We start from the raw sequence: 113,420 nt of genomic DNA, 5'->3' as shown, positions 1-113,420 counted from the left end.
CGAGAAACCCAGCATGTCGACAAAATATTCGAGGTCCTTGGCGTTGGTGCCTTGCGGCGTCCAGGCAAAACCGTAATCGCCGCCGATGAGCACGCGAATGCCGCGGCGATGCATCTTTTTAATCGTGTCGATCGCGCGCTCAAGCTCGCGCTCATAGAGCATCGAGATTTCCGAGCCCGGCTTGATGCCATAGTCGCCGGCATTCCTGGCCGTGCCGATAAGCCAGGCGATGCCGGGTGCGACGAAATGCTTGTCCTTGTTTGCCTCCAACATGTCGAGCGTCTGCTCGTCGCAAAAGGAGGCGTGATAGATGATCTGGATGCCGTGGCGGATACATTGCTGCACGGATTTTGACGAGCGCGCATGCGCAGAGAGCCATTTATTGCGGGCGCGCGCTTCCTGCACCGCCATCGCCACCTCTTCCTCCGACATCGGCGTTTCCTCGGCGCCCATGCCGGTGATTTCCTCGCCGGAAAGGTTGAGTTTGATGGTGTCGACGCCATATTTGATCAGCATGCGGACGGTAGCGCGCACTTCTTCGGGGCCTGAGATCACCATGCCGAGATTGAGGCCCGGATGCGGCATATGCGGCAGGGTGAAGTCGCCAAGACCGCCGACCGTGGTGATTTCGGGGCCGGATGCCGTGTAGCGCGGACCGGGGATGCGGCCGGCATTGATGAAGTCGCGCACCGCGACGTCCAGGCGCGGTTTGGCGGCAGCAGCACCGCGCCCGGCGGTGAAGCCGGCATCGAGCACCACCTTGGCCATTTCGGCGGTAACGAGCGTGTGCTCCTCGACCGGCATTTTCTGAATGGGGTCGATGCCCGGCGCGTTATTCCAGGAGAGATGGAGATGCGCGTCGATGAGACCCGGCATCAAGGTGGCACCCATGCCGTCGATGGTGGTGGTACCGCCGCCGATCGTGCCACCGCTGCTGCTGCCGAAGCGGGAGCTGCCTTTCGTCACCTGCTTGATGCGGTTGCCCTGCACCAGCACTTCGCCGGTATAGGGATAGTCACCCGACCCGTCGAGGATGCGCACATTCGTGAAAAGAACGGAATCGGAGTCCCGCCCATTCGATCCCCAGCGATTGCTGGAGCTGCCATTGTCCGCCATCAAGCCCTCCCAGACTTTCGTTGTCGCCCCTCTCGGCTCCAGGCGCTGTGGCGCCGGATGCTCTTCTCTAAGGGATCAACCGCAAGCACTTAAGTTAAGCACATCTCCCGTCAGACGCGCCTCAGGAAATTAGCAATCTTTTCACTGCATTCAGCGGGTTTCTCGACTGTGGCCCAGTGGCCACAACGGTCGAGCAGATGCATGCTAGCACCTGCAACACGATCGCCGATGAACTGCGCCATGCTGGGTGGCGCCACCACGTCGGAATCGCCGGTCACCAGCAGGGTCGGCGCCTTGATGCGCTTGTGGTCGACTGCCTGAAATTTAGACAGCGCTTCACAATGTTTGGCGTAGCCCAACGGGTCCTGGCGCATAATGGTCTCGCGTACGAAGGCGATGGCGGCTGGCCGGGTTGCTTTCGTTTCCGCCGAGACGGTGGCGTTAATGATCTGCTCGGCAATCGGCTCCATCCCCTGCTCACGCGCCAGGCGCGCCCGCGCCATCAGGCCGGTGCGGGCCGCCTCCGGCGGTTCCACCAGGGCGCCGAACAGGGACAGCGACTGCACGCAGGCGCCATGTTCGACGGCGATCTGCTGGCAGATCAGCGTGCCCATGGAGTGGCCGACGAAATGCGCCCTTTCGACGCCCAGGGTCTTCGCCGCCGAAAGCACGGCATTGGTGAATTTCTCGATGCTGAGATCGTCATGCGGCACGCGCGACCGGCCGGCGCCGGGGAGATCGATCCGGATGACGCGAAAGCCGGCCAGCGCATTCATCAGGGGCTGGAAGGTGTTGCTGGTGCCGCCAAGCCCGTGGATCATCACCACGGGGAAACCCTCGCCGGCAACCTCCGCCGTGATCTGGCCGAGATCGACGCTGCTCATGCGGCAATATCCTCGAAGCGGTTCTCGAGCGCGCCGATCCCGTCGATTTCAACCCGGACAACGTCGCCGGATTTCAGGTAACGCGGCGGGTTGAAGCCGATACCGACGCCGGCCGGGGTGCCGGTGGCGATGATATCGCCCGGCTTCAGGCTCAAACCGGCAGAAATAGTGGCGATCAAGGTCGGCACGTCGAAGATCAGCAGGCCGGTATTGGAATTCTGCCGCAGATCGCCGTTGACGAAGCAGCGGATGGCCGTATTGCCGATGTCGATCTCGTCCCTGGTCACGGCCCAGGGACCCATCGGGCAGAAAGTATCCTGCGATTTGCCCACCAGCCACTGGCTGTAGCGTCCCTGGAGATCGCGCGCCGTCACATCGTTGACGATGGTGTAGCCCCAGACATGGTCGAGCGCCTTTTCCTTGGAGATCCCGCGCCCGCCCTTGCCGATGATGACGGCCAGTTCCGCCTCGTAGTCGATGGCGGTCGAAACCTTGGTATCGATCAGCACTTTGGCCTGGTTCGGGATGACCGTCTCCGGCACCTTGGAGAAGATAATCGGTTCCTTCGGCACGGCGCCGGCCGCGGCGCTGGAATCGAAGCCGCTCTTGGCGAATTCATGGGCATGTTCGTGATAATTCTTGCCGACGCAGAAGATGTTGCGGCGCGGGCGCGGCATGGGCGCCTCCAATGCGACCCGGTCGAGGGCGATCGGCGACAGGGTTGCCGGGACCGAGCCGCGTTCGATGAGCGCCAGGATGCCTTCGCGCGCGGCATCGACCGGCAGATCGAACGGCCGGACTTCGCCGGCGGCCAGATCGACCAGACCGACGCGGCGTTCACCGCCCACGGAGAATGTGGCAATGCGCATGACTTCCTCCCGGGAACTTATTTGAGCCATTCGGCGTCTGATTGGTTCAAGTTAAGAGCTTTTATGCGCCATTGGCAAGACCAATTCGCGTTTTTCATGGACGAATGGCCTGAATCATGCTAATTGGCTCAACATTGGATCAGATGAGCGATACGATGCCGAAACCGATTGCCGCCGAAATTGCCCGCAGCCTGCAGCAGCGCATCGACGCCGGCGAATGGGCCGACGGACGCCAGGTGCCGCCGGAACGTGACCTCGCCGCCGATTTCGGCGTGGCCCGGAACACGATCCGCCGCGCCATGGACATGCTGCGTGATCAGGGAACGATTTCGCGCCATGTCGGGCGCGGCACCTTCGTCGCCAGCGGCGCCAAACATTCCCTGAGCGAGATCGTCGCCGGCATGGAGGGGGCGAGCCCCGCCGACATGATGGAACTGCGCCTGCTGCTGGAACCCTTGTCGTCGGCCAATGCCGCGATCAACGCCAGCGCGGCACAACTCGCCGGCATCGAGGAAGCGCACCGCGAGGCCAATGCCGCCACCGACATCATGACGTTCGAGCAGTGGGATTCAGCCCTGCACCACCGCATCTTTGCCTGCTCGCGCAACGAATTGCTGCGCGGCATCTATGACCTCCTCCATGTCCTGCGTAATCAATCGCCCTGGTTCGACATGAAGAAGCGCTCCTTTTCCGAGGAGCGGCGGCAGAATTACTGCCGGCAGCACGATGCCATCGTGACGGCGATCCTCAACCGCGATCCGGAAGCGGCGCGCGCGGCGACGCTGGCACATCTGAAGACGGTCGAAGCCAATCTGCTGGGACGCTAGCCGCGTTCCGGTTCAGCCGGCCGCAAGCTCCACCACGTAAGCGGCGTCGGCCCGCATTTCAATGATGGTCGGCCCCCGCCCCTTCGCCGCATCCAGCAAGGCCTGGCGCAGTTCGTCGACATTGCCCGGGCGCGTGGCGGCGCAACCGAAGCCCTTGGCAATGGCCAGGAAATCGGGCGTGTAGATATCAACGCCGATGGGCGTGATCTGCCGGTCGACCATATAGGTCTTGATCTCGCCATAGCCGTCATTGTTCCACAGCAGGATCACCAGCGGGACCTTTGCCTCCACTGCCGAGGCCAGTTCCGCGATGGTGAACTGCAGGCCGCCATCCCCGATCAGCACCACGACCGGCCGATCCGGTGCCGCCAGCTTGGCGCCGATGCCGGCCGGCAGCCCATAGCCCAGCGTGCCGTAGCCAGTGCTCGAATTGAAGTAAGAGCGCGGACGCGGCGCTTCGAAACATTGGTTGAGCGCATAAACCGGCTCGGTCGAATCGCCAGCCACGATCGCGTCCGGCAAGGCCTCAAGGACGATCCCGGCAAGGCGTTGATGGAGGCTGATGGCAGGCCACCAATGCCGCGGTGTCGCTTCCCGCACGGCAGCGGCACGTTTGGCGCCCGGCGTGTCGGCGCCGACGCTTTCGCCCAGCGCACCCAAGGCGGCGTTGAGCGCTTCGGCGGTCAGGTTGGCATCCGCCAGGATCGGCAGATCGGCCACGACCGTACGCACCAATTGTTCGGGGTCGATATCGACACGAATGAGCTTGCCGCTGAATTCGAGCGCCTTCGGTTCCGGATACATTTCCGTCTCGCCGAATTCGGTGCCGATCGCCAGCACCACGTCGGCTTCGGCGATGGCGCGGTGCACGGTGGGAAAAGCCATATTCTCGCCAATCCGCAAGGGATGCGCCGGCGGCAGAATGCCCTTGGCGTTGACGGTGTTGATGACGGGCGCATCGAGACGGGCGGCGAGCTTGCGGATAGCGCGGCTCGCATCCGCCGCCCCACCGCCCAGGATGAGCAAGGGTGCCTTGGCCGATTTCAGCCAGGCCGCCGCCTGTTCGATATCGCGAGGTTGCGGCGCCGGCCGCTTGGGCAAGGATCGCTGCTGCACGCCAAGCGGCGCTTCCATGGCGATGACGTCGATGGGGATTTCGATATGAACGGGGCGCGGCCGGGCGCTGGCGAAGAGGGCGAAGGCGCGCGCCAGAACCTGCGGCAATTGATCGGGCCGCAGCAGCGTGTGGCTGAAGGCGGCGACACCGGCCACCACATTGCGTTGCGACGGGAGTTCATGCAGGCGCCCATCACCCATGCCGAGTTGTTCGGTGCGGTTGACGGCGGAGATCACCAGCATGGGGATGGAATCGGCATAGGCCTGGCCCATGGCGGTAAGGATGTTGGTCATGCCGGGGCCGGTAACGATGAAACAGACGCCTGGCTTGCCGCTGACGCGTGCATAGCCGTCGGCCATGAACCCGGCACCCTGTTCGTGACGCGGGGTGACATGGCGGATGCGGGTCTGCGGCAGTCCGCGATAGAGTTCGACGGTATGCACGCCGGGAATGCCGAAGACCAGTTCGACGCCATAGACTTCCAGCAATTGCACCAGCCATTCGCCACAAGTCGCCATGATCCTCTTTCTCCAACAAAATCAGGGAATTATGGCGACGATAGAGCCTTGCCGGGCGGATTGTTACAATACACAATGATCCACGTTTACTTCGAGGCGCCCCGATATGAGGGGACTGACATAAGGGTTCCGCCATGTTGGCCAATCTCAGCGAAGGCGATCTCCGCTTGCTGCGCGTCTTTGCCAAGGTGGTCGAGGCCGGCGGCTTTTCGGCCGCACAGATCGAGCTGAATGTCAGCCAATCGACCATCAGCACGCATATGACGGCGCTGGAGCAGCGCCTGGGCGTGCGCTTGTGCGAACGTGGGCGCGCCGGCTTCAGCCTGACCGAGAAGGGCAAGCTGATCTATCAGGCGAGCCAGCGCCTCTTTTCCGCCGTCGACGAGTTCCGCTCGGCGGCTGGTGCCGCAAGGTCCAGCCTCGTCGGCACTCTCTCCATCGGCATCATCGACAATCTCATCACCAATCCCGCCTGTCGGCTGCAGCAGGCGATCAGCAAGTTCAACCAGAAGGCACCAGAGGTGCAGATCTCGGTCCAGGTGACGTCGCCCACGGAAATCGAACAGGCCGTGCTGGAGGGCCGGCATGATCTTGGCTTCGGTGCCTGCGGTCGGCATTCGCCCTATCTCACTTACGAAGATCTGTTCGAGGAGCGGCAGGTGCTTTATTGCGGGCGCGGCCACCCCCTGTTCGAGCGCAGCAACGACGTGACGCTCGACGACCTCAAGGAGCAGCAATTCGCCCGGCGCGCCTATACCGCGCCCAACCAGTTTCCGAGCGGCGTCAGCCTGACCTCGACCGCCATTGCCGATCTGATGGAAAGTGTGGCCGTCTTCATCCTGTCCGGCCGCTTCATCGGCTTCCTGCCGGTGCATTTCGCCCAGCAATGGGTGGCACAGGATCTGATGCGCCCGCTGCTGGAGCAGCGTTTGGGCTACCAGAATCCGATCTATCTCACCATGCGCAAGACGGAACAGAAGAAGCCGCTGCTCAGTGCCTTCCTGGACACGGTCTATGCCGTGCACCGGGCGGTACCTGAAACGACCAGGACAAAGAAACCCAAGCTGATCAATGCTTGAGGAGTTGGCTCAGGAACAGCTTGGTGCGTTCGTTCTGCGGGTTGGCGAAGAACTCGGTCGGCGGCGCGGTTTCGATGACCTGTCCCTTGTCCATGAAGACGACCCGGTCGGCAACCGTTCGGGCGAAGCCCATTTCATGGGTGACGCAGATCATCGTCATATGCTCCTCGGCGAGTTCGATCATGACATCGAGCACTTCCTTGATCATCTCCGGATCGAGGGCCGAGGTGGGTTCGTCGAACAGCATGACCTGGGGTTCCATGCAAAGAGCGCGGGCAATGGCCACGCGCTGTTGCTGGCCGCCCGATAGCTGACTCGGATATTTCTGCGCCTGCTCGGCAATGCGCACGCGGGTGAGATAGCGCATGGCCAGATCCTCGGCCTCGGCCCGCGGCATCTTGCGCACGCGGCGGGGGGCCAAAGTGAGATTTTGCAGGATGGTCAGATGCGGGAAGAGATTGAACTGCTGGAACACCATGCCGACTTCGCGGCGGATGAGCTCGATATTCTTGATATCCTGGGTAAGCTCGACGCCTTCGACGAAAATCTGGCCGGATTGATGCTCTTCCAGCCGGTTGATGCAGCGGATCGCGGTCGACTTTCCTGATCCCGAAGGGCCGCAGATCACCACGCGCTCGCCTTTCGCAACGGTCAGCGACACATCCTTCAGTGCCTGGAAAGAATCATACCATTTGCTGACGTTGCGCAATTCGATCATCGGGGCGGTCTGGTTGCTCTGCGGATGCATCGGCAATTTCCTTAACGCTGGCCCGCGGGCGTGAAACGCCGTTCCAGGCGCCGCGACCAGAAGGTGAGCGGATAGCACATGGCGAAATAGATCAGCGCTACCAGCGAATAGGTGACGAAGGGTTGGAAAGTGGCATTGTTGATGACCTGCCCCGCCTTGGTAAGCTCATGGAAGCCCACGATCGAGGTGATTGCGGTGCTCTTCACCAGCTGAACCAGGAAACCCACCGTGGGCGGAATGGCAATCTTGAGAGCTTGCGGCAGGATCACATCACGCATCTGCTGGATAAAGGTCATGCCGAGGCTGGCGCTGGCATCCCATTGGCCGCGCGGTATGGCATCGACACAGCCGCGCCAGATCTCGGCCAGGAAGGCCGAGGCATAGAGTGTGAGGCCGATCGTGGCGGCCATCAGGGGCGAGACGTCGAGACCCAGTTTCGGCAGGCCGAAGAAAATCAGAAAGAGCTGCAGCAGGAACGGCGTCCCCTGCAGGAATTCAACATAGACCTGCATGAGGCGCCGGCCGAAACGCGGGCGCGCATAACGCAGCAACAGCAGAAGCAGCGCCCCAATGCCGCCGCCAAGAAAGGCAATGGCGGAAAGGGCAATCGTCCAGCGGGCCGCCAACAGGAGGAAGGACAGGATATCGGTGAGCGACAATTCGATCATCGCGCCCGCCCGGCCTGCAGACGCTGGCCCAGCTTCGCCAACAGGCGCCGGAGGCAAACCGCCAGGAAGAGGTAAATGACGGCCACCACGAAATAGGCCTCAAACGTGCGGTAGTTGCGCGACTGGATGAGATCGGCCACATGGGTGAGATCCATCACGGCGATCTGCGACACCACGGCGGATTCCAGCATGGTGAGCACAACCTGGCTGACCAAGGCGGGATACACATTGGCAATGGCCTGCGGCAAGATCACGCTCCCGAACACCCAGATGGGGTGCAACCCCAATGCCAGGCCAGCCTCGCGTTGTCCCGGTGGGACGGCCTCGATGCCGGCCCGCATGATTTCGATGCAATAGGCCGTGAGGTTGACCGTGACGGCGATGATGGCGGCCGTCATTGCCGTCAGCTTCAGCCCCAGGCTGGGAAGGCCGAAGAAGATGAAGAACATCTGCACGATGAAGGGCGTATTGCGGATGAGTTCCACATAGGCCGTCACCAGCAGACGGGCCCATTTTGGCCCCCAGCGCATTGCAGCCGCCCCGCCGATGCTGATGACAAGGCCCAAAGCGGCCGCAATCGCGATCAATCCCAGCGTGACGCCCGCACCTTGCAGGAACAAGCCGAAATAGCCCGCGATTGCGCCGATATCGAAACTGTAGCCCATGGCCGCAGCGACAGATCTGGGTCGTTAGAAGTCCTTCGGCAGCGGCGCTTTCAGCCACTTCACCGCGAGCTCGTTGAGGCTGCCATCCTTGCGCATCGAGGCCAACAGCTCGTTGAGCTTCTTCTGCAGGCCCGCTTCGCCCTTCTTCACCGCCATGTTGGAAGGCGAGGTCAGGAGCTGGAATTTTTCGACCGGATGGATCGCCGGGTCCTTGGCCAGGATGGTGGCGCCGACATCATTGCCGACCACCATCAGCTGCGCCTGGCCGGAGAGGAAGGCCGAGATGACGCCGTTATAGTCGCTGTAGCGCTGGATATCGGCGCCGGCGGGCGCCACTTTGGTCACCTCGGTGTCTTCCAGCGTGCCGCGGTTGACGGCGATCGTCTTGCCGGCGAGATCGGCGGCGTTCTTCACGGCGATCTCTTCCGGTCCCATGACGGCAATGTAATAGGGCGCGTAAGGGTCGGTGAAATCGACCACCTGGGCGCGCTCGTCGCTGTAGCCGATGCTGAGCAGCAAGTCGACCTTGCCTTCGCTCAGATAGGGAATGCGGTTCTGGCCCGTGATGCCGACGAGGTCGACCTCGACGCCGAGGTTCTTGGCGATGATCTGGGCCATTTCCACGTCATAACCCTGGATCGCCATGTCGGAACCCAGCGACGCGAAGGGCGGAAAGTCTTCGAATATGCCGACCTTGATCCGGCCGGCCTTGGCGATGTCCTCGAGCGCATCGGCCGCAGCGGGACGGATGCCCAAGGTGATCAGCCCGAGCGCCAGGACGGCACCGCAGGCCAGCAATGAACGCCGCGAAAGAGTCTTCTTCATTGTCGCCCCCTCTGTTGGATGAATTGGTCGGGAGCAGTCTCGCAGCTGCAAAGGGGGTTACAATAGCGATCGGCCGAAACTCAGTTCAGCGACAGCCGATGTAACAGCTTTTGACCGGGTGGATGAATGCACCGGCATTAATGCTTAAGAATGGCGCTCCGATAGGCGCGCGGGCTCGCCCCGGCCCAGCGCGTGAAGGCGCGGGTGAAGGCGGAAAGTTCGGAATAGCCGAGCAGCAGGGCAATCTCGCTCAGAGGCAGCTGGCTTTGCTGCAGATAGTGCCGCGCGAGGTCGAAACGAGTGACTTCGACAGCCTCGCGGAACCCCATGCCGACATCGGCCAAGGCGCGCTGGATCGCATGCGGGCTGAGGCGCAGCGTGTGGGCCACCTGTTCAAGCGTCGGCGCCCCTTCGGCCAAGCGCAGCCGCACGGCACCGCGCACCCGGTCGATGAGCGAGTCCGGTCGATCGCGGGACCCCAGCGATTCCAGGCAGGTCTGCATCATGGTGAGGAGCTTGAGATCGCGCCCTGGCATCGGCCGACCGAGCAGATCGGCATCGAAGATGATGGCATTGGTGGCGCAGCCGAAGAAGACCGGCGCGCCGAAGGCCATTTCATGCTGCCGCCAATCGGGGGGCCTTGGATGTTCGAACTGGATCTCCAGCGGCGACCAATGCTTGCCGCAGCATTCGCGAATGATGTTGGTGAATTGCCCCAGCGAGAGCTCGGCATCCTGGCGCCGGGCGACGATCGAGGGCGAAATAATCTGATATTCCAAGCGCATGCGCTTGCCTTCCCCGCGCCGCAGCGACATCACCGACGAACTCTGCTGGAAGCGGAACAGGCCGACCAAGTTTTCGAGTGCGCTGCCCAGGGTGGGCGAGGACAAGGAGGCATAGCCCCACATGCCGAGATCGCGGGGCGAGAATTGCTGGCCGAACCAGAGGCCGAAATTGTCGCGGCCGGTCTGACGGGCGGCTTCCTCGAAGAGGGCGCAATAGGCGGCAAGGCGCAGCTGCAAGGTGGGGGCGGCGGTCATTTCCGGCGCCAGGCCGCAATTGCCGAAGATGGAATCCACATCGCCGCCCTGGGCATCGATGAATTCCACCAATCCGGCGGCGGCGGCGGAGAGCACGACCGGTGCCTTGTCGGCACTGCCCGCGTCTGAAATCACCCGTCCGCCCAATTGGATCATGAAAACGTCCCTGATGGCTCGCCGTCATCGATAAGGGTCAGGAATGATGGCATGGTGCCGGCCATGCTGCAAGGCAACAAGGGTGTCTTAACGGGGGCGCTGTCAAACATGGCAGGTTTTCGGTCAAGCCGCCGGCGGGCCGTGATATTAGCCTGTCGGTAAAATCGCAGAAATCTGCCCGAGAAGTTGGAAGTTGGCTGGGAGAATGAGGCTATGAGCGAGCGACCGCAACAGAACGCCAATCGCTGGCGGCGCTTTGCCGATTGGGACGAGCGGCCCCTGCGCCTGGATCGTTTCGCAGTGGAAGATCCCGAGAACGGCTTTGCCGCGTTCAAGGGAACCAAGGACCCGAAGCCGGGCGTTGTCATTGCCGCAGGCAAGGTGGTGTCGATGGACGGCATCCCGGCCACCGATTTCGACATGATCGATCATTTCATCGCCCATCATCACCTGGATCTCGACCTGGCGCCGGAGGCGATGGCGATCCCCTCAGCCGAAATCGCCCGCATGCTGGTCGACATAACCGTGCCGCGCACCGAACTGGCGCGCCTTGCCCATGGCCTCACCCCCGCCAAGCTTGCCGAGGTTGTGGCGCAGCTCTCGGCCATAGAGCTTGCCTTCGCTTTCTCCAAGATGCGGACCCGCAAGACGCCCGGCAATCAGGGCCATGTCACCAACGCCAAGGACGATCCGCTGCAATTGGCAGCGGATGCGGCGACGGCGGTCGCCTTTGGTTTCGACGAGGTCGAGACGACCATGCGCGTCGCGAGGAACGCCTGGTCGAATGCGCTGGCCTGCGCCGTGGGCGCCGCGGTCGGGCGCTGGGGTACGCTTTTCCAGTGCTCCAGTGAAGAATCCGAGGAATTGCAGATCGGCATGGCGGGCTTCACCTCCTATGCCGAGACCGTCTCGGTCTATGGGACGGAGCGCGCTTTCACCGATGGCGACGACACGCCTTGGTCGAAGGCGTTCCTCGCCGCCGCCTATGCCAGCCGCGGCATCAAGATGCGCTGCACCTCGGGGGCCGCTTCCGAACTGCTGATGGGATTCCATGAATCGAAATCCCTCCTCTATCTGGAGGCCCGGTGCCTGTGCCTGCAACGCGCCATGGGCGTACAGGGAACGCAGAATGGCGGCATCGACGGGGCGCCTTTGGCCTCGACCATGCCGGGCGGTGTCCGCGAGTTGATGGCGGAGAATCTCATCGCCGTCTGGCTCGATCTTGAATGCGCCACCGGCAATGACGCGCGGCATTCGGAATCGGAGATCCGGGTTGGGGCCAAGATCCTGCCCTTCCTCATCGCCGGGTCCGATTTCATCTGTTCCGGCATGGGGTCGATCCTCGCCTATGATAATTCCTTCAACCCCTCCTCCTTCAATGGCGAGGAGATGGAGGATTTTCTGGTGTTGCAGCGCGATTTCGAGGCCGATGGCGGCCTGACCTCGGTCGGCGAATCGCGCGCCTTGGAACTGCGCCGGCGGGCGACCGATGCCTTGGGCGCGGTGTTCGAAGAACTCGGTCTCGGCACGCCGAGTGCTGCCATGAAGCGCAGTGTCGTCATGGCCTCCGGTTCCAATGAAACCGAGAGCTATCTGCCGCGCGACGTCACCCTCATCAGCGAAGAAATCAAGGCGCGCGGGGTCAATGTCCTCGACGTGATCAAGGCCCTGGCGCTGCGCGGTTTCAGGGAGGAGGCGCAGAACCTCCTCAATGTCGTGCGCCTGCGGGTGTCGGGCGATTATCTGCAGACGGCAGCGGTGGTGCGCCGCGGCCATGTGATCAGCGCCGTCAACGACCCCAACGATTATGGCGGGCCCGGCACCGGCTATCGACTGAGCGACCAGCGCCGCCAGGAACTGGCAGCGATCCGTGACGTGCTGACGCGGGAGGAGGTCTTGCGGACCGAAGCCACCTTCGCCGGTGCCGAAAGCCGGCGCATCCGCTACCGGGCGCTGGGCGACGCGGCGGCGAGCGGGCCGAAAAACGAGATCGTCATCGGTGTCAGCCCCGCCTTCGGGCTGAAGCTCTTCCGCACGCTGGCGGGCCATCCGCTTTCCGCCGTGCTGCGGGCGATGAGCGAAGGTATTGCCGAAAAGGGCGGCGTTGCCCGCATCGTGCGCATGCGGCACACCGCCGATACCTCTTTCCTGGGGCTGAGCGCCGCGCGTCTGGCCGGTTCCGGGATCGGCATCGGCATCCAGGCCAAGGGGACCGCCGTCATCCACCAGGCGGACCGCCTGCCTCACCACAATCTGGAACTGTTCTCGAACGCGCCAATCACGGCGCTTGCACATTACCGCAAGCTCGGGGCGAATGCGGCCGATTACGCCAAGGGCGAATTGCCGGAACCAGTTGTCGTGCCGACCGAGGGTGAGGCCATGGGGGCCCGCTTCCATGCCCAGGTGGCCCTCATCTATGCGATCGAGACCTCACTCACAGAGGATGGCGCCAAGCCTGAGGATATCGAGATCGCCTTCCTGGAGGTGCAGTAATGGCCCGGATCGACAACGTCGCGGATTATCCCCTGGCGGAGAACCGGCCTGACCTGGTTAAAACCGCACGCGGCAAGGGTTTGGAAGAACTCACACTTGATGCGGTGATGGCCGGCGAGGTGACGCTGGAGGACCTGCGTATCACGCCGCAGGCACTCAAGGACCAGGCGCGGGTGGCAACCCTGGCCGGCCGGCCGACCTTGGGGCGCAATTTCGAGCGTGCCGCCGAACTGGTGCCGGTGCCGCAGGATTTCCTGCTGCAGGTCTATGAACTGCTGCGTCCGGGCCGCGCCAAGACCAAGGCCGATCTGCTGGCGGCAGCCAAGACCTTGCGCGAAGACTACAAGGCCGAAAAGATGGCATGCTTCGTCGAAGAGGCAGCCGAAGTCTATGAGCGCCGTGGTCTGTTCACATTCAGGTTCTGAGAAATCCGCATGAGTTGGAAGACGCGACACCGATCCTTTTATTACCAGGGCGCCCCTGAACCGGACGATCTCCACTTCAAGCCGGCGGAGACGGCGCTGCTGGTTATCGACGTGCAGAACACCTATCTGGAACGGCCGGAGCGAGCCACGCTCGATGCCGCCGGCCAGGCGCATTACGATGCCTGGACACCGTTTCATGATCGCATGAACGGCATGGTCATCCCGCGCACGGCGGAACTGCTGCGCCTGGCGCGCAAGAACGGCATCGAATGCCTGTTCGCGCGCATTGCCTGCCAGACCAAGGACGGCCGCGACCGGTCGTTGAGCCAGAAGATGCCGGGCTGGAACAATCTGCTGCTGCCCAAGGACGAGCATGCGTCGCAGCTGGTGCCGCAACTGGCGCCTCAAGGCGACGAGATTGTCGTCACCAAGACAACCGACAGCGCACTCACCGGCACCAATCTACGCCTGATCCTGCACAATCTGGGCATCAGGAACGTCATCTGCGCCGGCATCTTCACCGACCAATGCGTCTCCTCGACCGTGCGGAGCCTCGCCGATGAAAGCTTCCAGGTCGTGGTGGTCGAGGATTGCTGCGCCGCCGGCTCCGATTTACTGCATGATCAGGAGTTGGCGATCATCAACATGATCTACTGCCATGTCATGACTACTGATGAACTCAAGACCATGATGAAACTCTCATGAAGCGCATCCTGATCATTGTTCCGGAACTGGTGGCCCCGCCGGGCATTCTCGGCCAGGCGCTGATCGCGCAAGGCGTCCATTATGACGCGGTCTTCCCGGTGGCTCGCTTTGCCACCTATTCCCCGATGGATTACCCAGGTTTGCCCCAAGGTCCTGCCAACTATGCCGGTCTGATCGTGCTCGGCGGGCCGATGAGCGCCAAGGATGAGCATCTCTATCCCTTCCTCACCGAGACCATGGCCCTTATCCGGGCTTTCACGGCGGCCGAGCGGCCCGTGCTCGGCGTTTGCCTGGGCGCCCAGATCATCGCCCATGCCTTCGGCGGCGAGATCTATCGCATGGGAAAACTGGAATCCGGTTTCTATCAATTGACGTTGACGCCGGAGGGGCGCAGCGATCCGCTGTTCCGGGACTTTGCCGAGCCGGTCACCGTCTTTGAAAATCACTACGAAGCGACGCGCAATACGCCCGGCGCCGTGCCACTGATGACCGGCGGCGCCTGCGCCATCCAGGCTTTCCGCGTCGGCGCCAAGACTTATGGCGTGCAATTCCATGTCGAGGTGACGATCGACATCGTGCGCGATTGGATCCGCATGTTCGGCGCCGATTTCTGCCGGGATGAGCCAAGATTGCTGACCGATCTCGACCGACAGTTCGAGGTTCATTTCGGCGATTATGTTCGCGCCTGCAATACGCTCACGCGGAATTGGTTGGCGTTAAGCTGAGACTACCGCTGACAATCAGGGCGTTGGGCAATCAAGGCTGTCAAGATTAACAGCCTAAATGTCAAGACCGGGTGGTAGGGGCAACCTATCGTCCCTAGCGTGACCGACTTTAAGACGACTTGCGGCAAGCAAGCGACAGAATGAGCACACCACATTCGATGGGCCCGGCCTGGTTTTGCGGACCGGTGTTCCAGCTTGGTCAACAGGGAAGCGGCGCCGGCGTTGAACGACCGGCCAACGGAGAGGGACAGATGAGCAGCTTCAAGCAATCACGTCGCAACTTCATGCAGAATTCGGCCCTGATGGCCGCGGCCTTCGCCACCAGCGGTGTGGCGGGCCTGCGCTCGGCTTACGCCGATCGCTCCAAGGAACTCAATATCCTGTGTTGGGAAGGCTATAACTCAGCCCAGGTGTTGGATCCGTTCCGCGAATCCAGCGGCGCCACGGTGAAGGCGGAATCGCTCACCAACGACCCCACCATGATCAACCGCCTGCGTGCCGGCGAAACCAATGTGTGGGACCTGATCAACGTCAACAATCCCTGGGCGCGCAAGATCATGTTCCCGGAGAAGCTGATCCAGCCGCTCGACCGTGCCAAGATGGAGCCCTATTTCGCGAAGATGGCCCCGGCCTTCAAGCCACCTTATGCCTGGGCGATGGATGACAGCGGCGAACAGCTCATCGGCATGGCGCAGCGCTATGGCCCCTACAGCTTCGTCGTCAACACCGACAAGGTAAGCCGCGCCACCGCCGAGGATCAGGGCTGGGATCTGTGGAACGATGCGGGCAATGCCGGCAAATACGGCGTGCTCGAATCCGACGATTGGAATGTGTTCAACCTGTGCTGCATCGCCGGCTTCGATCCCTTCCGCGAACACACCCCGGAAGAAGTGGCCAAATTCACGGAAACCGCCAAGCGTGTCTTCAAGGGTGCCAAGGTGGTGGGCGATATCGCCACCATGAACCAGGCTCTCGTCTCGGGCGAGATCGACTTCCACATGACCGGCGGCACCTATTCCGCCTCGCCGGCTCGCGCCGATGGTGCCGGCAATATCCGCGCCATCACGCCGAAAAAGGGGCCGCTCGCCGGCGGCAAGGGCGGCATTTCCTGGATCGAGATCACCTCGGTGGTCAACAATCCCGACATCTCGCCGCTTGCCGTGCAGTTCCTCGAATATGTTCAGGACCCGAAAGTCGCCCATACGGTGGCCTTCGCCGAAGGGACGTTCAACCCGGTGGCCCAGATGGGCAATCCGGATTGCTTCAGCCTTTTCACCAAGGAAGAGCTGGATGCCATCCAGTATGACAGTCTGGAAGAGGAAATGGCGCGTTCGGTCGAATATGACATCGTGCCTGATTACGACAAGCTGCTCGACATCATGACCGCCGCCAAGCGCGAGGCTTCGGGCGGCTGATCGATCGGTTGCTTCCGCCAAGACGTTGGATCGCCCGGTGCGCACCATGCCGGGCGATCCCGTCTTGATCCTCCTCCATTTCATCACGATCCGGATTCCCAAGGACCATGAACGGCCGACCGCCCATTCTGCAATTGCGCAATCTGACCAAGACCTTCGGCAATTTCACGGCTGTCAAAGGAATCAGTCTCGACATCTCCGAGGGCGAATTTTTCACCATCGTCGGCCCGTCGGGCAGCGGCAAGACGACCCTGCTGCGTATGCTGACCGGCATGGAGAGCGCCACGGGCGGCGATATTCTGCTGCGGGGCGCCCGCATCAACGATCTGCCCGCCAACAAGCGGCCGACCTGCATGGTGTTCCAGTCGCTGGCTCTCTTCCCGCATCGTACCGTCGGGCAGAACATCGAATTTTCCCAGAAGATCAAGGGTGTGGCACCCGATAAGCGCAGGGCGCGGGCCTTGCAGCTGATGGCGCAGCTGCGCCTGCCGGAAAACTACTACGACAAGAGTGTGACCAAATGCTCCGGCGGCGAAAGGCAGCGCGTGGCGCTTGCTCGCGCGCTGGCCTATGACCCGGACATCCTGTTCTTCGACGAACCCTTATCGGCCATCGACTACAAGCTGCGGAAAACGCTGGAAAAAGAACTGAAGGACATCCACCGCGAAACCGGCAAGACCTTCATCTACATCACCCACAGCTTGGAAGAGGCGATGGTGATGAGCGACCGCATCGGCGTCATGCGCGCCGGGCAATTGGTCCAGGTCGGCTCGCCACAGCAGATCTACAGCGCGCCGGAAACCAAATTCGTCTCTGAATTCATCGGCGATGTGAACGTCATGGCCGTGACGGCAAACGGCGCCAGCGGCGTCCGTGCCGCGGAATTCGAGGTGGATTTCGTCAGCCAGGCGGTTCCGGCGGGATTCACCAATGGTCATCTGGTGGTGCGTCCGGAATCGCTGCGCTTCCTCAGTCATCGCGCCGAGGCGCAGAACTGCCTGGAAGGCCGCCTTTATAACGAATATGTGCTGGGTTCGCGCATTCAATACCAGGTGCGCGTGGGCGAGCATGTCTTCATCGTCGAGAAGCTGCGCCAGCAGCAGTTCGGCGGCAAGCTCGACGACCAGGTGCTCATCGGCTGGGATGCCAAGGACGGCATCCTGGTGACGGATTGAGCGGGGCCCCGCCATGACCCTCCTCAAGATATTCGGACCGGGCACGCGGCATGCGCTGCCGCTGATCCTGTTCCTGCTCATCGGCTTTGCGGCTCCCTTGGCGGCCGTCATCGGCTTCAGTTTCACGCCGGCGCGCACCTTTTCGATCTGGCAGAGCTGGAGCCTCGAGAATTACATCGAGATCTTCAATTCGACGAGCTACCTCTCCTTCCTCTGGTCGCTGGGTCTTGCCGCCGTCACGGTGCTGATCCTGGCCCTCATCTGCTATCCGATCGCCTATGGCTTGGCGCGGGTCTTCGGCAAATATTCGACACTAGTGACGCTGCTCTTCACCATTCCGCTATTCGTCTCGGAAAATGTCCGCCTCTATGGCTGGGTCCTGTTCTTCATCAAGAACGGCGTGCTGCTGGGCACTCTCAAGGCCTGGTTCGGCATCGAGCCGGAAAGCTGGCTTTTCACCAGCGGCATCATCGTCTTCGGCATGGTTTATGTGTATCTGCCGTTCATGCTGTTCCCGATGACGCTCGGCGTCTCGATGGTGCCGGACCAGACGCGGGACGCCGCCTTCGATCTCGGCGCCACGCGCTGGCAGGTGTTCAAGGAAGTGGAACTGCCGCTTTCCATGCCGGGCATCATGATCGGCTTCCTCCTCTCCTTCGTGCTGGCGGTGGGTGCCATTGCCGAAGCCAAGGTGCTGGGGGGGCAGCAGATCATCCCGATCAGCCATGATATCGAGATCGCCTTCACCTATGCGCAGAACTGGCCGCTGGGTGCCGCCCTTGCCGTCCTGCTCATGCTGGTGGTGGGCAGTATGGTGCTGTTCGTGCTGCGCCGCTTCGACCTCGATGCCATTCTGGGGCGGAGATAGACGATGGATGGTCTTACCCCCCGCTGGCGGACGTCGCTGATCTGGGCCTGGACGGCGGCAATCGTCGTCTTCATGTATCTGCCGGGGCTCTGCCTGTTGCTCGCCTCGCTCACCTCCAGCCGCTATTTCATCTTCCCCATCAACAAATGGGGGGTCGCGTGGTGGCAGAAGACATTCGACTCGCTGGAAATCCATCAGCTCTTCAAGACCTCGATCTCGATTGCGCTGTGCGTCACGGTGATCGCGGTCGTCATCGCCCTGTTCGGGGCGCTGGCCTTTGCACGCTATGACTGGAAGGGCCGGTCGATCTATCAGAAGATCGTGCTGCTGCCGATCTTCTTCCCGCAATCAGTCTTAGGGTTGGCGCTGCTGCTCTGGTTCAACGCCCTGGGCCTCACCATGTCGTGGCAGACGGCGGTCTTTGCGCATCTCGTCTGGATCATCCCGGTTTGCACGCTGGTCATCTCGATCCAGGTCTATTCCTTCGACCCGGCACTCGAAGAAGCGGCTTTCGATCTCGGCGCCACGCGCTGGCAGGTATTCCGCGAAGTGACCTTGCCGGTGCTCTTCCCCGGCATCTTCTCCGGGGCGCTTTTTGCTTTCCTGCTTTCCTGGGGCAATTTTCCGCTGTCGCTCTATACGACCGGCGCCGATACGACGATCCCAGAATATCTCTATGCCAAGATGGTTGCCGGCTATACGCCGGGCGTGCCGGTACTCGGTACCGTTTCGACCTTCGGTGCGGCGACCCTGCTGCTTGCCGGCTATGCCATCATCCTGATCCTGCGCCGGCGCCGGGCCACCGCGCCAGCGGAGAATTGAAGAAAAAACGGAGGAAACGCGCCATGTTGGGGCAATCGATCCAGGGGAAATCCGTCATCGTCACCGGCGCCAGCAAGGGCATCGGCAAGGGCATCGCCCGCGTCTTCGCGCGCCACGGCGCCAAGGTGCTGGTGGTGGGACGCGACCTCAAATCGGCGGAAGCGACGGCGAAGGATTTCACCGATGCCGGCTGGACGGCGAGCGGATTTTCGGCCGACGTCACCAAGCTTGCCGACATGGAGAAGATGGCCAAAGCGGCGGCGGATCGCTATGGCGGCGTCGACGTGCTCTGCGCCAATGCCGGTGTCTTCCCGCAGGTGAAGATCGAGGATATGTCCCCGGAAACCTGGGACGAGGTGCAGGCGACCAATCTCAAGGGTACGTTTCTTTCAGTAAAGGCCTGCATCCCCTATCTCAAGAAATCCGGCGAGGGACGCATCGTCATCACCTCCTCCATCACCGGGCCGGTCACTGGCTTTCCCGGCTGGACCCATTACGGCGCCACCAAGGCCGGTCAATTGGGCTTCATGCGCACGGCCTGCATGGAAGTCGCCAAATACGGAATCACGGTCAACGCCGTGCTGCCGGGCAATGTGATGACTGAAGGCCTGATCGAGCTTGGCGAGGATTACATGAAGGGCATGGCCGCCGCGGTGCCGATGGGCAAGCTCGGCAATGTCGAGGATATCGGCCATGCCGCCCTCTTCCTCGCCTCGCGCGAGGCCGGCTATATCACCGGACAGACGATCATCGTCGATGGCGGTCAGATCCTCCCCGAGAGCCAGGACGCCCTGTCGCAGATGTAGCTCTTCCGTTCGTCATCCCCGGGCGAAGACCCGGGGATCCACCGATTGCGAGGAAGAGTGGGTGCTCGAAGCAAGCCCGGGCATGACGGGTCTATGAACGGCGCGTCAATGCCCCTGCTTCCGATAGGCGCGGGGGCTCACACCCGTCCAGCGGGTGAAGGCACGGGTAAAAGCCGAGAGTTCCGAATAGCCGAGCAGCAGGGCGATCTCGGTCAGCGGTAGCTGGCGCTGGTCGAGATACATCTGGGCAAGGCTCTGCCGTGTCGTTTCAACCGCATCCTTGTAGGTGAGGCCCTGTTCAGCGAGTTCCCGCTGCACAACGGCGGCCGGCACGCGCAGAGAATGGGCAATCTGCTCAAGGCTCGGATAGCCACCGGGCAGGCTCACGCGGATAGCCGTCTTGACCCGGTCGACCATGCCGTCGGTCCCCTGCCGGTGCGAACCCAGAGATTCGAGGCAGGTCTGCATCATGGTCAGAAGCTGTAAATCGCGGCCCGGCATCGACCGCTCGAGGAGTTCGGGGCGGAACAGCAGGGCATTGGTCGGCTGGCTGAAATAGACCGGGGCATCGAAGGCCGCCTCGTGCTCTTTCCAGAATTCCGGCCGCGGATGCTCGAAATGCACCTCGACCGGCGCCCATTTCGACCCGCAGCAATCGCGGATGACATTGGCGAACATGCCGAGCGAGAGTTCCGCATCCTGGCGGCGCTCGACGATCTCCGAAGAAAAGATCTGGTATTCGAGCCGCATCAGCCCGTCGGTGCCCTTCACCAGCTGCATCCCTGAGGATTCCTGGTGGTAGTGGAAGAGCCGCACCAGATTTTCGAGCGCTGCCCCCAGATTTGGGGATGAGATCGCCGCATACCCCCACATGCCGAGGTCGCGCGGCTGGAACTGCTGGCCGAAATGCAGGCCGAAATTGCCCGGGCTGAACTTGTCGCCCTGGATCTGCTTGGCTGCCTGTTCGAAGAGGCGGCAATAGGAAGCGAGCTTCAGCTTCAGGGTCGGCGATCCGGCCATGTCCGGCGCAATGCCGGAATTGCCGAAGATCGAATCCACATCACCCCGCTGGCGCTCGATGAAATCCACCAAGCCGGTGGCCGCCGCGGCAAGCACGATCGGTGCTCCGCTTTCGCGCGTCTCGGTCTTGTGATCCAGCAAAGCGGCAGCCATCGGAAATCTCCGGCTAAACGTCACACACCAGACTGTGGATGGTGTCGATGATTGCATGGCGCATGGCGCGGCTTCAAGGGTGCAAAGCTGATCAGCTGTCAAGATCGCCCCGTCTGGGGTCAAGCCGGGCTTGGCGCCGGCACCCTAGCCTGCACTCGGATGGAAATGCGCCTGCTGCTGCCATGCGGCATGCCCGGACTTTAGTTAACGATCCTGGGTGAAGAGCCTGACCACCATCTGGGAGCACGGAAATATATGAGCGGTATGCTCACGACAGAACAATTGTTGCGCGCGATCGACGAGCTGGCCGCCACCGCCTTGCCCCGCTGGGGATTGGGTGGGGCCGAAATGAAGCTCATCAATCATTCCGAAAACTGGACCTATCGCGTGACGCCGCAGGGTGCCACGCGGCCCGTCATCCTGCGCGTGCATCGGGAAGGCTATCACAGCGTCGACGGCATCCGCAGCGAGCTTGCCTGGATGCGCGCCCTGCAATCGCAAGCCGGCGTGAAGACGCCGCAGGCCATTCCCGGCGTCGACGGGACCGATATCCAGACCGTGGCGCATCCGGCCCTCGCCACACCGCGCAATTGCGTGCTGTTCGAATTCATCGACGGGATCGAGCCCCCGCAGGACAATCTCATTCCGCCCTTCCGTCAATTGGGCGAGGTAACAGCGCGCTGCCACAATCACAGCGAGACCTGGACGCGCCCCCCTTATTTCGAGCGCCTTTCCTGGGATTTTGAGCATTCGTTGGGAAAGACCGCCAATTGGGGCGCCTGGCAGGACGGGCCGGATTGCACGCCGGACCGCGTCCGGCTGCTGCAGCGTGCGGTGGATCTGATGGAGAAGCGGCTCGCGGCCTTTGGCGAGGCCCGTAACCGTTACGGGCTTATCCACGCTGATTTCCGCCTTGCCAATTTGCTGGTTCACAATGGCGATGTGCGCGTCATCGATTTCGACGATTGCGGCCTCGGCTGGTTTCTCTATGACGCCGCGACGGCGGTGAGTTTCTTCGAGGACCGCGCTGATGTGCCGGAGCTGATGGAAGCCTGGAAGGAAGGCTATCGCCGCCAGCGCGCGCTTTCGAAGGCGGATGATGACGAATTGTGGACCTTCATCCTGATGCGCCGCATGACGCTCTTTGCCTGGATGGGTAGTCATGCCGAAACGGATCTCGCCCGCACCGAAGGTCCCGGCTACAGCACCGGCACCTGCGAACTCGCCGAACGATATCTAAGCCAATACAGCTGAACCCCGACGGGTCAGGAGTTACCGATGGTCGAATACCCAGAGAGTCCCGAGAAGCGCGAGTTCATCGCCAAGTCGAAGCAATTCTGGAATCCAGGCAAGACCCAGGCCTGGCAGGATATGGGCGTCGACCTGGTGATCGACCGGCGCGAGGGCTATCTGCTGTGGGACATGGATGGGCGACGCCTCATCGACCTGCATTTGAATGGCGGCACCTACAATATCGGCCATCGGCATCCGGAATTGATTGAAGTGCTCAATCGCGGCATGCAGCGCTTCGATATGGGCAATCACCACTTTCCCAATATGGGGCGCACGGCCCTGGCCGAGCGGCTGGCGCGCATCTGCGGCGGCGACATGCACTATACCATGTATGCCTCGGGCGGCGCCGAAGCCATCGACATCGCCCTGAAGACCGCGCGCCATGCGACGCAGCGGCGCAAGATCGTTTCAATCATCAATGCCTATCACGGCCATACCGGCCTCGCCGTCGCCGCCGGTGCCGACCGCTTCAAAAAAATATTCTTGTCCGACCAACCGGAAGATTTCGTCCATGTGCCGTTCAATGATCTGAATGCTATGGAAGACGCCTTGAAGGGCAAGGATGTCGCCTGCCTGATCATGGAGACGATTCCGGCGACCTACGGCTTTCCGATGCCGCTGCCAGGCTATCTCACGGAAGTGAAGAAGCTGTGCGAGCGTTACGGCGCGCTCTATGTCGCCGATGAGGTCCAGACGGGCCTGATGCGCTGCGGCGAGATGTGGGGCTATCAGCGCTATGGCATCCAGCCGGACATCATGGTGACCGGCAAGGGCATTTCCGGCGGCATGTACCCCATCGCCTGTGTCGTGGTGCGCGAACCCTATGCCGGCTGGCTGAAGCAGGATGGCTTTGCCCATATGTCGACCATGGGTGGTGCTGAACTCGGCTGCCTGGTCGCCATGAAGACGCTCGAGATCCTCGAGCGCCCGATGGTGAAGCCGATGGTCAACTATATATCCGAGACCTTCCGCAACGGCCTTCACGAGATCATGCGGCTCTATCCCAGCTTCTTCGTGGGCTTGCGCCAATGTGGTGTGGTGATGGGGCTGGAATTCGATTTCCCCGAGGGTGCCAAGCCGGTAATGAAGCATCTCTATGAAAACGGCGTCTGGGCGATCTTCTCGACGCTCGACCCGCGCGTGCTGCAATTCAAGCCCGGCGTATTGATGACCGCCGATCTCTGCGCCGAGGTGCTGGAGCGGGTCGAGCGCAGCATCGGCCTCGCCTATGCCGAATGCATGGGCAAGGGCCGCAGCACCCACCGGGCCGCGTGAGGAGCGCTGCGATATGACCGCCATCATTGAAGAAATCCTCGCCGGCGACAAACGCGCCACCGGTACCGCCGACCTGATGCTGCAGATGGCGGAATGGGCTGCAGCGGCCTTTGCGCGCTTCGACCGGGCCAAGGTCGAGAAGATCGCGCGCGCCGCCGCCGATATCGCCTATGCCCATGCCGGGGAACTCGCCGAAGCAGCAGTCAAGGAAACCGGTTTCGGCGTTGCCGCCCATAAGAAGATCAAGAACGAACTGACCTCGCGCGGGCTCTTCGATCTCTATTCGAAAGAGGATTTCTGCTCGGCCAAGATCAAGGCCGAGTTGAAGATGGTGGAACTGCCCAAACCGGCCGGTGTCATCTTCGCCCTGACTCCCTCCACCAACCCCGTCTGCAGTGTCTATTACAAGGTGCTGATGGCGCTCTTCACCCGCAACGCCATCATCCTGTCGCCGCACCCGATGGCGAAGGGCTGTTCGGTGAAGGCTGCCAAACTGATGGCCGAAGCCGCTGAGCAGGCCGGCGCACCCACCGGCATCATTCAGGTCATTGAGCAGCCGAGCCTGCCGCTGATCGACTATGTGATGAAGAGCCCCCGCGTTGGCGTCATTCTGGCGACCGGTGGCACACCCATGGTGCGCTCGGCCTACAGTTCCGGCAATCCGGCGATCGGTGTCGGTCCCGGCAATGCCCCGGTCCTGGTTGACGACAGTGCCGATTTGGGCGAGGCCGCCAAGCGCATTGTGATGTCGAAGGCCTTCGACAACTCGATCCTTTGCACGAATGAAAGCGTCGTCGTTGCGGTCGAAAGTATTGCCGACCGGCTGCTGCAATCCCTGAAATCGGCGGGCGCCTATATCGCGAAACCCGAGGAAGTCGTGGCCTTGCGCGAATTGTTGTTCGGCCTGGGCTCGTTCAACACGGCTGTGCTGGGCAAGTCCGCAGTCGAGATCGGCGCGCAGGCCGGCATTCGCCTCCCCTCGAATACACAGATCATCATCGTGGAGATCGACCGGGGCGGGATCGACGAACCGCTTTCCAAGGAAAAACTCTGTCCCGTGCTGGGCTTCCTGCGGGTACCGCATGCCGATGCCGGCATTACCCAGGCCCGCGCCCTCATCCGCCTGTCCGGCGCCGGCCATTCCGCCGCCATCCACAGCCGCCATGCTCCAACCATCCTGAAATATGGCGCGGCGGTGAAGGCGCTGCGTGTCGCCGTCAACGTGCCTTGCAGCCTGGGTGCCGCCGGCTACGGCACGCATCTGGCGCCGGCCTTCACCATCGGCACCGGCTTCTTCGGCTCCTCCTCGATCGGCGAAAATGTGGGGCCGCAGCACCTCATCAACTGGACGCGGATCGCCTATAACGACGACCCCAAGGAAGTATTCGGCGATTTCAGTGGGCTCAACGCCAATGCCGGCGGCCCCGCCCTGGCGCTGGGTCTGGAAGCGCCGATTTCGCTGGGCCGCCTGCAGGAAGGGGCCGATGCGGCGCAGGATCCCCTGCCTTTGCCCCTTTCCAATAGCGGATCAACCGACGAGGTCGCCATCCTGCGCGAAGAAATCCGGCGCATGGTGCTTGAGGAACTGCGCGGGGCGCTCCGGTCATGAGAAGGCAACACTGACATCATGGCCGATCTGCGTTCCTTCATCTTCATCGACCAGCTGCAGCCGCAGACGCTTTGCTATATGGCAAGCGGCATGCGCGGGCGGCTGCCGCGCACGCATATGGCCGCCCAGATCATCGAGGTGGCCCCCGGGCTCGATATCGAGGCGTTGACCGACACCGCCCTCAAACATGCGGAAGTAAGCGGCGGCATGCTGGTAGTGGAACGCCAGTTCGGCTATCTCGAATTCCATTCACGTTCGACGGCCGCCGTAAAGTCGGCCGCCGAGGCCGTGCTGGAAGAGCTCGATGCGCGAACCGAACAGGCGATGAAGCCGCAGATCCTCGCTTCCAAGATCGTGACCCGAATCGACAACGGCCACGCTTTTCTTATCAACCGCAACAAATCCGGTTCGATGATCCTGCCCGGCGAATCGCTCTTCGTCCTCGAGATGCAGCCCGCTTCCTACGCCATCCTGGCGACCAACGAAGCTGAAAAAACGGCGGATATCAAAGTGATCGACTATCGCATGTTCGGCGCCACCGGCCGGGTCTACCTCTCCGGCGAAGAATCCAATGTGCGCATGGGCGCCGAAGCGGCGCTGGCCGCCTTGCAAGGATGAGCCAGATGGACAAGAGCCTCATCCGCAACCTGATCCGCGATGTCATCGCCGAGGAAGTTAAGGCGATGAAATCGGGCAAGTCGCCCGCCGCCGCGACGTCCTCCGTGCGCATCGCCAGCGATGCCGATCTCGCGACCTTTGCCAAAGACGTGCTGCGCCTTGCAGAAGATCCGCAGGTGCGCGCCGCCATTCAGGCCGGGCGGCATCCGTTCCATCTGGCGAGCTCGTCCGCGCCAACGGTGGCATCGCCGTCCGGGCAAAGCCACCGCGTCGACAAGGGCGTCGTCACGGAAGGCACCATCGCCAAGCTCGGCAAGACTGTCTCGCGCCTGCTGCTGGGACCGGGCGTCAGCATCACCCCCTTGGCCCGAGACAAGGCCAAGGCGCGCAACATCAGTGTCGAAAGGATCGGGCAATGATTCGCGGTCGGGTCGTGGGCCGGTATTGGGCCACCAAGAAAATCGAGCACATCCCCTCGGGGGCGTTCCTGGAAGTGGAAAGCCCGGGCGGCGGCCGCATGATCGCCTTTGACGTGCTGGGCTGCGGCGAGGGCGAGGATGTCCTTATCGTCACCGGTTCCACCGCCGCCTCCTGGCTGGGCGGCGGCAAGATTCCCATCGACGCGCTCATCATCGGCTCACTCGATGAGACGTCGAAATCCAAATCGAAATAACCAACTCTGTTGAAAGCAAGGAGAGAACCATGTCGAACGCTATCGGAATGATCGAGACCAAGGGTTTCGTCGCGGCCCTGGCCGCGGCCGATGCCATGGTGAAGGCCGCCAACGTGACCGTGGTCGGCCGCGAAGAGGTGGGTGACGGCCTCGTCGCCGTTATCATCAATGGCGATGTCGGCGCCGTGAAGGCCGCGACCGAGGCCGGTGCGGAAGCTGCGAGCAGCGTCGGCACACTGGTCTCCGTCCATGTCATCCCGCGCCCGCATCCTGACCTCGGCAAGCATTTCTCGACTGCCAGCGGGAAGTAAGGGGTTGAACTCCTACATTTGCGTCATGCCCGCACTTGGTGCGGGCATCCACGAATTTGCCTGCCAATGATAACTCGTGGATCCCCGGGCCAAGCCCGGGGATGACGAACACAATGACGGGGTATCCCGCGGTGATTCCATGACCGAACTTCGTGTCTATCTGCTGGTGAAGGATCTCGCCCGCCAGTTCGCGGCCTATATGTCGACGCCGACACGGGCGCGCGGCTATCCGCCGATGCAGGGCGAGCACAGCCTGATCATCGAGGTGGCCCCGGCCTTGGCCATTCACCGGATCTGCGATCTGGCACTGAAGACCGCGCCGGACATGGAGCCGGGCCTGCTCTATACCGAGCGGCAATACGGCATCCTGGAACTGCATGCCGCGGATCTGGATCACCTCAATTTCGCCGGCGAGGCGATCCTCAAAGGCATCGGCCACAGGCCGGAAGACCAGTTGAAGCCCCGGACGCTCTACGCCGATATCATTGACGATGTATCGGACCAGCATGCGATCATCCTCAATCGCACGCGCGAGGCATCGATGCTGCTGCCGGGCAAATCCCTGCTGCTCTATGAATTGGAGCCTGCCCTCTTCGCGTCGGTCGCCGCCAATGAAGCGGAGAAGGCCGCACCTGGCATCACTATCGTCGATGTGCAGATGATCGGCGCCAGCGGGAGATTGTTCCTCTCAGGCACACGCAAGGAATGCGAACGTGCCCGCGACCGCATCGACGAAGTGCTGGGTGCCGTGATCGGGCGATCCGGGAAGGCATAGGGCAGCTGCAGACGCGCGGCGCATTTCACTCTGCGCCACGGCATGCGCTTGATATAGTCCGGAACATAGAGAATCGACCTTGAATTGAAGGTTCTTCCGCATGATCCGGCTTGCCGCCAATCTCAGCATGATGTTCAACGAATGGTCCTTCATGGACCGTTTCCAGGCCGCTGGCGATGCCGGTTTCGAGGCCGTCGAATATCTCTTTCCTTACGAGCACGCGGCCGAGGCGATCGGTGCAACGTTGCGGAAGAATGGGCTTGCTCAGGCCCTGTTCAACCTGCCGCCGGGCGATTGGAGTGCTGGTGATCGCGGCATGGCTGCGATTCCGGCGCGCCGCGATGAATTCCGCGAAAGCGTCGCCCTCGCCTTGCGCTATGCGGCGGCGACCGGCGTCAAGCGGTTGCACGTGATGAGCGGCATTGCCGACCGCAAGGATCCAAATGCGCGGGCGGCCTATGCCGATGCCTTGTGCTTTGCCTGCGATCAGGCAGGACCGCAAGGCATCGATATTCTGATCGAGCCGATCAACCAGCGCGACATGCCGGGCTATTTCCTCAATGATTTCAATAGCGCCGCCGAGCTTATTGGTGATCTCAGGCGGCCAAATCTGCGCCTGCAATTCGACATCTATCATCGCCAGATCATGCATGGCGATGTGCTGGTTGGCATGAAGAGCCTATTCCCGCTCATTGGCCATGTGCAGATCGCCGCTGTGCCGGCGCGCCATGAGCCCGGCAGCGGTGAACTCGACGATTTCCGCGTGCTGCGTGAGCTGGACGGACTGGGCTATGCCGGCTTTGTCGGCTGCGAATACCGGCCGGCGGCCGGTACGCTCGCTGGACTCGGCTGGCGCGCCAGAGTCTAGCGGCTGGCTCTAGCCGCGACCGACGAAGGGCATCTGCGTCGCCATCACCGTCATGGTCAGGACATTGGCATCCAGCGGCAGGCTCGCCATATAAGCAACAGCATCGCCGACATGCTTGGCATCCATCGTGGCCTCGATCGCCGTTGAGCCATTGGCCTGCAGCACGCCGGTTGCCATCTTCCGCGTCATCTCCGTCGCCGCATTGCCGATATCGATCTGGCCGCAGGCGATATCAAAAGGCCTGCCGTCGAGCGCCGTCGATTTGGTAAGCCCGGTGATCGCATGCTTGGTCGCCGTATAAGGCGCCGAATGGGGGCGCGGGGTGGTGGCTGAGATCGAGCCATTGTTGATAATGCGGCCACCGCGCGGCGATTGGGCTTTCATGATCTTGAAGGCCTGTTGCGTGCAGAAGAAAGCCCCGTTGAGATTGGCCGCCACCACCGCAAGCCATTGCTCGGCCGACAATTCCTCGAGCGGGATCGCCGGGGCGCCGATGCCGGCATTGTTGACCAGCAGATCCAGCCGGCCCCAGCTCGCCTTGACCTGATCGAACATGCCAGCAACCGCAACCGGATCGCCGATATCGGCCGGAAGGGTCATGGTATGGGTGCCGGTCGGATCCAGTTCTTTCGCCGCCGCTTCGATCACGTCCCGCCGGCGGCCGACCATGGCGACCTTGAAGCCTTGCCCAAGCAAGGCCTTGACGATGGCCTTGCCGACGCCCGTGCCGGCCCCGGTGACAATTGCCGTCTTGATGGTCATGACGATCCTCTTAGGTCTGGATTTCAGTCGAGTTTGCCGCCCAGTTCATCCTCGATATGCACGCGGATGATCTCATCAAACGAGCTTTCGGCACGGAAGCCAAGAGCCAGCGCGCGAACCGGGTTGAAATCACTGGGCCAGCCGGCGACGATTTTCTGAATGGTGGGATCGGCTTCACGGCGGATGAGTTTCACAGCCTTTTCGCCGGCAACGCGGCGCAGCGCCTCGATCTGCTCGCCGACCGTGGCCGAGAGACCCGGCAGGCTGAGGTTGCGCCGAGGGCCAACGCGCTCGAGATCGAGTGTGGCCGCATGCAGCAGAAAGCCCACCGCGGCGCGGGGGCTGGCGTGCCAGTGACGGACGGATTCGGCCACCGGCAGAATTGCCTCCTGCCCCGACAGCGGCTCACGCAGGATGTTCGAGAAGAAGCCGGAGGCGGCTTTGTTGGGCTTGCCCGGTCGGATGCAGATCGTGGGCAGGCGGATGCCGATGCCGTCGAAGAAACCGCGCCGCGAATAGTCCGACAACAGCAATTCCCCGATCGCCTTCTGCGTGCCGTAGGAGGTTAGCGGCGCGCTGAGGAACGTATCGTCGATTTTTTCGGCAAAGGGTGCACCGAAGACGGCAATCGAGGAGGTGAAGACAAGACGGGGGCGATAGGGTTGGCGGACACCTTCCAGGCGAATCGCCTCAAAAAGATAGCGCGTGCCGTCGAGGTTGATGCGATAGCCCTTCTCGAAATCAGCCTCCGCCTCACCTGAGACGATGGCGGCGAGGTGGAAGATGACGTCCGGGCGCGCTGCGATCAGTTTCTCCGCCTCACCCGGCTGCGATAGATCCGCCGTCAGCACCTTTGCCGTGCCGGCGAAGCCTGTCGGGGTGCTGGGCGGAATGACGTCCACCAGGGTCAGCTTCTCGACCGCCTTGCCATCGAGACCGCCGTTGGTGACGAGCTGGTCGGTCAGCTTGCGGCCGACCATGCCGGCGGCGCCGATGATGAGAATATGCATTGAGCTCAAACCTCGTATCTATCGTGGCGCGCGTAAGCGGTGAAAGGCGACGGGGAGAAGACCGCGCCGGCTGGCCCTTCGACAACAAGAATCGGTCGGACAATCTCGGTCGGATATCGACTCCCACATAACGCTCCGTCGCCGATAGAGCAACTTCCGCAGTATCACCACCGCCACGTAAAAAGCTGAGCGCAATACCGGTCCGGCCAATGGCGCCTATGCGATCAGAGCCGCTTCGAGCCGCTGCCAGTCATCCGAGAAATCCACCACAGCGGGGGCGTGGACATTTTCGGTCCAGGCGTACAGGCAGAGCAGTGGCATATCCCGCACCAAAGTTGCGTGAACGCGCTGCGGCGGATTCCAGACGATGTCGCCCGGTACCTTCTCCTGCCATGGGGCGGTGGTGCCGAAGCGCCAAGAACTGGGCCCCGTCAAAGGCACATAGAGTTCAGATGCCAGGTGATGATGATCGCGGTAGAGCGTGCCCGGCGCAATGAGCAGGAAGCCAAGGTCGAAGTCCTGTCCCCAATCCGGATCAGCCGCCGCGATCAGGCTGGTATAGGCATGGCGGCGGGGGAAAAGGGGCCCGATCGTGTCCGCCGCGTAGGCGTCGTAGCTGGTCCAATGAAGATCGATACCACCGAGGATGCGGACTATCCCGGCGGCCGGTCCGGCCTCTGCCGCCGCGAGCGCCTGGCTGTAATGACCGCATCTGGGCGGCGCCGGGGGCATGTTTCCGGGCAGTTTCCTCAGGCCCGCCATCTCAGCCATTCGGTGGCGTGTACGGGCGACACCGCCTTCCGCATCCGGGAGGGTGGCGAGGAAGCCGTCGATTTCATGCCAAAGGGGATCGAGTGGTTGCATGTACGGCATTATAGCGCAGACTGCTGGCGAACCAATCCCGCTCAGGCCGGGGCGATGTCCGCCAGGGCCGGGTAGAAGGGCTGCAAGCGGCGATAGAGGTCGCGCCACAGCAGATATTTCCGATTGAGCACGGATTGACTGGCCGGCATCGGCATGAAAGTGCGGCCGGGGGCCACGTAACGTTCGATCGCCGACCATTCCTTGATGAGGCCGACGCCATAGCCCGCGACGAAGGCAGCACCCAGCGACGACCCCGGATGGCGATCGATGCGCGTCACCGGCATGCCTAGGCTGTCTGCAGCGATCTGCAGCCACAGGTCGCTCGCCGCACCACCGTCGGCAGCAAAAACCCGGTGCGTCTTGAGGCCGAGCTCGTGGAAGGTCTCGACATGATGGCGAAAACCGAAGACGACGCCTTCGAGGGCGGCGCGCCAGACATGGCGGATGTCATGGTTGAGCCCCAGCCCCACCAGGGTGCCGCGTGCATGCGGATCGTTGAGCGGCGTCTTTTCACCCAGGAAATAGGGCAGGAACAGGATGCTGCTCTCGGCGCCGATTTCGGCCGATTTGCGGTCGAGCCATTGATGGGTCGAAAGGCCAGCGGCCTTCGCCTCATCGCGGGCACCGCCACCCCAATTGGCCACGACCCAGTTGAGGAAGCTGCCGCTCGACGCCATGCAGCCATTCGGGAAATAGAGGCCGGGAACAATGTGATAGTCAAGGAAGAGGCGTCGGTCGGCCACCGGCTTGTCGGAAGAAAGGAGAATGTCGCCTGCCCCGCCGAATTTCAGTACCAGGTCGCCATTGCGTGAAGCGCCACAGACAAAGGCCGAGGCGACATGATCGGCACAGCCCGCCACCACCGGCGTTCCTGCCTTCAAACCGGTGTGAGAAGCGGCAGCCGTCGTGAGGTTCCCCACCACGTCGTGGCTCTTGCGGATTGGCGCCAGCAGAGCGGGATCAACGCCGCTCAGGCCGATCAGTTCCGGGTGATATCGCCCGGTTGCTACTTCCACAAAACCCGATTCCAGCGCCCAATTGTGCTCGACCTGGATCGTACCGGTCAGTTGGCTGGTGATGTAGTCGGAGGCCCCCACGACCTGACGGGCACGGGCAAAATTCTCCGGCTCGTTTTCGCGCAGCCACATCAGTTTGGGCCCGACCAATTGCTGGCTGTAGCCCGTGCCGGAGAGGGCGAGGAACCGCGCCTCATCCATGCCCTGGCGGAATTGATCCAGCTGGCTGGTGGCACGGGCATCGTTCTGCTGGATGCTGCGGCGCAGGGGCCGGCCGGCCTCATCCAGCAGGATCACTGTCGGCAGCATGCCGGTGACGCCGATTCCGGCGATATCGGCAGCGGCAATGCCGGTCTTGGCGAGGAGAGCGCGGCAGATCTCGCCGACATTCGCCCACCATTGTGCCGGATCTTCCTCGGACCAGTTGGCATGATCGGCATGAAGCGTCACCGGCCGGCTTTCAACGGCCAGGGAGTTGCCCTCGGTATCGATGATGATACCGATGGTCGATGTCGTGCCGATGTCGAGGCCGAGGAGATAGGTCATGCCGGTATCTCAGCGGATCTTGCGCACCTTGTCCATGAAGCGGCTGACGCGTGCCTTGTCGACCGCCTTCCAGGTATCGCCATCAACCTTGAAATGCGTGCCGATCACGGCGCCGTCGGCGATGCCCAGGATATCCGCGACATTGTCGATATTGACGCCTGTATTGGCAAAAACGGGGGTATCCGGCAGGACGTCCTTGACCTTCTTCAGATTGCCGGTTTCGACCGCCTCGCCGGTCATCGGGCCGGAAACCAGCACGATATCGGCGAGCGACGAGAAGACGGCGCTCTTGGCACGGGCGGCGATGGAACGGTCGCCGATGGGCGAGGCAAATTCCGCATTGATGTTGTACATCAGCTTCAGATCGGCACGGTTGCAATCGGCGCGCAGCCGCACGGCGCTGGCTGCATCCGGCGCCCACAAGCCCATGTCGGAATCATAGACGCCGGTGAAGATCTCGCGCACGAAGCGCGCACCGCTGGCGATGCCCAGGGCGACGCTGGCGACCGGATCCCAGAGGTAATTGACACCGAAGGGGATCTTGATCGTCCGCTTCAGTTCGCCCACGGCAAAGGACATGGCGGCCAGGGATTGCGGCGAGGCCTTGAGGAGATAGGGCCGGTCGCCTTCATTGCCGAACATGACGGCATCGACGCCGCCCTCCTGCAGGGCCGCGATATCCGCTGCCGCCAGATCGATCAGCTTCTGCATGCCGCCATCCTTGTCATAGAGCGGCGAGCCCGGCAGGGGGCCGAAATGAATCATGGCGATGATAGGCTTGTGGCTGCCGAAAGTTGTCTTGATCATGCTGGACTCTCTGCTTTCAAAAAATGTCAGGCGATTTGATGTCAGACGATCTGCGGGCGGGGCAGGACATTGCCGGTCTGCGCGTCGAAGAGATGCATCTGGGTGAGGTCGTAATGGAGGGTGAGTGCCGCGCCCGGACGTGCCAGGAAGTCGCGCGGCATGCGGGCCATGACTTCCGGACCGCCGGCCCCGCCAAGCTCCGCGACCAGGATGACTTCCGGACCCAGCAATTCGACAGCGACGGCCTGGACAGCGACGGGTGTCGACCGCTCGCCCATGGGAGCAAGGTGAAAATCTTCTGGACGCAGTCCGACGGTCACCGCCTTTCCGGCATGGCCGGCATAACCGAGACGGAAAGCCTGCGGGATCGGTAGACGGGCCGCCCCGACGACAGCGTCGAGCCCACCCTGGCCTGCACTGTCCAGGCCGCCCGCCACCAGGTTCATGGGCGGGCTGGCAAGGAAACCGGCAACGAAGGTGTTGGCCGGGTTGCGATAGACCTCCAGGGGAGCGCCGACCTGGATGATATGACCATCCTTCATGATGCAGATGCGCTGGCCCATCGTCATGGCTTCGATCTGGTCATGGGTGACATGGATGATGGTCGTTCCCACCTTGTGATGCAGCTTGATGAGTTCGGTACGCATGGCGGCACGCAATTTTGCGTCGAGATTGGAGAGCGGCTCGTCGAGCAGGAACGCCTGTGGTTCGCGCACCAGGGCGCGCCCCAGAGCCACACGCTGGCGCTGGCCGCCGGAGAGCTGCGCCGGCTTGCGTTCGAGCAGCGGCTCGATGCCCATCATGGCGGAAATCGCCTTGATGCGACGCTCGATCTCGCCCCTCTCGACCCCGCGCAGCTTCAGGCCGAAGCCGAGATTGCCGGCCACCGTCATGTGGGGATAGAGCGCATAGTTCTGGAAAACGATGGCGATATCGCGGTCGGCCGGGTCGACATCGTTCATCCGCTTACCGCCGATGAACAGGTCTCCCTTCGAAATGGATTCGAGCCCGCCGATCATGCGCAAGGTGGTGGATTTTCCACAGCCGGACGGGCCCAGGAAGATCATGAACTCGCCGTCCTTGATCTCCAGGCTGATATCGTCAACGGCAACGACCGAGCCGCCATAGACCTTGCTGATGTTCTTTAGCTCAATGCCGGCCATGGACAGCTTATCCTTAATTCAGCGAACGCATGTAGCGATAGAGATAGGCGGTGAGGCCCAGAATGGCCGTCAGCAGGATGATCGACATGGCGGATGCTTCGCCGATGTTGAGACTGACGAAGGCCGTCCGATAGATGAAATAGCTGACGAAGTCGGTCGCCGTTCCGGGACCGCCGCGCGTCATGATGTAGATGAGATCGTAGGTCTTCACCGCGAAGATGAGCCGGATGAGCAGTGTCACCACGATCACCGTCCGCATCATCGGCAGGGTGATATGAATGAAGCACTGGAAGGCATTGGCGCCGTCGATCCGCGCCGCCTCATAGGGCTCCTTGGGGAGCGAGGAGAGGCCGGCCAGCAGCAGCACGATCATAAATGAGACCTGGTGCCAGATATCGACCAGAATGACCGTCCAGATCGCGACCTTGGTGTCACCCAGCCAATTGACCGGGCTGATGCCGATCGTGCCCAGCAGATAGTTCACGATGCCGAGATTCGGATGCAGGAACATGCGCCAGATGAGACCGACGATGACCGGATTCATCAGCAGCGGGCAAAGCAGGATGGCATAATAGACCGGCTTGAAACGCTCGACCTTGTTGAGCATCAGGGCGACGGCAAAGCCGATGATGAATTCGAGCGCCACCACGCCGACGACGAAACGCATGGTCAGCCAGACGGAGTGACGGAATTCGGCATCGGCCAGGGCCAGCTTGAAATTCGTCAGTCCGGTGAAGGTGTCGAAGTTCGGCGCAATCAGCGTGTATTCGTGGAGAGACGTAAAGAGAGCCGAAAGAACGGGGAAGAGGATGATGAGAAACAGCACGATCAGGCTGGGGCTCGCCATGGCGTAGCCGAACCGGCGGTCGCGCCGGTCGGCTGCGGTGGCTGCTTGTCCCATCCTGCCCATCATGCCTGCTTCCCCGTTTCGTCTCGTTACTGCAACTTGCCGTCTTTCTTGGCGAGTTCGGTGAACTCGACCTCGATCGCGGCCAAGGCGTCCTGCGGGCTCTTCTCGCCGGCCACGGCAAGGCTCAGTTCACGGCCAAGCACTTCCACCAATTGCGGGGTGTAGGTGAAGACAGCGAAATTATGGCTGGTGAGGAGGAGCTTCTTCAGCGCCGGGTAATAGGGGTACTTGGCCAGCACGTCCGGATCATCAAACACATCCGTGCGCGTCGGCGAACCGCCGGCAAGTGCTCGCTTCTTGGCGATCTCCTTCGACTCCACCCATTTCAGGAAGGTCCAGGCCGCGTCCGGGTTCGGGCTCGATTTCGGAATGGCCCAACCCCAGGCACCGTTCAAGCTGCCGCCTTTGTCAGGCGAGACGCCCGGCACCGGCATGATCTCGACCTTGCCGACAACCGCCGATTTCTTGGGGTCGTCATAGGATGTGCGGAAGAAGTTGTAGGTGATGTAGCTATAGGCCTTGCCCTGGGCCATCACATTGAAGGCCTCGTCGAAGCCGAAGCTTGCCGAGCCGACGGGGCCATATTTGTTGATCGCGGTCGTATATTGCTCCAGCGCCTTCACACCGGCCTCGGTGTTCAGCGTCGGCTTCCAATTGGCATCGTGATATTCGCCACCATTGGCAAAGAGATAGTTCGACCATTCCATGGCGATCGGATCAGGGCGCAGGCCCTGGTTGACGACACCGTAGAAGCCGTCCTTGGTGAAGAACTCGACCTGCTTCAGATATTCATCCCAGGTCTGGGGCACGCGCAGATCCATATTGTACTTGGCCTTGAAATCGGCCTGGTTCTTTGCATCCGCCAGAAGGTCGGTGCGATAGGTAAGACCCATCGCGTAATTGTAGAAGGGCAGCATATAGGTGGTGCCGTCGACCTTGCCGACGAGATCCATCAACGCCGGCACGTAAACGGACGTGTCGACATTGTCGGCCTTGATGCGCTCGTCGAGCGGCTGCATCCAGCCGGCCTTGGCGAACTCGCCGACCCAGTAGAAATCGACCACGATGGCCGAATAGCTGCCCTTGGGCGCCACCAGCTGGGGGACCAGCTTGGTGTGCATTTCGGCATAATTGACCACTTCAAGATTGACGTCGATGCCGGTTTCCTTGGTGAATTCGGGCACCAGCGCCTTGACGTATTCAGTGTCCGGGACACCTTCCATCAGGATGTTCACCGTCTCGGCCGCGGCCGATCCGACAAAGCTCAGGGCCATTACCGAGCCCAGAAGCAGTTTCTTGAGCATGATCCAACCTCCCTTTTATAGGCCCCACGACAAGGCGCGCGGGCTCGTCATTTCAGGGCACCCAATGACAAGCCTTTGATCAGATATTTGCGCAGGAACGGCAGCAGCGCGAAGATCGGCAGCAGCGAGACCACGGTCGCCGCGGCGAGCGGCGCGATCTCGACGCCGGCATGAGTTTCCATGCTGGCAAGCCCGATCGGCAGGGTCTGGCTGTCAGCGCCGCTCAAGACAAGCGCAAAGAGAAACTCGTTCCAACTGAGGATGAAGCCGAGGAGACCGGCAGCGAGGATACCCGGCGCCGCCACCGGCACAGCAATCTTGATGAAGGCCTGCCAGCGCGTGGCACCGTCGATGCGCGCCGCTTCTTCAAGACTCGCCGAATCCCCTTCAAAGAACGAGACCAGCATCCAGGCAAGAAACGGCAAGCTGATGGTGAGATGCGACAGGATGAGACCGAGATGGGTCTGCATCAGGCCGGTACTGAAAAACAGGGTGAAGAGCGGCAGGACCAGGATGATCGGCGGCAGCATCTGGCTGGCCAGAACGCCGAGACGCAGGAAGGCGCCGCCCGTATTGAAACGCGCGAAGGCATAGGCCATGGCCGTGGCCAGCGGCAAAGCAATGGCCGTCGACGCCAGCGCCACGATCAGGCTGTTCAGAAACCAGCGCTCAAACGGATATTTCGAGAAGATTTCGACATAGTTTTCGAGCCCCAGATGACCGATTTCGGGCGGAATCTTATAGGCGGTGAGCTTGTCGGTGAGGCTGACGCGCAAAACCCAGATCAGCGGCAGCAGAATGCACAACGAGAAGACCGAAAGCACGATATGCGGAACGATATGGCGCCAGCCCGGTCGCATGATGTGCCTCAATCCATCCTGACGCCGCCGGTGACATTGAGTGCCTCGCCGGTGACGAAGCCGGCAAGATCGCTGGCCAGGAAAAGCACGGTCTTGGCGACATCTTCCGGCTGCTCCAGGCGGCCCATCGGTGTCTGGTTGATATAGTCGTCGATCACGGCCTGGGGCGACATCTGTCGCAGCTTCGCCTCCCACTCCACTTCGCGCGACTGCATGCCGGTCTTGACGAAACCGGGGCAAACGCAATTGACGCGGATACCATGCGGCGCCATCTCGCGCGCGAGCGCCTGGGTGAAACCGACCACCGCAAACTTGCTGGCGGAATAATGCGCCAGCCAGGGTGCGCCCCATTTGCCGGCAAGGGATGCCGTATTGACGATGACCCCTTGGCGCTTCTCGGCCAGGAAATGCCGCACCGCCGCCTGATTGGTGAGGAAGATGCCCTTGGCGTTGACGTCGAAATTGAAATCCCAGTCTTCGTCCGTGAGGTCGGTGACGAGTTTCATCGACGACACGCCGGCATTGGCCGCAAGGATGTCGTAACCACCAAAACGCTCGATGATGGTTACAAAAGCGGCGGTGACACTGGCGCGGTCGCGGACGTCGATCTTGAGACCGATATGCTGATCCCCCAGACCCTTCGCGGCGGCAATTGCGCCGGCTTCATCGAGATCGGCGATCGCCACACGCATGCCGGCATCATGAAACTGGCGCGCGATCGCCAGCCCGATGCCCGTCGCCCCACCGGTGACGATGGCACGCTTGCCCGCTAACTCCTTCAGCATCCCTGTCATGCCTTTCGTTTTCGATCATTTTAGATCGATTTCGATCATTAATATCGAGGTGGGCTCACGTTGGCAAGCCCTGAGGCTGGATTTTTATTGGATCGTCGCTAGTATGATCGAAAATGATCATGTCGGTGTCCGATTCGAATGACCGCTAAAACCGCTGCCCCAGCGCGCGCCCAGGTGACGATTCGCGACGGCTTGCTGCGCGATTTCGTCGAACGCCGTGGATTTGCGGCCGTCAGCGAGATCGCTGCCGAACTCGGCGTGTCCGAGATCACCGTGCGGCGCGACCTGACCCGGCTGGAAAATCAGGGCCTGCTGGTGCGGACCCATGGCGGGGCGCTGGCGGGCAAGCTCAGTTCGGCCGAGAGCTTCGACAGCGACGAACCGACCTTCGAGGCGCGGCGCCGGCGCAATGCCGACGCCAAGACGCGGATCGGTGCCGCCGCCGCAGCGCTGGTCCGCCCGGGCGCCACGATCGGCATCGATGTCGGCACGACGACCTTGGAGCTGGCGCGCCAGTTAGCGACGCGTGCCGATATCAAGATCTTCACCAACAATGTCCGCGCCGCGACCTTGTTGGCGGAGGGACCGGCCGCCGTTTATCTGCCTGGCGGCCAGTTGCGCGCCAAAGAGCTGTCGGTCCACGGCTCGATTGCCATCGCCCAGCTGCGACATTACTGGTTCGATCAGGCGTTCATCGGCTTTTCGGGCCTCACCGACCAGGGCCTGTTCGATTATTCGCTGGAGGATACCGAGATCAAGCGCGTCTATATCGAGCGCGCTGCCCAGATCGTCGCCCTATGCGATTCCTCCAAGTTCGGCCGCCTTTCCATGGCGCGTGTCGGTGCGCTGGAAGAGGTCGATATCCTGATCACCGACGCACCGCCGCCCGCGGCCCTGCGCGATGCGCTGGAACGCGCCAATGTCTCAATCATCGTGGCCGAGACGGCTGGCACTCAGTGAAAAGACCTACCGCCGGGTGCGAGCGTAAAGCGCGAGCGCCAGGAGGACGTTGAAGAGCGCCACGCCGACGACAATCCCCAGTGCAGCGTGAGCGCCCCAATATTCGATCATCAGGGCGCCGACGGAAGGTGCTGCGGCCTGGGCCATCAGACTGGGGCGGGCCAGTTTCCCCATGATCGGCGCATAATCGTCAGGCCCGAACAGGACCAGCGGCAAGGTAGCGCGTGCAATGGATTCCAGGCCGATGCCGGCGCCATAGAAGATCAGGGTCAGGAAAACGAAGGGCAAGCCGCCCCATAACAGCCCAAGACCGACCGCCACCGCCGAGACGGAGACCAGCTTGGTCCAGATCGGGTGATGGTATTTCCCGATCAGCATTTCGACGAAGCGCGCGCCGACCTGCGACGGACCGACCAAAGTGCCAAAGGCAACCGCGGCAGCGAGCGTGATATCCCGCGCCTGCAGGATGGTGAGCAGGTGAACCGAGATCACCGTCGATACCGTAGAGCCGATCATGATGGTTGCGGCCAGCAGAATGAAGGTCGAGCGGGTCGATTGCTGTACGGGAACAGCCTCGATGGTCGCTTCGGCGGCATTTGTTGTGCGGTTCTGCCTGGCCGATCCGTGCGGCAGAGCGAAGAGATAGAGCGGCAGGCAAAGACCGAGATGGATCAGCGCATATGTCGCGCAAGCTCCTCGCCAGCCGAGCTCCGAGACCAGAAAGGCCGAAAAGGGCCAGCAGGCGGTGCTGGCGAAGCCGCCGAAGAGGGTCAGGCTCGTGATCATCGGGCGCGCGCCCTCGCCGTAGATATGCCCCAGCGTGGAAAAGGCCGGATCATAGAGCCCGGCCCCCATGCCGAGGCCAATGACCAGCCAGGCCATGAGAAAAATGGGCAAGCTGGATGCAAGGGAAAGGCTGAACAAGCCAACAGCCAGCAGGATTGCACTGACGGCAAGGATCGGACGCCCGCCATATTGCCGTATCTTCCGGCCGATGAAAGGCGACGCGAGACCAGCCGTCAGCAATCCCAGCGAAAGCCCGCCGACGACCCAGGACAAGGACCATCCGGTATCGATGGAGATGGGTTTTGCAAGCACCGCTGGAAGATAATAGGATGAACCCCAAGCGAGGATCTGGGTCACGCCAAGAACCGGTACAACCAGATGCGGCGAGGTCTTTATGCTCGCCGCGCCTGTGATGCCCTTATTCAAGCGGCCTCGCCGCAACCGCATCCGGACTTGCCGGCTGATTTGGCGACGACATCGGCAACACAGCAGGCATTGCTTTCAACCGGGGCCGGCCCGCCGCAGCAACCGACCGCGTCGGCGGCACTGTCGGTCGAACAGATCCCCGTCTCGGGAAGTACAAGATGGACATCGTCCGCAGCCTTCATATCGCCGGCAAGAGCCGCCGCCACGGAGCGCGCCTGTTCATAGCCGGTAAGCAACAGGAAGGTCGGGGCCCGGCCATAGCTTTTGACGCCGATCGTGTAGAAGCCGGGCTCGGGATGCGATGTTTCCCTATGCCCATGCGGCGGCACCGATCCACAGGAATGCAGATTGGGATCGATCAGTGGTCCCAAAGCCTTCACACCCTCCAGCCACGGGTCGAGTTCCAGGCGGAGTTCGCGCGTGATCTCCAGATTGGGCCTCTGTCCAGTTGCCACAATGATCTGGTCGACCGGCGCCAATGCCCGTTCCCCACCGCTTGTGTTTCCGATCAGTTGCAGACTGTCCGCATGTTCGCGAAGGGACGTCGCTGAAAAGCCGGTAACAAGTTCGATTTGGCCCTGCGCGACCAACTGTTTCAGCTTGGTGCCAAGGGCACCACGCGCTTCCAATTCATCGGCCGAGCCGCCGCCATAGATGCGGTTCATGTTCGTGCCGCGCACCACCCAGACCGCCTTCGTGCCCGGTTCGGTTTCCGCCAGCCGGATGAGGTCGAGCAGCACATTGATCGCCGAGTAGCCGCCGCCGACCACGGCCACGCGGCGGCCAGCATAGTCCGCCCTGCCCGCGCCCAGCACATCCGGCATGCCATAGGCGATGCGATCAACGAAGGCTTCTTCTCCCTGGATCTTCAGTCCCGAGGCACCGAGCGGGTTCGGATTCTGCCAGGTGCCGGACGCATCGATGACCGCTCTGGCGAGATCAACTCGCCGTTCGCCCTTCGCCGTTTCGACTCTCAACTCGAAGGGTTTGGTCTCGCGCCCCTTGCTGGTCACCTTATCGAGCCCCGCACGCGAAATTGCGACGATCCTGGCGCCTGTCTCAATATGGCTGCTGAGTTCAGGCAGATCGGCCAAGGGCTGCAGATAGTCGCGTACGAGCTCTTCCCCCGTGGGGAGCGCGTCGGGTCGCTTCAATTTCCAGCCACGGCGCTCCAGCAGCCGGCGAGATGCCGTGTCGACATTCTGCTCCCAGGTCGTAAAGACGCGGACATGGCCCCAACTGAGGATATTGGCACCGACACTCGCGCCGGCCTCGTACAACTTGAAGGCAAGGCCGCGTTCGGCAAGATGCGCCGCGGCAGCAAGACCGATCGGGCCTGCGCCAATGATGGCGACCGGTAGTTTCTCAAGGGAGGTCATCTTGCATCTCCTCTATTTCCAACTTATTCGAAATATCTGGGCAAAAAAAGAGGCCGATCAGGCAGCCTTGCCTTTCGGCTTGCACTTGGCGTCCATGCAGCACTCGTCGACCAGATAGCCAACCAGGCTTTGCATCGTTGGATAGTGGGCATGACATACCAAGGTCGTGCCCTGTCGCTCCTGGTAGATGAGCCCGGCCGACATCAGGTGGCGGATATGATGCGACAGGGTCGAAGCCGCAATCTCCAGTTTCTCCTGGAGATGGCCGCAAGAGAGACCCTCGGCGCCGGCCCGAACCAGGGCGCGATAAAGTTCGAGCCGGATCGGGTTGCCGAGGGACGACAATTGCTGAGCTGCTATTTCGATTTTCATGGAAATAACATGAAGATCCGACGCGCGACCGTCAAGCACAATTTCGAGAATTATCGAAATATTTGCCGGTCACCTCCAATGGTCATGGAATCTTCACATGCGTCGCCTTGACAGGTCACTCACATTTCTATGATTATCGAAATATGGAAACGAAAACTGCTATTTCTGCCCTATCCGCTCTCGCCCAGGAAACGCGCCTGGATGTATTTCGCCTGCTCATGCAATGCCTGCCGGATGGCATGCCGGCTGGCGACCTGGCAGAGAAATTCGGCGTGCCGGCCAGCACCATGTCCACGCATCTCGCCATTCTGACGCGGGCAGGCCTGACGCGGTCTGATCGCGACGGTCGTACCATCTACTACGCAGCCGAATTGGATGGCATCAAGGGCCTGCTCGAATTCCTGGTCAAGGATTGCTGCAACGGCAAGTCCAGGGACTGCAACAAGCTTCTGGCGGCGGCGCTATCGCCCTGCTGTTCCTGAACCATCCGACCTCTGAGGTGCGATATGTCCGAACGCGTCTATAACGTACTCTTTCTTTGTACGGGCAACTCGGCCCGCAGCATTCTGGCTGAGAGTATACTCAGCCGCGAGGGCCAAGGCCGCTTCAGGGCCTTCAGCGCCGGCAGCCAGCCGAAGGGCGAGGTGCATCCATTCGCCATAAGCCTGCTCAAGAAGATGAACCATCCGGTCGAGGAATTGCGTTCCAAGAATTGGGATGAATTCGCCGCCGACGGCGCGCCTGTCATGGATTTCGTCTTTACGGTTTGCGACAACGCGGCCAACGAGGTATGCCCGGTCTGGCCCGGTCAGCCGATGAGCGCCCATTGGGGATTACCGGATCCGGCAGCAGTGGAAGGCAGCGAGGCCGAGCGGCATCTTGCTTTTGCCGACACCTATCGCATGCTGGCCAATCGGATCAGCATCTTTGCCAGCCTACCGATGAAATCGCTGGACAGGCTCAGCCTGCAGCAGCGCCTCAGCGAAATCGGCCGGAACTTCACCCAAACAGCCTGACCCTTCGGGGCAACCGGAAAGTCTGCTTGTGAACCTCTTTGAACGCTATCTGACGCTCTGGGTCGGTCTTTGCATCATCGCTGGAATTGCCCTGGGTCACTTCCTGCCAGCCGCCTTCCAGGCTATTGGGTCGGCCGAAATCGCCAAGGTCAACCTGCCAGTGGCACTCCTGATCTGGCTGATGATCATTCCGATGCTGATGAAGATCGACTTTGCGGCCCTCGGTCGCGTGCGCGAGCATTGGCGCGGCATCGGCGTGACCCTCTTCATCAACTGGGCGGTCAAGCCATTCTCCATGGCGGCCCTCGGCTGGCTCTTCATCGGTTGGCTGTTCCAGCCTTATTTGCCTGCCGATCAGATCGACAGCTACATCGCCGGATTGATTCTGCTGGCGGCGGCGCCCTGCACTGCCATGGTCTTTGTCTGGAGCAACCTGTCCAACGGCGAGCCGCATTTCACGCTGAGCCAGGTGGCGCTCAATGACACCATCATGGTCTTCGCCTTTGCGCCGATCGTCGGGCTGCTCCTTGGCCTGTCGGCGATCACGGTGCCCTGGGATACCCTGCTGCTCTCGGTCGCCCTTTATATCGTCATCCCGGTAGCGATCGCCCAGTTGCTCCGCCGCAGCCTGCTCGGCACCGGCGGCGATTTGGCTTTGCAGCGCATGTTGGCCGTACTTCAGCCGATCTCCCTGCTGGCCCTCTTGACGACGCTGGTTCTGCTGTTCGGCTTCCAGGGTGAGCAGATCATCGCACAGCCGGCGATCATCGCCTTGCTGGCCGTTCCCATCCTCATCCAGGTCTACTTCAACGCCGGCCTCGCCTATCTCCTCAACCGCTGGAGCGGCGAGGCGCATTGCGTGGCGGCACCATCGGCGCTGATCGGTGCCAGCAACTTCTTCGAGCTCGCCGTGGCAGCCGCCATCAGCCTGTTTGGCTTCCATTCGGGCGCCGCACTGGCGACCGTCGTCGGCGTATTGATTGAAGTGCCGGTGATGCTATCCGTCGTAAAGATCGCCAATGCCAGCAAGAATTGGTACGAAGGCGGCCCGGCCGTCAGACGCAATGCGCCCGGGATCTCGCCGCGCAGATAGCTGACGGATATGCCCAACCGCTCAGATGCGATCGCCGAAGCTGTATGAGAGAGAGACGATGCGGCGGGCGCGCTCCAGCACCGGCCGGTCGATCATCATACCGTTCATCTGCACGGCACCACCCTCGCCCGCCAATTCAATGACTTGGCGCGCCCACGTCAGGGCCTGTTGATCGGGCAGGAAAGCCTTCAAGGCTGGCGCGATCTGACGTGGATGAATCATCAGCTTGCCACCAAATCCAAGAGAGATGGCCCGTTCGGCATCGGCCTGCACGACATCTGGATCATCCAGCACGGTGGTCACGCCGTCGATGGGCGCCGCGAGGCCGGCAAGCCGCGACCTGAAAACGATTTCGCTGCGCGCCATCAGCAATGCGTCCCACCCTGGATTGCAGCCAAGATCCACAGCATAGTCGAGGGCACCGAAAGCGACGATCGCTACGCCGGACGCGCCCATGATTTCCGGCAGGCTCGCCAGACCGGCCGCTGTTTCGATCAATGGAATGACCGGCACGATGCGGCCGAGACCTTCATGGACGGCTTTCACATCCACCGCCCCATTCGTCTTCGGCAACATGATTGCCGAAAATGGCACGCTGCCGAGAGCTGCCAGATCCTCGTCGAAGCAGGGGGAATCGCAGGCATTGATGCGGATGATCACCGGCAGGCCGCGAATGTCGTGCTTGCTTAGATTGGCCCGAGCCAAGGCCTTGTGATCCGGCGATACCGCGTCTTCCAGATCAAGGATCACCGCATCGGCGCCACTTTGCGCGGCCTTGGCAAAACGTTCCGGCCGGTCGCCCGGCACGAACAAGGGAACGATCGGGGGGTGGAAGTTGGCTACCATTTGACCTCTCCCTGCATATTGATCGGGCCGCCGGGCACCCTCGTCAGGCAATCCGCTTTCTCTCCATCAAATGCAGCCCGCACCTCGAAGGCCTTGCCAGCAACCAACGGCGCCAGGCCCCGATAGCTGAAATGACGCGGTGGAACCCGGCGCTGAGATGCTGCCAGATTGAGCATCAAGGTCGCCTGAATGGGCCCATGGACGACCAGCCCCGCATAGCCCTCAACGGCTGTTGCATAGGGCTGGTCGTAATGGATGCGGTGGCCATTAAAAGTGATGGCGGAATAGCGGAACAGCATGGTCGTGGTCGGGTCGATCAGCCAGGATTCATGGCTTCCGCCCAGGGCCGGCTCTGCCATTGCCAAAGGAAGCGATGCTTCAGGTGACTTGGCGGCTGAGGACGGGGCCTCGCGGTAGACGATATTGTGCTGCTCCGAGATAGCAAGGCCGCGGTCCGAGAAATATTCGTGCTGTACGCCGACAAAGCACAGCGCGCCGCTGCGGCCTTGCTTGAAATCGATGCTGGCGACGGTGGAGCGGCGACGGACATGATCGCCGCTGCGCAACGGCGCCAGAAAATCGACATGACCGCCGGCCCACATCCGACGCGGCAACGGCACGGGCGGCAGGAACCCGCCTTTGGCTGGATGCCCGTCAGGGCCCAAATCATTTGAGGGCACCAGAAACGGCGACAGGCACCAGTGAAAACCAAGCGGCACTTCCTGATCCGGCAGTTTGGCGAGATAAGGATCGAACGTCACCCGATACTCGTTCAGGAGGCGCGGGGTGATGATGTCCGTTTCCTCGACGGATCTGCCGATCCAGGGCGTGAAATCAATGCTGTCCAATGACATGTCGTAGCGTCCCCATACTTCTCAGAACGACCGCGGCAATTGCAGCACATGTTCCGAGAGATAAGAGAGGATGAGATTCGTTGAAATCGGTGCCACCTGATAGAGCCGGGTTTCGCGGAACTTGCGCTCGACATCATACTCCTCGGCAAAGCCAAAGCCGCCGAAAGTCTGGATGCAGGCGTTGGCTGCCTCAAACGAGGCATCTGCCGCCAGCATCTTGGCCATATTGGCTTCGGCGCCGCAATTGGCACCGGCTTCATAGAGGCGGATGCCCTCATGGACCATCAATTCTGCCGCCCGCATATTGGCGTAGGCACGCGCCAGTGGGAATTGAATGCCCTGGTTCTGACCGATCGGCCGGCCAAACAGGGTGCGCTCCCGCGCATAGGCAGTCGCCTTGTCGAGGAACCACTTGGCATCGCCGATGCATTCGGCTGCAATCAGCAGGCGTTCCGCATTCATGCCGGAAAGGATGTAGCGAAACCCTTTCCCCTCCTCGCCCACCAGATTGGAGGTCGGCACGCGGACATTGTCGAAGAAGACTTCGGTGGTCGAATGATTCATCATCGTTCGGATCGGGCGGATCGTCAGGCCCTGATGCCGCGCCGTGCGCATATCGAGAATGAAAACCGAAAGTCCGTCTGTGCGTTTTTCCACCTTGTCCTTTGGCGTCGTCCGCGCCAGCAGCAGCATCAGATCGGAATACTCGGCACGGCTGGTCCAGATCTTCTGGCCATTGATGACATAGTGGTCGCCGTCGCGAACGGCGGTCGTGCGCAGGGAGGTGGTGTCCGATCCGCTGGTCGGTTCCGTCACGCCGAAGGCTTGCAACCGCAATTCACCCGCGGCGATAGGGGGCAGATAGGCCGCCTTCTGTGCGTCCGACCCGTGCCGCAGGACAGTCCCCATGATGTACATCTGGGCATGGCATGTGGCGCCATTGCAGCCGGCGTGCTGAATTTCCTCCAGGATCGCGGCCGCCGCGGAAAGCGGCAGGCCGGCGCCGCCGAACTCCTCCGGAATGAGCGCTGCGAGGAAGCCCGATTCCGTCAAGGCACCGATGAATTCCTTCGGATAAGCCGCTTCGCGATCCAGGCGCCGCCAGTATTCGCCCGGAAACTGTTCGCACAGCTTGCGGACGGAAGCGCGAATGTCACTGTGATTTGCTTCGTTCTGTACCAAGAGAGAGACCCTTTGAATGTGCGGCCGGTGGCGAGACAGCGGCGAGCTAGACGATCAGTTCTTCCAGCCGCAGCTGCCGGACAGGGCGGTCGTCAACCAGGCCAAAAACTGCTTCGATGAAGGTCTCGGCCCGCACAAGGGAAATGCCAGCCGTCTCCATCAGGCCCAGCGCCTTCTCCTTGAGATCGGCTGGCGTGACTGGATTGCCCGGATCTCCCTTGCATTCGCGGCGCGCCGTCCGGAGACGCTGGCCATCGGCCGTTTCGACGCTGACAATTGTGCCCCAGGAATCCGGATAGGCGGCATCGACTTGCGCATCGGCATGCAACGTCACCCGGCTGCGCAGATCCTTGACCGAGTCACGCCCTGCTGGTTCGAAAGATGACGGATCGACCTTGCCGGTCGCCAAGGCAACCGCCACGCAATGCTGCAGGGAAAAGCGGGCGCCGTAAGGCTCGGTCGGCTCCGGGCGATCGCAGACATCAATGGCCGCCTGATAGGTGCCAACCTCGATCCGGGCCAATTCCCGCCCGCCGAGTTCGTGGTGGAGAGCAATGGCAGCATCGATCGTGGGGTGCGTATGCCGGCAGCAGGGCCAGGGCTTGATCGAAGTCTGCACCAATTGCCAATCTGCCGCCGGGTCGCGCAGCACCGCATCCGGATCCGGATCGGGACACAGCCCCTTGAAGAACCCCTTCTCGCCTTCAAGAATGCGGGCCGGTCCGGTAAATCCTTCTTTCGCCAGGCGCGCCGCCATCAATCCGGCCTGGGCACCGCGTGCCGTATGGAGATGCTTGCTCATGGCACCGGCGGCGAGGAATTCCCACAGACCGGCAGATTGGGTGCCGGCATTGCCGAGCGCCCAGACGGCCTGTTCACGGTTGAGTTCGGCCAGTTGTGCCACGGCCATCGCCGACCCGAAAGGGCCACAGGTCGCGGTATTGTGCCAGACTCGGTAATGCTCTTTCCCGACCGCCATGCCGATTCGGCAACAGGCCTCATAGCCGGCAAGAACTGCGCGCAGGAATGCTTGCCCGTTCATGTCCCAGAGATGCGCATAGGCCCAGGCTGCCGGGATGACGACGCTGCCCGGATGCGTCACCGACGCCCGGTGGAGGTCGTCCATCTCCAGGATATGCGACACGCCGCCCAGATAGAATGACATCTTGTCGACGTCATCGAGCTTGAGCGGGGAAACCTTGGCAAGCATTTTTGCCGGCACCGCTTTGCGGGCACCGATGGCGCAGGCCAGTGTATCGAGGACGAACAAGGCCGCCTGATCGAGATCGCCAGCCTTGATCGGCTTGCTCCTGATCAGGTCGACAAGACCTTCCGTCAGTGTCATTGCGTCGCTCATGATGCGTTCACCGCAGCAGCCGGAGTGAACTCGCGCCGCAAGGGCAAATCATGCTCGCCAAGTTCCGGTACACGGCCCAATTCAGGCCTGCCGCCATCGACGATCACCGGTGGCGCCAGCACCTCGATCTCGCCGGCCGGCGTTGCAATCGGCAGGAAAGTGGCACTTTCATGCTTCAGAAGATCGCTCATGGTCGACACCATGCCGAAGGCGATCTTCGCTTCCGCCAGTTTCTCCGTCACATGCTCAGCCGATTGCGACGACAGGATTTCCTGGATACGGCTATCAAGGTCCGTCCGATTGCGCACGCGCTTGACGTTGCTGTCAAATCGGTCGTCCCGGTAGAGCGCTTCGTCCCCCAGCACCTCAAGGCAAAACGTCTTCCATTCCCGCTCGCTCTGGATCGACAGCAGGATATTGCCGTTCTGAAGATGAAAGCTGCCATAAGGTGCGATCGACGGATGCGCCAGGCCAAGGCGTGACGGTTCGCGCCCGCCATAGCGCCTGGTGAGATAGGGCACATTCATATAGTCTGCAATCGTATCGAACAGCGACACCTGCAGATGCGATCCCTGGCCGGTATGGCCGCGCTTGATCAGCGCCTCCAATATCGCGGCATAGGCAGCTTGCCCGGTCGTAATATCACAGATCGAAATGCCCACGCGGCTGGGGCCAGAAAGATCGGTGCCCGTAACATAAGCGAGACCAACTTCAGCCTGCACCAGCAGATCATAGGCTTTCCTGAAATAGCTCGGCGTCCCTGGCGCATAGCCGCTGACGTCGCAGACGATGAGACGCGGAAAGCGCGTGCGCAGATCCTGGCTGCCAAGGCCAAGCCGGTCGGTAGCGCCGGGCGCCAAATTCTGGATGAAGACATCTGCCTTGGCGATCATCGCCTCGACCAAGGCGAGGTCCTCTGGCCTGGTAAGGTCGACGCGACATGATTCCTTGCCGCGGTTCATCCACACGAAATACGATGACTGACCCAGCGCGTAATCATCATAGCCGCGCGCGAAATCGCCTTCTGGACGTTCCAGCTTGATCACCCGCGCACCGGCATCCGCCAGGCGCGAGGTCGCAATCGGGGCTGCAACCGCCTGTTCCAGCGCAACGACAAGTACGTCTTTCAGAGCGTGAGTCATACTAGATCCGGGTACCATTTTCGCTCCTGAAACTCGCTGATCCGCCCATGAAGTCAAATAGGATTTCGCGATAAAACATATATGGAAACGTTAACTCGATAACCCCGGCGCCATAGCGCTCTGCTCTAGCGGGCATAGCAATTTGTTCATTGTCGCCACGCGCCGATGCGGTCCATTCTGTCGCCCGTCTCTTAAGACCAACAAGCATCGAGACAGGTCCGGCAGCGTAGAAGCGCTGCAGCAATTGCTTCGATCATCGAGGAAACATCCATGAAACAACACTTCATCAACGGCACCAGCCTTGCCAGCGCCGATGGCGAGAGCATGCCCGTCCTGGCGCCTGCGACCGGGGAGGTCATCGAAACCATCAGCTGCGGCAAGGAAGCCGATATCGACCGCGCCGTTGCTGCCGCGCGCGGCGCATTCGACGGCGCCTGGGGCCGCCTGACGGCGACCGAACGCGGCCGCCTTCTCACGCGCCTGGGCGAGCGCATTCTTGATCATCTCGACGAACTCGCCCGCACTGAGGCGGCGGATACCGGCAAGCCGATGACGACGGCGCGCGTCGATATCGAGACGACGGCGCGCTATTTCGAATTCTACGGCACCGCCGCCGACAAGGTGCATGGCGAGGTCATTCCGTTCATGGCCGGCTATACCGTGACAGTGGTTCACGAGCCCTTTGGCGTTACCGGCCATATCCTGCCTTGGAACTATCCGGCGCAGATGTTCGGTCGCTCGCTGGCGCCGTCGCTCGCCATGGGCAACGCGGTCGTGCTGAAACCGGCTGAAGACGGATGCCTTTCGGCGCTGCGAATTGCGGAACTGGCGACCGAAATCGGATTCCCGGATGGCGCCATTAACATCGTGACCGGGCGCGGCAGCGAAGCTGGCGCGGCGCTTGCCGGCCATCCCGGCATCGGCTTTCTTTCCTTCACCGGTTCGCCCGAAATCGGCCGGCTGGTGCAGCAGGCGGCCGCCAACAATTACGTGCCCTGCACCTTGGAGCTGGGCGGCAAGTCGCCCCAGATCGTCTTCGATGACGCCGATTTCGACGCCGCGATCCCGGTTGTCTGCAAGGCCATTGTGCAGAACACCGGCCAGACCTGTTCGGCCGGCAGCCGGGTGCTGGTGCAAGAGAGCATCTACGACCGATTCATAAGCGCACTCGCCGAGAGGTTCACGCAATTGCGCGCCGGCACGCCGGAAATGGATCTCGATTGCGGACCCGTCATCAATGCCAAACAACAGCAGCGCGTCCAGCGCTTCATCGATCTCGCCCGCCAGGACGGCATCGCCGTGATTGCCGAGGGCAGCATCGCCGCTGACGCACCCAAGGGTGGTTTCTACATCAAACCGACCTTGTTCGGCCCGGTGCCGAGGGCCAATCGGCTGGCCTGCGATGAGGTATTCGGTCCGGTCCTCGCCGCCCTGCCGTTCAAGGATGAGGCTGATGCCGTGGCTCTTGCCAATGGCACCGACTACGGCCTCCTCGCCGGCGTCTGGACCCGCGATGGGGGTCGCCAGCAGCGCATGGCCAGGAAAGTCCGCGCCGGCCAAGTCTATATCAACGGTTATGGCGCCGGTGGTGGCGTCGAACTTCCTTTCGGCGGCATCGGCAAGAGCGGACATGGCCGCGAGAAGGGTTTCCTGGCACTGCATGAATTCGCCGCCACCAAGACGATCGTCAATCGCCACGGCTGAGCCACGGCACGGGAGCGGCCGGATGTGCCGCTCCCCTTTCATCAGTGCACCGCGGCATACATGATGTTTTCTTCGGTCGCTTCCTCAACGGCGAATTCCTCCACGATGCGACCTTGGCGCGACACGAGGATGCGGTCCGCGAGGTTGAGGATTTCCGGTAGGTAAGACGAAATTACGACGACAGCGATGCCCGATTCCGCCAGATCCTTGATGATCTGGTGGAGTTCGGCAATGGCGCCCACGTCGACGCCGCGGGTCGGTTCATCAAAGATGACGACGCGCGGCTTTTGCACCAGCGAGCGTGCAATCACCACTTTCTGCTGATTGCCGCCGGAGAGCTCGATGACCCGGGCAGAACTGTCGATCGCCCGCACTTTCAAGGTTGCCGTCCAATCCTTGGCAAGATTGAGCATTTCCGAGCGGCTGACGATCATGCTTTTGTTGAGGTCGGCGGACAGCAGGCTAGTATAGATGTTCTCAGCAATCGACATGGTTTCGAAGAAACCCTCGATCTTGCGATCTTCGGTCACATAGACGATACCGCTCTTGACCGCCGGGCGCGGGACACGGAAGCGCACGGCCTTTCCATCCAGTCGCACCTCACCGCCGTGGAACAGGTCGCGTTTGACGACGCCGGCGATGATCTTGGCTGTTTCCGTGCGGCCTGAACCGATGAGACCGAAAATGCCGGTGATCTGCCCGCTATAGATGGAGAAGGAGGTGTTGCGCACCATGCGCCCCATCGACAGGTTCTGGATACTCAGTACCTTGCGACCATAGGGCCGCGCCTGCCGCTTGCCGGCACCGCCACCATAGAGTTCGTCGGACAATGTGCGCCCGACCATGGCGCGAATGATCATGTCACGGTCGAATTTCTTGGCATCATCGGTGATGATATGCTGCCCGTCGCGCAGAATGGTGATGCGATCTGAGATCGCCAACGCCTCTTCCAGCGCGTGGGAGATGAAAATGATCGAGACGCCGCTCTTCTTCAGCCGATCGACCAGCGCGAAAAAATGATGTTTCTCTTCCGGCGTCAGCGTGGCCGTCGGCTCATCGAAGATGATGACCTTGGCCTTGTGATGAACGGCACGGGCGATTTCGACCATCTGCTTCTGCGCCGCACCCAGCGCCGAGACGTTCATGGTCGGGTCGACGGCGAAATTCAAGGATTGCAGGAACTGCTGGGCCGCGATGTAGATGCCGCGCAACCGGTTGAGAAACTTTTCATTCCCCAGATAGATATTCTGCGCAACAGTAAGTGAGGGAATAAGGCTGGTTTCCTGGAAGACCATGGCAATGCCATGGCGAAGTGCTTCCGCCGGGTTGGCGAAGGAAACAGCGCGACCGCCGAACATCATCTCGCCCTTGGTGATCTCAGTAACACCGGCGATCATCTTGGTAAGAGTCGATTTTCCCGCACCGTTTTCACCGAGGAGCGCATGCACCTCGCCTGGCATCAGCGAAAAGCTCACCTCCCGCAGGGCCGGAACACCATGGTATTCCTTGGAAACAGCCTTCATCTCAAGCAAGGGCTGCATATTCATGGCTGCACCGCCGCAACATCACATTTCAGCACTTCGTCGCCGCCTTTGCTCGACAACCACAGGGCGCCGCCCATTTCCACCGCGCTGGTGATACCGTGGCGTCGGCCGGCGGCACGGCTGTGCAGGCTACGAAGCGCTTCAAACTGGTGGTCGAGTTCGACGACCAGGCCATAGGAGCGTGTCGGTGCCCAGGGTTTGAGAATACCCATCTGCTTGAGCGCGCCACCCTGCATCGGTTCCTGGAAAGAGATGCCGCTGCGCAAGGCCGGGGCGATCCACAGTTCCGCCGGCACCTCAGCCATCATGGCATTGCGGTATTTTCGTTCCCGCAACACGAATTCGATCAATTGGCTGCGCGGCGCAAAGACAGTGAGCCAGGCTCCGCCCCGACTGGAGGGACAGATACGGGACGGATAGCCCGGAAGGTCATCAAGCACCGCCTCGGAGCGGCCATTGTTGAGATCAATCCGCAGCAATCGTTTCCCCCAGCTTTCGCTGACCACAGCATGGCGTGCGCCGGGTTCGACGAAGATGCCGTTTGGATAGGCCAGATTGCCGGCGATCTTTTTGGCGACGCCAGTCGCGATATCGAAGCGCCAGAGCGACCCAGAGCGCCCGCCTATGAGCAAGTCGCGCTGCCATGCGGCGATCGGATTCTCGTCAGAGCCGATACAGACCAGCAAGGTATCAGGATCAAGGAATGCCATCGCCGTAACACAGGCCAGCGGCTGTTCTCCGGCTTTGCCAAGCACGCGCTCCGCCGCACCCCCTATACACCTGATTTTGCCGCTGCCGGTGGCGACGGCCAGCAGTTCTTGACCGCTCGTCGCCATGGCCGTGACCAGCCCATCGAAGCGTTGCAGGACCTCGGACTGGCGGGTCACCGGGTCGATCCGGAGCAATTCGGCCCCGCTGGAACAGATAAGTGCGCCATCGTGGACCAGCAGATTGTCGGGCTCGGTCAACATGACGACGGACTGTGCTTCGTCGAGCAGATTGTTCGGCTTCAGCGCGCCGTCCATGGGCGGCACAGTCACCGAGGCATCGCCGCGTCCGAGGAAGCGGTCTAAACAGGCGTTGAGAGCTTGGCCGATCATGCCTGCCCCCAATAAGTCTGCGGGCCGGTCCAATTGGGATCGGCATCAGGCAGGCGGTAGCGGCCGATCCGATTGTTGGCGATACCACCGAGATAAAGCCAGCCGCGATGCTCGCGCATCGAGGTGATCATCGGATGATTGGCACCGCCGATATCCCAAAGCGATTCCAACACCTCGCCCTTGTCATTGAAGCGGACGACGCAGCCGGTATTGAGGTTGGGATAAAGCCATTCATCTGGCGCAATCCGACGCGCCATGCGCCGACGAAAATCCGGCATGCGCAGGGCGACGTCCAAGGCCGGAGAGCGCATGCCGAGCAGGGCCAACCAATAGGTACCGTCGGAGCCACGGTTGATGTTGTCCGGATAGCCCGGCAGATTGTCGAGCACCACTTCGACCTTGCCCGCCTTCGGCCCATCGAACCAGTAGCGGCTGACCCGGCAGGCCCAGCTTTCTGCAAACAGGATCGATTGCTTGTCATAGGACAGACAAATACCGTTGGGGAAGATCAGTCCGCGCAGGACTGTCTTCGTCTGGCCGTGGCGCGGGTCGTAGCAAATGATGCGGCCATTGCCACGGCTTTCCAGCGCATCGACCGGCCAGCTATGCATTTCATAGCGGATGGTCGCTTCGCTGAAAAAGATGCGGCCGTCAGGCGCGATGTCGAGATCGTCGGCGAGGCGCAGTCGCGAGTCGTCGATGATGGAAAGGAGCGAGCGGTTCGTCTCGTCGGTGACCTTACTGACCGTCCGGTCACGCGCCACCTTGTAAAGACCCATTCCACCCACACAAACAAGCAGGTTCTGATCGCGATCGATCGACATGCCGAGCGGCTGGCCGCCGATATGCGCATAGATCTCATGCTTCTCGTAGGTCGGCGCAAAGAAGCGGACGATGTCGCCATGCCGGGTGCCGCAATAGAGATTGTCATCGGCATCGAGGATCACGTCCTCGGGTGCCTCGACCTGCCCCAGGCCAATGATTTCAACCTGGCGCAGCCGATCATTGACCGCAAAGGGCGATCCGGATCCAGGCACGGTGGAGGCCGGCTTGGGCAATTCGATATAGGCCGGCGAGACATAGACCTTGGACAGAATCTTGTCCCGATTCTTCAACCACCTGACATCGACGAAAACGGCGAAGATCAGTGTCAGCCCCAGGACCATCGGGCCTGACCCGCTGTTGAGGCCGAGCCGGATGACACCATTGGTCATCAACAGCACCGTGACGGCGCCGATCATCGCCTTGGCGATCGATCCGCGACCGCCGCCCAGGCTGTTGCCACCCAGAACCACGGCCGTGAGCGCCGCAATTTCAAGGCCCATGCCGGTATCCGTGCCGGCACCGCCCAGACGTGCCGCGTAGAGGAGCCCGCCGAGGCCGCACAGCATGCCGGAAATCACGTAGGTGGCGCAGACGGTGCGACGCACCGAGATGCCGATATTATGCGCTGAGCGCCGAGACCCGCCGATGGCCATGGCGCGCCAGCCGGGCCGGCTGCGCGTGAGCAGGATATGGCCGATGAGAGCAAGGACGACCAGGACGACGAAGCTGAATGGGAAGCCCAGAATGCTGCCCATGCCCATATAGTCCCAGGTATCGGACTGAACGAAGGCCACGGACATGTCCTGAGCATAGCGCAGCAGCAACATGTCGACGATGGCGCGAACGATGATGAGCGTTACCAATGTCGTGAGGAAGGCACGCAGACGCAGATAGCCGACCAGAATGCCGTTGACCAAGCCGACCGTGCCACAGATGAGGATGACAACGGGAATGACGAAGCCGATCGGCCAGCCGGCCAGATTGAGCAGGGCCAGGGCCACGAAATTTCCCAGCGCGAAATTGGAACCGACGCTGAGGTCGATGCCACCGCCAATCAGAACCGTCATCATCGCGAGGCAGACCAGGGCGAATTCGCCGAGCTGGCGTGCATTGATGGCGAGATTGCCGGCCGTGAAGAAATTGGGAATGAGGCTGCCGAAGACGGCGATCACCAGCAAAAGAACCATAAATGGAATCGCGTTATCGATCCATTTCTTCGACAGAATTTCACCGATGATATGGTCCGGGACCAGGCGATAGCGCCATTTCACCAGACTGCTGGAAGCGGCCAAAGCGGACTTTCCCTTGTTCTTCTGACGGTAGCAATGCGAGATAGAAAAGTGGGGCGGCCGTCAGGGACGGCCGCCCGCAGGACAGTTAGCGCAGGAGCTTGGCATACTGTTCGGGATCCCAGCAGGTGCCGGGCTTCACGTCATCCTTGGTCATCAGACGCGTCGGCGAATAGATCTGGGCCTTGAAAGCGCCCGGTTCCTGCTTGGCCTGCAGCAGGGTGCTGATCGCCGTGAAGATGTCGCGGCCCATGCCTTCAGCGTTGTAGTTGATCGCCGCGGAATAGGTGCCATCCGCCAGGCCGTCGCACATGCTCTGCGCACCGCCGCCCGAAGTCAGGAAATAGACCTGGCCCTGCTTGCCGGCCTGCTTGATCGCGGCACCCGTGCCGATGCCCTGCCCGTCCCAGACGTCGATGACGCCGCAGAGATCCGGATGCTGCTGCAGTACGGTTTCGGTGATGGCGCGTGCCTTGCTGGCGTCCCAATCGGCCGCCTGGCTGGAAACCACTTCGATTTCCGGATGATCCTTGAGCACATTCATGATGCCCTGCACCTGGTAATAGCTGACACCGCCGGTGAGGACGCCCTGCACGATGGAAATCTTGCCTGATTTGCCGCTATCCTTGCCGCAGGCCTTGATCATCAGGTTCGCTTCCTGCTCACCCATGGCGATGAAATCGGGACCGACAAAGGCATCGGTCTGCACCGCACCCTGCATGTTCACCTGGATGACATAGATGCCTTCGGCATTGGCCTGCTTGAGGAGGCGCGCCAGCGACTGCAGATCGGGATTCTGGGTGACAATAACGTCAGGATGATCGGCAATCAGCGAGGTGAAGGCCTGCGCCATTGCATCCGTGTTCCAATTGGGATCCTGCACGGAGAAGTTCATGCCATGCCGGTCTGCGCCGAGCTTGGTGACGCCGCCCCAGGCCTGCGCAAGATCGAAACCGGCAGAAATCGGCAGGTAGGCGATCGTCTTGCCCTTCAGCGCATCCAGCGCCGGCTGGCGAAAGGGATCATTCATGTCATCCGCCATGGCGGCGGCGGAGCCGAGAAATGACGCGAACAAGGCCGTGGTGACAAAGCGCGCGAACTTGGAACTACCCATTGCAACCTCCCAGTTGTTGATCGCCGGCTTATGCCGCGATCGAGATTTGGGGCTAGATATCCCCTTGTTGTCCCGTCTGCTCGTCACGCGGATTGACGACACTGTCAGTTATGATGGCGAGCAGCAGGATGAGACTCTTGATGACGTTTTGAACGGTGTATTGAATGTCCATGATCGTCATGCCGTTGAGCAGCGTGCCGATGAGCAGCGTGCCGACGATGACGTTGCGCACGCCGCCCTTGCCACCGCTGAGGCCGACGCCGCCCAGCACCACGACCAGGATGACGTCATAGATCATGTTGGAATTGACGATGCGCGTGTTCATCGCCTCGACCGAGGTCGCGGTGATAATGCCGGCGAGATAGGCAATGCCGCCGGCCAGCACATATTGGAAGACGAGCATGGGTCGGACGGCGATGCCGCCGATCCGGGCCGCCGCGAAATTGTCGCCCATCGCATAGATGAACCGACCGCGCTTGGTATAGCGCAAGAAGCCGAACGCAATGAGCGCAGTCGCCGCAGCGACGATGATCGGCATGGGGATGCTGAACAGCCCGCCTTGCCCGACAGCGGCGATCCAACCGATATCGCGCGGCATGTAGACGACGTCGGTGCCGGTAATGAGATGGGCGCGGCCGAAGCCATAGATGAAAGTCGCCATCGCCAGGGTGGCGAAGAGGGCTGGAATTTCGGCATACGCCACCAGAATCCCGCTCGCCAACCCCATGCCGACAGCAAAGGCAAGACCGATAGCCATGGCTGGACCGAGGGCCATGCCGGTATTGATCAATTGGAACGTCCAGGCGACCGAGATCGCCATGTTTGCCACCAAAGAAAGGTCGATGCCGCGTCCCAGCACGACGATGACCATGGCTAGTCCGAGCACGCCCAGCACAGCGACACTGCGCAGCAGAGAGACGATGTTCTCGGGCGTCAGAAACCGGTCGAGGCTGAGGGAAAAGATCACGAAAAGGATGATCGCCAGACTGAAGACGATCCGTTCCTGGTTGAATTTCCGGAGGCTGGCGCGGAGGTTCATGCCGATCGCTTTCACTTGGCCGTCACGGGCTCAGAACGGCGCCGAAGCGAGCACGAGGCGCCCTTTGACATCTCCCCGACGGACGCGATCGATGGCATCATTGGCAAGCGCCCGATCGACCCGCTCGACCGGCAGCGGTTCCAATCCGCCGGTCTTGGCCAGTTCGACCAGTTCACGCAACTCCTGCAGGCTGCCGACGTAACTTCCTCGGATCGACTGCGCCTTCAACGGCAGCATCGGCAGGGACAAGGTGATATCGCCGCCATAGAGACCGACCAGGACCAGCGTTCCGCCCTTGTTGAGGACGTCGACGCCGACCCGCGCGGTATCCGTGCTGTTGACAAAATCAATGACGCCCATGACCGGGCCACCCGCCGCCTTGATGACATCGGCCGTGATATCCGTGTCCTTGCCGCCGACGGCAGCGCTGGCTCCGGCCTGCAAGGCGATCTGCTGCTTGGCTTTGTCCTGATCAACCACGATGATGGCCTTATGCTTCAAGGCCTTCAGGATCTTGATGGCAGCAATGCCGAGCCCGCCGCCGCCGATGAGGACGATCGGCTCGTCCGCCTCCAGTGGCATGACCTTGGCAATGGCGGAATAGGCGGTCACGCCGGAACAGGCATAGGTCGCGGCCACGGCCGGATCCACACCGCCGAGTTCAACCAGGAATTCGCTGCTCGGCACCATCACATGGGTCCCGTAACCGCCGGCACGGAAGACGCCGATGGTGCGGGGCGTCAGGCAGATATGGCCATTGCCGCTGCTGCAGCGCTTGCAGGCACCGCAACCGATCCACGGATAGACGATACGCTGGTCGCCGACCGCGACACCCTTGGCATCCGGCCCCAACTTGGCGACACGGCCCACGGTCTCATGCCCCAGAACCAGCGGCAGTTTCACGCCGCGATCTTCCAGCGACAGGCGCTTGCCGCCACCTAGATTGTAATAGCCGTCCTGAAAGTAGAGATCCGAATGGCAGACGCCGCAATGCGTGACCTCGACCAGGATTTCACTGCCTTGCGGTTCAGGCGTGGGCGCGCTGACCTCTTTGAGCGGCGCACCAATCTCGACGACAGCCCAACCCTGCATTTTTCTCGAACTCCCCTGACATCGTCGTCCTTTTGGACTGACTTTTTGTTGCCGGCACGATAGCACCGGGTCGAAATAGGAAAATGAACAGATTTGTTCTAAGTCACATAAGCCAAAATTATGGCTCTATATGCGGGCGGGCCAGGCACAGATATGGCGGGATACTGATGGTTGCGCCGGCGCAACTATCCGCACATCTAAGTCACAGATAGAGTGACGGGCGATTGCTCTCGTCAGCGAGATTGGCGGCCCAGGCGCCGTCCTGCACCAATTGGCGCAATGTTTCCCAGGCCAATTGTCCGATGGCGCGGACAGCGGCCGGCAAGGGCCGCTCCGTCGAATAGGCAAGGAAGACCTTGCGCGTCAGCGGCGGCGCCGTCAGCGGCCAGCTGTTGAACGTGCCCGCCTTCACTTCGCGGGCGATGGCCGTGCGCGGCAGGATGCCGTAGCCGCGCCCCCGTTGTACCAATTGCTTGATCTGCCCGTAGGAATCGATCTCGATCGCCGGCCAGATCGGCGCATTGATGGAAAGAGCCGCCTCTTCGATGAGATCGCGCAGGCCGTGCGCCGGACCGGGAAGGATGAGATCGAGGTTTGCCGCTTCTGCCAATGTCACCGGATTGCCGGTGGCGACCTGACAGGCCTCAAGCTCGGCCGCGCCAAAAAGACACAGTTCCTCGGTCAAGGCATGATGAATGGCCAGACCGCCTGGATTCGACGTGCTGTAGATCATGGCGAGATCGACCTCACCGCGCCGCAGCCAGTCCAGGATATATCCGCTCATCGCCTCGGCGATGCGGATTCGCACGGTCGGATAGCGCGCCTGGGCCGCTTCGATCAGCGGTACGCTGAGCAATTCGCTGACTGTGCCCGGTATGCCGAAACAGACTTCACCGACGGGAGCGCTTTTTTCGCCGCGCACCGTATCGCGCAATTCACCGAATTCGGTGAGGATCGCCTTGGCGCGCTGCAGCAGCCGCTCCCCGGCTTCGGTCGGCAGCACACCGCGCGTGCCCCGATGCAGCAAGGTCACGCCAAGTTCTTCTTCCATATGCCGCAAATGCTGGCTGAGCGCCGGTTGCGCGACACGCAGTTGATTGGCCGCCTTGGAAAAGGAACCATGCTCCACGATCGCAACGAAATAGCGCAATTGGCGCAAATCCATTCAGGTCTCCTCGCCACAGCGCCGCCGGTCAAATCCTGGTAGCACCTGCATACATGCTTCTTTGCCCAATTCAAACCCCGGCATCATGCTGCGCCTCAAGGCTGCGGGCAAAATCAAGCAGGTATGGCCGATCCGTTGCGAGAACGACACGCCCGACCGCACGCGCCCAATAGAGTTCGCCGCCGAACGCCAATCGCTCCCGTTGCAGGATACGCGTATAGATATGGAGATCGCATTCCTCCGCCATGCCGATCGCGCCATGGACCGCATGGGCAATTTCGGCAACACGGGCAGCAGCGCTGCCGATGACGGTCTTGGCGATACCAACGCGGGTTCGGTCTATATCCCTCACGCTTTTCTGCGCATTGCAGGCAATTCCAGCGGCCGCCACCGCGAGCGCCACCTGCTCGACCATTTGGCTGATCATCTGCTGAATGGCCTGAAAGGTGGCAATCGGCCGACCGAATTGCTGCCGATCCTTGGCATATTGCAGGGTCATGTCGCGGATCCGCTCCATCGCTCCGGCCATCGTCAGCGCGCTTGCCATGGCCCCGAGGGCAAGACAGTCGATACCAGGAGAGAGTCGCCCGCCCGACGCCTGTCGGTCGGCTGATATCAGAAACATTCCGACATCATCTCCTGCGAGGAACCAGTCCGGCCGATATCCACATGCCTGCAACGGGCGCTCGATGGCGATTGAACCGGCCGGTGCCTTGCCCGCCAGCGCCCCGCGCAGCAGGACCGTATCGCCAATGGGCGCGGGCACGCCATGATAACCGGCAGCGAACAAGAGCGGCAGGAGCGCGGCGAAGGCCGTCTCGCCATCGCCATTCTCGCCGGCCAGCAGATCAAGAAAGCCAGATGCTTCGATCTCTGCCCAGACTGGATCTGGAACGCCAGCCTCCAGAGCGCGTACCAGTGTGGGCGTATAGGCCGAGAACAAGCGATGGGCAGTGGCTGTCACAAGGTCATGCATCAGCGCAACCCCGCGTCGCGCGCGATCATGCCGCGCAAAATCTCACGCGTGCCACCGCGGAGGGAAAAGGACGGCGACATACTCTGCGTATAGGCAAGGGTCTGCAGAAGCGTATCCGGCACGGGATCTTCCGGTGCCGAACCGATCGCATCGCCGATTGCCTCGGTCAGCCATTGCTCAAAGCTGGTGCCGAGGTCCTTGACGATCGCCGCTTCGCCGGGAGGGACTTCGCCCCGGTCGAGTTTTGCCGTGACGGCCAAGGACAGGGCCCGCAATGCTGCCAGCCGGCAGGCGATCTGGCCCACGACCTGCTCGGTGTGAGCATCCGCCTGGCCGCTCGACCTCAGATGGGCCAGCCAGTGATCCACCAGAATCATGGAGGAAAGGAAACGCTCCGGGCCGCTTCGCTCGAAAGCCAGTTCGGCATTGACCTGCACCCACCCGGCACCCTCCCTTCCGACCAACGCATTCTCCGGCAGAAGAACGTCGTCGAACAGCACTTCGCTGAAATGATCATCCCCGGCCAGGTCGCGAATGGGCCGGATGGTGATGCCGGGAAGATTGAGGTCGATCAGGAACTGCGACAGACCCTTGTGTCGATCCTCGCGCGTACCGGAGGTACGGACGAGGGCCAGCATGACATGCGATCGGTGCGCATTGGTGGTCCATATCTTCCGGCCGCTGAGCCGCCAACCGTTATCCACCCGCTCGGCCCTTGCCCGCACGCTAGCGAGGTCCGACCCGGTATCCGGCTCGCTCATGCCAATACAGGAGAAAAGCTCACCCCGGCAGATCGCGGGAATGAACCGCTGCCGCTGTTCTTCGGTGCCGAAGCGCAAGAGGCAAGGTGCCGTCTGACGATCGGCGATCCAATGGGCAATCACAGGGGCGCCGGCGACCAGCAACTCTTCGACGACAACAAAACGGGCGAAGGCGGAGCGACCGCCGCCGCCATAGGATTTTGGCAGCGTGATCCCGATATAGCCGCGGGCGCCCAGCGCCCGGGTAAAGTCGGCATCGAAGCCCATCCAGGAGCGGGCACGCCGTGGCAGCGGAATTTCCGAAAGATAATCGACCAGAAACGCGCGCAGTTCGGCGCGCAGCGCCTCGTCCTCCGGCGGAATCTGCGGGGATGGGACCATGCTATTCGCGCCCCTTCAGCAGGCGCGCGACTTCGTAGACCATGGCCAAGGCGCGATGCTGATTGAAGATTTCGACCTTGGATTTGACCACCGCCCGTCCGGCTTTGGAGGTCGGCCGGATGCCTGTGATTTCGATGACCCCATCGATTGTATCGCCGACGCAGATCGGACCGATCGCCCTCACGCTCATCTCGAGCATCGCGAGACCGGTCCCCTGCAAGAGAGTCTGGAATTGCATCCCTTCGATCAGAGCGCAGGTCAGTGCGCCCGGCACCGGCCGGCCGGCGATGGCCCCGCCTTCGTAATGCGCGTCGATGAAAATTGCCTCAAGCATTCCGGTCGCCGAAATGAAATTGACCAGATCCGCTTCGGTGACGGTCCGCTTGAGCGTTTGGAACCGGTCGCCGACGGCGAGATCCTGCCAGTAATGACCTGGCATCAGCAGCTTGGTGCTCATCACCCGTTCCTCGCGCAATGTTCCGTCGCGATCACGCCCTTGGCGCAAAGGGCGTCGATCTCGTCCTTGCTGAGCCCAAGCTGACGCGCGAGGATATCGGCTGTGTCTTGGGCGAAACGCGGCGGCGCCTTGTCATAGACAGGTTGCGATCGTGAGAACTGCGCCGGATAGCCGAAGGCACGTATCTTTGTGCCGTCATCCCGTGTCATCTCCTTGATGAGGCCGCGCGCCTTTACCTGCGGATCGCGCGCCACCTCTTCAAGCGTGTTTATCGGACCGCCTGGGACACCATGCGCCTCCATGGCGGCCAGCAGATCCGCACTCGAGCGGGAAGCGGTTGCCTGCCGCAGACGGGTCTCAAGCTGGTCACGATGCAGCAAGCGCTTCGCATTGGTGGAAAAGCACGGATCGGCGGCGATGTCGGGGAGATCGAGCAATCGACAAAGGGCGCGGAATTGCGCGTCATTTCCGACAGCGATGACAATCGTGCCATCGACGGTCGGAAAGTCCCGATAGGGTACGACATTTGGATGCGCATTGCCGCGTCTTATCGGCACCTGCCCACCCAGCAGAAAATTGGCCCCTTGATTGGCCATGACCGCAAGCTGCGAATCGAGGAGAGCGCAGTCGATCAATTGACCCAAGCCTGTGCTGTGGCGGTGATGCAGTGCCGCCAATATCGCATTTGCCGCATATATGCCGGTGAAGAGGTCCGAGACCGGAATGCCGACCTTCAACGGGCCGTCACCAGCTTCCCCGTCTGCGCGCCCGGTAACGCTCATCAGGCCGCTCATCGCCTGGATCAGGAAGTCATAGCCACCGCGCCCCGCATAGGGACCGGTCTGGCCGAAGCCGGTAATGGAACAATAGATCAGGCGCGGGTTGACCGCCTGCATGGCCGCATAGTGCAGGCCATACTTCGCGAGGGTGCCGCATTTGAAATTCTCGACCAGAATATCAGCTCGCTTGGCCAAGCCTGCAATCAGGGCGGCACCTTCCGGGGTCGAAAAGTCGACGGCAATAGTCGATTTGTTGCGGTTGGCGCAGAGATAATAGGCAGCGTCGCTGTCGTCGCGCCCATCCTGCAGGAAGGGCGGCCCCCAGAGGCGCGTATCGTCGCCGCCGTCCGGCCGCTCCACCTTGATGACGGTAGCGCCAAGATCGCCCAGCATCTGCGTGGCCCAAGGACCGGCCAAGACCCGGCTGAGGTCGAGGACCGTAATGCCCGCCAGCGGTGCTTCCGTCGCTCCCAATTCGCCCCCCAAACGGCCAAGCACAGTGTGGCGCTTGTCATGCTTCATCTAGTGAAGTTATAGTTCATTATTTGAGAGGCGAGGTAACACCAGCCACCTCGGGCTGTCAATCTCGGACAGTCGCCGGTGAAGTCTGGCGCCCGCGGAAGGAAATGCGGAAAATGACATCGTTCAAGCCGGTGACGGCGGTTCTCAGGGCTTTCGACATACTCGGGATCGTCAATCGGCTGGAGCAGCCGACTTTCGCCCGCATTCACAAGGCCTCCGGCCTCAGCTCGGCGACAGTCGTCCGCATGCTGGAAACACTTGAACACGCCGGCATGATCGCGAAGGGCGACAGCCGCGCGTTCTATCTGCCGACCAGCCGGACTCTTGAACTCAGCCGCGGCTACGACCAGCGCAAATCCCTTGCCCTGGCAGCAACTCCCATTCTCGCGGCGCTGCAGCGGCAAGTGGTGTGGCCATCGGATCTCGCCATTTTCGACAATGACGGCATGGTGGTGGTGGAGACCAGCCGCGGCAATGGCCGCTTGTCCTTCAATCGGCATAGCGGTTTCCGCGCGCCGTTGCTCGGGACCTCACTCGGCACCGCCTATCTCGCTTTCACCGACCCCACCAAGCGCGCCGAGGTTCTTGCCCGGCTAAGCGAACAGCCGGAACCCTGGAACGAGCTGGCCCGCGACCCGAAATCGGCCGATTCCTACTTTCTGAAGATAGCCAGGCGCGGATATGGCAGCATGCATCCCGACTATTGCCGCAGCGCCTATGACGGCATGGTGTCGGCGATTGCCGTGCCCGTGCTCGTTGGCAATGATCCGGTCGCCGCGCTCAACATCTCCTTCTTCCTTGAAGCAGTCTCGGAAAAGGAAGCGGTGAAGCGCTATCTGGCACCCTTGCGGGCAGCCGCCGATGCTATTGCGGCCGCGACTGGGTGCTGAGCAGCCCGATTCATCATGACGCCTCCGCCTATGCCAGCAAGGTATCCGCCAATTGTGCGGAGGCGCGGCGCAAGATCGGCAAACACTCGATCGCTCGGGCGAGGCTGAAGCGAACGCTGGGCGCGTAGCAAGCAAGCGCTGCCAGGATTTCGGCGGAGGCGATCGGCAGAAGTCTCGGCCCGGTGAGCCGATATCCTTCCCAACGAAAACGGATGGTGCGCGTCGAAGCGATCCATTGCCGGTTCTTGGCACCAGCTCGGCTAAGGGTCATTCAGCGACTATACCGCCTGCCGATGTGATTCTAGACCTCCCGCTTTGAGAACCGGCGCTTGCGAAACGCCGCAAACTGCGTGTCCGCCAGCACACCGGCCAGGATCACGGAGCCTGTAACCGCAAAGTTCAACGAACTCGGTATGCCCAGCAGATTGACGAGGTTCTGCAGTATCTGAAGCAGGATGACGCCGAGGACCACGCCCACGATCGACCCTTCGCCGCCTCTGAGTGAAAATCCACCAAGAACGGCGGCGGCGATTGCATAGAGTTCGTAGAAATTTCCGTGCGAAGACGGCGAGATCGAGCGGGTGTACATGGCAAAGAAAATTGCCGAGACAGCGGTGAGCAACCCGCAAATGACGTAGGCCGCGACAATGACGCTCTTGGTATTGATTCCGGAATAGCGCGCTGCTTCCTCATTCTTACCCACGGCGTAAAGATGCCTGCCGAAGACCGAACGATGCAGCACCACCCACATGATCACGGCAACGATGAGCATGGCGATAAAGGAATGCGGCACGCCGAGCAACCGGCCCGTCGTCAGCCATTCGAGCGCCGGGAAGCTCTCACCGAAGGCAAAGCCGGCCGTGGCGTCCGCCGTATAGAAACGCGCGACCCCGCGATAGATCAGCAGGCCGCACAACGTCACGATGAATGGCTGCAAGTGCAGGCGGGTGATCAATATGCCGTGCACCAGCCCCATCAGCATGCCCAGGGCAATCATGAGCAACAAGGCGACCGGCCAGGAAACGCCAAAATTCACGATCAGATCGACAAAGAGAACGCCCAGCAAAGCGATGATCGATCCCACGGAGAGTTCAATTCCGCCGGTGATGATCACGAAGGCCTGGCCGATGGCGAAAATTCCGAACAGTCCCACCAGATTGGCGGTATTGCCGAGGTTGATCGGCGACAGAAAGAGCGGATTGATGGTGGCAACAACCGCACCGACGACCAGAATGAGAACGAACAGGCCAATATCCTTCTTGATCATGCGGCGTCACCTTCCGGACTTTCCATTTCGTTTGTCACCAGGGCAGCACCCACGGCCAACCGAAGGACATTTGCCTCGCTGAATGACGGTCGGTCGAGATAACCGCTGATGCGCCCTTCATGCATCACGGCGATGCGGTCGCTGACGCCGATCACTTCCTCCATATCGCTGGAGATCATCAGGATTGCGACACCGGCATCAGCGAGATCGCGTAGCATCCGATAGAGATCCGTCTTGGCACCGACATCGATGCCACGGGTCGGTTCGTCGCAGATCAGGAGGCGGGGATGCAGGCCAAGCCATTTTGCCAGCACGACCTTCTGCTGGTTGCCGCCGGAAAGTTCGGCCGCGGAAATACGCGTGCTGGGTGCCCGAATATGCAGTTTTTGCTTCTGCTGCTCCGCTTCCAGGCGCAAAGGCTCTCCGCGGACGAGCCCCATCCTGGTATAGGCCTGCAAAGTGGGCAGAGCGATGTTTTCGGCGATCGAAAGGTCGAGCAGCAGACCTGACTTCTTGCGGTCCTCGGGAACCAGAAAGATCCCACGCTCGATCGCCATGCGCGGCGCCGATATGACAACTTCCTGGCCATCCAGCAGGATGCTGCCACCTCGGATACGATCGATTCCGAAGATCGCACGCGCAAGTTCGGTACGGCCAGCCCCGATCAGCCCCGCCAGCCCCATAATTTCACCGCGTCGGATCGAAAGAGAGACCGGTTGGTCCGGATAGGTCTCCGTTCGCAGGTCTCGCAACTCGAGAACTGCATCCCCGGGCGCTTCCGCCGGTGGCAGGTAGAGCGATTTCAGGTCGCGACCGATCATCAGTCGGATCATTTCGCCATGGCTAACTCTTTCTTTCGGCAGGTGGCCCACTATGCGGCCGTCGCGCAGGACCATGACTCGGTCGGCGCAGGCGGTAAGCTCGTTCAGGCGGTGAGTGATGAAGATGATGGCAACGCCCTTGCCCTTGAGGTCGTCCATGATCGCCAGCAGGCGTTCCGTTTCGGCGAGCGTGAGGCTCGAGGTCGGCTCATCCATGATGATCAGTCGCGCATCGAGGGACAGCGCTTTCGCGATCTCCAGCAATTGTCTTTGCCCGATCGATAGATCGGATACCAGGGAGGTGGATTTGAAATCGACCTTCAGTTGATCGAGATATGGTTTGGCCCTTTCATGGAGGGCCCGCCGGTCGACCAGCTTCATCGGCCCCGCCATGCAGGGCTCGCGGCCGATGAAGACGTTGGATGCAACATCCAGATTCTCAAAGAGATTGAGTTCCTGATGGACGAAAGCAATGCCGGCCGCAGTCGCCTCCCTTACCGTCAGCGCCGGCCGCTCTTGACCATCGACATGGATCACGCCGCTGCTCGGCGCGACGACGCCGCCCAGGATCTTCATCAACGTCGATTTGCCGGCGCCGTTCTCACCCACCAGGCCAATCACCTCGCCCGGCGCCACGGCGAATGAAACATCCTCGAGTGCTCGGATGCCTGGGTAGGATTTGGAAATCTGCGTCAGTTGCAGAAACGCATCGGCCATCTCGCCTTCGCCTCCCCGGCAATTGCGTGATTTCAGTGTGACGGAGCTGAACGGTGGGGGCAAGAAGATGCTGGCGCGGAAGGGAGCCCCGCGCCAGCATGGCACTCGCCAATGTGATCGACCGACCTATTTGCCGAGAGTGGCTTTCAGGTTGGCCTCGAACTCGTCGACATTTCCTTTGTCGATCACCTTGGTCGGGACAATGATCAGCTTATCCGCCGGAATCTGGGACTTGTCGCCTTCAAGATAGGCGGCCATCAGTTTCATGCCCTGATAGCCCCATTCGAATGGCTGCTGCACAACCGTGCCGGCGAAGCTGCCGTCCCGGACCGCGCCAAGGGTGATGGGATCCTCGTCGAAGGCAATCACGGTGATCTGACCAAGCTTTCCGGCAGCCTGCAGCGCCTCGTAGATCTTGGGTGGGTTATACGAATAGAACCCGACCATGCAGGTAATCTCCGGATTCGCAGCCAGCACGTCGTCAACATTGCTGCGGGCGCGCGCGAAATCGACATCGTCCCCGCGAACATCGACGAGTTCGATACCCTTGCCCTCGACCGCTTGTTTGAAGCCGGCGATGCGCTCCTTGGCATTGTCGGCACCGAGGAAGCCAACGAAGCCCATGCATTTTCCGCCTCCAGGCAGTGCCTTCACCGCAACTTCTCCGGCCTGCACACCGGCCGCTGTATTGGAGGAACCGAGATAAGCGATGCGATTGCTGTCCGGCGCGTCGCTATCGGTGGTGAAAAGCGGTACCTGCGCCGCAATCCTGTTGAAGGCGTCAATCGATGTCTTGGGATCCACCGACGAGATCATGATCGCATCTGTACCGGCCGCGACCAGATCATCCATCAGCGCATTCTGTAGCGCCGCAGTGCCTTGTGCGGGGTATTTGAACTGCAATTCGTAGTTCGGCAGCTCGGCCTGAGCCTTTTTGACACCCGCTTCAGCGAGCTTCCAGAAATCCGAAGCGGCATTCACCACGAAGGCGAGTTGCTTCTTTTCCTCGGCCATGGCGTGAACGGATGTCAGCATGATCACGCTGGAGACAACGATGGAGACAAAGGTTTTCACAACGATCCTCCCATTGCTAATTTTAGTTGACCATATTCGCATTGAACCAAGGCGAGCGTTCTTACCTGCGCTACTGCTCGCGAGTGTTCCATTGGCCTCAACGTGTCGTCAACATTAATTTATCATATTTAATAAATGTTAATTTACAATATATTGCATGTGCTAATATGCGCATAAACATGAATGACATAACTTGTGCCCTTATCGTAGAGTGATGCCAGATGTTGATAGGCTGGGTTGTATGAACGTAAAAAAGGAGTCGCGCCGGGTCCTGCCCGCGCGGCAGCGCACCAAGCGCCGCAGCGTGACTATGACCGACATCGCCGCGTTGGCCGGCGTTTCGCAGACAACCGTTTCCCTGGTCCTTAACGACGCGCTCGGCGCGCGGCTAACGAATCAGACGCGTCAGCTTGTACTGGAGGCGGCAAGAGAACTTGGCTATCGCCGCCTCAATCGGCGCGAAGCAGTTCGTCCTGCCGCGAACAGCGCAAAGGTCATCGGCGTCATGGTCGATGAATTGTCGACTGACCCCTGGTGTGCCATCGCCCTTGATGGCATTCGCCAAAAAGCCACCGAATACGGTGTCGCGGTCAGCATCGCGGTAACCCAGGGTGACCGCGATTTGGAGTTGATCGCACATGCGCAATTACGCGATTTGGCGCTGTTCGGCCTCATCTATGCCACGATTCAGACACGGCGGATTCGTCCTGCATCCATCTTCACGTATCAGCCTACCATTCTTCTCAATTGCCATGTCGCTGACAGGTCCCTTCCTTCGGTGACGCCGCGCGAGATCCTCGGCGGGCGAACAGCGACCGACCGTCTGCTTAGGGGCGGCCACACACGCATTGGCTTGATCACGGGCGAAACCTGGATGGACGCGATGGGCGATCGCCTCAAAGGCTATCGTCAGGCGCTTGCAGCCCACGAAATTCCCTTCGACGCCGAACTCGTGCGGCCCGGAAATTGGGAACCATCGGCGGGATATGAGCAGACCTACGCCTTGATGCAGTTGGAAAAGCCGCCCACGGCAATCTTCTGCGCCAATGATCTTATGGCCCTCGGCTGCTTCGACGCTCTCAAGGAAATGGGGAAGCGAATTCCGGAAGATGTCGCGGTCATAGGGTATGACGACCGCGAGATCGCCCAGTTCCTGCGCCCTGCGCTGACGACCATTCTGCTGCCCCATTTCGACATGGGTGTGCTCGCCACGGAATACCTCATCGACCATGCCCAGCGGCCGCGCATGAGGCCCGCGCAGATCAAAGTCGATTGCCCCCTTGTCGACCGTGCATCCGTCAATGCCTCGCCGGTTTCGGGCGGTAATCGGCATTAGCCGTCAATCAGGGGGGAACACGCCATGCTGATTCTGGTAACTGGAGCGACCGGCAAGGTCGGGGCAACGCTCATCAACGATATATTGCAGGATCCGCAATGGCGCGATGTGCGGATACGGGCCCTATGTCACAATCGCGTCCCGCCGCAACATGAGCGCATCGAAATAGCGCGCGGCGATATCGCCGATGCTGCCACGGTTGAACGGGCGATGTCCGGTGTCACACATGTCGTTCATCTCGCCACCTGCAAGGAAGTGCCGGAGACGGTCATGGACGTCGCGGTCAAGGGCCTGTTCTGGCTGCTCGACGCATTCCGCCGGTCGCCAAGCGCCCAGCAGTTCATCCTTATCGGCGGCGACGCCGGAATCGGCCATTTCTTCTATGAGCATGACGGTCCCGTCACCGAAGCGCAGCCGCACATGGCCTATCCGGGCTGCTATGCCCTTTCCAAAGTGTTGGAAGAAGTCATGCTGACCCAATTCGGCATCCAGTACGGCATCAATGCCTGCTGCCTGCGTGCACCCTGGATCATGGAGAAGGACGACTTCCGCTATACGCTTTCCTTCGGCGATGACGTTTTCGGCGGTCCCGATTGGAAATCCATGGTGCCGCCCGATATCGCCACCAAATGCCGTGCGAACGGAACAGTACCGCTGCTGCGTGACGCCCATGGCCGGCCCCTGAAACGAAATTTCGTTCATGTCACGGATCTGACACGCGCCATCCTCATGGCGCTCGACAACCCGGCAACCAAGAATCGCCTCTACAACATCTCCATGGACGAGCCGGTCGATTACGGGGTCGTCGCCGCCCATCTCAAGGCCACGCGCGGCCTGCCCTCGATCGACATCCCGAGCGGATATCACTCCAACTGGCTCGACAACACGCGGGCGAAATATGAACTTGGCTGGCGGCCGACCTATGACACCGTCAGAATGATCGATGCCGCCTTCACCTATCAACGCGCCGCCGACGATCCGCGCAAGGTTTGGTACCCCGGATAGGTCGGAAATGGTGATGTCATGCGGCGCGATGATGTCCGGTCGGGAAAGGATACTATTGTCGCCCATATTTGAGGAGATGCCGCACTGTCTCCAGCGCGCCGCGCTCCCATAGCAACTGAAATTGCTTGAGGAGTTCGGCACGAAAGGCCTCGTTGCATGGCAGATCTGCACCAAAAACCTCGTTCATGGTTAAAGCACGGTCGAGCGCAACGGCTGGAGAGGTCGAGGACAAGGCCACTCTGAGGCGTTTGGCCAGCGGGTCGCGAACGTCAATCTCTTTGCCGTGCTCGTCAGTTCCAGAAGCATAGCGAAGCCAGGCAGCAACTCCCAACGTCGCGCGAGTTGCAGGCAAGCCACGAGCAAGGCGAGCCCGGATGGTTCCCAGAAGGCGCTGCGGCAGCTTTTGACTTCCGTCCATCGCAATCTGCCAGGTACGATGTTTCAGGGCGGTATTGGCAAAGCGTTTCAGCAGCAGATCGCGGTAGAGGACGAGATCGCCAAGGCCGGGCGGTAAGGTATCCATAACCTCTTCCGTCATGAAATCGTATATGAGGCGATGGAACGAGGTGTTTGCAATTGCCTCGGCAATATGACCATAGCCGGCGAGGTACCCCAGATAGGCGAGAGTCGAATGGCTGCCATTGAGCATACGCAGCTTCATCATCTCGTATGGCTTCACATCTGCCGCCAGTTTCGCGCCGGCCCGTTCCCAAGGAGGGCGTCCACCTGGAAAACGATCCTCTATCACCCATTGCGTAAATGGCTCAGTCACGACTGGCCACGCGTCCAAATGGCCCGCCACGCGTTGCGCCAGTGCGCGATCCTCCTCTGTCGTGGCCGGCACGATCCTGTCGACCATAGTCGAGGGAAACGCAATCTCGCGCGCGATATAGTTGGCCAGATCGTCATCCTTCATGGTGGCGAATTCCGTAACGACCCGCGCTGTGGTTTCTCCATTCGCCGGAAGATTGTCGCAGCATAGCACCGCAAGTGGAGGCGCCGCCGCTGCTCGCCGCATTTCCAGCGCTCTGACGATCAGCCCGGGAACGCTGACCGGTACATGCGGGTTGGCAAGGTCGTGCTGGATGTCGGGATGCCTCGGGTCGAGGCGACCGGTCGCCGGGTCGTGGCAATAGCCTTTTTCCGTCACCGTAAGAGTAATGATTCGCGTACGCGGATGGGCCATCGCGGCCAGCAATTCTTCCCGTTGAACTGTTGCATCAAGCACGTCGAGCAGTGCGCCGATGACGCGCGTATTCGTGGCGGTATCGTCCCGAACGATGAGTGTATACAAGCAATCCTGCGGAACCAGAGCGGCACGCGTGTCGGGTCTTCGCAGCGATGCACCAATTATACCCCAAGAGGGATCAAGTCTCAGAATATCGTCAACGTATACAGCCAGATGCGCCCTCTGAAAGGCGCCCACACCCAAATGCACGATACCGGGCGTGACTTGGTGGCGATCGTAAGGAAGGGGAGGGTCGACGCTGGCCGCCGACAATCGCCGCGTATGTGTTTTAGTCGCCAATTTCTATGAGCGCCTTTATCAGTCCAAATTTCTGCGTCGCCCAGACGGGAATGCGACTTGCCGCTTCAGTCAAACTGGTGCGGTGCGTAACCAGTCGATCAATTTCGATCTGACCGCATCGTATTGCCTCTATCACTTGCAGGAAGTCCTGATTCGTTGCGTTCCGGCTCCCGAGAAGCGTCATCTCCTTCCGGTGGAAATCCGGATCGGCAAAGGTGATGGAATCGTTGACCACACTGATCAGCACATATCGGCCGCCATGGGCGACAAAGTTGAACCCGCTCTCCATCGAGAGACGATTGCCGGTGGCATCAAAGACAACATCGAAGCCATTGCCGTCGGTAAGGTCCGCCATCTCGGATATCGGGTCAGTCACGGATTTGATGGCCGTTGCACCTGAGATCGACTGAGCTGCTGCAGCCCGTTCCACATCCTTGTCATATACGGACACTTTGCCGCCGGCGAGACGCGCAAACAGGACGGCGCCGAGCCCGATCGGACCTGCACCAACCACCAATACGTTGTCGGCATTGGTCACAACACCTCGCTTCACCGCATGTGCGCCAATTGCCAGAAATTCCGTCGAAGCGCAGGCATCCAGAGACAGGCCTCGGGATGGAAGGAGATTTCCTAGGGGTATCGACAGCATACCGGTCATGCCCCCATCCCTGTGCACTCCCAAAACCGATATTTTGACACAGCAGTTCGGCCGACCCGCGTCGCAGGCGATGCAGGTTCCGCAGGCAATGTATGGATTGACGACGCAGACGTCGCCAACACGCAGATCGCTGCCGGGCGGTGTCTCGAGTACTTCCACCGCCAACTCATGTCCCATGACCCGAGGATATTGCAGGAACGGGTGCTTGCCTTGAAAGATGTGATAGTCCGTTCCACAGATGCCGATGCGCCGCGGCCTCACCAGGGCTTCACCTGGCGCGCAATGCGGCAGTGTCTGCTGTACCAATTGCAGTCTGCCGGGCCCGGTACAGACAAGAGCTTCAATTTTCGGCATCGCGTTCATCCATCGTGAATAGGTTCTCCGCAGATGATCGAGAGCGAAGACCGGCAGTTCGCCGGCCCTCGCCTCGACATTATCAAAACTGGGCCATGTTGTCCTTGGTAACCAAGGCAGCACCGGAGTCGATCAATGAGTCGACCTTCTCGCCATGAATGGCCTTTACTAATGCATCAACGCCAAGCTGCGCCATCTTGGCCGGGAACTGGGCGACAGTTGCGTCCTCGATGCCTGCTTCAAGAGCTTCCATCTCGCCACAGCAGAAATCAAACCCAGCCAGCACGATCTTGTCATTGGGAATACCCGCTTTCTTGATCGCCTGAGCTGCTCCGGCGGCAGGCGGGCCGCAGGCCGCAAAGATGGACTTGATATCGGGATTCTTGGTCAGCAAGTCCTCGGCTACATTGATGCCGAGTTCCTCGGTGCAGTTGGTTGCACCCCGACCGACAATCTTGATATCGACGCCCTTCAGTCCATCAAGCATGCCGTTGACGCGATCATCCAGAGATGGAACGCCGGGGACGCCTTCGAGGATGCCCAGTGTGTCGCCGTCTTTGAGAACAGTCTTCAGGTATTCTCCGGCGATCTTGCCTGCATTGTAATTGTCGGTCGTCGCAAGAGCCGTACGTCCCTTCCAATCCGGGATGTTATTATCCATCAGCACGACCTTGACCCCCGCAGCGATTGCCTTGTCGAGAGCCGGTGCGACCGTAGGATCGACCGGCGTCAAGGCAATGCCTTGGACGCCCTTGGTCACCATGGATTCGATGAGGGCGATCTGCCCCTCGATATCCGTGGCGGATGTCCCCTGACCATAGATGATTTCCACACCAGGGTGCGCTTCAGCATATGCCTTCGCGGCATTTTCCATGGTGGCAAAGAACGGCACTGGAAATTTAGTGATGAACCCTATTTTGACTGGATCTTCGGCCATAGCAAGGCCATGCCCTGCTATGGTCAGTGCCAGCGCGCCAAGCAGCAATTTTAGTCTCATGACACTTCTCCTCCCATCCGGACGGATTCGGGGTGAACCCATCCATCGCATCGCCGTCTCTGCGGACGGCGAATTCCGTCAGCCCTCGGCTCCGACAATCAGAGAGACCAGTTGCTGCTGGTTATCCCGGCCAGGCTTCAACTCGCCGACCTTGTGACCTTGGCGCAACACCACAGCCCGGTCCGCGAGTTCGACGACGTGCTCCATGTTGTGAGTGATCAGAATGACCGCGTTACCCTCGGCGCGAAGCTGCGATACGAGATCCAGCACCTTGCGCGATTCTCGAAGCCCCAATGCGGCCGTTGGCTCATCCAGGATCACCAGCTTGCGCGCAAAGACTGAAGCACGTGCGACGGCAATTGCTTGCCTTTGCCCCCCGGACATCAGCGCAACAGGCGAGTCGAGCTTCGGCAATTTCACTTTGAGACGATCGAGAACGACTGCCGCCTCGCGGTCCATCTTGCCTCGACTGAGAAAGCGTAGGCCCGCCGGTAGCCAGGACGGAAACGCGATTTCGCGGCCACAATAGAAATTCTGCGCTGGCGTCAGATTGTCGAAGAGGGCGAGGTCCTGATAGACGGTCTCGATCCCCGCCCGGCGTGCCGCTGCCGGAGAATGAAGAGACACTTCTTCGCCCTGCAGGAAAATTTGGCCGGCGTCAAGAGCGTGGACACCGCTGATGCACTTCACGAGCGTGGACTTGCCGGCGCCATTGTCTCCGAGCAGAGCGAGCACTTCGCCGCGATACGCCTCTAGGCTGATGCCCTTCAAGGCATGTACAGCGCCGAAACGCTTCTCCGCATCGCGAATCTCAAGGACAGGAGTTGATCGGGTTGCCGTCATAGTGCTCTCGCTGCCTGGAGGTTCCGCGCGCGCGCTTCCAGATGATTGCGCAGCACATCCGCTTCGACCGCGATAACGATGATCAGGCCGATGGCGATCATTTGAAAAAATACGTCGACGCCCAATAGATTCAGCGCATTGCGAATGACACCAATCATGAGGGCGCCTACCAGGGCATGGCCGATATGCCCGCGTCCCCCCAGGAAGCTGGCGCCGCCAATGATGACCGCGGCGATTGTGTCGAGTTCGAGCAGATTGCCATAGAGCGGGGATGCCGCTTCTGTTCGGCCAGCAAGCACGATCGCGCCAATGCCTGCGCACAACCCGGAGATCACATAGGTTGAGATCAACACGCCCTTGACCGGTAGTCCCATCTTGAGCGCGGCTTCAGGTTGACCGCCGACGGAATAGGTCCACCGCCCCCATACCATCGCCTTGGCCATCACGAGAATCAGCAGCGCCACTCCAAAAACGATGAAGAAGGAGTTGGGGATTCCGAAAGAGGCGGCACCGCCAAGGGTGGCAATTGCATCTGGCATCCCACGCATCGTCGTGTGCCCGATGGCCAGTTCCAGTGCCAAACCCCGGCAGATGCTGAGCATGGCCAACGTGATGATGAAGGGATGCGGCAATCGGCCGAACACGTAGACGAAACCGTTGATGGCCCCGACCGTGGCGCCCGCAAACAGCATCGTCAGCATGACCAGGAAGGCGGAGTCCACTTGGCGATAGACCAGGCCACCAACCACGGTGGCGAGCGCCAGATTGGCACCCACGGAAAGATCAATGCCACGGGTAAGGATCACCAGGTGCTGGCCCATCGCAACGATCGCGATAACAGCCGTCTGCGACAAGATGTTGGCGATGTTGCCGGACTTCAGAAAGTCGGGCGTAAGCACCGCAATCACGCTAACTAAGGCCGCCAAGATAAGGACCGGGCCGATCCCCAGTAAGGAGAGGCACAACGAAACCCAGGACTGGCGTTTACGCGCCTGAACGTCGGACATAGTGCCAGTCTCAACCTGCTGCCCTCCAACGACGCTGACCACCACTCCATCTCCCAGGATTGTTTTTTATTGATAAAAACTATCCCAAATCAGATGGTCAATTTGTTTTTTATGTATTAAAATACAGACCTCTGAAGAGGTCTGGAAAAATGAAGAGTGATGCGGTCTTCAAGCGTGCCTTCAACGATGCCTTGGACTTGATCGGCAACTTGCCTGAGGGCTCTCCCCTCCCCTCCGAGAACCAGCTGAGCGCCCAGCTCCTGGTAAGCCGGACGACGGTGCGCAAGATTCTCGGCGCCATCAGGGCACAGGGTTTTCCTACGGTGGGCACACGCAGGCCGTCGATCGAATCGATCCCGCGCTTTGCTGAAGCGGAGACCATTCCGATATCGGAACAGGTCGAAAAGCACTTCATGGAATGGATGCTGCGTGACAACACCCGCCCGGGAACCAGTATCAACGAGCTCCAGCTGGCACGCCGCTTCGGATTGGCGACAACCGGCATCCGCGAATTCCTGAACCGCTTTCAGCGCTTTGGGCTGATCGAAAGGCGACCAAATGCGGGCTGGGTATTCAAAGGATTTACGGCGAGCTTTGCTCTCGAGCTATTCGAGATTCGCGAGATCTTCGAACTGCGCTCGGCCCTGGCCTTCGCGACTCTGCCGGCTACGTCTGCTCTCTGGCAGAAACTAGAAGCCCTTCGCGACCAGCACCTCCAGTTGTTAGAGGAAATCGACACGCGTTATCATGATTTTTCCGATCTCGACAGCCGGTTCCACCGGCTAATCAATTCCGCAGCGCCAAACCGTTTCATTGACGATTTTTTCGATATCATTACGCTGATATTCCACTATCACTACCAATGGAACAAACGAGACGAGCGACAGCGCAACGAGGTCGCGATCAAGGAGCACCTTACTTATATCGAGGCGCTGCTCAGTCGGAATCCCTCGATTGTGGAACTCGCTTGCCGAGCCCACCTTGCCTCGGCCAAGGAAACATTAATGCGCTCCTCCTCGAGGAAGACGTCCGAATTCACGCAGGCGGATGACGTAGAAGAACCGTCTTCGGGGGATGCGGCGGCACCGGTGTAGTTCGCGTAGCGGAAGTAGCCATCAACCGGATCGCCGGCAGCTCGTTGTATCGCTCGGCGTGACCGACATTGCGATGTGTGGCTCTCAATCGCGCTCCCGGTACAGCGGCTGCCCTGCCCGGATCCGCAATCAGATCTTCGAAGGCAACAATTGTTTAACCAGCGCCTGCACCAGCCGCGGCAGATCAAAGGGGAAACGGGCAGTGATCAGGTTGCCGTCAACCACACATGGCTCGTCTGACACCGTAGCGCCGGCATTCTCGAGATCGATCTGGATATTCCATACGGCCGTTGCACGTTTCCCCTTCAGAATCCTGGCGCTCACCATGACCCATTGGCCGTGGCAGATCGCTGTCGTGGGCTTGCCCGCTTCATACATGGCGCGAACTAGCGCCACCGCGTGCTTATCCATCCGCAGCGCATCCGGGTTCCAGCAACCACCAGGCAGCAGGATGGCGTCGTAGTCTTCGACCTTTGCCTCATCCGTGTAGCGATCAATCTTCAACCAGCCTGCATTTTCCATGAGACGAATTGCCAGAACATGCGTGGCGCATTGCGGCGGAAAGCGCAGCCCGAGAGAGGGATGGAAATCGCCAATGCGCGGCGAGACGATATGCACCGTGGCACCGTGCTCCGTAAGCCAGCGATGCGCTCCCAATATCTCCACCTCTTCAACACCATTGGTGCAGCAGATGGCGATGCGCTTGCCTATCAGCAGAGTAGAATCCGTCACGGGATCAAATAGAAAGCTATTCAGCTCCCGGTTCAGATCGCCATCGGCAGTCACGAGCAGCTCCGTAGAAATCGACGGCACAGGAGAATACGACATCAATTGCTGCATGCGCAGAAAGGCGGCAGCCTGGCTCGCATTAGTCATCTGATCTTCCTTCTGACGTAGGTTCGTTGGAGACAATCACTCTATCTGATGCTCGACTCAAGATTCTTGGAAATCGACGAAACGCGCCAGCAATGAATTGACTGGTGAATCGTGGTTCCTGATCAATCATGATCGACATCTTCCATGGAGCCCGCTCTGACCGGTTTAGGTCAATATGGCATTTATCCAAAGCGCTACATGAAACCCGGGTGATTTCACCAAACCATCCCAGCCACCGGCAATTTTACGCAATGTTTCAAGCCGCTGCCGCAGTGCGTTGGCATGCCTGCCCAGCGTCTCTGCCGCCGATTTGACGGTATATTGGCTGTTAAAATAGCAGTGAAAAGTCTGCTTCAGCTGCTTTCGATGCCTTAGTGCGCATGCTTTGATGGCACCCCAGTTTCTCCTCATAGACATCGATATTGGGGAATTGTGTCGATCGAAGAACCTGATAACGAATCGAAGCAAATTGCTATGGATTGAGAGCCGTAACTCGTTCAAAGATCTAGTAGCAGCCTCGCCGTACCCTCCGCCGGGACCGCCGAGCAAATGAGCGCCTCGTCCTTAGTGAAATCCGCGCTGGGCGCCGTGTGATAGGTGACGGCGCCTTCGATGATCTTGGTGCGGCAGCTACCGCAATTCCCCGACCGGCAACTGAACGGCGGCGTGAGGCCGCGCGATTCAGCGAGTTCCAGCAGGGATCCGCTGGCCGGACTCCAGCGCGCCTCCTTGCCCGAGGCGGCAAAGGCGACCGGCACGGATTCCTTCGATGGCGCTCCCAGCACGATGGCGCGCGCGCCCTTATCCGCGATCCGGGTCAGCGATGCCGGACCGAACGCTTCGGCATGTATGCGCGCGTCCGAAATGTTGAACCCGCGCAGCCCATCATAGACCGCCTGCATGAACGGTGCCGGTCCGCAAAGATAGAAATCATAATCGCCGAAAGGCAAGGTTCCACTCAGCAACGCCATGTCGATGCGGCCGGCAATGTCATAGTCTTTACTGGCGCGCGCATCTCCGGGTTCGCTCAGCACCCGTACCAGACGGACCAGGCCCTGTCCTTTCGCCAGCATTTCGGCGATCTCGGTATCGAAGGCCCGGTCCTCCACGTTGCGGGCGGCGTATATCAGCCAAGTGGGTCGGATGCGGCGCTTGCGCAACCCTTCAAAGACGATGTGCCTCAGCATGGCGAGCATCGGGGTAATGCCGATGCCGGCCGCCATCAGCACGGCTGGCCGAGGTTCCAAAGCATCGATGGTAAAATTGCCAGCCGGGGCGCGTACCTCGAGCGTGTCGCCGGCCTTCAGCCCATGGAGATGTGTTGAAACCTTGCCCTGACGCTTGACGCTGATACGATAGACGCCGTCGGAGGGTGCCACCGACAGGGTATAGGTGCGGATGACCGGCTGATCCATTCCTGGCAGAGTTATGCGGATCGGCAAATGCTGTCCCGCTTCATGCGGGACGAGGCCAAAGCCATCCAGCGGCTCCAGATAGAAGGACCGCACACTGGCACTCTCCGCTTTGATTTCCGCAATGCGAAACGGCCGCCATTGCTTGGCAAGTTCCTGTGCCTTCACCCGTGCCGCCATCTCGGTCCAGTCGCCGGTCATCAGCGAATTGGGCGAAGCGCCTTGGCGGTCATCCGCCCAGCGCAATGGCAATGCCGCCGGGCGATAGACGATGCGAGTGGGCGCCAAGCGCCAGAAACGCTCCGCTCCCTGGAAGGCCGCGATCTCCGGCCCATCGAGCACGACCTCCGGCACACCGGCGATCTGCAGCAGATCGCCGGTCGCAAAATCGACAAAGACGAGCCCGGCGCGTGGATTGACACTGAAGTTGCCGAGCGTGTTGAAGAATAGGTTGCCGGCAAAATCCGGCACCATGAGCACACCAGCCTCGCTGATATGCACGAAGCCTGGCTTGCCGCCACGATGCGACACGTCGACCTGCCGACCGCCATCGGCCAAATCGACATATGACGCAACGAAGAACGTGTCGGCGTTCTTGATCATCGCCTGAGCGCGTGCATTCAAGCTATCCAGATACTGGACGGTCTGAACCGGCTGGAACCGGTCTGCCGGCCGGGTGAAATCAAACTGCCGCAGCTGGATGTATTGCGGGCAATTGCCGTAACTCTGGTGGACAGCGATGTTGAAGCCACCCTCATCTAGCCGCTGCACAATGCCGTTCATCCGGTTGCGCCGCCGCGTATGCAGCTCAATCCCGAGCAGGCCGATCGCATCCCCGTCATTGAGGCCCGCCTCTGCCGGATCGCCCGGATCGCGGGCAAGTCGCACGTCAAGGTGCTTTGAGTCCGGCGATTGCATGAAACCCTGCTCACCCGCCCGCAAGGTTGCCCACACATCGCCATTGGTATCGACCGCCCCCAGCACGACGAAAGGCAACTGCCCGAAAAATTCACGATGCTGGTCCGGCATGTAGTCGCGGATGACCCGGCGCCCCACATCTGCCATGCGCTCGGCAACGCCGGCGCTGCGCTGCAGAGCGACCTCGCCTTCATGCCAGGGCGATACTGTGTTTGTCTGGATGAGGGTCATCTGCAGGCCTTTCTTTGGCAGGGGTAGCACGGGATGAAGGTCCGCCCTGTCATCCCGTGCTGGCTTAATCTCTACGCCGCCAGACCGACGGGCGTCTTCTGGAATTCGACGAAACCGGTAAGGGCTTCGATCCGCGCCAACCAGGCACGCACATGGGGATAGCCGGAGAGATCGACATTCCCTTCGGGCGCGCTGGCGATGTAGCTGTAGAGCGCCACATCGGCGACGGTCGGGGTGGCCGCCGCGACAAAGTTCCTCTGCACCAGCTCGGCGTCGATCAGTTTCAACACATTGTGGGCGCGGGTCAGTACTTCTTCCGGCCGGAAGCCGGCACCGAACAGGGTGATGAGGCGTGCTGCCGCCGGTCCATAGGCGATTTCGCCGGCGGCAACGGACAGCCATTTCTGCACTTTCGCAGCAGCCAACGGTTCCTCGGGCAGCCAGTCGCTGCGCCGCAACTTCTTCGCAAGATAGATCAGGATGGCGACTGAATCGGTCACGATCGTGCCGTCGTCATCCAAGACCGGCACTTGGCCGAACGGGTTGAGCTTCAGGAAATCCGGCGCCTTGTGAGCCCCCTTGGCGAGGTCGACCAGGATCAGTTCATGCGGAACCTTCAGCAGCGACAGAAACAGCCGCACGCGGTGTGAATGGCCGGACAGGGGATGATGATAGAGCTTCATGATGCGTCTCCAAATATGAATGCGGAAAGGATGGAAGTCGTCAGGCTGCACTACGCAAAGTGACGCGCGGGAAATCGATCTCTGTCTTGAAGACTTCGTTCACGTAATTGGTCCAGGTGTTGAGAGCGACATGCTGCACGATTTCCAGCAGCTGGCCGTCGTCATAACCGGCGGCCTTTACCGCGGCGATATCAGCCTCGCTTACCTGGCCACGCGAGCGCGTTACCAGAGCTGCGAATTGGACGGCCGCATCTGCCTTCAAATCATTGGAGCGGCCGCTGCGGTTGGCGGTGATTTCCGCGTCGTCGAGCTTGGCGAGGTTCTTGCCGGTATAGGTGTGGGCCGAGAGGCAGTATTCGCAACCATTGATCTCCGCGACGGCCAGTGCGATGCGCTCGCGGGTCTGTGGCGGCAAGGCGCCTTTGCCCAACGTATCGGCAAGGTCGAGATGGCCCTTGAGGGCGGTCGGGCTGTTGCTGATCAGCCTGAAGATATTGGGGACCATGCCGAACTTCTTTTTGACGCCCTCGAGCAGGGACTGCGCGGCGGCCGGGGCTTCGACGATGGTGGCGGGGGTCGGAATGCGTGACATGTGAACCTCCTTTTGGGGGATGAAGCGCGGGAGGAATTCCCGAGCGCGTCATCTGCCTCAAAAGCTAGATCCTACCGAAAACTTGCGGTAGATTGCCATTTATGGAATCATCCTCCCATAAAACGAGAGGATAGATCGGGGAGGAATAGCATGGATCGGCTGGAAGCGATGGCGCTCCTCGTGACCGTGACTGAGGCCGGCAGCTTGTCGGCGGCAGCCCGGCAGCTCAGAACGCCTCTTGCCACTGTCAGCCGCAAGGTGGCCGACCTCGAAGCGCATCTCGACGCCCGCCTGCTCACGCGTACCAACCGCAAGGTGCAGCTGACCGAAGCCGGGCGCGCCTATGTCGCCGACGCCAAGGAAATCCTGGGAAGGGTTGAGGAGGCCGAGCGGAAAGTGGCCGGTGAATATGTGACGCCCAAGGGCGAACTCACGGTGACGGCGCCGCTCGTCTTCGGGCGCCTCCATATCTTGCCGGTGGTGACCGACTTCCTGAATGTCTTCCCTGACATCACGCTGCGCCTGATCCTCGGCGACCGGCTCTCGAACCTCGTCGAAGATCACATCGATGCCGCCTTGCGTATCGGCAATCTGCCCGACAGCAATCTGGTGGCAACGCGCCTTGGATCGACGCGGCGCTCAGCCTATGCGAGCCCTGATTACCTGAAACGCCGCGGTACGCCAGCGACGCTTGAAGATCTCGCCCACCACGATTGCGTCAGCTTCGAGAACATCGTGCCGTCGAAATTCTGGATATTCCACGACGGCAAGCGCGAAATATCCTCCCCTGTCCGCACGCGTCTCAGCGTCACCACGGCCGAGGCCGCGATCGATGCCGCGATCGCTGGCACGGGCATTACCCGCGTCCTGTCATATCAAGCCGCCAAGGCCGTGGCCGCAGGAACGCTCGTGCCGGTCCTCGAGGCGTTTGAACCACCCGCCTGGCCGATCCACTTCGTCCACGTCGCCCAAGGCGCCCTCACCTTGAAGATGCGGGCCTTCCTCGACTTCGCCACACCCAGAATTCGCGCCAAGCTCGCGTGACCCGATTTCGGCACCGAAGCGGGGACCTGGAGATCACGCGGCATTCGCATGCGCCAAATCATGCCCGGCTACTTCGCCTAGCGAGCATTTTACAAAGCCGCCACCAAGAATGTATCTGGCGAAGAACGCGGGCAACTCTGCCTGCGATAGTTTTTCGCACGCAGAACGGATCTGCCCACCGCATGCCAGACCCTTCAAGGCTTCGAAAACCTGCTCAGAAACGGGCGCAGTCATTGTCCCGTTATGATGACGCCAAATCATCAACCGAACGCTACCGCTCTCAAGTGTGATTGACTCGGCGGCATCTGCGTCATGGGCCAGCTGATAGATGTCCGATAGCGGGAAGTTGGAACAGAGCAGGGTGAGGCTCGGATGTGCACGGACAGAGAGTTCCGCCAGTTCATCGGGGGACAGTGCACCCAATAACCCCGCATCTAGAGCCACCGCGTCAGGCGCTGTCACCGCTCGGTTGATGGCCCAGTCCAGTCTGGCAATGTCGGCAAGATAGGGTAGCCCCTTTACTAGGGTCTCGGCATCGAGATGTTCCCCAAACACCGCACCATATTCTGCTAAACATGGCTGGACAGGCGGCTGGGCCTGCAGGAACCGTGAGGCAAGCACACGAAAGGCTTCCTCGCCTATAAGCCGGACAATCGTCGAGAAGGTCACCGCCAGAGCGGCACAAAGACTGATTTGGTGATGATTGCGATAGACGCTGAGCGGATCACCTTCCGGCAGATGACTTGGTCGGAAGACATCAATCGGCACCTCGCCGCTGGTCCCTCGGATCGATACCGCCATCTGGCGCTGCAGATCAACCAGCGCGGTCATATTCCGCCTCTATCAACGCGTCGCGACGCACTGCATCAGCTTCGCTTGCCTCGGCAACCAAGACCTTGAGATCCGGGATATTGCTATCCCATTCGACAAGCGTCACGGTATCCGGGAAAAGCTGAATGGCCTGTCGATAGAGGCGCCAGACAGGATCTGCGACCGGGCCGCCATGATCATCGATCAGGATGCGACGCCCGCGCTGCTCGGCGATATGGTGCCCCGCCACGTGAATCTCTCCGACGGTGTTGGTTGCCAACTCAGCCATCACATCCTGTGGCCTAACGCCGAGATTATGGGCGTTGACGTGGAGATTGTTGACGTCAAGCAGCAAACCGCAGCCGCTCCGGCGAGCCAATTCCGCCATGAAGGCGCCTTCCGGGATCGGTGAATGGGCGAAAGCGACGTAGGCACTCGGATTTTCCATCAGAATGCGCCGCTTGAGATGGTTCTGTACCAGATCGACATGGTCGACCAGAATTGCCAGCGCCTCTTCGGTATAGGGCAAGGGCAGCAGGTCATTGAGATAGACCCCATCCATTCGGCACCAGGCGATATGCTCGGAGACGAGGAAGGGCTCGACCAACGCCGTCAGTTCCCGCAACCTGCCCAGATGCGCCGCGTCAACCGGTTCGGCACCCCCCAATGACAGACCCACACCATGCAAAGAAACGGGATAATGGTCGCGCATCTTGAGCAAGGCATGTCGCGCAGCGCCGCCGCCCATATAGTTCTCCGGGTGTGCCTCGAGGAAGCCGACCGCAGGCTTCATCTCCTGAACAGCCTGATGGTGCGGCGCGCGTAGGCCGATGCCTGACCGCAACTGGGTAGATCCCTTCATTTTTCAATCCGCCGTCGCGGCGGGCGAGGTGATGAGCCTGGCGCCACGTTGATAGGTTGCGTAGGCCCACAGCCATTGCAGGGCGACCAGGGTACGACTGCGCACGCCGATCAGGAACGCAACATGGACGATCCCCCAGAGGAACCAGGCGAGACGGCCACGAAGGCGCAGCCAGCCGAAATCAGCCACCGCTTCCTGCCGCCCGATCGTGGCGAGAGAGCCCAGATGCCTGTATCGGAACGCCGGTGGCGGGGTTTTTCCGCTGATCCGCGCCGCGAGGACCTTCGCGACATAGACGCCCATCTGCTTTGCCGCGGGGGCGAGGCCAGGCACGGGCTTGCCGTCGCTGACGACGCTGGCGGTATCGCCGATGACAAAAATCTCCGCTGCACCGGGAAGTGTTAGATCCGGCCCGACAATGACCCGTCCGGACCGATCCTTTTCACATCCCAGCCAGCGGGCCGCCGGCGAGGCAGCGACCCCCGCCGCCCAGATCAACGACCGACTTGGGATATCGATATTGCCGAGGCGCACACCATCTTCGGTGCAGTCCGTTACCGCTTGGCCAAGCAGGACCTCCACACCCAGCCGGGTCAATGCCTCGGCTGCCGCCGCAGAGAGGCTTTCGGGGAAGGCCGCCAACAGGCGTGGACCCGCTTCCACGAGGAGAACACGCGCCTGACTGGGATCGATCTTGCGGAAATCATCAACCAGTGCCTGGCGCGCGAGTTCGGCAACGGCTCCCGCGAGTTCGACACCCGTCGGGCCACCGCCAATCACGACAAAAGTGAGGAGCGCCTTGCGCAGATTCTGATCCGACGTGCTCTCTGCCTGCTCGAAAGCGAGAAGCAATCGCCGCCGGATCTGCGTGGCATCGTCGATCTTCTTCAGCCCCGGTGCCACGGCTTCCCAATCGTCATGACCGAAATAGCCGTGCCGCGCGCCGGTAGCGACGATAAGCTGGTCGTAGGCGATCTCGTCCTGATCGACCGTGACGACACGCCTTTGCCGATCAATTCCCTGCACCCTGCCCATCAGAACCGCTGCATTGCGTTGTTTGCGCAAAATGCTGCGGATCGGCGTCGCGATATCCGCCGGCGAGAGGGCAGCCGTCGCCACTTGGTAGAGCAATGGCTGGAATAGATGATAGTTGCGCCGATCAATCACCGTCACCCGGCAGCGCACCTTGGCCAGTGACTTCGCCGCCGTCAGACCCGCAAATCCGGCACCGAGAATGACCACGTGTGGCAAGACATCTTCCTTGGCCGCCGGATAGGATTGCTTCATGGCGATGGTCCTATTTCGCGTCGTGACCAAAAATGCGCTTGATGACATGATCCAGCGAGATGACGCCGGGGCCGCGGCTCAGCAGAAGCAGCAGGAAAGTCATCCAGGTAAGATGTTCGACCCAGCTCTGCGGATAGACAAAGGTCTGAATGACGAGGGTCATGCCGATCATCGGCAGGCAGGCGATGCGAGTGCCGAGCCCTAGGATAAGGAGAATGGGTGTCGTCAGCTCGACGCTGGCCGCCATTGGTGCTGCAAGCTCCGGCGGCAGGACCGGCACCTTGTATTCACTGGCGAAGAGTTGCAGGGTGAGGTCCCAATTGGCGAGCTTGCTCTGCCCCGCGCGCCAGAAAATCGTCGCCATGCTGACGCGCGCCATAAGTTGCAGAAGACTGAGCGGCAGATGCTCCAGTCGATCATAAAGCCGGCGCAACCTCTTAACGCCGCCAGTGGAAGAGGTGTATTCTTCGGTGTGCATGAGCATGGTCATGTGAATCTCCTTCAATGCGTGCGTTCAAGGCTTTGCGTGCAGAATGACATCGGCAATAGCGCCTTCATCGATCAGTGAGGCGATGGCCTCTTGACCGTCGAATGCGGAATCCTGAAGCGTCGCCAATCTCGTCGCCGCAACGAATGTTCGCCCTCTGGCAAGCGACGATTCGAAGGCGAAACGGGCGGGCGAAAGCAAATCACGGGCAATGCTGATTTCACTGCCGGACCGGTCGGGCGCCAGGCGCAGCAGGATCGGTCGGTCAGCAGCGACATTTGGCAGAACGCCTTTCCCAGCAACCCAATCGTGAACGGGATAGGCCAGGCTGAGGTAGCGGAAGTTCGATTGCAGCCGCAGCATGAGATCCGGATGCTCCGCAATCAGGCCAGCGGGCAGGCAACAGGCGCCGATACTGGGCTCACGATCCGTCAATCCGGCCAGAAAAAGGCCGAGATCGAGACGCGCCAAATCGGGCAACGCCGGATACTCCTGCGCAACCTCCCGACGGGCGAGAAATGGGGCAAAGGCGCGCGGGTCCCGCGCCTCCGGGCGGCCCTCGCTACGATGGGACTGCCATAGTTCCGCCAGGCGCCTCGGACCGATCACCTGAGCGACCCCTTGGAACACAACCAAAGCGTCGACGCCCCGCGGCGATGGCCGCAAACCGCACGCATCGCCGCGGATCGCGGCAACGATCGACGATACGTCACCTTTGGCGGGGCCTTGATGGATGCAATGGCGGAACTGCAGCGAGCGAGACAATCCGACACCTGGGGCATAGAGTAAGGAAGAGCAGCGAGGATGCCCGAGAGGTCATCCTCGCCGAATAGTCATCTGGTTACTTCGGCTCGAGGCTGCCGCCATTGATCTTGCTGCAGACGCCCTTGGGCACGAACACCCAGGCATCGCCCTGACCGCCCGCCGCGACCGAGCCGCCGCAGGAATTGGTTGCGGTCTGGCAATCGTTCTGGCCGCCGGCGGCGACACCGAAGCACTTTTCGAACTCATAGGACGGCGGCGTGGCCGGACCGGCATTGGCGGCGGCAATGCTCATGAGGCCCATGGCAGCGGTCGCGGCGGCAAACAGCGTGGCATTGGTGATCTTCATCTTCGTCTCCTGATGACTGAAAGAGCGGCGAGACCACCTCGCCGTCATCAGCAGTATTTCCGAAGCCCGGGAAGAGCTGAAATGCCGCTTCATCACAGAAACGATGACCCCTGAGCATCGATCCGGAAGGTTCCCCAGACAGAAAAACGCCCGGCAGTGCTATACCGGGCGCTTGAAACAGGCACAGGGTTCTCTACGTTGGGCGATCTAGAGGTATGTTTGTGCGATATCTACGCTGGATCTGACGCCCAATGCCTCAAAATTGTCGACGAGCCAGGCATCGGCATGGGCGCGCCCCGTTTCCTTGAGATCGAGCAGGAAGTCCCAATCGGCGTTCAGCTTGGAAAGAACGCTGAGCTTCTGCATGACCTGCTCGGCCGAAATCGAGTGGATATGCAGTTTCTTGAGATTCCTGGTCGGATCATCATGGTCGGCATGCTCGCCGATCAGCTTGCTGACGAAGTTGATCGCCCGCATTTCCCGCATCAGGGATGAATTGAAGCTGATTTCATTGATGCGATTGATGATTTCGCTCGCCGTCACCGGCAGATCATCCCGTGTCATGGGATTGATATGCACGACAACCATATCGGCGCTGTCCGTATTGTAGATGAGCGGGAAGATGGCCGGATTGCCCATATAGCCGCCGTCCCAGTAATGCTCGCCATCGATCTCGACGGCCTGGAACAGGAATGGCAAGCAACCGGAGGCAAGGACCGCGTCGGCGGATACTTCCTTGCCATCGAAAACCTTGACCTTCCCGGTTCGCACATTGGTCGCCGACAGGAACAGCTTGATCGGCTGCGGCCGGCTGCGGAACGCCTCGAAATCGACGGAGGACAGCAATACCTCGCGTAAGGGGTTCCAATTCATCGGATTGAGTTGGTAAGGCGACATGACGCGTGAGACGAAATCAAGCCACATGAAAGAAGGCGAACTCTCCAGCGCCTGATTGCCCGTAATCTTGTCCCACCAGGTTGCTTGGAAAGGCGACAGCCGAGCTGCATGGGCAATGCGGCGCCAGAAATTGGCGAGCGCCGCTTTGGCCCCCGCACGGCCGCCTTCCTGATAGCCGTATACCATCACGGTCGCATTCATGGCGCCGGCCGAGGTCGCGGAGATCCCATCGAATTCAATGCGCTCATCCTCCAGGAGCCGGTCCAATACGCCCCACGTGAAAGCGCCATGGGCGCCGCCGCCCTGCAAAGCGAGATTGATACGCCGCACCGTCATCTCATCGATCGTCGATCTGCCGGCGGCTGCGGCATCGTCGGTATGGCGCTTCGGCGAAGACAAGGTATTCATTGCAAAATCTCCTTCAATGCGCCGTCCAGCCGCCATCGACGGACAAGGTAGCCCCGGTGATGGATCGCGCGGTCTCGCCCGCCAGGAAGACGGCCAGGGCGCCGATTTCGCTTGCCTCGGCAAACTGCTTGTTGGGTTGCTGGGCGAGAAGGACATTGCGGATGACTTCGGCCCTGTCGATGTTGTGCGACATGGCCTGTGCGGTGATCTGCTTCTCGACCAAGGGGGTCCAGACATAGCCCGGGCAAATGGCGTTCGCCGTGATGCCCATTTCCGCCGTTTCCAGGGCCGTCACCTTGGTCAGGCCCAAGACACCGTGTTTTGCCGCCACATAGGCGGATTTGAAGGGGGAACCGACCAGCCCATGGGCCGAAGCAATATTGATGATGCGCCCGAAACGGCGGCGCTTCATCCCGGGCAATACCTGTTGCGTCGCGTGAAAGGCCGACGAAAGATTGATGGCCAGGACGGCATCCCATCGGTCGGCCGGGAAAGTATCGATCGGCGCCACATGCTGGATACCGGCATTGTTGACCAGGATATCAACCCGGCCGAACCGGTCTTCGGCGAGCTTGACCAGATCGGCAATCTCGGCCGGGCGGCTCATATCTGCGCCATGAAAGGGGATGTCGACACCATGGCTGGCCGCGATCCGCCCCGCCGCCACCGCCAGTTCGGCACGATCGCCAAATCCGTTCATCACGACATGGGCGCCGGCCCTGGCGAGTTCTTCCAGAATGGCAAGGCCGATCCCGCTGGTCGAACCGGTGACGATGGCAACGCGGCCGGAAAGCGCCCGGCTGGCCAAGGTCGAGGAACCGGTTTCCCGCCCCTCGTTTTCGGGGGTAATCGTATTCATCGCTGGCATTTCCTTAACAGGAGATTGGAATGCGACCAATCTGGCGGAGGCCGCGCCAGTCAGGAAATGCCGGGTCCCTATGGAATTGATGCCGCATCAGCATCGCCCCATCCATGCCTGCAGGGTATAGTCGGGATGAGCCAACGGACCCATTGGTCCAGAAGGTCATTGGCAGGGAAAAATCGATCATGGAAATGCATCAGATCCGCTACTTCCTGGCCGTCTGTACAACGCTGAATTTCACGCGCGCAGCGGAGCAATGCAACGTCACCCAGCCCGCCTTGACCCGTGCCGTCCAGAAACTCGAGGAAGAGCTGGGCGGGTTGCTGTTCCGGCGAGAGCGGAAACTCACCCATCTCACCGATCTCGGCCATCTGGTGCGCCCGCAATTGGAAGCGGTCCTCGCCCAGAGCGAGCAGGCCAGGACGACCGCCAAGAGCTTCCTTCACCTCAAGGACGCGCCCCTCAAACTGGGGGTGATGTGCACGATCGGCCCGATGCGGTTCATCGGCTTCCTGTCGCGCTTCCGGGCCGACCACCCCGGCGTCGACGTCAGCTTGATCGAGGGCGTGCCCGAAGAGTTGACGGAACTGCTGATGTCCGGCGCTCTGGATGTCGCCATCATGACGTTACCGGAAAGCGAAAACGAGCGGCTGACAATGCGGCTGCTCTATGAAGAGCATTTCGCCGTCGCCTTCCCGCCCGGCCACCGCTACGAACAGTTCAAGGCCGTGCCGATCAAGGAGATCGGCGGCGAATCCTATCTCGCCAGGGTCAATTGCGAATATTACGAACGGCTCGACAACATCCTGACCGAACGCATGGTCATGCTTGAGGAAGTCTACCGGTCGGAGCGCGAGGATTGGATCCAGACCATGGTCATGGCTGGCATGGGCATCTGCTTCATTCCCGAATTCTCCCCTGTCCTTCCCGGCCTCTGCATCCGCCGCGTCGTTGATCCGGAGGTTACGCGCAAGGTCTATCTGATCAGCGTCGCCGGCAGGCGCTTTTCCCCAGCCGTGCAAACCTTTGTCAAAGCAATCGACCATCATAAATGGCCGGAGCAGATGGGCGCCTGATGCCCACCACCCTCCCTCTTGGCAGCGCGACGGCGAAGAATGGCCTCAGCGCCCGCTTGGCGCTCGGCCTCCTTATGGCCGCGGGTTGCTTCCTGATCGCCGGGCTCGTGCACATCAACTGGCAGCGAAGCGCCGATCGAAACGCGGCGGAACTGGTATCCCAGATCAACAGCCGCATCACCAGTTCCGTGACCCGAGACATCAAGAGCAAGGTCGGCAGCGCTGAATCAGCCCTGTCGTCGCTGCATACAGTGTTCTTCCAGGATGTGATCCGGATCGACAACGAAGCCAAGCGGGAATTCGTCTTTCTATCCTTGCTGCAATCCAATGCAGATCTCACCTGGGTTTCGTTCGGCTGGCCGGATGGCAGCTTTTTCGGCGCGCGCAAGGACGCCGACAACAATATCCGCATGGTCGAAGTGAAGCGCGGCACGCAGGCCGCCAATAATTTCCGGGTCGACAGCTATCTGGCTACGAACCGTGATATTCTATTTCAAACCCGTACACAGACGCCGAGTGATTTCGACGCCACGGCGCAGGATTGGTATCAGGCTGCACAGACACAGGACGGCGCCGTCTGGAGCGAAAACCGAACTTTCCCGACGGGTGAGCATCCCGCCATCACCATATCGCGCAAGTTGACACTTTACGGTCGTTACATCGGCGTTCTGGCTGTCAGCATCGATCTCTCACGTCTGGCGAAATTTGTCGATCGCCTGGAAATCACGCGGAGCGGGCGGGCCCTCATCCTGGCACCGGATGATCGCGTCCTGGGTGAGAATGGCTGGCAAACCCTCAATGACACGCATGATTCAGGGCGGCGCGCCATTGCAGCGGGGATCGACGCGCGGCCGGAACAGCTGGCGAAGCTGGCGGGCCCGCGCAGCATGATGGGACGCGACCCGCTGACGGGGCGGGACTACTATCTCAATATCTCTCGCCTGCCCTATCAGGACTGGTCGCTCGTCATCGCCATTCCGACGGCGGATATTCTCGGCGACATCCCGGCAGCCACCCGCAGACTCTATATACTCGTCCTGATCCTGGCAGCTCTGGTCGCCGGCAGCGCATTCCTGGTGGCGGATCGCCTGGTGACGCGCCCGCTCGCCGGTATCGCCAGCCAGTTGCGGGCCATTGGCGGCTTTGATCTCCATGCCGTGAACTACGAACATTCCTTCCTGCGCGAATTCGACCAGCTTTCGCGCAGCCTGGTGCAGATGAGTGCTGGCCTCAGCTCCTTCCGGAAATACCTGCCGGCGGATCTGGTGAGGACCCTTGTGAGCGAGGGAATCGAAGCCAAGCTGGGCGGCCAGCGCCGTGAACTGACGGTGTTGTTCAGCGATCTTGCAGGATTTACCGGGCTCACTGAAGCTGATCCGGAGCGCATGGTTTCCTTCCTGGGTGCCCATCTCGACGACATGTCCCAGGCCATCCACGCGACCGGGGGCACGATCGACAAGTTCATCGGCGATTCGGTCATGGCCTTCTGGAACGCCCCAGGGCCGCATGCGACACCCGAACAAGCAGCTTGCCTGGCGGCATTGGCGTGTCGGGATCGCTTCAAGCGCATGCTCGCCGAGAATGCCTGGCGCTTGACGGCAGTGCCGGGCCTGCGCATCGGCATCAACACCGGACCGGCCCTGGTCGGCAATATCGGCTCCCATGATCGGCTCAACTATACCGCGCTTGGCGATACCGTGAATGTTGCCAGCCGCTTCGAATCGCTTAACAAGCAATACGGCACCGACATCTTGATCGGCGAGGAAACCGCGGCGGCATTGGGCGGCGCGTTCATATTGCGCAAACTCGACCGTGTCGCGGTCTATGGGCGCAAGCATGGCCTTGAGATCTTTGAACTTGTCGGACACGCGACCGACGAAGCCCCCAAGCCGGACTGGATCGCGGATTATGAGGCGGGCCTCGATGCCTATTTCGAGCGGGACTGGACCCGCGCAGCAGACCTCTTCCAGCAGGTCATCCGCAGTCGTGGCAATGACGGCCCGTCAGTGATCATGATCCAACGTTGCGAGGAATTCGCCAGCTTGCCGCCGCCGAAATCATGGACCGGCATTGCGGTCGCCATGAACAAATAGACCAGGTCTCAATCCCGCGCCAATACCAATCTGTTCGCCAGAGTGAGGCCGGCACCCACCGACAGAGCGATCCCGGACACGCAAGCGGCCCAGCCCCAGGTACCAAACAGCTGGCCAAGCACGAAGCTGCCGGCAAGTCCGCCGAGGAAATAGCTGGCGAGGTAGAGCCCACCCGCGGCGCCGCGATCTCCGGCTGCAGCGCGCCCGACAAAGCCGGTAGCGATTGCCTGCGCGAAAAAAGTTCCGGCTCCGATGAGGCAAAGGCCGGCCAGGACCAAGCTCAGCGACGGTGCCAGAAGCAGGGGTAATCCGATCAATGCGAGGCCAAGGCCGCCGAGACAGGATCGCCGTGTACCAAAGCGTACAGCGGCGATACCGGCCAGCGGCGTGGTCAGCATGGATGGCACGAATACGAAGTAGACGAGCCCCAACTGCATCTGGTGCACGCCGAAGGGTGGGCCCGCCAGGACGAAATTGACATATGTGAATGTCCCGATGAAGGCAAAGAGGATCAGGAAGCCAAGTCCGAAGGCGGCCCGCAGCTGCGGATTGGAAAGATGCTCACGCAACACCGCCATGGCTTTTCGATGCCCCCCGCTCATGGCGGACATCGGCTGAGCACGCGTCAAGGTAAGATAAGCGAGCAGCCCGCCGGCTAGATTGAGTCCAGCGAAAATGTAGAAATTACTGGCAAGCCCCAGATGATCGGCAATCGTCGCCGACATCAGCCGGCCGAAAAGATTGCTGGCGACATTCCCCGTCACATAGGCCGAGAGAGCGGCAGCTATGTCCTTCGGCCCGGATTGCTCCGCCAGATAGGCAAGCGTCAGGCTGAAAGCAGCCGACATGCACAGTCCTTGAGCGACACGCAGGGCGGCGAAGACAGTTAGGTTCGGCGCAAAGGCGAGCAGGCATGTCGGCATCGACAAGAAAAGAAGGCTGATGACGACCCATCGCCGCCGATTGAGATGCCGGCTGAAGAGGGCGACGGCCAATCCGGCGATCGCCATGCCGAAAGTGCTGGCGTTGACAGCGACACCCATGGCCGCCGGGCTGACCCGATAGGCGGCCGCCAGGGCCGGCAGGATTGCCTGGGTTGCGAACAGGTCGACGAGCGTCAGGAAGGCGATCAGGCCGATGACGATCAGATTGTAGATGCCCGACAGGCGCGGCACCTCGCGTTCCAGGCGCGATAGCGGCAATGCAGACGGCAAATTCATCGCCCTACTCCACAGGTAAAAGAAAACGCGTGACGCCAAGAGGGACGGTCCCGGCATCACGCGTCTCACACAGGCGTATGGGTACCACCTGCAGTTCTTGGGCTTACATGTTCATGTCGTTGGCATCGTGCAGGATGTCGACCGAGATCAGCACGGCCTTCTTCTTGCTGGTGTTCTCCCACCAATGCGACGTGACGTGGGTTTCCGGGGCCACATCGCCGGCCTTGTGCACGATCGGCACCGCGCAATTGCTGGCATGCTCAACGACGGTACCGCTGACCACATAGATCATCGCCGGTCGGTCTGCATGGGCGTGCCACGGGACGATCCCACCGGGCTGTACCTCCAGGCGGCGCAGGCGGAACTGATGGTCGCCAAGCGCCACCATTTCTTTCGACAGGTCGGTGCTGGCAAGGACAGTATCGGTGACGCCCTTGGGCTCCATCGGCCCGGGCTTGGTCAGATCAATGCCCATCTGATTGGCCGGGCAGGAACCAGCCTGGGCAGCACCCGCCGCCATCAGTGAAATACCAGCCGCAAGAGCGGCCATCGAAATCTTGCGCCAGACATTCCGGCGGCTTCTCGCAACGGCAATCATGACTCATTCTCCATGTCACTTATGAATGCCAGGCACCTCACGAGCCCTGGCGACCTGGAGAAGGATCGCGGATTGCCTGCAATCAGGAAAATGCCGACTGGCTATGGATCTGATAGGCGGAAGTATCGAAGTTGATTTCTGCTTTCACTCAGTTTCTTTGCGAAGCTATCGCCACTAATGAATATAACTCGACTCTCGCACCGCAGCCGACTCTAGATGTCTATGTTGATGCCCCACAAGATAGCTAAAGAATTTCCCGCGCCATGCGCGTTCGCTGACAGATGCTCGGTCAATCGAGACAAGCGCCACTTGCCACGTCAAAAAGATGCTGCTTATTGACGCGATGCTTCCGATGAATGTCGGCACCACGGACGATGTTCGGCCGGTCGGTAAGGAGCGCCGTCAGGATGAGCTTGGAGATTGAGCCCCACAACCGCGTCTAAGAGACGATGTCGGTCAGCGGAACTTGCGCCTGTCATGGGTGCAATCCTCGACGAAGCCGTAGGCTCAGACATGGCAGGGCCGCTGTGGCCGGAGAGAGATGCAGGAGCTTTCGGCAAGATGGGGGGCAGTAAAAGCGCTGGTGGTGACAATTTCCGCTATGCGCTGCTCTGCGGACTTAGCAAATGCTTCCGCCCTGCTGCCGAGTTGGACGAAGCCAGAGACGATCTCAGTTGCGTGCGCTAAATCGGCCTAGATCAGCAGCAGGCTGTCTGACCTTTCCTTCGCCGACAGCTTGCGCGCGGCAATCGCCGCCTCGGGCCAGTTCAGGAGCTGGCGCAAAGTGAGAGCCTGCTTCTGACCGTTGCGATCGAAGACACTGAGTCTTGCCAGTGGCACTCAATCAGCTTGTTCCGCCTCCAGCATGCCGTGCAGGAGCATTGCGTTGTTCAGTGATTTTGTCGCAACCGCTAGCTCTGCCTCAGCTGCTTCCTTGCCTATGACGGCAAAATGCGCGCGCGCCATGGCATTCAGAAGTTCCGGCGTGACTTTATCAGGAAAACTCTCCGAGGAACGCCTATCTTTTTGAGAATATTGACATAAAAACACCAGCTGAGATATCGCCGGACCAACGTCAGTAGTTTGCTCGAGGCCCACATTCATCTTGATCGACAATGCTGGCAGTTGCCCTTCTGAGCCGAGAATCTCGATGGCTTCGGTCAATACATCATAGATGTCTGCCAATTCCTGAATTAGCGACCTGTGAATATCGTCATGTTGCTCTGCCGCCAAGTTCACGAGAATCTTATGCCGGTTACCATAAGTTATGGTGATGTCAAAGGATACCTCCGGCACTTCTACGTCACCTTCCGACCGATCAATTCGGTCGATTGGAAATGGCACCACTGTACCGCTCGTATTCATGGTTGTTTCGGTCATTTGTGCTGTCCTTCACTATGCGCCTTGGCCTCCTGCGCTTTTGCAAGCAGCAGCTGGAGAGCAACGCGCCTGAACAAGAATGCGGCAACCTGCACTTGCATTGCGTTCCCTATCAATCGGCATGCATGCAGCTTTTCGCGATGGGGGAACTCGGCAATATGGTCCAGCCACCATTCAGGAAACCCCTGCAGGCGCAGGCATTCCTGTCGCGTCGGATATCGACAGATTATCTTGCGACCCAGTTTTTGAACGATAATCGAATTGAGTTCGCCACCGAACCCGGCGGTGCGGATCATACCGGCCCCGCTTGCCATCAAGGTCCCTATCGCCGACGGATGCAGGATATCAGTGCGCGCTCGAGGGCGGGCGGTAGTACGGCTCCTCTTCTTCTCGCCCTTCGCAGCACGCCTCGCATCGCCTTGCGCGAGAGAGAATATCTCGCCGCAGCCTCTTCCCGCAGGACCGAGAAAGCCGATTGTCCAGACACGCTCGGATCGTATTGACGCGCCGAAAGATCGAGCGTCCAGGCAGGCCTGCGCGGTTTTGTAGCCGGCTTCCCTGAGCCCTCGCAGGAGACGGCGGTTGTGCCGACCATTTTCTGCACCGATTGATCCTTTGACGCTTTCGATGACGACGCAAGCTGGCCGGCACAGCTCGACGAAATCAAGCAGTTCTGGGCTGATTTCACTAGCGTCGCTCGGCTGTCCGCCCTTGGCGTAGGAGTGCGCTTGGCCGGGGAGGCCGCAACTGAGAATGTCGATTTGTGGCGTTTCATCATCTCTCCAGTACTGTGAATTAAAATTTCCAATGTTCGGGACGTTCGGGAAATGCAGGGCGAGAACCTGCGCTGCTTTGCTGTCGATCTCGCTGATAAAGTGGTGTCTCGCTGTGACCCCCGCTTGCTCGAACGCCAAGAGGTCGCCGCCGATGCCCGAGCAAATGCTTGCATGACTGAGAGTAGCTCTCGACAAAAGCTTGCTCACGGATTGCCAACGAATTCGGCGCTGGGCACTCCGCCTACCAGCTCGAGAATTTCTCGATGTATTATTTGATGTTCGCCTATTTACTTTGATATTGACCATTTTTATTTTCCATCTCTGACACATTGAACTCATATATTTATGACACGGCACATTTTACCTTTTATCAACAATAATTTTCGAGCCTAACGCAGAATCTTGGGCCAAAAATGTTGACCGCAGTAGCCATCTGCAGGGGTTGTCAAAAAAATTGGCTGCGATTGTTCATCCAGCCTAGCGGCGAGGAGCCTCTCGAATTGCCCCGGCAAGAACGTCCTCCTTCAACGCGGTCGACTGCTTCAACAGCAGTATGGGTGGTCCAGGAGAATGCTCGATCTACATGCATCGGAAATCTGATCTGCCTTTAGGCATTGGCCGAGAATAGCCTCGTTCTGCGAGCGTTTGATGCTGCCTGCGCACTGAATCATTGGTGGCGCTAGATAACTTCTTTGCGAGGAAAGCCTGCGCCACAAAGACGCTTTGGCGACCACCCCTTTCGAACAAAGCAAGTCATCCTGAATGGACACTCATTCAGGGGTTCTCATGTCGAAGATTTTCACTGAAGTGCTGCAAAAGCGCAGCGAACTCGCACTGGCCAGGACGATCTTTCGGCCGTGTTCACTAAAATAAATGGCGACCTGGCTGCCCTGGATTACGTCTTGATGCTTTGAAATCCGAAGTATCAGGCGCCTACGGCTGAGCCACGGAAGCGCGTTGGTCTACTCCTGGGCCGTGGGGACCTCAGCGAAGGCGTCCTCGAGGCGCTGCGCGACGCTGGCGATACGTTGACCGTTGCCCACTGCCGTGTTCCATACTGGCAAAAAACTTTTCAGGAATGCCGTCTTTTCGGCGAATAGGCGGCAACGAATAATCAACGCAGATCTCTACACCAAGGAAGTGCCAAGTCGGTGTCCCGCCAAGCAGACAGTGAGTTCGCGCGCCCGCGACCTACGGAACGTCAATAGCGCTCCGCCTTTTCTTCGATCTTTAACGCTATCATTTTTCCCGACGAAGTTTCGACGTTCAATGGCAGTTCGAATTGGAAATCTATGAGTAGGCCTTTCAGGAGGAGATCAGTTTTTGAGCAACTTGCTGTTCTTCGTGCTCAAAAGCAGCCTCAAATGTGCCGAGTTCGTCCGCCGACATCTAGATGCTAGCTCCCACCTTTCACCAATCTGTAACGGCGGCCAGGACTTCGCCAAGATTCATCCTGGAAGCGCAACGCGCCAACTCAATTCATATCGACTACCGCAAGCTGGTAATCGAGTGCGTTCAGAAACCCGAACTCGCTTCCCTGGTTGCGCTGGAGAATCTCTCTTCGCTTGATAGCGCGATCACGATTGATAACGCGCTTGACCCCACCATCCGGTTCTGTGTCCGCTATGATACCGTGAAACAAGGAACCATCTTTCCCCTGCTCATGAAAGTGCAGGCCCGGGCGAAGCAGTAGTTCGGGGTTGATTTGGAATGCATCCGGATTCCCGGTCTAGTCATCATCATATTGAAAGGCCGCACTTTCGTGACACCCTTGCTGATGATAGTGAAGCGTTCCGACAGGGTGCCGCTCATCAAAGAGAAAAAGCCGGATACTTCGCTTCAAGACTCCTGCCGCTTAAATATCACGCGTTTCAGCAGCCTGCTGGCTTCAAATATTAGGTCTGTCCCTCCTTACCGATACGTCAGGCGATGGCCAGAGATGAGTGTTGATCTTGACGACTGTCAGATGCTGGCCTGAAACCACTTGACCGCCAACTGAACGCTGATGTTGATCGACCAGTTACGGCATGAGCAGAAGATCGATCTGCTCGAGCGCCCTCCGCTGAAAATAGACCACGACGGCATCACCTTTGATCCCAGCACTGAATCTCGGCGAAATTGTCACATTTGGCACCACCATATTGCGCTTGGGAAAGCGCTCAAACTTCCTCTGTAACGCCTCTGGCTCATCCACGTCTGGCGCAATTCTGATGAACGCCATGGGGGAGCCACCAATCGTTTCGCCTCTAAGTTCGATTTCGAGGGTGTAATGGCAGCCACGGTAGCTACCCGTGAATTGCAGGCCTTTTTCCGTCGGCATATCCAAGTTTCCAACACCCCATTCTGACGGCGATGCTGCAACATCTGGACGAGGAACTCATCTGCGCCTGGAGAGGCTATACCGTGGTGAGTTGCTGCAAGACGGCGGCATTGACATCCTTTGCCGCTTCCATGTGAAGCATATGTCCCTTACCGTCGATGACAGCAACGTCTAGAGCCGCGTACACGCCGTCTGAACTCGGTGGTGGGATTACCTTATCCTCGGCGCCCCAAAGAATACGCACTGGCTGGCCGAGATTGGAGAGCTGCACCGCGAGACCTCCTGCTTCCGGAGCTGTCAGTGCGTTGCCGGCGAGCAAGCTAAGCGCCGAATTGACACCGTCGATCCGCTTGTACTGTAGAACGTCATTGACCATTTCACGTGTCACAACAGACGGATCGGCAAAAAGATCGCTCAGTACACGCTTCATCTCCTTCCGATCATCGGCGGCAATGAAGGATCCGAGATAGGCACTGTTGACAGGGGCGGCTAGGCCGGCCGGCGCCACCAGGGTCAGCGAACCAACGACGGCCGGTCGGCTGACGGCTGTCAGTGCTGCGATCAGACCACCCATGGAATGACCAACAAAATGCACCAGCTTCAGTCCCAGTGCATCGATGACACCATCGACCGCCGCTATCAAGTTGGCGGCGGCGCCATCGCCGACATCCTTCGAGGAGTGGCCATGCCCCGGCAGGTCAATGGCTATGGTGCGCAGATGCTTCGACAGCTCCTCGAAGTTGAACAGCCAGTTGTTGAGATCGCCGCCGAAGCCGTGGATCAGTAGGAATGCCACGTTGGAATCGCCGCCGCTGTCCATGACATTGATGGTCTTTCCATCCACCTGGATCTTCGACATCAGGCTGACTTCGCCGTCGCCATCTACAGCGACCACGCGGTTTGCGTCGACAAACTGGTCGACCTCGGCGTCCGGGATGGAAGCATCGGCAAGAACGGCCAGGAGGGCGCCGACCGGCAGGGTCTCATCCTCGGCCGCCACCTTGCGACGCAAGATTCCGGCGTCCTGCGCCTCCACCACATTGGTGATCTTATCGGTCTCGACCTCCATGATCTCCTGGCCCGGCTTGATGGCTTCGCCTTCGTTCACCAGCCATTTCACCAGCTTACCTTCACTCATGGACATGCCCCATTTGGGCATATTGATGGGTTGAATCGACGCACTCACGTCTCAAGCTCCTCTCTTCTTGGCTGGTAAGGTTGCCTGCACGGCGGCCACCACCTGCTCCGGTCGTGGAATGTAGAGATCCTCAAGGACCGGCGAGAATGGAACCGGCGTGTGCGGCGGACTGACCATCTTGATAGGGCCGCGTAGAGCGTGGAACGCTTGATCGGCTACTTGGGCGGCGATGTCGGTCGCGATATTGCAACGCGGGCTCGATTCATCGACGATCACCAGGTGGCCCGTCACTTCGACACTTTCCACAATGGTTTCGAGGTCCAGCGGCGAGGTCGTCCTCGGATCGATTACCGTCGCCTTGATGCCGAGGGTGTCGAGCTGCTTCGCCGCATCCATGGCAACTTGCACCATCAGACCTAATGCCACGATGGTGATATCCTTGCCCTCGCGCAGAACATTCGCTTCGCCGAATGGAACGGTGTAGGAATCATCCGGCACTTCGCCCGTGACGCCGTAAAGCAGTTTGTGCTCCAGGAAAATCACCGGATCGTCGTCGCGGATCGCTTGAATAAGCAACCCCTTGGCGTCGTAGGGATTCGATGGAATGACGACCTTCAGTCCGGGAATATGCGTGACGATCGGATAAAGGCATTGTGAATGCTGCGCGGCCGCCCGGAAGCCGGCGCCGATCATTGCCCGCACAACGACCGGCGTTACTGCCCTACCACCGAACATGTAGCGGAACTTGGCTGCCTGATTGTAGAGCTGGTCGAAACAGACCCCGATGAAGTCGAAGAACATTAGGTCAGCGACTGGTCGCAGACCCTGCGTTGCGGCACCGACAGCTGCACCGATGAAGGCACTTTCAGTTAGTGGGGTGTCGAGTACCCGGCTCGGGCCGAATTCAGTATAGAGGCCCTTCGTGGCACCCTCGGAGCCGCCCCACGCATCGGCCTCGCCGCCGGCGCCTTGGCCGCCTGCGACGTCTTCGCCCATGACGATGACGCGAGGATCGCGCCGCATTTCCAGGAAATGCGCCTCCGTGATGGCCTGTTTGAATGTTTTCTTGGGCATGATCTTGTTCCTTGTTTCCTGAACCGCGCCGGTCAGTAGCGGACGTAGACGTCGGTGGTCAGATCAGCGACGGTCGGCAGGGTGCCGGCCAGTGCTTTTCCGATGGCATGGTCGATCTGCGTTGCCACTTCGCCGTCGATGGCATCGAGATCGGCGGCAGAGAGCAGGCCCGCCTCGGTGACGCGCCTACGGAAATGAGCAAGGCAATCTTTCTCCGCCTTCACCTGCTCGACCTCGCCGGGTGCGCGATAGGTCTGCGCGTCGCCCTCAAAATGGCCATAGTAGCGGTTGGTCGTCGCTTCGATCAGACTCGGCCCCTCGCCAGCGCGCGCCCGTTCGACCGCTTCGCGCACGGCCTCCCAGACGGCGAAGAAATCATGGCCGTCGACCCTTGCACCGGGCATGCCGAAGGCATCCGCCCGCTTGACGATCTCCTTGCTGGAGACAGACCAGTGACTAGCAGTCGACTCGGCATATCCGTTGTTCTCGAAGACAAACACAGCCGGCAGCTTCCAGACGCTGGCGAGGTTGAGCGCCTCCAGCGTAGTTCCCTGGTTCGATCCACCGTCACCGGTAAAACAAACCGCGACCGCTCCGGTGCCCAACGTCTTGGCTGCCAGCGCCGCGCCGCAGATCAGGGGCGGGCCGCCGCCGACGATACCATTGGCGCCAAGCATGCCTTTCGACAGGTCGGCGATGTGCATGGAGCCGCCCTTACCGCCGCAAAGGCCTTCCTTGCGCCCATAGATCTCCAGCATCATCCCGTCGATGTCGCAGCCCTTGGCAATGCAATGGCCGTGCCCACGATGCGTGCTGGAGATGGTATCCTGGTCGGTGAGGTGCATGCAGACGCCGACGGCGCTGGCCTCCTGCCCCGCATAGAGATGGACGAAGCCGGGAATCTGGCCCCGGGTAAACTCAAGATGCAGGCGGTCCTCGAAAACGCGAATCTGCCGCATCCGCTGATAGGCGAGCTTCAGTTGTTCCTTGCTGAGCTGCATGTAACTTCTCCCTGGAGGAATTCTCGTGTCAGATCAGGACGGCCCATTTGCCGGGCTGCAATTCGCCCGCAGTTTCCTCATCATCGGAAAGGTCAACCGCGCCGCGCTGATCCTCCGGCACGTCGATGAGGGCGACACGGCAATCGTTCTGATCCAGCCAGCCGAGATAGGGCTCATGGGTCTTGTAGCCGAGCAGGTCCTGTATCTTGCGCGGCAGGGTCTTCGCCTTCTCCGGCGGCACGGCGAGGAATTGCTCCTCCTCCTGGCGCAGCCAGCCGACGATATAGCCGAGGATCATGCCGTCGCGCGGGATCCCGGTGCGGTTGGCACCGCCGCCATGGAAGGTGTCGGCCCAGTAGATCAACACCGAGCCCGCCGGCATGGCTGCCTGCGTCCACTCACCGTCTTTCGGTTCGCGCCCCTCGCCCCAGAGATGACTGCCCGGTGCCACCCGCGTCGCCCCGTTCTCGGCCGTGAAGTCGGTGACGGCCCAGATGCAATGGATCAGGCGGTGGTTTTTCACCGGATGCTCGAACGGCCACAGCGCATCATCGCGATGCATGTGCTGCACGGTCTCGCTGGCGCCGATGCTGATCACCTGGGATACCGACAGGCGATAGCGCGTGCATTGTGGCAACAATACCCGATTGCACAATTCCAGAATCTTGGGATGCGTCGCGATTTCGCCTGCCATTGCCGATTTACCGAGTACGCCACAGCAGCGCTTGGTCTTGTAGCCGACAAAATCGCCGTTGCCGTTCGGCGTCTTGTCAATCCAGGGGCGCAGCTCCTCGCTTAAGGTAGCCATCTGCTGCGGCGTCATCAGATTGCGCACGATCAGCGCGCCGTCGCGATGTAGCACCGCCAGAATTTCGTCGACGGATGCTGTTGGATCAAGGGTTGTTATTTCAGGCATATTTTCCTCCATAAATAGTATATTTGTGTAAAGCGGTTCCGCTCTCAGACCGGCGCGTCTAATGCTGCTGGCTATTGCCCCTCGATAGACGGAGACCGATTGTGACCAACACCAGGGTCAGGACGATCATCACGGTGCCGGCGACGTTCACCAGCGGTGTCGCCTCGCGCCGCAGGATCGACCACAGCACCATGGGCAGCGTGTTGTCGCGCCCAGTCAGCAGGAAGGTCACCGCGATCTCGTCCAGCGACAGCGACAGGATGATCAGCATGGAACCGATCAGCGCGGTCTTGATGTTGGGTAAGGTAACCTTGAGAAATATCTCCAACTCGCTGGCGCCGAGGTCGTAAGCAGCCTCGTATTGCGAACGGCCCAATTGCTGCAGGCGGGCGAAGACCTCGGTCACAGTGATGCAGATCAGCGCCGTTCCCTGGCCCAGCATGATGGTGGTCAGCGACAGCGGAACCTTCAACATCATGTAGAAGTTCAGCAGCGAAATTCCGGTGATGATGCCGGGCAGGACCAGGGGCAGCAGGACCAGGCGGCGAAACATGTTCTTGCCGGGAAAGCTGAACCGATCCATTGCGACGGCCGCCATGAGACCGATCGGCACGGCGATCAGGATGGTGCCGCCGGCAACCAGCACACTGTTCCAAATGGCGCGCACGATCTGCCGGTTGGAGAGCGCCGCTTCATACCAGTTCAACGTGAAACCGGTGAAAGGCAGGCCGGCATTGCGCCCCTCGTTGAACGAGAAGATGACGATGACCAGGATCGGCAGATAGAGGAACAGCATGATGCCGCCCGCCACCGACCAGATCAGGTAAGGAGAGCCGAGGCGCGTCATAACCGCACCTGCGTCCGCTTTTCGAGATATTGCGAGACAGTCAGCAGCGCCATCGCCATCAGGATGATGGCGACACCGATGGCGGCGGCCAAAGGTCGGTCATTGGCGACACCCAACAGGCTGATGACGACGCTGGAGATCATGATCGAATCGGCACCACCGAGAAGAGCGGGGGCGATGAAGTCGCCGAAACCCAGCGAAAAGGTGATGACGCCACCCGCCAGCACACCGGGGATCGAGATCGGCCAGATCACCTTGACGAAGGTCTCCCAGCCGCTTGCACCGAGGTCCCGTGCCGCCTCGATCAGGCTGAGGGGCAGCCGCTCGAGCTGCGCATAGATCGAGAGAACGGCGAACGGCGTGAAGATATAAGTCAGCGTCAGGATGATGCTGAAATCATTGTAGAGGAAGATGGTGAGCGGTTCGTCGATAATGTTCAGCCAGATAAGCCCCTCATTGAGAAGACCATGAGTGCCGAGAATAGTTTTCCAGGCATAGGCCTTCACCAGATAGCTCGCCCACCACGGCAAGATCACCAGAATATAGAGAATGTGCTTCGCTCGTTCGCTGCTGAGATAGAAAGCCATGGCGATGGCGACCGGATAAGCCAACAGCGTTGACCAGAAGGCGGTCAGCAACCCGATCTTAGCCGAGCGCAGGATCAGGCCCGCATAAGGCTGAACTGTCAGCACCTTGATATAGTTGTCGAGGCTGAAGTCGGCCACGAACTGGACGTAATCCATGCGGCCGAAGCTGTAGAACAGCGTGATCGCATAAGGGACCAGCATGAAGCCAATGAACCAAAGGATTGGCGGCAGTAGCCAGAACAATGCCCGGCGCCGCTCGATGCGGCGCATGTCGGGCGCATTTCCGATCAGGATGTTGGCTTGAACTGTCATCTCGGCGACCATTTACTTCGTCAGCACTTGGACATGCTGTGGCCGCAGCGCGAATTGCAACGGGCCGCCATCGCCGGGCAGGGGCCGCGCCTGGGCGTCGTGGATCGTCACCTCGCTGCCATCGACCAACCGCACGATATGCTCCATGCGGTTGCCAAGGAACATGCTCTGGACATGGATTCCCGACACCAGATTGGCATCGGTATAGCCGTTGACTTGCATCAGGGCGCGGTCGGCGCGGAAGACCGCTGTGACCTCCTGGCCTGGCGACAGCGGCTCGTCGGCCTGGGCGCCGAGATGCGTCCCGTCGGCGAGGCGCAACTGAACCTCGGCTCCGGCAACCCTTTCCACCCTGGCAGACAGCAGATTCTTGGCGCCGATGAACTGGGCGACGAACCGTGTCCGCGGGCGTTCATAAATTCCCTCGGGCGTGTCGTACTGGATCAGGCGACCGCCGCTCATCACCGCGACCATGTCGCTCATCGACAGCGCCTCGTCCTGATCGTGGGTGACATAGATGAAGGTCTTGCCGAGTTCGCGGTGGATCCTCTTCAACTCGGCCTGAGTGGAACGGCGCAGCGAGGCATCGAGTGCTCCCAGCGGTTCGTCGAACAGCACCACCGGCGGCTCGGTCGCCAGCGCCAGCGCCAGGGCTACGCGCTGGCGCTGGCCGCCGGACAATTGATGCGGCATCCGTTTACGCATCTCGCCGAGGCGGACGATGTCGAGATAAGTGGCGACCCGCCGCCTGATCTCCTCCTCGCCCAGCTTGCCGCGCATGCGCTTCAGCCTAAGGCCGAAAGCGACATTGTCCTCGACACTCATATGCGGGAAAAGCGCCAGGTCCTGGAACATCATCCGCATGTCGCGATGCGAAGCAGGCAGATGTGTGATGTCCGCCCCGTCAAACAGAACCCGGCCGCTGGTCGGGCTTTCCAGCCCCGCGATGATTCGCAGGGTCGTGGTCTTGCCGCAACCGCTGGAACCCAGCAGGGACACAAACTGCCCCGCAGCGATTTCCAGGTTGACATCGTCCACGGCCAGATGGCCCGACTTGTCGTTGCCGAAGGTCTTCCTGAGGTTCTGGAGTGAGATCGTGGCGGACATCGTCGCTGCTTCGTCTTCTCTGGTTTGTTCAGACCATCGTTACTGAGCGGTCTCAGCCTTCACCTGATTCCAGATTTCGAGATAAGCACCGCGCCGCGGCACGGGTTGCCACCACGAAATGCTCTTCTGGACTTCCGGATCGCCGGTCCCAAGCTTGGTGAGCAGGGCGAGGGCTTCGGGCTCAAGCATCTCGAAGGATTTGGCGTTGGCAAAAGCATAGCCGGTCAGCTTCGAAGCAAGGGCCTGGGATTCCGGCGACGAGATCCAGTCCAGCCAGGCGTAGACGCAAGGATTCTCGCTGGCCCCCTTGACGATCATCCAACTGTCGGACCAGCCGCCGCTGCCTTCCTTCGGCAGCACTTCCTTCAGCGTATCGGCGCCCTGGGTCCAAAGGCCGGAGACGGCGAGTTCGGTGGTGTTGCCGCCGACCACTTCCTTCTGCATGTAAAGCTGCTGGAATTCGGCGTCGCAGGTCCAGAATTTGCGGATGTTCGGCTTTAGGGCGATGAGCGCATCGCGCGTTTTCGCCAGTTCCTCATCCGTCATGTTGTAGACATCTTTCACGCCAATATGGCGCGCGGCGACATAGAGTGTCTCCAGGTTGTCCCACATGGCGAGCTTGCCCTTCAGGCGCTCGTCCCACAGCACCGAGACCGAGGCGGGCGCATCGGGAATCACATTGCTGTCCAGCACCAGACGCAGGAAGCCATAGCCATAGGGCACGCCGTAGAGTTCGTCGCCTTTGACCAGCCAGGAAGGCGACTGGAAGACGGGGAAGTAGTCGGCGAGATGGGGCAACTTCGATTTGTCGATCGCCTCCACCGCGCCGGCATCGATCAGCGTCATAGTGGCGTCATTGGACGGCGAGACGAGATCGATCGTGGCCGATCCGGAAGCCAGGGTCTTGGCGATGATTTCGTCGTTCGAGCTGACATAGGTGGGCTCCACCACGCAGCCCGTCTTTTCCGTGAAAGGCGCCACGACCACGTCGTCGGAATAGCCTTCCCAGGTCAACAGAGCGAGGGTTCCTTCGGCCATCGCATGTTGCGATGCAGCAAAAACACCCATGACCAGAACCGCGCTGGCTGTCAAACCATGAATTTTAACTTTTCCCATCGAATAGCGCTCCTGTCAGCGGCTTATTTCCAAGTCATTGTTAATGCGTGTCTTTGGCCGTGAAAGCCAATGCCCGAGCAGTTTGGAATGCTTCTTTGTCGCCACGCGAAAGGCACATTAACATTCAGCCATGGTCTCTGTTTTGCACTCTACGTAATATAGTTTGCATTAGGCGCACTAACTTCCGTCACATCATGCTGCGATGCAGCACAACCAGTCTCTAAGGGTCGGCATGCAATCGGCTGTTTACGTACTAACAATCCCGCCCGTCAGTGACCTGGATTGCGCACTCGTCCTGGACATCTTGAGAATGGCAAACCGCGTTGCCGGCGAAGCACTGTTCAAAGTCAGAATCCTGACGCCAAATAACCAGCCCGTTATGGCGACCAACGGCCGGCCGATCATCCCCAATGCCGGCTATCCAGAGGATTTCCGCGATCCTCTCATCGTCCTCAACAACCTTAGACCCAGCGAACAGGACGAGGATTCGACCGTGCCTATCCTACGCCGCGCGGCACGCAGCGGCGGCATCATTATGGGGATCGAATATGGGGCGTTGCTGATGGCGCGGAGCGGCATCCTTGACGGCCACCGAGCAACCACGCATTTCGACTGTCTTCCGATGGCACACGAGAGCTTTCCCAATGTCGAGTTCAGCGAGGAACTCTACGTGAAGGACCGCAATTGTTTCACCTGTGCCGGTCACCTCGCGATCGTCGACATGCTGCTCCACTACATCAAGACAAGCGTTTCCGAACCGGTTGCCGCGACTCTAGCGGCTGAGTTGCTGGCGCCCGAGATCCGCCAACCGCAAACCCCGCAGCGCGTTAGTCTGCTTGATCCCTTCAGTACTCAACGCGATCCGCGCCTGAAAAAGGCGATCATCGAGATGCAAAACAATCTCGAATCGCCACTCTCCCTTAATGAAGTTGCGCGCCGGGTTGGCATCTCTCCTCGCCAACTTCAGAATTTATGGCGTGCCAAGCTCGATTCCTCGCACAACGCGTATTATCAGGACCTGCGCCTCGACCGTGCGCGCTCGCTGTTGTTGAACACCGACATGCAGATCGGCGAGATTGCCATCATCAGCGGGTTTTCCTCTTCCGCTACCTTCTCGCGCGCCTTCAGGAGCCGCAGTGGCAGCACCCCGCGCGACTTCCGCGCTGAGCACCAGAACTCACTGTCGCCAATGATTCAGCGTAACGCCCTGCGCACTATCAGCAGCATCGCCGAGCGCAATGCCGGCTTTCTCTACCGATGCCTCAATGACCACCCCTATACCGTTCTCTATGTAACGCGCGGCATCGAACGCCTGCTGGGATATTCGGCGGCCGACTTCATCAACAGCCCGACGCGCAATATGTCGTCGGTCATTCACCCGGATGATCTGAAATCGATGCGTCGGATCGTCGACACCGCACTTGAGAACAACAACAACTGGGACATCGAATTTCGCTATCTGCACCGCGACGGCAATACCGTCTGGGTTCACGAAGTCGGCTGCGGCGTATTCGACAGTAACGGTCGCCTGATGTATCTGGAGGGGATGATCGTGCGAAACCTCAACCCGCCAGAACAATACGTCGACGCCATCAGTTCGGACTAGAATGCGCTATTGCACCTGCTCAAGCGCTGGCCCCCAAAGGGTCCAGTATCGCGCACGGGACGTTATGTAAGGAAAGGGGCTATCTCATTGTGAGCCTGCCCCAACGCTGTACCACGGGTCTGGTTTCCAGGTGCCCCCCTTGGCTCAGCCCAGGCCTTGAGACGCCGTCCAAAGTTCTCCGCGTTGTATCCAAACGCTCACAGTTGCATGGCCCAACTGGGTTATGCGCCAAAGCAGGCCGACCTAATTGGCTGTTGTCTGACGGTATTCCATGAAGAGCCCAACTAGGACTCCCAGACAAATTCCAGCCTAGTCATTTCAATGACTTAGCGATCACTTCGAGTGGCTAACAAGCACGCTGACAGCGGCAAGGTGGACCAGTGTGGTGGACCAGTCAAGGGCGAGGCGAGGCAAGAGCGCGTCAACAATCTTGGTAGCCGGGATGTGTCGAATCGAGGCGTAGCGAATTTGATGTCGGTGGCACGAATTTTTGCAACGAGCCGCCAGTTGTTGCGACCAGCAGAGTAGTCGGAACCACGACAGCGATCCGCTTTCCGGCATCGTCGTATTGGACGGTCCCCAGCACATCCGGCATGCCGGAAGCTACCCCATCTGCATGCCGATGTTCGCCCGGCGCAGGGGTGCCAGAGGCATCGATGACGCCGTGGGCGTACGCGACCCGCACACTGCTGCCAAGCCTGGCGATATGGGTTTCGAAGGGCGGTTATCTCTGCCGTTGGACGTGACCGTGCCCAAGCCTGACGGTTGATCGACAGTGCCTTGGCATCGGTAAGGTGGCAGCAGCAAGCTCCAGCACAGCCGCCAATGGTTTCATTGCCACCCACTCCCGCAACACTGGAAGATCAGATATTTAGTTCATTTTTTCATATGGTTAAGGCTTTCATATCACAAAATAATTGTTAATCGGCAGCACAAATCAATTGTTATTTGACATCAATAATCAATTGAATATCATCATCTCAATCTAATTGTATTTGGTCCTCACAAACCAATTGTGACTGCTAACCCGGCACTGATCATAAAGTCTCAGCGTACGAAATTCCCCCGAGGCACCATGGCGAAGCGGACCAAACCAAACGAGAAACTTGCGTCCTCAATGCGCGCTCTTCGTGATCTCGTTCAGGCTGAACATAGGCGAGTCATTCAAGCCGACGAGTTATCCAGGACCGACCGTGATCGCCTTGTGAAAGGCGGTTATCTAAAGCCGATCATAAACGGCTGGCTCATGACGGCTAACCCGAAAGACAAATCCGGCGACTCCACTACTTGGTATACGTCCTACTGGGAATTCATCAAAGATTACGCCAACAATAGATTTGGCAATAACTGGATCGTTTCTCCTGAAGCCTCAATCAGCCTTCTCGCGGGCGAGCAGAGCGTACCCAATCAAATTATTATCCAGTGCCCAAAAGCCAACAATCTTCCGATAGAGCTTCCAAACAAGACCTCCGTCTTCTTCTACAGGACGGACCTTCCTAAGGCCAAAGCCGCCGATGTCGATGGGCTGCGGGTCTACCCTCTTCCTCAAGCTCTCATCTCCGCATCTCCACAAATCTGGAAATCAAAACGAGAAGAGATCATCGCGTTGCTGGGCTCGGTGAGAACAATAAGTGTTCTCCTCGGCCCACTCCTCGAAAACGGGAATGTCGCCGCGGCAGGACGTATCTCAGGTGCACTGAGATTGATGGGTCACGAGAAAGATGCCGAGGCCATCAATTCAGCGCTAAAAAGAGCCGGACATGTCCCCAGGGAAATCAAAGACCCTTTCGATTCTCCAATTCCGATGGTCGCAATGGGAACGAAGGGAGCTTCTCCCGTAGGTTCGCGCATCAAAATAATCTGGGAGCAGATGAGGGCCGGAGTGCTCAGTGAGTTCGTTGATACCCCGAAGATCATCAACGACCACGGCGGCTATCTGGAAACCATCGATGAGCGCTATACGTCCGATGCCTATCATTCACTGTCGATCGAGGGCTATCAGGTCTCAGAAGAGCTAATCGAAAAGGTTCGCAATGGTGGTTGGGATCCAGACCAAGATAGAGACGACCAAGAGCATATGAATGCTTTGGCCGCCAAGGGGTACTGGATGGCTTTTCAGAGAGTTCGCTCTGCTATCGAAAGAATCCTCAAGGGTGAAAGCGCTGCAGTATTGATCGAGGAAGAGCATCAAGAATGGGAGCAAGAACTCTTCCAACCATCCGTCAACGATGGCATCATTGGACCTGAAAGACTGGCTGGATACAGATCCCATCCGGTCTTTCTAAGAACGTCGAAGTATGTACCGACGGCGTGGCAATCGCTGCCTGACGCAATGGACGCCTATTTTTCCTGCCTAAAGGAAGAGAACGACCCAAGAGTGGCGGCCATTCTTGGCCACTTCGTTTTCACGTATATCCACCCATTTGCGGATGGAAACGGCCGAACAGGCCGCTTCATCATGAATGCAATGCTCGCGTCCGGTGGATATCCTTGGACAATTGTTCCAGTCGAACGACGGTCTGAGTACCTAGCGGCAATGGATGCGGCCAGCCTGCAAAAGAACATCAAACCACTGGCTAGGTTAATCCAAAAGCTCGTACGCCTTGCTCCGCCCCCACCCAGAAGACGATCCAGAGCGGAGGTCGATGCGGACCAGGACAACAACTAGGTCCAACGTCCTCCTGGCATCAGGCATCCGTCACCGACATGCGCCAAGACACCACCACATTAGACGCCCTCCGGTCGAAGATGAAATCGTGACTCGTCAATCCGCACGCACACGCCTACCCATCGGCGTGCAAAAGGGCGCTGACGCAATTGTGATGTTGTCCGAGCGAGATGGAGTCGATGAAAAAGGCACGACTCGAACTTCTGCTGGAGCCTTAGAGACCGCGGAGCAACGCATAAATTATTCGTCGTGAAACATGCGATACCAACCTATTCAAAGGTAGCGTCAAAACGCCCTGACAGATGAGATCATGTGCTCCGGGCTAGAAGATTGGCGATCGGCCGCTGCGTCAAATCCGCCGAACGAACATACGCTTAGCCATGCTCTATTGAGGCAAACAATTGGATCGTGCCCAGCGGGAGCAGCGTCAGGATTGCCATCAGCGCAATGCCGGTATTCAGCCCCCAGAAGGTGCTCCGAAGCAGCGTCTCGCTCAACACCGCGACCGGCTTCGCTCCACGGAGGCAGAAAAGCAGCAGGCCGATCCCCAGCTTGCCATAGACGCCGAGCAAGGTCGTATGGGCATGCAGCGAGGTCAGGCTCAGCCCTTGCATGTAATAGAGCGATAGAGTCGAGTTTATCAGAAAGCCGAAGAGTCCGGCACCCACCAGGTCCTAGAACGCCACAGCAATGAAAAACGGATTAGCCAGCCCAAAGCGGCCGCTCGACGAGGATCGTTTTCACATCCACCAAAGCCTTGATCTGCATTGGCAGGC

At 60.4% G+C, this 113,420-nt stretch carries 112 protein-coding genes (1 of these 112 only partly in view); 36 read left to right on the top strand and 76 right to left on the bottom strand.

The features are described 5' to 3' along the window. The 3 genes from ACE3OA_RS00825 to ACE3OA_RS00815 form a co-directional block, all read right to left on the bottom strand. Positions 1-1,116: the 5' portion of an amidohydrolase family protein gene (locus tag ACE3OA_RS00825; RefSeq protein WP_374306782.1), read on the bottom strand. 234 nt of this gene lie to the left of the window's left edge; 1,116 of the gene's 1,350 nt are visible here — the first part of the coding sequence; it begins with the start codon at positions 1,114-1,116; its stop codon lies beyond the left edge, outside the window. A 110-nt stretch (positions 1,117-1,226) separates the two neighbouring features. Next, positions 1,227-2,000 carry an alpha/beta fold hydrolase gene (locus ACE3OA_RS00820; protein ID WP_374306780.1) on the bottom strand — a complete coding sequence of 258 codons (774 nt, stop codon included), beginning with the start codon at positions 1,998-2,000 and terminating at the stop codon, positions 1,227-1,229. Continuing rightward, on the bottom strand, positions 1,997-2,869 hold the full coding sequence (locus ACE3OA_RS00815; protein ID WP_374306778.1) for a fumarylacetoacetate hydrolase family protein: 873 nt from the start codon (positions 2,867-2,869) through the stop codon (positions 1,997-1,999). Before ACE3OA_RS00815 ends, ACE3OA_RS00820 begins: the two co-directional genes overlap by 4 nt. Positions 2,870-3,012: 143 nt before the next feature. Here ACE3OA_RS00815 and ACE3OA_RS00810 point away from each other — a divergent pair, with 143 nt between their 5' ends. Continuing rightward, positions 3,013-3,696 (top strand): FadR/GntR family transcriptional regulator, encoded by a 684-nt coding sequence (locus ACE3OA_RS00810; RefSeq protein ID WP_374306776.1) that lies wholly within the window; start codon positions 3,013-3,015, stop codon positions 3,694-3,696. A gap of 12 nt (positions 3,697-3,708) precedes the next feature. Here ACE3OA_RS00810 and ACE3OA_RS00805 read toward each other — a convergent pair whose 3' ends face one another. Further along, positions 3,709-5,331: a 5-guanidino-2-oxopentanoate decarboxylase gene (locus ACE3OA_RS00805; protein WP_374306774.1), complete on the bottom strand. Its 1,623-nt coding sequence runs from the start codon at positions 5,329-5,331 to the stop codon at positions 3,709-3,711. Between the two features lie 134 nt (positions 5,332-5,465). Between ACE3OA_RS00805 and ACE3OA_RS00800 the strand changes: the two genes are divergently transcribed. Continuing rightward, complete coding sequence (locus tag ACE3OA_RS00800) at positions 5,466-6,410, top strand: LysR family transcriptional regulator (protein WP_374306772.1); 945 nt, start codon at positions 5,466-5,468, stop codon at positions 6,408-6,410. Here the strand turns inward: ACE3OA_RS00800 and ACE3OA_RS00795 are convergent. From ACE3OA_RS00795 to ACE3OA_RS00775, 5 genes are all read right to left on the bottom strand, one after another. Beyond that, positions 6,400-7,158, bottom strand: a complete 759-nt coding sequence (locus tag ACE3OA_RS00795; RefSeq protein ID WP_374306770.1) for an amino acid ABC transporter ATP-binding protein — start codon at positions 7,156-7,158, stop codon at positions 6,400-6,402. The two genes, ACE3OA_RS00800 and ACE3OA_RS00795, sit on opposite strands and share 11 nt — an antisense overlap. A gap of 11 nt (positions 7,159-7,169) precedes the next feature. Further along, positions 7,170-7,826: an amino acid ABC transporter permease gene (locus ACE3OA_RS00790; protein WP_374306768.1), complete on the bottom strand. Its 657-nt coding sequence runs from the start codon at positions 7,824-7,826 to the stop codon at positions 7,170-7,172. Continuing rightward, positions 7,823-8,491, bottom strand: a complete 669-nt coding sequence (locus ACE3OA_RS00785) for an amino acid ABC transporter permease (protein ID WP_374306766.1) — start codon at positions 8,489-8,491, stop codon at positions 7,823-7,825. Before ACE3OA_RS00785 ends, ACE3OA_RS00790 begins: the two co-directional genes overlap by 4 nt. 24 nt (positions 8,492-8,515) lie before the next feature. Continuing rightward, complete coding sequence (locus ACE3OA_RS00780; RefSeq protein WP_374306764.1) at positions 8,516-9,316, bottom strand: transporter substrate-binding domain-containing protein; 801 nt, start codon at positions 9,314-9,316, stop codon at positions 8,516-8,518. Positions 9,317-9,453: 137 nt separating this feature from the next. Then, positions 9,454-10,512 (bottom strand): AraC family transcriptional regulator, encoded by a 1,059-nt coding sequence (locus ACE3OA_RS00775; protein ID WP_374306762.1) that lies wholly within the window; start codon positions 10,510-10,512, stop codon positions 9,454-9,456. A 213-nt stretch (positions 10,513-10,725) separates the two neighbouring features. Here ACE3OA_RS00775 and ACE3OA_RS00770 point away from each other — a divergent pair, with 213 nt between their 5' ends. The 9 genes from ACE3OA_RS00770 to fabG all read left to right on the top strand — a co-directional run bounded on the left by ACE3OA_RS00770 (position 10,726) and on the right by fabG (position 19,946). Further along, complete coding sequence (locus tag ACE3OA_RS00770; RefSeq protein ID WP_374306760.1) at positions 10,726-13,005, top strand: propanediol/glycerol family dehydratase large subunit; 2,280 nt, start codon at positions 10,726-10,728, stop codon at positions 13,003-13,005. Continuing rightward, positions 13,005-13,430 carry a diol dehydratase small subunit gene (locus tag ACE3OA_RS00765; protein ID WP_374306758.1) on the top strand — a complete coding sequence of 142 codons (426 nt, stop codon included), beginning with the start codon at positions 13,005-13,007 and terminating at the stop codon, positions 13,428-13,430. Before ACE3OA_RS00770 ends, ACE3OA_RS00765 begins: the two co-directional genes overlap by 1 nt. 9 nt (positions 13,431-13,439) lie before the next feature. Next, positions 13,440-14,135, top strand: a complete 696-nt coding sequence (locus ACE3OA_RS00760) for a cysteine hydrolase family protein (protein ID WP_374306756.1) — start codon at positions 13,440-13,442, stop codon at positions 14,133-14,135. Continuing rightward, a complete protein-coding gene (locus ACE3OA_RS00755; protein WP_374306754.1) occupies positions 14,132-14,860 on the top strand; it encodes a type 1 glutamine amidotransferase in 729 nt (242 codons plus the stop codon). The genes ACE3OA_RS00760 and ACE3OA_RS00755 overlap by 4 nt, the downstream gene beginning before the upstream one ends. A gap of 251 nt (positions 14,861-15,111) precedes the next feature. Beyond that, entirely contained in the window at positions 15,112-16,275 is a 1,164-nt protein-coding gene (locus ACE3OA_RS00750) for a PotD/PotF family extracellular solute-binding protein (RefSeq protein WP_374306752.1), read from the top strand. Positions 16,276-16,382: 107 nt separating this feature from the next. After that, a complete protein-coding gene (locus tag ACE3OA_RS00745) occupies positions 16,383-17,450 on the top strand; it encodes an ABC transporter ATP-binding protein (protein ID WP_374306750.1) in 1,068 nt (355 codons plus the stop codon). Positions 17,451-17,463: 13 nt separating this feature from the next. Beyond that, entirely contained in the window at positions 17,464-18,318 is an 855-nt protein-coding gene (locus tag ACE3OA_RS00740; protein WP_374306748.1) for an ABC transporter permease, read from the top strand. Between the two features lie 3 nt (positions 18,319-18,321). Continuing rightward, positions 18,322-19,140 (top strand): ABC transporter permease, encoded by an 819-nt coding sequence (locus ACE3OA_RS00735; RefSeq protein WP_374306746.1) that lies wholly within the window; start codon positions 18,322-18,324, stop codon positions 19,138-19,140. A gap of 23 nt (positions 19,141-19,163) precedes the next feature. Continuing rightward, positions 19,164-19,946, top strand: coding sequence for a 3-oxoacyl-ACP reductase FabG (fabG, locus tag ACE3OA_RS00730; protein ID WP_374306744.1), 783 nt, complete (start codon positions 19,164-19,166; stop codon positions 19,944-19,946). Positions 19,947-20,051: 105 nt separating this feature from the next. Here fabG and ACE3OA_RS00725 read toward each other — a convergent pair whose 3' ends face one another. Continuing rightward, a complete protein-coding gene (locus ACE3OA_RS00725) occupies positions 20,052-21,119 on the bottom strand; it encodes an AraC family transcriptional regulator (protein ID WP_374306742.1) in 1,068 nt (355 codons plus the stop codon). 255 nt (positions 21,120-21,374) lie between these two features. On the opposite strand from ACE3OA_RS00725, the gene ACE3OA_RS00720 reads away from it, so the two are divergent. The 9 genes from ACE3OA_RS00720 to otnI all read left to right on the top strand — a co-directional run bounded on the left by ACE3OA_RS00720 (position 21,375) and on the right by otnI (position 28,541). Further along, a complete protein-coding gene (locus tag ACE3OA_RS00720) occupies positions 21,375-22,373 on the top strand; it encodes a phosphotransferase enzyme family protein (RefSeq protein ID WP_374306739.1) in 999 nt (332 codons plus the stop codon). Positions 22,374-22,397: 24 nt separating this feature from the next. Further along, positions 22,398-23,687 carry an aspartate aminotransferase family protein gene (locus ACE3OA_RS00715; RefSeq protein ID WP_374306737.1) on the top strand — a complete coding sequence of 430 codons (1,290 nt, stop codon included), beginning with the start codon at positions 22,398-22,400 and terminating at the stop codon, positions 23,685-23,687. Between the two features lie 13 nt (positions 23,688-23,700). After that, positions 23,701-25,296, top strand: a complete 1,596-nt coding sequence (locus ACE3OA_RS00710; RefSeq protein ID WP_374306734.1) for an aldehyde dehydrogenase family protein — start codon at positions 23,701-23,703, stop codon at positions 25,294-25,296. A gap of 18 nt (positions 25,297-25,314) precedes the next feature. Then, positions 25,315-25,914, top strand: coding sequence for a BMC domain-containing protein (locus tag ACE3OA_RS00705; RefSeq protein ID WP_374306732.1), 600 nt, complete (start codon positions 25,315-25,317; stop codon positions 25,912-25,914). Between the two features lie 5 nt (positions 25,915-25,919). Next, positions 25,920-26,333 (top strand): hypothetical protein, encoded by a 414-nt coding sequence (locus tag ACE3OA_RS00700; RefSeq protein ID WP_374306730.1) that lies wholly within the window; start codon positions 25,920-25,922, stop codon positions 26,331-26,333. Beyond that, positions 26,330-26,587, top strand: a complete 258-nt coding sequence (locus ACE3OA_RS00695; RefSeq protein ID WP_374305502.1) for a EutN/CcmL family microcompartment protein — start codon at positions 26,330-26,332, stop codon at positions 26,585-26,587. The genes ACE3OA_RS00700 and ACE3OA_RS00695 overlap by 4 nt, the downstream gene beginning before the upstream one ends. A 29-nt stretch (positions 26,588-26,616) precedes the next feature. Next, on the top strand, positions 26,617-26,898 hold the full coding sequence (locus ACE3OA_RS00690) for a BMC domain-containing protein (RefSeq protein ID WP_320502228.1): 282 nt from the start codon (positions 26,617-26,619) through the stop codon (positions 26,896-26,898). Between the two features lie 139 nt (positions 26,899-27,037). Further along, positions 27,038-27,673 carry a microcompartment protein gene (locus ACE3OA_RS00685; RefSeq protein WP_374306728.1) on the top strand — a complete coding sequence of 212 codons (636 nt, stop codon included), beginning with the start codon at positions 27,038-27,040 and terminating at the stop codon, positions 27,671-27,673. A gap of 100 nt (positions 27,674-27,773) precedes the next feature. Then, entirely contained in the window at positions 27,774-28,541 is a 768-nt protein-coding gene (otnI, locus tag ACE3OA_RS00680; RefSeq protein WP_374306726.1) for a 2-oxo-tetronate isomerase, read from the top strand. A gap of 9 nt (positions 28,542-28,550) precedes the next feature. On the opposite strand, the gene ACE3OA_RS00675 is transcribed toward otnI, so the two are convergent. From ACE3OA_RS00675 to ACE3OA_RS00630, 10 genes are all read right to left on the bottom strand, one after another. Then, positions 28,551-29,303: an SDR family oxidoreductase gene (locus ACE3OA_RS00675; RefSeq protein ID WP_374306724.1), complete on the bottom strand. Its 753-nt coding sequence runs from the start codon at positions 29,301-29,303 to the stop codon at positions 28,551-28,553. Between the two features lie 23 nt (positions 29,304-29,326). After that, on the bottom strand, positions 29,327-30,313 hold the full coding sequence (gene denD, locus ACE3OA_RS00670) for a D-erythronate dehydrogenase (RefSeq protein ID WP_374306722.1): 987 nt from the start codon (positions 30,311-30,313) through the stop codon (positions 29,327-29,329). 216 nt (positions 30,314-30,529) lie between these two features. After that, positions 30,530-31,177, bottom strand: a complete 648-nt coding sequence (locus ACE3OA_RS00665; RefSeq protein WP_374306720.1) for a dimethylsulfonioproprionate lyase family protein — start codon at positions 31,175-31,177, stop codon at positions 30,530-30,532. 41 nt (positions 31,178-31,218) lie between these two features. Then, entirely contained in the window at positions 31,219-32,739 is a 1,521-nt protein-coding gene (locus ACE3OA_RS00660; protein WP_374306718.1) for an FGGY-family carbohydrate kinase, read from the bottom strand. A gap of 9 nt (positions 32,740-32,748) precedes the next feature. Next, positions 32,749-33,546 (bottom strand): BtpA/SgcQ family protein, encoded by a 798-nt coding sequence (locus tag ACE3OA_RS00655; RefSeq protein ID WP_374306716.1) that lies wholly within the window; start codon positions 33,544-33,546, stop codon positions 32,749-32,751. Between the two features lie 41 nt (positions 33,547-33,587). Beyond that, positions 33,588-34,709: an ABC transporter ATP-binding protein gene (locus ACE3OA_RS00650; protein WP_374306714.1), complete on the bottom strand. Its 1,122-nt coding sequence runs from the start codon at positions 34,707-34,709 to the stop codon at positions 33,588-33,590. Positions 34,710-34,722: 13 nt separating this feature from the next. After that, a complete protein-coding gene (locus ACE3OA_RS00645; protein WP_374306712.1) occupies positions 34,723-35,622 on the bottom strand; it encodes a carbohydrate ABC transporter permease in 900 nt (299 codons plus the stop codon). 23 nt (positions 35,623-35,645) lie between these two features. Further along, a complete protein-coding gene (locus tag ACE3OA_RS00640; RefSeq protein ID WP_374306710.1) occupies positions 35,646-36,923 on the bottom strand; it encodes an extracellular solute-binding protein in 1,278 nt (425 codons plus the stop codon). Between the two features lie 47 nt (positions 36,924-36,970). Then, on the bottom strand, positions 36,971-37,783 hold the full coding sequence (locus ACE3OA_RS00635; protein WP_374306708.1) for a carbohydrate ABC transporter permease: 813 nt from the start codon (positions 37,781-37,783) through the stop codon (positions 36,971-36,973). A gap of 8 nt (positions 37,784-37,791) precedes the next feature. After that, the gene (locus ACE3OA_RS00630; protein ID WP_374306705.1) at positions 37,792-38,568 is read right to left on the bottom strand and encodes an SDR family NAD(P)-dependent oxidoreductase; all 777 of its coding nucleotides are present in this window, start codon (positions 38,566-38,568) and stop codon (positions 37,792-37,794) included. A gap of 147 nt (positions 38,569-38,715) precedes the next feature. On the opposite strand from ACE3OA_RS00630, the gene ACE3OA_RS00625 reads away from it, so the two are divergent. Then, a complete protein-coding gene (locus tag ACE3OA_RS00625) occupies positions 38,716-39,537 on the top strand; it encodes a DeoR/GlpR family DNA-binding transcription regulator (protein ID WP_374306703.1) in 822 nt (273 codons plus the stop codon). A 6-nt stretch (positions 39,538-39,543) separates the two neighbouring features. On the opposite strand, the gene ACE3OA_RS00620 is transcribed toward ACE3OA_RS00625, so the two are convergent. From ACE3OA_RS00620 to ACE3OA_RS00610, 3 genes are read right to left on the bottom strand one after another with little or no spacing between them, the layout of a single operon-like run. Then, entirely contained in the window at positions 39,544-40,749 is a 1,206-nt protein-coding gene (locus tag ACE3OA_RS00620) for an MFS transporter (protein ID WP_374306701.1), read from the bottom strand. Beyond that, positions 40,746-42,128: an NAD(P)-binding domain-containing protein gene (locus ACE3OA_RS00615; protein WP_374306699.1), complete on the bottom strand. Its 1,383-nt coding sequence runs from the start codon at positions 42,126-42,128 to the stop codon at positions 40,746-40,748. The genes ACE3OA_RS00620 and ACE3OA_RS00615 overlap by 4 nt, the downstream gene beginning before the upstream one ends. Positions 42,129-42,185: 57 nt before the next feature. Then, a complete protein-coding gene (locus tag ACE3OA_RS00610) occupies positions 42,186-42,500 on the bottom strand; it encodes an ArsR/SmtB family transcription factor (RefSeq protein WP_374306696.1) in 315 nt (104 codons plus the stop codon). A gap of 143 nt (positions 42,501-42,643) precedes the next feature. On the opposite strand from ACE3OA_RS00610, the gene ACE3OA_RS00605 reads away from it, so the two are divergent. The 3 genes from ACE3OA_RS00605 to arsB are packed head-to-tail and all read left to right on the top strand — an operon-like array spanning position 42,644 to position 44,609. Further along, complete coding sequence (locus ACE3OA_RS00605) at positions 42,644-42,982, top strand: ArsR/SmtB family transcription factor (protein ID WP_374306694.1); 339 nt, start codon at positions 42,644-42,646, stop codon at positions 42,980-42,982. Positions 42,983-43,006: 24 nt separating this feature from the next. Next, positions 43,007-43,516, top strand: a complete 510-nt coding sequence (locus ACE3OA_RS00600; protein ID WP_374306692.1) for an arsenate reductase ArsC — start codon at positions 43,007-43,009, stop codon at positions 43,514-43,516. 28 nt (positions 43,517-43,544) lie between these two features. Then, complete coding sequence (gene arsB / locus ACE3OA_RS00595) at positions 43,545-44,609, top strand: ACR3 family arsenite efflux transporter (protein WP_374306690.1); 1,065 nt, start codon at positions 43,545-43,547, stop codon at positions 44,607-44,609. Between the two features lie 21 nt (positions 44,610-44,630). Here the strand turns inward: arsB and ACE3OA_RS00590 are convergent, their stop codons facing one another. From ACE3OA_RS00590 to ACE3OA_RS00570, 5 genes are read right to left on the bottom strand one after another with little or no spacing between them, the layout of a single operon-like run. Then, complete coding sequence (locus tag ACE3OA_RS00590; RefSeq protein ID WP_374306688.1) at positions 44,631-45,455, bottom strand: CoA ester lyase; 825 nt, start codon at positions 45,453-45,455, stop codon at positions 44,631-44,633. Then, entirely contained in the window at positions 45,449-46,309 is an 861-nt protein-coding gene (locus ACE3OA_RS00585; protein WP_374306686.1) for a MaoC family dehydratase N-terminal domain-containing protein, read from the bottom strand. The genes ACE3OA_RS00590 and ACE3OA_RS00585 overlap by 7 nt, the downstream gene beginning before the upstream one ends. A gap of 21 nt (positions 46,310-46,330) precedes the next feature. After that, positions 46,331-47,491, bottom strand: coding sequence for an acyl-CoA dehydrogenase family protein (locus ACE3OA_RS00580; protein WP_374306684.1), 1,161 nt, complete (start codon positions 47,489-47,491; stop codon positions 46,331-46,333). 46 nt (positions 47,492-47,537) lie between these two features. Next, a complete protein-coding gene (locus ACE3OA_RS00575; RefSeq protein ID WP_374306682.1) occupies positions 47,538-48,848 on the bottom strand; it encodes an MmgE/PrpD family protein in 1,311 nt (436 codons plus the stop codon). Next, positions 48,845-49,990 carry a CaiB/BaiF CoA transferase family protein gene (locus ACE3OA_RS00570; RefSeq protein ID WP_374306680.1) on the bottom strand — a complete coding sequence of 382 codons (1,146 nt, stop codon included), beginning with the start codon at positions 49,988-49,990 and terminating at the stop codon, positions 48,845-48,847. The genes ACE3OA_RS00575 and ACE3OA_RS00570 overlap by 4 nt, the downstream gene beginning before the upstream one ends. Before the next feature lie 270 nt (positions 49,991-50,260). On the opposite strand from ACE3OA_RS00570, the gene ACE3OA_RS00565 reads away from it, so the two are divergent. After that, complete coding sequence (locus ACE3OA_RS00565) at positions 50,261-51,694, top strand: aldehyde dehydrogenase family protein (protein ID WP_374306678.1); 1,434 nt, start codon at positions 50,261-50,263, stop codon at positions 51,692-51,694. A gap of 41 nt (positions 51,695-51,735) precedes the next feature. Here ACE3OA_RS00565 and ACE3OA_RS00560 read toward each other — a convergent pair whose 3' ends face one another. From ACE3OA_RS00560 to ACE3OA_RS00510, 11 genes are all read right to left on the bottom strand, one after another. Continuing rightward, on the bottom strand, positions 51,736-53,241 hold the full coding sequence (locus ACE3OA_RS00560; RefSeq protein WP_374306676.1) for a sugar ABC transporter ATP-binding protein: 1,506 nt from the start codon (positions 53,239-53,241) through the stop codon (positions 51,736-51,738). Then, positions 53,238-54,338, bottom strand: a complete 1,101-nt coding sequence (locus ACE3OA_RS00555; protein WP_374306674.1) for a hypothetical protein — start codon at positions 54,336-54,338, stop codon at positions 53,238-53,240. Before ACE3OA_RS00555 ends, ACE3OA_RS00560 begins: the two co-directional genes overlap by 4 nt. Then, positions 54,335-56,455: an ABC transporter permease gene (locus tag ACE3OA_RS00550; protein ID WP_374306672.1), complete on the bottom strand. Its 2,121-nt coding sequence runs from the start codon at positions 56,453-56,455 to the stop codon at positions 54,335-54,337. Before ACE3OA_RS00550 ends, ACE3OA_RS00555 begins: the two co-directional genes overlap by 4 nt. 85 nt (positions 56,456-56,540) lie before the next feature. Further along, positions 56,541-57,566 carry a sugar ABC transporter substrate-binding protein gene (locus ACE3OA_RS00545; RefSeq protein ID WP_374306670.1) on the bottom strand — a complete coding sequence of 342 codons (1,026 nt, stop codon included), beginning with the start codon at positions 57,564-57,566 and terminating at the stop codon, positions 56,541-56,543. 52 nt (positions 57,567-57,618) lie between these two features. Further along, positions 57,619-58,605 carry an ABC transporter permease gene (locus ACE3OA_RS00540; RefSeq protein ID WP_374306668.1) on the bottom strand — a complete coding sequence of 329 codons (987 nt, stop codon included), beginning with the start codon at positions 58,603-58,605 and terminating at the stop codon, positions 57,619-57,621. 30 nt (positions 58,606-58,635) lie between these two features. After that, positions 58,636-59,697 carry an alcohol dehydrogenase gene (locus ACE3OA_RS00535; RefSeq protein WP_374306666.1) on the bottom strand — a complete coding sequence of 354 codons (1,062 nt, stop codon included), beginning with the start codon at positions 59,695-59,697 and terminating at the stop codon, positions 58,636-58,638. A gap of 202 nt (positions 59,698-59,899) precedes the next feature. Continuing rightward, positions 59,900-60,862, bottom strand: a complete 963-nt coding sequence (locus tag ACE3OA_RS00530; protein WP_374306664.1) for a LysR family transcriptional regulator — start codon at positions 60,860-60,862, stop codon at positions 59,900-59,902. Between the two features lie 70 nt (positions 60,863-60,932). Continuing rightward, entirely contained in the window at positions 60,933-61,838 is a 906-nt protein-coding gene (locus ACE3OA_RS00525) for an acyl-CoA dehydrogenase family protein (RefSeq protein WP_374306662.1), read from the bottom strand. Continuing rightward, the gene (locus tag ACE3OA_RS00520; protein WP_374306660.1) at positions 61,838-62,980 is read right to left on the bottom strand and encodes an acyl-CoA dehydrogenase family protein; all 1,143 of its coding nucleotides are present in this window, start codon (positions 62,978-62,980) and stop codon (positions 61,838-61,840) included. Before ACE3OA_RS00520 ends, ACE3OA_RS00525 begins: the two co-directional genes overlap by 1 nt. 1 nt (position 62,981) lies before the next feature. Further along, positions 62,982-63,437 carry a MaoC family dehydratase gene (locus ACE3OA_RS00515; protein WP_374306658.1) on the bottom strand — a complete coding sequence of 152 codons (456 nt, stop codon included), beginning with the start codon at positions 63,435-63,437 and terminating at the stop codon, positions 62,982-62,984. Then, complete coding sequence (locus ACE3OA_RS00510) at positions 63,437-64,738, bottom strand: CaiB/BaiF CoA transferase family protein (RefSeq protein WP_374306656.1); 1,302 nt, start codon at positions 64,736-64,738, stop codon at positions 63,437-63,439. Before ACE3OA_RS00510 ends, ACE3OA_RS00515 begins: the two co-directional genes overlap by 1 nt. Positions 64,739-64,851: 113 nt before the next feature. On the opposite strand from ACE3OA_RS00510, the gene ACE3OA_RS00505 reads away from it, so the two are divergent. Next, positions 64,852-65,628 carry a helix-turn-helix domain-containing protein gene (locus ACE3OA_RS00505; RefSeq protein ID WP_374306655.1) on the top strand — a complete coding sequence of 259 codons (777 nt, stop codon included), beginning with the start codon at positions 64,852-64,854 and terminating at the stop codon, positions 65,626-65,628. A gap of 28 nt (positions 65,629-65,656) precedes the next feature. Here ACE3OA_RS00505 and ACE3OA_RS00500 read toward each other — a convergent pair whose 3' ends face one another. The 4 genes from ACE3OA_RS00500 to ACE3OA_RS00485 all read right to left on the bottom strand — a co-directional run bounded on the left by ACE3OA_RS00500 (position 65,657) and on the right by ACE3OA_RS00485 (position 69,507). Then, complete coding sequence (locus tag ACE3OA_RS00500) at positions 65,657-65,899, bottom strand: hypothetical protein (RefSeq protein WP_374306654.1); 243 nt, start codon at positions 65,897-65,899, stop codon at positions 65,657-65,659. A 30-nt stretch (positions 65,900-65,929) separates the two neighbouring features. Next, the gene (locus ACE3OA_RS00495) at positions 65,930-66,895 is read right to left on the bottom strand and encodes an ABC transporter permease (protein WP_374306653.1); all 966 of its coding nucleotides are present in this window, start codon (positions 66,893-66,895) and stop codon (positions 65,930-65,932) included. Then, a complete protein-coding gene (locus ACE3OA_RS00490) occupies positions 66,892-68,433 on the bottom strand; it encodes a sugar ABC transporter ATP-binding protein (protein WP_374306652.1) in 1,542 nt (513 codons plus the stop codon). Before ACE3OA_RS00490 ends, ACE3OA_RS00495 begins: the two co-directional genes overlap by 4 nt. Positions 68,434-68,559: 126 nt before the next feature. Next, positions 68,560-69,507, bottom strand: a complete 948-nt coding sequence (locus ACE3OA_RS00485; protein ID WP_374306650.1) for a sugar-binding protein — start codon at positions 69,505-69,507, stop codon at positions 68,560-68,562. A 241-nt stretch (positions 69,508-69,748) separates the two neighbouring features. Between ACE3OA_RS00485 and ACE3OA_RS00480 the strand changes: the two genes are divergently transcribed. Continuing rightward, entirely contained in the window at positions 69,749-70,843 is a 1,095-nt protein-coding gene (locus ACE3OA_RS00480) for a LacI family DNA-binding transcriptional regulator (protein ID WP_374306649.1), read from the top strand. Between the two features lie 24 nt (positions 70,844-70,867). Then, a complete protein-coding gene (locus ACE3OA_RS00475; RefSeq protein WP_374306647.1) occupies positions 70,868-71,848 on the top strand; it encodes an NAD-dependent epimerase/dehydratase family protein in 981 nt (326 codons plus the stop codon). A gap of 52 nt (positions 71,849-71,900) precedes the next feature. On the opposite strand, the gene ACE3OA_RS00470 is transcribed toward ACE3OA_RS00475, so the two are convergent. The 5 genes from ACE3OA_RS00470 to ACE3OA_RS00450 form a co-directional block, all read right to left on the bottom strand. After that, entirely contained in the window at positions 71,901-73,349 is a 1,449-nt protein-coding gene (locus tag ACE3OA_RS00470; protein ID WP_374309186.1) for a mannitol dehydrogenase family protein, read from the bottom strand. Between the two features lie 16 nt (positions 73,350-73,365). Further along, a complete protein-coding gene (locus ACE3OA_RS00465) occupies positions 73,366-74,388 on the bottom strand; it encodes a zinc-binding alcohol dehydrogenase family protein (RefSeq protein ID WP_374306646.1) in 1,023 nt (340 codons plus the stop codon). Positions 74,389-74,470: 82 nt separating this feature from the next. Next, on the bottom strand, positions 74,471-75,385 hold the full coding sequence (locus ACE3OA_RS00460) for a sugar ABC transporter substrate-binding protein (RefSeq protein WP_374306645.1): 915 nt from the start codon (positions 75,383-75,385) through the stop codon (positions 74,471-74,473). A gap of 78 nt (positions 75,386-75,463) precedes the next feature. After that, the gene (locus ACE3OA_RS00455) at positions 75,464-76,228 is read right to left on the bottom strand and encodes an ATP-binding cassette domain-containing protein (RefSeq protein ID WP_374306644.1); all 765 of its coding nucleotides are present in this window, start codon (positions 76,226-76,228) and stop codon (positions 75,464-75,466) included. Continuing rightward, positions 76,225-77,235 carry an ABC transporter permease gene (locus tag ACE3OA_RS00450; RefSeq protein ID WP_374306642.1) on the bottom strand — a complete coding sequence of 337 codons (1,011 nt, stop codon included), beginning with the start codon at positions 77,233-77,235 and terminating at the stop codon, positions 76,225-76,227. Before ACE3OA_RS00450 ends, ACE3OA_RS00455 begins: the two co-directional genes overlap by 4 nt. Positions 77,236-77,384: 149 nt before the next feature. Here ACE3OA_RS00450 and ACE3OA_RS00445 point away from each other — a divergent pair, with 149 nt between their 5' ends. Continuing rightward, positions 77,385-78,329: a GntR family transcriptional regulator gene (locus tag ACE3OA_RS00445; protein ID WP_374306640.1), complete on the top strand. Its 945-nt coding sequence runs from the start codon at positions 77,385-77,387 to the stop codon at positions 78,327-78,329. Between the two features lie 129 nt (positions 78,330-78,458). Here ACE3OA_RS00445 and ACE3OA_RS00440 read toward each other — a convergent pair whose 3' ends face one another. The 5 genes from ACE3OA_RS00440 to ACE3OA_RS00420 form a co-directional block, all read right to left on the bottom strand. Continuing rightward, positions 78,459-79,205, bottom strand: a complete 747-nt coding sequence (locus ACE3OA_RS00440) for a type 1 glutamine amidotransferase domain-containing protein (protein ID WP_374306638.1) — start codon at positions 79,203-79,205, stop codon at positions 78,459-78,461. 165 nt (positions 79,206-79,370) lie between these two features. Then, complete coding sequence (locus ACE3OA_RS00435; RefSeq protein WP_374309184.1) at positions 79,371-79,616, bottom strand: helix-turn-helix domain-containing protein; 246 nt, start codon at positions 79,614-79,616, stop codon at positions 79,371-79,373. An 86-nt stretch (positions 79,617-79,702) separates the two neighbouring features. Then, positions 79,703-81,766, bottom strand: a complete 2,064-nt coding sequence (locus tag ACE3OA_RS00430; RefSeq protein WP_374306636.1) for a pyridoxamine 5'-phosphate oxidase family protein — start codon at positions 81,764-81,766, stop codon at positions 79,703-79,705. A 71-nt stretch (positions 81,767-81,837) separates the two neighbouring features. Then, positions 81,838-82,449 carry a glutathione S-transferase family protein gene (locus ACE3OA_RS00425; protein ID WP_374306635.1) on the bottom strand — a complete coding sequence of 204 codons (612 nt, stop codon included), beginning with the start codon at positions 82,447-82,449 and terminating at the stop codon, positions 81,838-81,840. A 40-nt stretch (positions 82,450-82,489) separates the two neighbouring features. After that, complete coding sequence (locus ACE3OA_RS00420; RefSeq protein ID WP_374306633.1) at positions 82,490-83,041, bottom strand: carboxymuconolactone decarboxylase family protein; 552 nt, start codon at positions 83,039-83,041, stop codon at positions 82,490-82,492. A 150-nt stretch (positions 83,042-83,191) separates the two neighbouring features. Between ACE3OA_RS00420 and ACE3OA_RS00415 the strand changes: the two genes are divergently transcribed. Continuing rightward, a complete protein-coding gene (locus ACE3OA_RS00415) occupies positions 83,192-84,085 on the top strand; it encodes a LysR family transcriptional regulator (RefSeq protein ID WP_374306632.1) in 894 nt (297 codons plus the stop codon). 33 nt (positions 84,086-84,118) lie between these two features. On the opposite strand, the gene ACE3OA_RS00410 is transcribed toward ACE3OA_RS00415, so the two are convergent. The 5 genes from ACE3OA_RS00410 to ACE3OA_RS00390 are packed head-to-tail and all read right to left on the bottom strand — an operon-like array spanning position 84,119 to position 87,894. Then, the gene (locus tag ACE3OA_RS00410; protein WP_374306631.1) at positions 84,119-84,916 is read right to left on the bottom strand and encodes a putative DNA-binding domain-containing protein; all 798 of its coding nucleotides are present in this window, start codon (positions 84,914-84,916) and stop codon (positions 84,119-84,121) included. Further along, the gene (locus ACE3OA_RS00405; protein ID WP_374306630.1) at positions 84,900-85,757 is read right to left on the bottom strand and encodes a DUF692 domain-containing protein; all 858 of its coding nucleotides are present in this window, start codon (positions 85,755-85,757) and stop codon (positions 84,900-84,902) included. Before ACE3OA_RS00405 ends, ACE3OA_RS00410 begins: the two co-directional genes overlap by 17 nt. Positions 85,758-85,760: 3 nt before the next feature. After that, positions 85,761-87,044: an NAD(P)/FAD-dependent oxidoreductase gene (locus tag ACE3OA_RS00400; protein WP_374306628.1), complete on the bottom strand. Its 1,284-nt coding sequence runs from the start codon at positions 87,042-87,044 to the stop codon at positions 85,761-85,763. A gap of 10 nt (positions 87,045-87,054) precedes the next feature. Beyond that, positions 87,055-87,534 (bottom strand): DoxX family protein, encoded by a 480-nt coding sequence (locus ACE3OA_RS00395; RefSeq protein WP_374306627.1) that lies wholly within the window; start codon positions 87,532-87,534, stop codon positions 87,055-87,057. 24 nt (positions 87,535-87,558) lie between these two features. Next, complete coding sequence (locus ACE3OA_RS00390; RefSeq protein WP_374306626.1) at positions 87,559-87,894, bottom strand: hypothetical protein; 336 nt, start codon at positions 87,892-87,894, stop codon at positions 87,559-87,561. Between the two features lie 9 nt (positions 87,895-87,903). On the opposite strand from ACE3OA_RS00390, the gene ACE3OA_RS00385 reads away from it, so the two are divergent. Then, on the top strand, positions 87,904-88,113 hold the full coding sequence (locus ACE3OA_RS00385; protein WP_374306624.1) for a hypothetical protein: 210 nt from the start codon (positions 87,904-87,906) through the stop codon (positions 88,111-88,113). Positions 88,114-88,372: 259 nt separating this feature from the next. Here the strand turns inward: ACE3OA_RS00385 and ACE3OA_RS00380 are convergent, their stop codons facing one another. From ACE3OA_RS00380 to ACE3OA_RS00370, 3 genes are all read right to left on the bottom strand, one after another. Beyond that, the gene (locus ACE3OA_RS00380) at positions 88,373-88,642 is read right to left on the bottom strand and encodes a DUF2282 domain-containing protein (protein WP_374306622.1); all 270 of its coding nucleotides are present in this window, start codon (positions 88,640-88,642) and stop codon (positions 88,373-88,375) included. Between the two features lie 207 nt (positions 88,643-88,849). Beyond that, positions 88,850-89,947 carry a patatin-like phospholipase family protein gene (locus ACE3OA_RS00375; protein ID WP_374306621.1) on the bottom strand — a complete coding sequence of 366 codons (1,098 nt, stop codon included), beginning with the start codon at positions 89,945-89,947 and terminating at the stop codon, positions 88,850-88,852. Positions 89,948-89,960: 13 nt separating this feature from the next. Then, positions 89,961-90,806, bottom strand: coding sequence for a 3-hydroxybutyrate dehydrogenase (locus ACE3OA_RS00370; RefSeq protein ID WP_374306619.1), 846 nt, complete (start codon positions 90,804-90,806; stop codon positions 89,961-89,963). Between the two features lie 188 nt (positions 90,807-90,994). On the opposite strand from ACE3OA_RS00370, the gene ACE3OA_RS00365 reads away from it, so the two are divergent. Next, on the top strand, positions 90,995-91,885 hold the full coding sequence (locus tag ACE3OA_RS00365; protein WP_374306617.1) for a LysR family transcriptional regulator: 891 nt from the start codon (positions 90,995-90,997) through the stop codon (positions 91,883-91,885). Next, positions 91,885-93,978 carry an adenylate/guanylate cyclase domain-containing protein gene (locus ACE3OA_RS00360; RefSeq protein ID WP_374306615.1) on the top strand — a complete coding sequence of 698 codons (2,094 nt, stop codon included), beginning with the start codon at positions 91,885-91,887 and terminating at the stop codon, positions 93,976-93,978. Before ACE3OA_RS00365 ends, ACE3OA_RS00360 begins: the two co-directional genes overlap by 1 nt. 8 nt (positions 93,979-93,986) lie before the next feature. Here the strand turns inward: ACE3OA_RS00360 and ACE3OA_RS00355 are convergent, their stop codons facing one another. From ACE3OA_RS00355 to ACE3OA_RS00335, 5 genes are all read right to left on the bottom strand, one after another. After that, the gene (locus tag ACE3OA_RS00355; RefSeq protein ID WP_374306612.1) at positions 93,987-95,198 is read right to left on the bottom strand and encodes an MFS transporter; all 1,212 of its coding nucleotides are present in this window, start codon (positions 95,196-95,198) and stop codon (positions 93,987-93,989) included. 103 nt (positions 95,199-95,301) lie between these two features. After that, positions 95,302-95,796 carry a cupin domain-containing protein gene (locus tag ACE3OA_RS00350; RefSeq protein WP_374306611.1) on the bottom strand — a complete coding sequence of 165 codons (495 nt, stop codon included), beginning with the start codon at positions 95,794-95,796 and terminating at the stop codon, positions 95,302-95,304. A 693-nt stretch (positions 95,797-96,489) separates the two neighbouring features. Then, the gene (locus ACE3OA_RS00345; RefSeq protein ID WP_374306609.1) at positions 96,490-96,636 is read right to left on the bottom strand and encodes a hypothetical protein; all 147 of its coding nucleotides are present in this window, start codon (positions 96,634-96,636) and stop codon (positions 96,490-96,492) included. Beyond that, positions 96,637-97,176, bottom strand: coding sequence for a hypothetical protein (locus tag ACE3OA_RS00340; RefSeq protein ID WP_374306606.1), 540 nt, complete (start codon positions 97,174-97,176; stop codon positions 96,637-96,639). It lies immediately after the preceding gene. After that, positions 97,173-98,159: a DNA cytosine methyltransferase gene (locus ACE3OA_RS00335; protein WP_374306604.1), complete on the bottom strand. Its 987-nt coding sequence runs from the start codon at positions 98,157-98,159 to the stop codon at positions 97,173-97,175. Before ACE3OA_RS00335 ends, ACE3OA_RS00340 begins: the two co-directional genes overlap by 4 nt. A gap of 1,186 nt (positions 98,160-99,345) precedes the next feature. On the opposite strand from ACE3OA_RS00335, the gene ACE3OA_RS00330 reads away from it, so the two are divergent. After that, positions 99,346-99,645, top strand: a complete 300-nt coding sequence (locus tag ACE3OA_RS00330; protein WP_374306602.1) for a hypothetical protein — start codon at positions 99,346-99,348, stop codon at positions 99,643-99,645. 327 nt (positions 99,646-99,972) lie between these two features. Here ACE3OA_RS00330 and ACE3OA_RS00325 read toward each other — a convergent pair whose 3' ends face one another. From ACE3OA_RS00325 to ACE3OA_RS00285, 9 genes are all read right to left on the bottom strand, one after another. Next, the gene (locus ACE3OA_RS00325) at positions 99,973-100,272 is read right to left on the bottom strand and encodes a hypothetical protein (protein WP_374306600.1); all 300 of its coding nucleotides are present in this window, start codon (positions 100,270-100,272) and stop codon (positions 99,973-99,975) included. Between the two features lie 76 nt (positions 100,273-100,348). Then, positions 100,349-101,458 (bottom strand): acetoin dehydrogenase dihydrolipoyllysine-residue acetyltransferase subunit, encoded by a 1,110-nt coding sequence (locus ACE3OA_RS00320; protein WP_374306598.1) that lies wholly within the window; start codon positions 101,456-101,458, stop codon positions 100,349-100,351. A gap of 3 nt (positions 101,459-101,461) precedes the next feature. Further along, positions 101,462-102,484 carry an alpha-ketoacid dehydrogenase subunit beta gene (locus tag ACE3OA_RS00315; RefSeq protein ID WP_374306596.1) on the bottom strand — a complete coding sequence of 341 codons (1,023 nt, stop codon included), beginning with the start codon at positions 102,482-102,484 and terminating at the stop codon, positions 101,462-101,464. A gap of 32 nt (positions 102,485-102,516) precedes the next feature. Beyond that, positions 102,517-103,485 (bottom strand): thiamine pyrophosphate-dependent dehydrogenase E1 component subunit alpha, encoded by a 969-nt coding sequence (locus ACE3OA_RS00310; RefSeq protein WP_374306594.1) that lies wholly within the window; start codon positions 103,483-103,485, stop codon positions 102,517-102,519. A gap of 28 nt (positions 103,486-103,513) precedes the next feature. Beyond that, a complete protein-coding gene (locus ACE3OA_RS00305) occupies positions 103,514-104,401 on the bottom strand; it encodes a phytanoyl-CoA dioxygenase family protein (protein WP_374306592.1) in 888 nt (295 codons plus the stop codon). 58 nt (positions 104,402-104,459) lie between these two features. Continuing rightward, positions 104,460-105,248 (bottom strand): ABC transporter permease, encoded by a 789-nt coding sequence (locus ACE3OA_RS00300; RefSeq protein WP_374306590.1) that lies wholly within the window; start codon positions 105,246-105,248, stop codon positions 104,460-104,462. Next, the gene (locus tag ACE3OA_RS00295) at positions 105,245-106,147 is read right to left on the bottom strand and encodes an ABC transporter permease (RefSeq protein WP_374306587.1); all 903 of its coding nucleotides are present in this window, start codon (positions 106,145-106,147) and stop codon (positions 105,245-105,247) included. Before ACE3OA_RS00295 ends, ACE3OA_RS00300 begins: the two co-directional genes overlap by 4 nt. 12 nt (positions 106,148-106,159) lie before the next feature. Further along, a complete protein-coding gene (locus tag ACE3OA_RS00290; RefSeq protein ID WP_374306585.1) occupies positions 106,160-107,254 on the bottom strand; it encodes an ABC transporter ATP-binding protein in 1,095 nt (364 codons plus the stop codon). 39 nt (positions 107,255-107,293) lie between these two features. Next, positions 107,294-108,370 carry a PotD/PotF family extracellular solute-binding protein gene (locus tag ACE3OA_RS00285; protein WP_374306583.1) on the bottom strand — a complete coding sequence of 359 codons (1,077 nt, stop codon included), beginning with the start codon at positions 108,368-108,370 and terminating at the stop codon, positions 107,294-107,296. 202 nt (positions 108,371-108,572) lie between these two features. On the opposite strand from ACE3OA_RS00285, the gene ACE3OA_RS00280 reads away from it, so the two are divergent. Both ACE3OA_RS00280 and ACE3OA_RS00275 read left to right on the top strand, forming a co-directional pair. Continuing rightward, the gene (locus tag ACE3OA_RS00280) at positions 108,573-109,976 is read left to right on the top strand and encodes a helix-turn-helix domain-containing protein (RefSeq protein ID WP_374306581.1); all 1,404 of its coding nucleotides are present in this window, start codon (positions 108,573-108,575) and stop codon (positions 109,974-109,976) included. Between the two features lie 1,075 nt (positions 109,977-111,051). Next, positions 111,052-112,644 (top strand): Fic family protein, encoded by a 1,593-nt coding sequence (locus tag ACE3OA_RS00275; RefSeq protein WP_374306578.1) that lies wholly within the window; start codon positions 111,052-111,054, stop codon positions 112,642-112,644. 374 nt (positions 112,645-113,018) lie between these two features. Here ACE3OA_RS00275 and ACE3OA_RS00270 read toward each other — a convergent pair whose 3' ends face one another. Next, positions 113,019-113,312 carry a cbb3-type cytochrome c oxidase subunit I gene (locus ACE3OA_RS00270; protein ID WP_374306576.1) on the bottom strand — a complete coding sequence of 98 codons (294 nt, stop codon included), beginning with the start codon at positions 113,310-113,312 and terminating at the stop codon, positions 113,019-113,021. Positions 113,313-113,420 lie beyond the last annotated feature (108 nt).

The organism is Dongia sp. (assembly GCF_041906375.1).
Classification (GTDB): Bacteria; Pseudomonadota; Alphaproteobacteria; order Dongiales; family Dongiaceae; genus Dongia.
This window is presented reverse-complemented; position numbering and strand designations above follow the sequence as displayed.

Bases quoted from the DNA above. Each gene is read 5' to 3' on its own strand.
- ACE3OA_RS00820 (WP_374306780.1), bottom strand. From the start codon at position 2,000: ATGAGCAGCGTCGATCTCGGCCAGATCACGGCGGAGGTTGCCGGCGAG.
- ACE3OA_RS00815 (WP_374306778.1), bottom strand. From the start codon at position 2,869: ATGCGCATTGCCACATTCTCCGTGGGCGGTGAACGCCGCGTCGGTCTG.
- ACE3OA_RS00810 (WP_374306776.1), top strand. From the start codon at position 3,013: ATGAGCGATACGATGCCGAAACCGATTGCCGCCGAAATTGCCCGCAGC.
- ACE3OA_RS00805 (WP_374306774.1), bottom strand. From the start codon at position 5,331: ATGGCGACTTGTGGCGAATGGCTGGTGCAATTGCTGGAAGTCTATGGC.
- ACE3OA_RS00800 (WP_374306772.1), top strand. From the start codon at position 5,466: ATGTTGGCCAATCTCAGCGAAGGCGATCTCCGCTTGCTGCGCGTCTTT.
- ACE3OA_RS00795 (WP_374306770.1), bottom strand. From the start codon at position 7,158: ATGCATCCGCAGAGCAACCAGACCGCCCCGATGATCGAATTGCGCAAC.
- ACE3OA_RS00790 (WP_374306768.1), bottom strand. From the start codon at position 7,826: ATGATCGAATTGTCGCTCACCGATATCCTGTCCTTCCTCCTGTTGGCG.
- ACE3OA_RS00785 (WP_374306766.1), bottom strand. From the start codon at position 8,491: ATGGGCTACAGTTTCGATATCGGCGCAATCGCGGGCTATTTCGGCTTG.
- ACE3OA_RS00780 (WP_374306764.1), bottom strand. From the start codon at position 9,316: ATGAAGAAGACTCTTTCGCGGCGTTCATTGCTGGCCTGCGGTGCCGTC.
- ACE3OA_RS00775 (WP_374306762.1), bottom strand. From the start codon at position 10,512: ATGATCCAATTGGGCGGACGGGTGATTTCAGACGCGGGCAGTGCCGAC.
- ACE3OA_RS00770 (WP_374306760.1), top strand. From the start codon at position 10,726: ATGAGCGAGCGACCGCAACAGAACGCCAATCGCTGGCGGCGCTTTGCC.
- ACE3OA_RS00765 (WP_374306758.1), top strand. From the start codon at position 13,005: ATGGCCCGGATCGACAACGTCGCGGATTATCCCCTGGCGGAGAACCGG.
- ACE3OA_RS00760 (WP_374306756.1), top strand. From the start codon at position 13,440: ATGAGTTGGAAGACGCGACACCGATCCTTTTATTACCAGGGCGCCCCT.
- ACE3OA_RS00755 (WP_374306754.1), top strand. From the start codon at position 14,132: ATGAAGCGCATCCTGATCATTGTTCCGGAACTGGTGGCCCCGCCGGGC.
- ACE3OA_RS00750 (WP_374306752.1), top strand. From the start codon at position 15,112: ATGAGCAGCTTCAAGCAATCACGTCGCAACTTCATGCAGAATTCGGCC.
- ACE3OA_RS00745 (WP_374306750.1), top strand. From the start codon at position 16,383: ATGAACGGCCGACCGCCCATTCTGCAATTGCGCAATCTGACCAAGACC.
- ACE3OA_RS00740 (WP_374306748.1), top strand. From the start codon at position 17,464: ATGACCCTCCTCAAGATATTCGGACCGGGCACGCGGCATGCGCTGCCG.
- ACE3OA_RS00735 (WP_374306746.1), top strand. From the start codon at position 18,322: ATGGATGGTCTTACCCCCCGCTGGCGGACGTCGCTGATCTGGGCCTGG.
- fabG (WP_374306744.1), top strand. From the start codon at position 19,164: ATGTTGGGGCAATCGATCCAGGGGAAATCCGTCATCGTCACCGGCGCC.
- ACE3OA_RS00725 (WP_374306742.1), bottom strand. From the start codon at position 21,119: ATGGCTGCCGCTTTGCTGGATCACAAGACCGAGACGCGCGAAAGCGGA.
- ACE3OA_RS00720 (WP_374306739.1), top strand. From the start codon at position 21,375: ATGAGCGGTATGCTCACGACAGAACAATTGTTGCGCGCGATCGACGAG.
- ACE3OA_RS00715 (WP_374306737.1), top strand. From the start codon at position 22,398: ATGGTCGAATACCCAGAGAGTCCCGAGAAGCGCGAGTTCATCGCCAAG.
- ACE3OA_RS00710 (WP_374306734.1), top strand. From the start codon at position 23,701: ATGACCGCCATCATTGAAGAAATCCTCGCCGGCGACAAACGCGCCACC.
- ACE3OA_RS00705 (WP_374306732.1), top strand. From the start codon at position 25,315: ATGGCCGATCTGCGTTCCTTCATCTTCATCGACCAGCTGCAGCCGCAG.
- ACE3OA_RS00700 (WP_374306730.1), top strand. From the start codon at position 25,920: ATGGACAAGAGCCTCATCCGCAACCTGATCCGCGATGTCATCGCCGAG.
- ACE3OA_RS00695 (WP_374305502.1), top strand. From the start codon at position 26,330: ATGATTCGCGGTCGGGTCGTGGGCCGGTATTGGGCCACCAAGAAAATC.
- ACE3OA_RS00690 (WP_320502228.1), top strand. From the start codon at position 26,617: ATGTCGAACGCTATCGGAATGATCGAGACCAAGGGTTTCGTCGCGGCC.
- ACE3OA_RS00685 (WP_374306728.1), top strand. From the start codon at position 27,038: ATGACCGAACTTCGTGTCTATCTGCTGGTGAAGGATCTCGCCCGCCAG.
- otnI (WP_374306726.1), top strand. From the start codon at position 27,774: ATGATCCGGCTTGCCGCCAATCTCAGCATGATGTTCAACGAATGGTCC.
- ACE3OA_RS00675 (WP_374306724.1), bottom strand. From the start codon at position 29,303: ATGACCATCAAGACGGCAATTGTCACCGGGGCCGGCACGGGCGTCGGC.
- denD (WP_374306722.1), bottom strand. From the start codon at position 30,313: ATGCATATTCTCATCATCGGCGCCGCCGGCATGGTCGGCCGCAAGCTG.
- ACE3OA_RS00665 (WP_374306720.1), bottom strand. From the start codon at position 31,177: ATGCAACCACTCGATCCCCTTTGGCATGAAATCGACGGCTTCCTCGCC.
- ACE3OA_RS00660 (WP_374306718.1), bottom strand. From the start codon at position 32,739: ATGACCTATCTCCTCGGCCTCGACATCGGCACGACATCGACCATCGGT.
- ACE3OA_RS00655 (WP_374306716.1), bottom strand. From the start codon at position 33,546: ATGATCAAGACAACTTTCGGCAGCCACAAGCCTATCATCGCCATGATT.
- ACE3OA_RS00650 (WP_374306714.1), bottom strand. From the start codon at position 34,709: ATGGCCGGCATTGAGCTAAAGAACATCAGCAAGGTCTATGGCGGCTCG.
- ACE3OA_RS00645 (WP_374306712.1), bottom strand. From the start codon at position 35,622: ATGATGGGCAGGATGGGACAAGCAGCCACCGCAGCCGACCGGCGCGAC.
- ACE3OA_RS00640 (WP_374306710.1), bottom strand. From the start codon at position 36,923: ATGCTCAAGAAACTGCTTCTGGGCTCGGTAATGGCCCTGAGCTTTGTC.
- ACE3OA_RS00635 (WP_374306708.1), bottom strand. From the start codon at position 37,783: ATGCGACCGGGCTGGCGCCATATCGTTCCGCATATCGTGCTTTCGGTC.
- ACE3OA_RS00630 (WP_374306705.1), bottom strand. From the start codon at position 38,568: ATGCTGAAGGAGTTAGCGGGCAAGCGTGCCATCGTCACCGGTGGGGCG.
- ACE3OA_RS00625 (WP_374306703.1), top strand. From the start codon at position 38,716: ATGACCGCTAAAACCGCTGCCCCAGCGCGCGCCCAGGTGACGATTCGC.
- ACE3OA_RS00615 (WP_374306699.1), bottom strand. From the start codon at position 42,128: ATGACCTCCCTTGAGAAACTACCGGTCGCCATCATTGGCGCAGGCCCG.
- ACE3OA_RS00610 (WP_374306696.1), bottom strand. From the start codon at position 42,500: ATGAAAATCGAAATAGCAGCTCAGCAATTGTCGTCCCTCGGCAACCCG.
- ACE3OA_RS00605 (WP_374306694.1), top strand. From the start codon at position 42,644: ATGGAAACGAAAACTGCTATTTCTGCCCTATCCGCTCTCGCCCAGGAA.
- ACE3OA_RS00600 (WP_374306692.1), top strand. From the start codon at position 43,007: ATGTCCGAACGCGTCTATAACGTACTCTTTCTTTGTACGGGCAACTCG.
- ACE3OA_RS00590 (WP_374306688.1), bottom strand. From the start codon at position 45,455: ATGGTAGCCAACTTCCACCCCCCGATCGTTCCCTTGTTCGTGCCGGGC.
- ACE3OA_RS00585 (WP_374306686.1), bottom strand. From the start codon at position 46,309: ATGTCATTGGACAGCATTGATTTCACGCCCTGGATCGGCAGATCCGTC.
- ACE3OA_RS00575 (WP_374306682.1), bottom strand. From the start codon at position 48,848: ATGAGCGACGCAATGACACTGACGGAAGGTCTTGTCGACCTGATCAGG.
- ACE3OA_RS00570 (WP_374306680.1), bottom strand. From the start codon at position 49,990: ATGACTCACGCTCTGAAAGACGTACTTGTCGTTGCGCTGGAACAGGCG.
- ACE3OA_RS00565 (WP_374306678.1), top strand. From the start codon at position 50,261: ATGAAACAACACTTCATCAACGGCACCAGCCTTGCCAGCGCCGATGGC.
- ACE3OA_RS00560 (WP_374306676.1), bottom strand. From the start codon at position 53,241: ATGAATATGCAGCCCTTGCTTGAGATGAAGGCTGTTTCCAAGGAATAC.
- ACE3OA_RS00555 (WP_374306674.1), bottom strand. From the start codon at position 54,338: ATGATCGGCCAAGCTCTCAACGCCTGTTTAGACCGCTTCCTCGGACGC.
- ACE3OA_RS00545 (WP_374306670.1), bottom strand. From the start codon at position 57,566: ATGGGTAGTTCCAAGTTCGCGCGCTTTGTCACCACGGCCTTGTTCGCG.
- ACE3OA_RS00540 (WP_374306668.1), bottom strand. From the start codon at position 58,605: ATGAACCTCCGCGCCAGCCTCCGGAAATTCAACCAGGAACGGATCGTC.
- ACE3OA_RS00535 (WP_374306666.1), bottom strand. From the start codon at position 59,697: ATGCAGGGTTGGGCTGTCGTCGAGATTGGTGCGCCGCTCAAAGAGGTC.
- ACE3OA_RS00530 (WP_374306664.1), bottom strand. From the start codon at position 60,862: ATGGATTTGCGCCAATTGCGCTATTTCGTTGCGATCGTGGAGCATGGT.
- ACE3OA_RS00525 (WP_374306662.1), bottom strand. From the start codon at position 61,838: ATGCATGACCTTGTGACAGCCACTGCCCATCGCTTGTTCTCGGCCTAT.
- ACE3OA_RS00520 (WP_374306660.1), bottom strand. From the start codon at position 62,980: ATGGTCCCATCCCCGCAGATTCCGCCGGAGGACGAGGCGCTGCGCGCC.
- ACE3OA_RS00515 (WP_374306658.1), bottom strand. From the start codon at position 63,437: ATGAGCACCAAGCTGCTGATGCCAGGTCATTACTGGCAGGATCTCGCC.
- ACE3OA_RS00510 (WP_374306656.1), bottom strand. From the start codon at position 64,738: ATGAAGCATGACAAGCGCCACACTGTGCTTGGCCGTTTGGGGGGCGAA.
- ACE3OA_RS00505 (WP_374306655.1), top strand. From the start codon at position 64,852: ATGACATCGTTCAAGCCGGTGACGGCGGTTCTCAGGGCTTTCGACATA.
- ACE3OA_RS00500 (WP_374306654.1), bottom strand. From the start codon at position 65,899: ATGACCCTTAGCCGAGCTGGTGCCAAGAACCGGCAATGGATCGCTTCG.
- ACE3OA_RS00495 (WP_374306653.1), bottom strand. From the start codon at position 66,895: ATGATCAAGAAGGATATTGGCCTGTTCGTTCTCATTCTGGTCGTCGGT.
- ACE3OA_RS00490 (WP_374306652.1), bottom strand. From the start codon at position 68,433: ATGGCCGATGCGTTTCTGCAACTGACGCAGATTTCCAAATCCTACCCA.
- ACE3OA_RS00480 (WP_374306649.1), top strand. From the start codon at position 69,749: ATGAACGTAAAAAAGGAGTCGCGCCGGGTCCTGCCCGCGCGGCAGCGC.
- ACE3OA_RS00475 (WP_374306647.1), top strand. From the start codon at position 70,868: ATGCTGATTCTGGTAACTGGAGCGACCGGCAAGGTCGGGGCAACGCTC.
- ACE3OA_RS00465 (WP_374306646.1), bottom strand. From the start codon at position 74,388: ATGCCGAAAATTGAAGCTCTTGTCTGTACCGGGCCCGGCAGACTGCAA.
- ACE3OA_RS00460 (WP_374306645.1), bottom strand. From the start codon at position 75,385: ATGAGACTAAAATTGCTGCTTGGCGCGCTGGCACTGACCATAGCAGGG.
- ACE3OA_RS00455 (WP_374306644.1), bottom strand. From the start codon at position 76,228: ATGACGGCAACCCGATCAACTCCTGTCCTTGAGATTCGCGATGCGGAG.
- ACE3OA_RS00450 (WP_374306642.1), bottom strand. From the start codon at position 77,235: ATGTCCGACGTTCAGGCGCGTAAACGCCAGTCCTGGGTTTCGTTGTGC.
- ACE3OA_RS00445 (WP_374306640.1), top strand. From the start codon at position 77,385: ATGAAGAGTGATGCGGTCTTCAAGCGTGCCTTCAACGATGCCTTGGAC.
- ACE3OA_RS00440 (WP_374306638.1), bottom strand. From the start codon at position 79,205: ATGACTAATGCGAGCCAGGCTGCCGCCTTTCTGCGCATGCAGCAATTG.
- ACE3OA_RS00435 (WP_374309184.1), bottom strand. From the start codon at position 79,616: ATGAGGAGAAACTGGGGTGCCATCAAAGCATGCGCACTAAGGCATCGA.
- ACE3OA_RS00430 (WP_374306636.1), bottom strand. From the start codon at position 81,766: ATGACCCTCATCCAGACAAACACAGTATCGCCCTGGCATGAAGGCGAG.
- ACE3OA_RS00425 (WP_374306635.1), bottom strand. From the start codon at position 82,449: ATGAAGCTCTATCATCATCCCCTGTCCGGCCATTCACACCGCGTGCGG.
- ACE3OA_RS00420 (WP_374306633.1), bottom strand. From the start codon at position 83,041: ATGTCACGCATTCCGACCCCCGCCACCATCGTCGAAGCCCCGGCCGCC.
- ACE3OA_RS00415 (WP_374306632.1), top strand. From the start codon at position 83,192: ATGGATCGGCTGGAAGCGATGGCGCTCCTCGTGACCGTGACTGAGGCC.
- ACE3OA_RS00410 (WP_374306631.1), bottom strand. From the start codon at position 84,916: ATGACCGCGCTGGTTGATCTGCAGCGCCAGATGGCGGTATCGATCCGA.
- ACE3OA_RS00405 (WP_374306630.1), bottom strand. From the start codon at position 85,757: ATGAAGGGATCTACCCAGTTGCGGTCAGGCATCGGCCTACGCGCGCCG.
- ACE3OA_RS00400 (WP_374306628.1), bottom strand. From the start codon at position 87,044: ATGAAGCAATCCTATCCGGCGGCCAAGGAAGATGTCTTGCCACACGTG.
- ACE3OA_RS00395 (WP_374306627.1), bottom strand. From the start codon at position 87,534: ATGACCATGCTCATGCACACCGAAGAATACACCTCTTCCACTGGCGGC.
- ACE3OA_RS00390 (WP_374306626.1), bottom strand. From the start codon at position 87,894: ATGCTGCGGCTGCAATCGAACTTCCGCTACCTCAGCCTGGCCTATCCC.
- ACE3OA_RS00385 (WP_374306624.1), top strand. From the start codon at position 87,904: ATGCTCCGCAATCAGGCCAGCGGGCAGGCAACAGGCGCCGATACTGGG.
- ACE3OA_RS00380 (WP_374306622.1), bottom strand. From the start codon at position 88,642: ATGAAGATCACCAATGCCACGCTGTTTGCCGCCGCGACCGCTGCCATG.
- ACE3OA_RS00375 (WP_374306621.1), bottom strand. From the start codon at position 89,947: ATGAATACCTTGTCTTCGCCGAAGCGCCATACCGACGATGCCGCAGCC.
- ACE3OA_RS00370 (WP_374306619.1), bottom strand. From the start codon at position 90,806: ATGAATACGATTACCCCCGAAAACGAGGGGCGGGAAACCGGTTCCTCG.
- ACE3OA_RS00365 (WP_374306617.1), top strand. From the start codon at position 90,995: ATGGAAATGCATCAGATCCGCTACTTCCTGGCCGTCTGTACAACGCTG.
- ACE3OA_RS00360 (WP_374306615.1), top strand. From the start codon at position 91,885: ATGCCCACCACCCTCCCTCTTGGCAGCGCGACGGCGAAGAATGGCCTC.
- ACE3OA_RS00355 (WP_374306612.1), bottom strand. From the start codon at position 95,198: ATGAATTTGCCGTCTGCATTGCCGCTATCGCGCCTGGAACGCGAGGTG.
- ACE3OA_RS00350 (WP_374306611.1), bottom strand. From the start codon at position 95,796: ATGATTGCCGTTGCGAGAAGCCGCCGGAATGTCTGGCGCAAGATTTCG.
- ACE3OA_RS00340 (WP_374306606.1), bottom strand. From the start codon at position 97,176: ATGACCGAAACAACCATGAATACGAGCGGTACAGTGGTGCCATTTCCA.
- ACE3OA_RS00330 (WP_374306602.1), top strand. From the start codon at position 99,346: ATGCTAGCTCCCACCTTTCACCAATCTGTAACGGCGGCCAGGACTTCG.
- ACE3OA_RS00325 (WP_374306600.1), bottom strand. From the start codon at position 100,272: ATGCCGACGGAAAAAGGCCTGCAATTCACGGGTAGCTACCGTGGCTGC.
- ACE3OA_RS00315 (WP_374306596.1), bottom strand. From the start codon at position 102,484: ATGCCCAAGAAAACATTCAAACAGGCCATCACGGAGGCGCATTTCCTG.
- ACE3OA_RS00310 (WP_374306594.1), bottom strand. From the start codon at position 103,485: ATGCAGCTCAGCAAGGAACAACTGAAGCTCGCCTATCAGCGGATGCGG.
- ACE3OA_RS00305 (WP_374306592.1), bottom strand. From the start codon at position 104,401: ATGCCTGAAATAACAACCCTTGATCCAACAGCATCCGTCGACGAAATT.
- ACE3OA_RS00300 (WP_374306590.1), bottom strand. From the start codon at position 105,248: ATGACGCGCCTCGGCTCTCCTTACCTGATCTGGTCGGTGGCGGGCGGC.
- ACE3OA_RS00295 (WP_374306587.1), bottom strand. From the start codon at position 106,147: ATGACAGTTCAAGCCAACATCCTGATCGGAAATGCGCCCGACATGCGC.
- ACE3OA_RS00290 (WP_374306585.1), bottom strand. From the start codon at position 107,254: ATGTCCGCCACGATCTCACTCCAGAACCTCAGGAAGACCTTCGGCAAC.
- ACE3OA_RS00285 (WP_374306583.1), bottom strand. From the start codon at position 108,370: ATGGGAAAAGTTAAAATTCATGGTTTGACAGCCAGCGCGGTTCTGGTC.
- ACE3OA_RS00280 (WP_374306581.1), top strand. From the start codon at position 108,573: ATGCAGCACAACCAGTCTCTAAGGGTCGGCATGCAATCGGCTGTTTAC.
- ACE3OA_RS00275 (WP_374306578.1), top strand. From the start codon at position 111,052: ATGGCGAAGCGGACCAAACCAAACGAGAAACTTGCGTCCTCAATGCGC.